We start from the raw sequence: 115,343 nt of genomic DNA, 5'->3' as shown, positions 1-115,343 counted from the left end.
GATGCATCGCGTGGAAGATTTCGGTGGCAGCTACACATTGTTTAAGATCTTTACTTACGACCATCAATAGACCGTCGCGAGTGCCATTTTTCTTGGTTGCTAATTTCATCCTTGTCCCTTACTTCTTATCGTCAGCCATGGTTTGAGAACCTGTCTCTTGCAAACCAGTGTCTTGCCAACTGTAGACATATTCTTTGTTCTCAACGCTATCGAGTTCATCAGAGAACTGCAGCGCGTGGCGAGTATCGATCATCACCGCGACTTCATCAGTGAACTTTTTCTTATACGCTTGCCCTGCCTTAAAGGCTTTTGGGTGAGGCCCATGCGTGAAGCCTGCAGGGTGGAAGGTCACCATGCCCGCTTCAATGTTATCGCGGCTGAAGAAGTCACCAGCGTGATAGAACAGCACTTCATCGTAGTCGTCATTGTTGTGATAGAACGGCACTTTCAATGCACCTGGATCGCTCTCAATCGGGCGTGGTACAAAGGTGCACACCACAAAGCCTGCGCCAACAAACGTCGTATGCGCAGAAGGTGGCAAGTGGTAGCGATGCGACATCAGCGGTCTGATATCGCGCCAATTCACTTTCACCACCGCTAAGTCGCCATGCCAGCCAATTGCATCCAATGGGTTGAACGGATAGGTGATCACGCTGACTTTGTCGTGACGCTTCACCTGAACCTGAGTCTGGTTTTCTGAATACTGAGCGCGGAATTGATCATTGATAGAAGGGATGTCGAGCACAGCAGGATCAAACACCGCGTGATTGCCGACCATGCCTTTCTCTGGCAAGGAGTAAGCCGCGTCTGTGTTCTCTATCATCAAGATGAACATCGGCTCGCTTGGCTCTAAGCGCCAATTGGTCGAGCGCGGGATCATCACATAATCCCCTTCACTCACCGCTAGATGACCATAGTCACAATAGAGATCGGCGCTACCTTGGTGAATGAACAGCAGCTCATCCCCGTCGGAATTACGTACCAAGAAGTCCATCTTCTCGTCCATGCGCCACACGCGGATTTTGCAGTCCGCATTGTGCAAAAGATGAGGCACCGCCCAAGGGGTTATCTGGCTGGCTTTTTCCACCAGCGTAAAATCAAAAGCGCGAGGGCGTAAATCACCTTCCCACTCCGACCAACCTGTTGGGGCATGTTGGTGATGAAAATGAGCGGCAGGGCCGAAGAATCCACTTCGGCCCGCCTCTCGCTCATAAATTGCCTCTTCGGGGAAGTCGGCATGCGCTTGTTTAGAGCACACCCCCTCCCGATGAGGAAACGAGATCCATTTATGCATCGTCTAATACTCCTCGACGAATCTGGTCCTCTTCAATCGATTCAAACAGCGCCTTGAAGTTGCCTTCGCCAAAGCCTTCGTTGCCTTTACGCTGAATGATTTCAAAGAACACAGGCCCGATTACTGTCTGCGTGAAAATTTGCAGCAAGATGCCGTCTTTGGTCGGCGCGCCATCAATCAGAACGCGTAGGTCGCGCAGCAGATCGGTATCTTCACCGTGGCCTTTCACACGATCATCAACTTTCTCGTAGTAGGTGTCTGGTGTTGGCATAAAGTCCATGCCGCGATCACGCAGAGTCTTCACGGTTTTGTAGATATCATCGGTGGCGAGTGCGATGTGTTGGATACCTTCGCCGTTGTATTCACGAATGAACTCTTCAATTTGTGATTTGTCGTCTGAAGACTCATTGATAGGGATACGGATTTTGCCACATGGCGAGGTCATGGCTCTGCTCACAAGGCCTGTCAGCTTGCCTTCAATGTCGAAGTAGCGAATCTCGCGGAAGTTACCGATGCGCTCATAAAACCCAGACCATACATCCATATTGCCTTGTTTCACGTTGTGCGTGAGATGGTCGATTTCATACAAGCCAACATTGGCTTCGGCCATGCGCTGTTCCGCATCGTCATAGAATCGGAAATCGACGTCATAGATGCTCTGCTTGCCATAACGATCCACAAAATAGAGCAGGCTTTCACCGATGCCGTAAATGGCAGGAATACTCAGCTCCATCGGCCCTATTTCTGTTTTGTACTCTTCACCGCCGCCCTTAAACGCTTGTTCCATTGCAGCTGTCGCTTCGTTGACACGAAAAGCCATGCCACAGACCGATGGCCCATGCACTTTAGCGAACGCTTCCGCTTGGCTGTGCGGTTGTTCATTAACGATGAAGTTGATGTCACCTTGTCGATACAGCCAAGCCTCTTTTGAGCGATGCTTGGCGACCTCAGCAAAACCAAGTGACACAAACAGTGCTTTAAGTTGCTCAATTCCCTTGTGGTCAACGGCCGTGTATTCAACAAACTCGAATCCATCCGTGCCAAGCGGGTTGTATGACTCCACCATGAACTTTCTCCTTGTACCTATTGGTTTTGTATTACGTGATTTTTGTCCTTAATTAAATTTCGCCCACAAGCGGAAATAATGGAATGGATGGAGGAAAATGGGCAATTTCGATGAAACCCCATCAATTTGTAAAATAATTGTTACACACAAACCATCACAACAGGAAAGTGAGTGCTATCAAGGGATTGAAAGATAGTGGTTTGATTTACAGCAAAGCAAGAGATGTTACTTAACTGTTACAAGTGATTTTTTTGGCTAAAGCAGAAAGAGATAAGTGTATGTTGAACGTAAAAAGAGCATCACAAAACAGGTGATGCTCTTTTAAAAAGCTTCATATCCCAGCGGTATTCTTATGGGACGAAGTATCAAACCTAACCCATTACTTTAATGGTTGACGGTCAAATAGAGGTTGTTTCTCTCGTGAGCACGTCATCAATTTAGGCAATCACAGAACGAGACTTTTTCAAGCGAACTGAAAGCACGGACATTAAACTGATAAGCACCAATAGCCCGGTACCGGCACCACTACGTTCAACATCTTCAGCGCTATCATCACTTCTTTCAGCAATGTCTTCACTTGTTGCTCCAGATATCGGGATAAGTTTTACAGCCACTACCCTCTCGTCACCTACTCCATCATTACAATAAGCAAAGTGTGCGGTTGAATCATAAGCCATAGAAGAGGAGCTACTTTCACTCGCAAAACATTGTATTGCCGTCCCTGAGATAACACCCGCGTCATTAATGTCGGTTGCGTCCAATATTCTAAAGTGGTTGTTGGCATCACTGTCGTCACCACCGTTAGTTAGGTCGTCTAACCACCAAGCTTGATCATTATATCTTGCACGTCTATCAGCATCGGTACCAGTGTCGTTATAAGGGAAAATGAAGCCGCGATGCCTTCTTTCATGTCCGTCTACTTCAGCGTGAGTTTCGGCGTCAACATAGCCAACGATTTCATTGTAGCTGTTGATCTCACTTGCTTTTCCCTCTGCACTGTCAAAGAAAATGTCTTCACCTAAACTTGCGAAGAATGTGGCTGTTGGCGTTGTGTCATTCGCATCAGCGACGAACATACGATTATCAGACACACGATCCGACGGATAATCACCATCTCTTTTTGCATAACCAATAACCATCATGTTTTCATTAATATCTGTTGCGACAGAATTACTGTGGATGTATGAATCACTCACTTCTACCGTCGCATTAGCGATAAATGTCGTCGTCCAAGCATTTTCCGAAACGCTGAAATTTGACGTACTGCTTGGCCTAAACACAGCAGCCTGCATAAGAAAGTTATCAGAATCATCTAGCTCTGTATTGTAACCAACTAAAACAGGATAAGAGCTATATGTCCCTCTAGATGAAATCGTTGCAGCCCTCACACTCGCCTGTGCTGAAGCTTCATCATCGTTGTAAGAGTAATAGGTCGAACTGGTTTCCCAATCAGATACTGAGAAACGGTTTCCATCATCATTGGGGCCATTCGCATCGGTTATATTCCAGACAAAAGCTCGATTAGCAAAAGCAAAGTTCTGACACTCTGGATATAAAGCAGGCTCAATATCTTCATCGATACAATTATCTAGATCCTCTGCATCACTGTCGGATGTGTACGGAGAATCATAATCTTTATACTCATCACTGTAATAAAAAGTCGCAACGGACGCACTTCCGACCACATAGCTTTCTCCTCCATAACTGAAAGAATCAAAAGCCATCGTTCTTCCCATTTGGGAGATTATATTCGCTTCGCCGTCAGCATCGCTGATCGTAATGCTGGTATCGGCTTCAGGTTGGAGAACCGTAAATTCAGTGCCTGTATCGTAGTAACCACGCTGCCTATACAACTGAATATATTGGTTGTTATAGCTGTAATAACCACTGCTGGTGTTACCAAGAACAAAACCATTCTCGTCAACTTTAGTGATCACCTTCTCCTCTGTTCCATCAACAAAGGAATAACTATAACTGCTCACATCAGGTGGATTACTGCCAACATCAGGGATATCACTTAACGAATAAGAGTCATAGAAAGCCGTGGAATTCGTCTGATAGCTCAGCTCGTAATATGCATCACGCTCATTTCTCAAGCCTCCAATGCCTGCATCCTCATCGCCATACCACAACAAAGAACTCCAAGCTTCACAAGTCGCGTAGCCAAGTTCACTTGTGCAGTAGCTATAGATATCGTCATAATCCAAATAGTAGAACGTGTTATCGATACCAAAGGGGACCTCCTCTTTAAAGGAAAAACCTGGTTCTGCATTTTGAGCTTCCCCTGCGAATGCGTAGTCGGTGTCACCACAACTGGTACTAAAGCAATCCGTTGTACCAAGCTCTGGTTCAACTGCGACCCCGTACACCGATTCCGTTTCTACTGGTGATTCCTCCAAAACCACCCTATAAAGCGCAGCGTTACTATAAGAAGCAACCAACAACGTAGAAGAGACAACGACTGATTTTTTTACCATTGCCTTCATTCTACGGCTCCTAAAAAATAATCCATTTCAATACCAACGATAGCTTTCTGCCTTTATTGCTAAAGGCATTAAATTCATGAGTTCAATAGTGGACTAGGATAAAAATAGAAAATGTGGAAACTATGTAGAAACAATGGAGGTTTAAACAACCTGACTTGATGGGCTAATGATCTGATGCTCTTATAAAGTTAAGCGCTAACTTTCATCTCCTAGATTTATCCATTTTCTCTGCTAATTTGATCGCTAACCTATTTGCGTCAAAGAAATACACTTATATTTGGTTACGAATAGGAATTAAATTATGAACAAAATCACGACAGCATTACTTTTACTGACATCGACATTCGCGCTTCAAGCGTGTGCTGAAAGCCGTGAAGGTCCAAGAGAAATGCCAAGTTTTGAAGAAATGGATGCAAACGGTGATGGCGAGTTACAATTAGAAGAGCTCAGAGGTCCACTCGCCGATGACTTTGATAAACTAGACGCAGATGGAAGCGGTGGTCTATCGGAAGAGGAAGTTCCGCCACCACCACCAAGACGTCAATAATGGTTAGAGGGTTATCCTAAAATAGTGATAATTCAATGCGAGCTGATGGGGTATAGCACCCTGTCAGCTCGCTATTCATTTCTAACAAAAGAGTGCTTATACATGGCCTAAGATGAATAAAGAAATCAATGTCCATATTTCCCACACGATCGAGGGCTAATATTGGTTTATCTCATTTTATTGTCTTAACTCACTCTATCGTCTTAATTCACTTTAATTTCTGGAGAGAACGTGCGCATATCAATTTTCACCAAACTGTTTGTTTCAATACTAATGGTGTGCGTGACCATGCTCTTTGTACTGACCTATTTTATTAACTCCAGTTTTCAAAGAGGGCTCCAAGATTTCACAAATAATAATGAGATTGCCCTAGCTCAAGAACTCGCCAATAACTTAAAGCAATATTACTCACCTTCCGAAAAGTGGAGGCGGCTAGAGCGTGAACCACATTTAATCGCCAGTAGCATTGGCGGCCCCTCACGACCACATCCTCGTGACAGACACCCATCGCCACCACCATTAAGAGAGCCGGAAGCGCCAGGCCTTCAACCTATTTGGCAACGACTCAACATTTTAGATCAAGACGGGCGAGCCATAATTGGACCGCCTGAAAACCTACATCACCTTGAAGATGGTCAGCATCAAGCGCTAGTCGAAATAACACTGGATGATCAAGTTATTGGGTATATCTCCATCGTCCAGATGGATGAAATATCAGGGCCTTTAGCAGAAAGCTTTTTCAAACAACAAACGACGCATGTAAGCACTATCGCATCGATTACCGTGTTACTTTCATTCCTTATCTCTTTGTTTCTTGTTAGGCGATTTTTGAAACCATTGCGTGCTTTGTCGAAAGGTGCCAAATCTATCGAAAATGGCGATCTCGATTTCTACATTAAAAAAAGCGGCAATGATGAATTGTCTGATCTCATCGGAATATTCAACGGTGTTGTCGAGACACTAAGAAAACAGAAAACACTTAGAGAACAGTGGTTATCAGATATTTCACATGAACTTAGAACGCCTATCACCGTGCTTAGAAGTGAACTAGAGGCGCTACAAGACGGTATTCGATCACCTGAACCAAAATACATCGACTCGTTACATCAACAAATCATCACGTTGGGTCAACTCGTTGAGGATCTTCACCAACTCTCCCTGTATGACATCGGATTTAACCTCAATGTTAAAAACAACGTTGATATACATAAACTGATTGATTCTGTGATCGTTCAAAACTCGATCCGTTTAGAACAAAAAAACATCACATTAACAAAGCACTATGACCATTCGGCCCCACTGTTTACCTCGTGTGATGAGAGATTACTGACACAACTGTTTGTGAATCTGTTGGAAAATAGCGCACGATACACTAGCGATAATGGGCATGTATCGATAGATGTTACCGACATTAGTGATAGTATTATTATCAACGTTGAAGACAGTGATCCAGGTGTACCTGATGCATCACTTCCGCGTTTGTTTGAGAGGCTTTACCGCGTTGATAAATCGCGCAGTCGCTCAAGTGGCGGTTCTGGGCTTGGCTTATCTATCTGTAAAAATATCGTTGAAGCGCACCAAGGACACATTACTGCCGACCACTCAGAATTGGGTGGACTACGAATCATCATAGCGTTACCAAAGGAAATAAAATCGTGATCTTAGTCGTCGAAGATGAGCCTGCATTAGCAAGTGTACTGTGTGAGTACTTAGAGCACTCTGGCCTTGAAAGTCATCATATTATCGATGGTAATCTTGTCATTGACTGGGTAAAACAAGCATCGCCTAAACTCATTATTCTCGACCTAATGCTACCCAATCGAGACGGGTTGGATATTTATCGAGAGCTGAGAACGTTCAGTGACATCCCAGTGGTTATGGCGACAGCCAAGGTCGAAGAGATTGATCGACTCGTTGGGCTTGAACTGGGTGCAGATGATTATATATGTAAGCCGTACAGCCCGAGAGAAGTGGTTGTGAGGGTGAAAAATATTTTGCGCCGTTCCAACAAGCCCCAAGCCACGTCAACAACGAACGCCATTGATATTGATGAATTGAGTATGACCGCCGTCCTATGTGGTATTAAGCTAAGTTTAACGCCAGCTGAGTTTCGGCTTTTGCACCTTCTCTATCAAAATGTTGGCCGCATTTATAGTCGCGATCAATTGATTGATAAAATCTACGACGATAGAAGAGTGGTCAGTGATCGCACTATCGATAGCCATATTAAAAACTTACGCAAAAAAATGGTCTCGATAAATGAAAAATGTGACTACATTAAATCCATTTACGGGATAGGTTACAAACTAGAAATAGAATAATACGAATCAAAAAGCCGCTGTAGTCAGCGGCTTGATGAGTTCTAGAACGAACCTAATTCGAATATCAGAATCGCGTTAATCCCAGTTGAGAATCGACCAATTCGGTTGATCGGCCAGTGCTTTCAAACGCGGACATGGGTTCACCAGATAGGCAAAGTCAGCGTGTTCACACAAAGGTAAGTCGTTGATTGAATCCGTATAAAAGTGAATGTCTGAGTAGTTGGTTTCTTGATTGTCTAACCACTCTTTTAAACGCGCTACTTTGCCTTCACGGTAGCTTGGTACACCTGAGATTTGAGAAGTAAAACGACCTTGGTTTTCAATCAAATCAATACCGAGTGCGTTCTCAATACCAATCTTACGGCCGACCGCTTCCACTAAGAAAGTGACGCTGGCAGAGATGATCAACATATCGATATCATCATTCTCTAGCTGCTCAATCAAAGGTTTCGACTGTTTGAACTGCCTAGGTAAAATATGCTGCTCGACACACTCTTCGACCAAGGCGGTGACTTGCTCTGTTGGCATATCCGCCAGTGGCTGCATAGCGAACGTGAGGTAATCTTCCATGTTCAGCTTACCTTCCGAATACTGGCCCATTAAGCGCTTATCTTCTTCAATAAAGTTGGGGGCAGTGGCAATGCCCTTTTCAACCAAGAACTCATTCCAGAGCATCGCTGCATCGGCATTGATCAGCGTTTCGTCCATATCAAATACATACAAAGGTTTGAACATCTTAGGCTCTCACAGGTTGAATTTCGTTTAGGTTAAATAGGAGTTCAAGTTGGCTGCCGTTTGCCAACAGTCGCTCAGAGGAGCGGTTAAGTAAATCGACGGTTAATTCACATTCATCAACGTCCACTTGGTAGCGAATCACGTTACCCAGCAGCTGGTGGTTGCGAATGGTGCCCGTTTTCGGCGCGGAGATATGCTCGCCATACTGTCGGCCTTGCTCTTTAACGTAGATAGATTCAGGGCGAATCGCCACTTTCCATTCGGTTTCAATATTAAACAGTTGTTTAGCCTTGTTCGCTTGCACCAGATTGTAGTGCCCCATGAAGCCAGCAACAAACTCATTGGCAGGTTGAGTGTAGATCTCTTCGGGTGTGCCTGCTTGTACGATCTCACCTTTATTCATCAAGAAGATGCGGTCAGACATGATCATCGCCTCTTCTTGATCGTGGGTCACGAAGATCGTGGTCAGGTTCATCTCTTTTTGAATATCTCGGATCTGTTGGCGTAGGTGCTTTCGGATCTTCGCATCCAACGCTGAAAGTGGCTCATCGAGCAATAGAATACGCGGCTTGACCACCAAGGCTCTAGCTAAGGCGACTCGCTGACGCTGTCCGCCCGATAGCTGATGCGGGTAGAATTTCTCTTTGCCCGTTAAATCCACCAGCCCAATCACTTTCGCGACTTCGCGTTTAATCTCGTCAGCAGCAAGCTTTTTCATCTTGAGGCCAAACGCAATGTTGCCCTCAACCGTCATGTTCGGGAACAGTGCATAAGATTGAAACACCATGCCGATGCCACGCTGTTGTGGCACTTGGTGAGTAATCTCTTCACCGTTGACCCAGATCTCGCCACCATCAACAGGATTCAGGCCAGCCAAGCTGCGCAGTAGAGTCGATTTACCACAGCCACTTGGGCCAAGCAGAGTAATGAATTCGCCCTTCTCGATGGAAAATTCAATATCTTCAAACACCGTGTTGTCACCAAAGCTTTTGGTAAGGTTTTTCGCATTTACATAGCTCATTATTTTGTTCCCTGGCTGAAACGACTTGCCAACCAAGTCAGTAAGAAAATAAACAGGAAGTACGTCATCACTAGGGCTGACGTGAAGTGGCCGCTGGTTTGACGCATGTTGTATAGGTAGATTTGCAGTGTCTCGTAACGTGTACCCACCAAGATGTTGGCGAACACGAACTCGCCCAATAGGAACGAGAACGACAAGAACAATGACGCCATTAAGCCTTTCTTAAGGTTTGGCAGAATAATCAACAAGAACGCCTTGGTGGTACTTGCACCGAGCAGATGTGCTGCATCCATCAAGTCATGCAAGTTAATCGCTTCAAAGCTGTTGGCAATCGCGCGGTACATGAATGGCAGCGCGATGGTGAAGTAAGTACCAATCAAGATCCACGGTGTGCCTATCAGTGAGATTTCGCTGTCTGCATACAGCTGAAGCAAGCCGACTGACGACACTACTGGCGGCACCGCGAACGGCAATAAGATCAGGATGTTCATCACCTTGTCGAGCTTCGGGAAATAGTAAAACACCACGAAAATCGCAGGCAGAACCAACACCACACTCAATGACAGCGCCGCCACACAGATAAACAGGGAACGACCAAAGGCTTGTAAGAAGCGAGGATCGGTCAGCAGGTTGATATACCAATCTAACGTGAAACCATCTGGCAGGATCGTTGCGCCCCATCGAGAAGAGATCGAGTAAATAAAGGTCGCTAAGATCGGGATCATCATGATGCCGACAATCGAATAGACAACCGTTTTATGAAAGCGAGTATTTACGGTGTTCATTACTTTCTCTTCCCTGCGTAGCTTTTGCTGATAAGCCATTGGTTAATCACGGTGATGAAGGCCAGCATCGCCATCAGAATCACTGAAATTGCCGCAGCTAGGTTTGGTTCTAAGAACAAGTCGCCCGATACCAAGCTCGCGATTCGAATCGTAATCACGTTGTAGTTGCCCGAGGTCAACGCATACACGCTCGCGTAGGCGCCAATCGCATTTGCAATCAAGATGATGAAGGTGCCGAACAAGGCAGGAGACAGCACAGGCAGCGCTATTTTGGTCCAGTACTGCCAAGTTTTCGCACCAAGCAATGCCGAAGCGGCTTGCCAATTGTCACTCAAGGCATCAAACGCTGGATACAGCAATAAAACCGCTAACGGGATCTGGAAGTAGATGTAAATCGCTAGCAAACCCCACTTACCGTACAAGTCAAAATCACCCAGTAATCCATACTGCTTGAGCAATAAGGTGATCGCACCGTTGGTGCCCAAGATGATGATGAAGGCGAACGACAAAGGCACACCAGAGAAGTTGCTGCTCATATTGGTAAACGCGATCACCGCATCGCGGATTTTAGAATCAACACGGCGCAATGAAGAGACCAACAGAGTCGCAATCGCCAAGCCAACAATGCTCGACCAAATCGACAACCATAAACTGTTGCCAAAAGCCTGCATCATGAAAGCAGAATCGAATATTTCAGAATAGTTTTCGAGAGAGAGCTCATCGTCATAGAAGAAGCTGTTGATCAGCACCCAAACCATAGGTGCCAGTTGGAACAGGTAGAAGAACAGCGCGAAAGGCGCAAGCCACAAAGCGGGCTTGAAGCGTTGAAACAAAGATTTGGTTTTGGGTTTAAGCGCAGAGCCATCGCTCTGCGTGATTACAGAACTGCTCATAGGGCCAACAATTCCTGAGTGTAAGATTTATCGTGTTCAAGGTTGAGTAACTGACAGACGCTGCCGCAGATATCAGTCTGTTTCACTGAACATTCTTGGTGTGTAAACTTATCGCCAATCACAAAGAAAGGCACTTCACGCTCTTCAGGCAGAATGCCACCATGAGACAAGTCATTGTTCATGCCGTGGTCACTGGTGATGATCACCTGATAACCATCGTCTACCCATTTCTCAAGATAGTTTGATAGGTAGATATCCGCGCCACCTGCACTATTGCGGTACTGGCGAGAATCCAACCCATGCTTATGTCCCATATCGTCAATGTTCATTGGGTGAATCAGTAAAAAATCAGGCTGATGAGTCACGCGCAGGTGCTCGGCATCCAAGAACAAGGCTTCATCTGGGTAGTGATCCCAGTGGTAGAAACAGCCATGTTGAATGTTCATGGTCTCATCGTTGGTAAAGCGGTCACGCACAGCATCAAATGGCGCTCGGTTATATAACTCGCTCACCCAATGGTAAGCCGCAGCTGCCGTCACTTTGTTCTGCGACTTCGCCAAGCTAAATACCGACTCGTGATTCGATAAACGCACGATTTGATTGTTGACGATGCCACTCTCGACAGGGCGAGCACCGGTCAGAATGCACTCATACAGTGGACGTGACATAGACGGCAGCTCGCACTGCACAGGGTAAAGCGTGGCGCGCAGCTTATTTTTTTGCGTGCTCTGCGAAGTACTCTGTTTATTGTACGAATCGCTCTGTTTATTGTACGAATCGCCTTGGTTGCTGTGCATATCGCCCTGTTTTGTCTGCAAATCGCTTAGTTCTAGAAGACCGTTCAGGTAGCCCATGCAATCACGGGCTACCTGATAGTTCAGTCCATCTAGAACAACAAGGATAACCTTATTGCTCATGGTCTATTCTCTATTGCTTGTTTCTAAAAGCCACCTATTGAAGGTGGCGTGTTAAGCGGGATTACTGCTGGTGAATCAATACGCTTTCTTGCCATTGACGTGGCAGGCGACGTGCTGATTTTTCCCATGCTGAGAAGTCAGATACTGGGTGCACGTTGCTGTATTCATCGTTCGAGATCAGCTTGTCTTGTACTGATTTAGGCAACGTAACGTTGCTACGGATTGGACGTGCGTAACCTTCTGCCAGGTTGATTTGGCCTTGGTCGCTGAAGATGTATTCACGAGCCAACTTCGCCGCATTCGGGTTTTTCGCGTATTTGTTGATGATGGTGGTGTAACCAGAGATCACTGAGCCATCTTGCGGGATGCTTACGGTAAAGCGCTCACGGTCAATCTTGTCGCGGTAGTTCAGTGCGTTGAAGTCCCACATGATTGCTACTTCCACTTCGCCTTTTTCAAGGTTCGCAATGCTTGGATCTGTGTAAGATAGACGGCCTTGCTTCGCTAGTTCACCAAAGAATTTAATCGCTGGTTTCAGGTTCGACTCGTCACCGCCATTAGCAAATGCTGCCGCTAAAATCGCGTTGTTTGCTTGCGCGGCTACGCCGACATCGCCCACTGTGACTTTGTAGTCGCCTTCTAGTAGGTCACTCCAAGTTTTCGGCGCATCTTCAACAAGGTTGTTGTTTGAAATGAACGAGATAGTACCTGTGTAAGCCAGAGCCCAGTGACCATCTTTGTCTTTTGCCCAGTCTGGAATGTCATTCCAAGTGGTTGGTTTGTATGGCTGAGTGACGTTTTTCTTTACGGCCACACGTGCGAATGCGAAACCCACATCACCAATATCAGCGGTTGCGTTTTTCTTCTCTGCTTCAAATTTCGAGATCTCTTGCGCCGAGCTCATATCGGTATCCTGATGCTTCAAACCGTAGTTTGCTTTCAGGTCAGTCCATGTGCCTTTCCAGTTTGCCCAACTGTCTGGCATACCCACACTGTAAACTGCACCCTCTTTTTGAGCGGCTTCAATCAGTGACTCAAGATCAGCATCCTTCGCCATCGCTGGCATTGAAAGTGTTGCCGTAAGTCCTGTTACACCAATCAATTTAGCGGTTGTGCCTATCAATTTTGCAGGTGAACCGATTAATTTAGCTGGCGATACAGTTGAACGGCTAAGCAAAGTTTTCATTGTCTCTATCCTTCTGGACTAGGTCAGTAAGTTCGTTTTGTATGCTATAGCCGGAATGTGACGGTTTGCCGTAAGTTATTTGACAGTTCGAGTGCATTTACGTGGCAGTTATATTTCACTCATATGACAATAAGCCATTGTTTACTGTCACATTCCTGTTAACTCCATGGTTTACCTTATTAAGCACACGAACTTATGGACTAGATCAGTAATGAGAACATTGGGCACCGGGCAATCAGGGACACAGTTAGGAAGAATTAAGGCGAGTATTCGAGAGCAGCTTCAATCAGGTATCTTCATTGAAGGGCAAAAACTGCCATCAGAAAGAAACCTTAGCGAACTGTTTTCCACCACACGAATCACGCTCAAAGATGCGTTGGTGTCTCTGGAAACCGAAGGTTTGATATACAGAGAAGAGCGCCGTGGCTGGTATGTGTCACCCGAACGTGTTCGCTATAACCCATTGTCACGTTCTCACTTTCATCAAATGATTCGCGAACAACATCGTATTGCAGCAACCAAGTTGCTCAGCACCCGCACAGAAATGGCCGCAGGCGATTACGCCAAAGCATTAGAAATAGAACAGATAACCCCGATACACGTGATTGAGCGATTACGCTTTATTGATGGCAGAGCGGTGCTGTTTGTTGAAAACGTCTTAAAAGCGCCGTTGTTTGAGAAGGTGTTGTCAGAAAACCTCACCATGTCGCTGACAGGCATCTACCGAGAAAAATACGGCTACGAGACCAAACGATCGCGCTTTGATGTGATACCCACCTCTGCCCCTGCGCATGTCGCCAAGGCATTAAATTTGGCTGAGGGTCAACCGGTGCTGAAGATCTGCCGTGTGAACTACAAGCAAGATGGCGAGTTGATGGACTGCGAACTGGAATACTGGCGACCAGACTCAGTAGTGATCCACATTGATAGCATTGGCTAGTACCACATCCTCTTAATGCGGTAGCAACACAAATACAAAAACTCCGACTGATTCAGTCGGAGTTTTTTAACAATCAAACATTAAGGTGCGCGAATCATCTAGCTCATGAATCAAGCTTGAGGAACTTCCTTACCCTTGTTGAATCTGGGTTAGTGAAGAACTTCTCAGGGTTGGATTTTTCAATCAATATGCCTTTTTCAAGAAATACCACCTGATCCGATACCTGACGCGCAAACTCCATCTCATGTGTCACAACCACCATGGTGTAGCCCTCTTGCGACAGTTTCTTCATCACCAACAACACCTCTTCGACCAATTCAGGATCGAGTGCTGACGTTGGTTCATCAAACAGCAACACATCCGGCTCCATCGCGAGAGCTCTGGCAATAGCGACACGTTGCTTTTGCCCACCCGATAACATGCTTGGGTAGTTCTCTAGTTTGTGCGACATACCAACCTTATCGAGTTGCTTACGTGCCATCTCTTCGGCGTCTGATTTCGCTATCTTCTTAACATGAACCAGCGCTTCCATGACGTTTTGCAACACGGTGAGATGCGGCCATAAGTTGAAGCTTTGGAAAACCATTCCAAGACGCTCTCGAAGTTTCGCCAACTCTTTGTATTTGAGTGGCTTACCCGTTTCAGAGTTGATACCAATACGCTCATCACCCATAAAAATCGTGCCGCGCTCTGGCTGCTCTAACCAGTTCATGCAACGCAGTAGCGTCGATTTCCCCGAACCTGACGAGCCGAGAATACTCACCACATCGCCTTTGTTGATGTTGAGGTTGATGTCTCGCAGTACTTCGATGCCATCAAACTGTTTCGACAGGTTTTCAACCTTGATGATCGTCTCTCGTTCTTCCAATAGTGGCTCGCACTCAATCACTTCCAAATTCACGCCCAAAGAAGGGTTAATCGGTGCTTCCGTTTCAATAATCTCTGATTGTTTAAGCATGGCTAAGTCCTCTAAGTTCAACTTTGGTTTGGATTCGTTTGGTGATGCTTTCAAGTGCAATACTCACAACCCAGTAGAGCGCGATAGCAATGATGAACGCATTCAATGGGATGAAGTAGGTCGATTGAATGCTGTTGGCGGCCGCGGTAATTTCTGCGACGGTGATGATGCTAAGAAACGCAGTGTCTTTTAAGCAGATGATGAGTTGGTTAGTGATCAGAGGAACCGACTTACACAACACGTTGGGTGTGATGACTCGTGTGAAGGTTTTGAGTTTAGAAAAGCCATAAGCGTGCGCCGCTTCGATGTAACCAGGCTCTAACCCCTTACGAACACCTCGGAAAATCTCACAGAAATACGTACCATGATAGAGGCTGAGTGCGATGATTCCCGCAGTCACTGCATCTAGTCGAATGCCAACCTGAGGCAAACCGTAATAGAGCAGATAGGCTAAAATCAGAAACGGTAAGGTGCGCATCATGCCTATCAAACTGTTGATGGTGTACTTAACACCGAGTCTCGAGTTTTCGAGACAGTACAACAAACCAATGCCTATGACGAAACTCAAGATTGAAGACGAAACAAAAAGATAAAACGTGGTCACAAAACCAGAAGCAAACAGCTCTTTTTGTTGCCAGATAATATTCCATTCTTCCATATTTACTCCTTAAATTTACCCACTCAATGACGCTTCACAAGCAGGTAAATGGTGTAGCTGACCAAGTAGTGATGACGGCCAAACTGTTGCTGCTACTGTAAACAGATGTATGCACTTATTGCTGCAGATAAGTGGCTCGGTTTTCAGCCACAGCTTGCAACTTCACCAACACGCCAATAATCAACATGTAAATGGCACCGGCACATAGAATCGGCCCAAGTGGTTCATAGGTAACCGCAGAGATTCGATTGGTGACACGAGTTAGGTCGACGATGCCGATCACCGCAATCGCTGGGCTGCCTTTGATTAAGAACGACATCTCATTGACTAGCGCTGGTAGGCTCATGATCACCATTTGCGGGAACATGATGCGGCGAAAATAAGTGATACGTCTCATACCAATGGCTTCTGCCGCTTCCATTTGTCCTTTTGAAAAGTTAAGAAAGGCATTGCGCCAAATCTCTGCATTGAATGCCGATGTATTGAGTGTGAGAGCTAAAATAGCAGAAACGTGTTTATCTAAATTGATGCCAAATGACGGAAAAGAAAGGAAAATAAACAGAGCCAGTGTCACCAAAGGCGTTGCTCGTGCCCAGCTGACATAGATACCCAACATTTGATCCACAAACGGGATTTTCATCATTCTAACTAAGGCAATCATTAGGCCGATGACGACACCTAATACAATCGATACTGCCGATATCCATGCCGTTGCCCACGCGCCCTGCAGTAACTGTTCCCAAGCGTAATAATCCATAAACGACCTCTTTGATCAGCGACTTCTTTCGATAGATTGTGCGCCAAAGACTCATGGGTTAAACCGCTTTGAACCCATTGGCATGGACACAAACAGCCGCTAACTGTTTGTGTCGGCGCATGCTTATTCATCTATTGAACGGCTGTTAGCTTGTGATACTGCTCAACGGAAGTGATGGCCTCTGAAGGCAGTTGGTCGAACGACTCACCGAACCACTTCTTCTGCAACTCCGCCATTTTTCCTGTTTGCTCTAGGTGCAGGAAAAACTCCGTTAGGTATGCCAAAAGCTCAGGGTTCTCTTTAGGAACAGGCCAGCTCACGAAACCAGGACCAGACACCGCCTCGCCTTTTTTGAATACCTTTGACTTGGATTTCACTACCTCGTTAACTGAAACCACACTGTTGATCACATAGTCTATTCGGCCGATTGCCAAGTCGGAATACGCTTCTGGGTAGGATTGATACTGCACCACTTTACCCAAAGACTTGCCTTGTGCTTCGAGCATCACTTCGAGCTCTGGAAGCCTTTCTAGCAAAGCACTGCCCGCTTGTAAGCCCACTGTTTTTCCATCTAAATCGGCTACCGTATTAATATCTTCCGCGTCAGTTCTGGTTAAGAAGTAATGCTGCGCTGAAGCGATAGGTGGAGTGAAATCAAAGGCCTTCAAGCGAGCATCGGTAATGATCGCGCCAGTTAACGCCACATCATATTGACCCGCAGATACCGAAGCGAGTAGTCCTGTCCAAGGTAAGATCTCTTGTTCGATATCGAACTTCGAATATTCACGTAACTCATCAAGCAAATCTTTGTTAATCCCCGCAGGCTTACCGCGGTCGATATAGTTGAATGGAGAGTAGTTGTCTTCTGTCGCCACTTTCATGAAGCCTTGCTTTTCGATGGCTGCAAGCTCCGATGCTTGTGCGACTCCAAAACAACCCAGTACAACTGTCGCTGCCGCTGTTGAAACCCATGCCTTCATCGTCATTCCCTGTTTCATACGCTTTCCTTATCGAGATTATTTGCCTGCCTTTACTTTATGAACGGAATGCATCGGAGACGTAGAGCCAATTTAATTTTCAGGTTGGGACAGAACGATTTTCTAGTTTGGGACAACGTAATTTTCGGGGTTGAGAGAGAGCAAAACACACTCTTAAAACATCAATATGAACTCTGGCGCATTTCTTGCTCTTTTATACAAATTGGACTGAGGTTCACTGAGAATAAGGACTGTATCTCATGGCGATAAATCACAATTGTTTCATCGAGTTTGATTCCAAAAGAAGCCTGCAAGAACAAGTACGTAGCTATTTGGTGACGGCGATATTGAATGGTATTTTTCCGGCTGAACAAGCGCTTCCGTCTTGTCGTAAGCTGTCTAGCCAATTGGGTGTTTCACGCAATACTGTCTCGTTGGTGTACGACAGTTTGCTCGACGATGGCTACCTCATCAGTAAGCCTCGCAGTGGTTATTACCTTTCAGAAAAGTATGAAAACCCGAGTGATACTATCGACGCGAGTTTGGATCATTTTGAATCAGCCGACAGCGACAATGCACCGGATTGGAGCAAACGCGTTAAGCTGCAATTGGGCCAATACCCACGCATCGTCAAACCCTCGCATTGGAGTTGTTACCAATACCCATTTATTTTTGGCCAACCCTCTATCAATGACTTCCCATTAGCTCAATGGCGAGAAGCGACAAGAAAGGTCACCTCAGACCCACATGATCACCGCTGGCTTTGCGACAAGGTCGATAAAGACGTCGACATGCTGGTCGAACAGATACGCACAAGGGTGCTCCCACAGCGCGGTATTCATGCCCAAAGTGATGAGATCCTCATAACCTTAGGTTCGCAGAATGCGCTGTATTTGATTTCGACTTTGCTCATGAACCATCAGAGTCGAGTCGGAGTCGAGAACCCCGGCTACAAAGAAGCGAATCACATCTTCAATCTCTCTGGCGCGCAGTTACACCCGCATCAAGTGGATGAACAAGGATTGAGATTCAATGAGCACTCTTCACTGTGTGATCACTTCTATGTCACGCCTAGCCATCAAGCTCCAACCGGCGTCACCATGAGTGACGAGCGTCGAACTCAGTTACTGGAAATGGCCAAAGCCAATGACGCGGTAATTATCGAAGATGACTATGACGCCGAGTGTAACGTGGAGTGGAACCCTAAACCCGCGCTAAAAGCCAGTGACAAAGAAGGACGTGTCATCTACGTCAGCAGCTTCTCTAAGCTATTAGCACCCGGCTTGAGATTAGGCTACATCGTGGCACCTGAAGAGTTGATCTACGATCTTAGAATACTGCGTCGCTTGATGTATCGACACGCACCAAGCCGCGTTCAGATGGAAGTGGCGCACTTTATTGAACAAGGCTACTACGACAGCTTTGTGAGGCGCTTTAGGGAAAACACACGCCAGCGCTGGAAGCTGATCAACGATGCGGTCTTGAAGTACCTACCTGACTGCAAGCGACTGGCTCAAAGCGAGCAGGCCAACTCTCTGTGGCTACAAACGCCCAGTCACATCAATAGCCAACGCTTAGCGTCACGAGCCGCACAAAAAGGGATTTTGATTGAGACAGGGTATTCTCACTTCATGACCGATCCTGAAACGAAGTTGAGCAATGAAACTTCATCCGAATTTGATCCTAATTCTTATTTCAGGTTGGGCTTTCACGCCATCGACAAAGACTTGATCGCCCCCGGCATCAAAGAGCTGTCAGAGGTAATGAAGAGCTAGCATCACAAAGGGTTATGTAGACGTTGTTATTCAAGACAATGACGTAAAAAAGAGCATCAATCGATGCTCTTTTTCGACTATACCTAACCAATTGGAAGCTAGACACTCAAAAGCCAAGCACTCAGGAAAAATAAGCACTTTGAAAAGAACGGGGAATCCTTTGCCAAAGTGCCTTGGTTGCTGTGCTAGCTATCTTATTGAAGAATTAAGAAGCAAGTTCAAACAACACTTCATCAATGATCTTAACGCCTTTCTTTATCTCGCTTGGCTGAATAACCAAAGGTGGCGCAACGTGAATGCGGTTATTCACAATGAAGGTCAACAGGCCTCGCTTGGTCAATTGCGCTTTCAATTGCCCCATTTTTTCATTGCTTAAAGGTGTTTTACTTTCACGATCTTCCACCAGCTCAACCGCCCAGAACATCCCTTTACCGCGCACATCACCAATCATAGGGTGCAACTCTTGAAGGCTCAGTAGGAGCGGCCCTAGAACGCTGTTACCGACGTTATCAGCGTGTGTGACAATGCCCTCTTGCTCCATCACATCGAGCGTTGCAACGATAGAAGCCATCGCCAAAGGGTGACCAGAGTACGTTAAGCCGCCCATAAAGAAGTTTGACTTAAAGTGCTCAACGATCGGTTCGCTGACCACCACGCCACCAGCCGGCACATAACCCGAGTTCACCCCTTTCGCGAAAGTAATCAGATCTGGCACGACATTAAAGTGCTCAAACGCAAACCACTTACCCGTGCGACCAAAGCCGACCATGACTTCATCGAATATCAACTGAATGCCATGTTTGGTTGCCAGCTCACGCACGCCGATAAGGTAATCTTTGGGCGGAATGAGAAAACCAGCCGTTCCCGGAATCGTCTCTAGGATAATCGCCGCAATCGCCGTTGGTCCTTCGCATTCAATCACTCGCTCTAAATGCTGCAGGGCACGCTCACTCTCTTCTGCCTCAGTCGCCGCGTTGAATTCGCTTCGATAGAGAAATGGATTGAAGAAGTGAACGTGCCCACGGCTATACTCGTTTGGAATTCGACGAAAATCCCCCGTCGCAGCAATAGCAGTACCTGTATTGCCATGGTAAGAACGGTAAGCAGATAGCACCTTGTCGCGCCCTGTGAATTGTCGCGCCATGCGAATCGCATTTTCGTTGGCATCTGCCCCTGCATTGGTAAAGAACACCTTCTTAAACGAGCTTGGCGCTTTCGACAAGATACGCTTAGCCGCCAAACCACGAGTGAGGTTGGCGGTCGCAGGGGCAACGGTCACTAATGAATCAGCCTGATCTTTAATCGCTTTGATCACTTGTGGATGCTGATGACCAATGTTGGTGTTAACCAGTTGGCTACTAAAATCAAGGTATTCTTTACCTTCGTAGTCCCACATTTTGCATCCTTGCCCACCCGCAATGGCGATAGGCTCCGCTGCTTCTTGAATCGACCAAGAATGAAATACGCTCTTGTCGAGGTCGATAATATCTTGGTTCACAAGCTGTTCTGTTGATACTTCCATTTCATCGTCTCCATTAACAACACTAGATTCACAGCCGCTCGTGCTTGGCTCGCCTTCGAGAATGAAAGACACAAAACACGACATTGAAAAGGCTGCGCTATCGGATGGAATAATCTTCATCCCAAACAGGGCGGAGGTCATAGTGTCAGTTTCAACAAAACATTGGGCCAGTACATCAGCCCAAGTCTCATCCCCGATCCAACAAACTGCCTGACCCAATCCAATCGTCGATCTGGCTCTATTCAAAACTCTTAGGTGTGAATAGATTGAAAGGTAGACGAGACAGATCTCATCGAACGCTAATTAACGCAGCAGCAATATCAAAAGCAAAGAGGTGAGCAAGAGTGGAATTAGGATTAGCGATGACATTGATTCTGTTTGCAGGAGTAGTTCGAGGCTATTCAGGATTTGGGTTTGCGATTATCGTAGCGCTTTCCCTCAGCTTTATTGTTCCACCATTGCAAGCGGTAACCATCGCTATCTTGTTGGACTTTTTAAGTGCCTTTCCTCTGCTCAAGCGAAGTAAAACCACCATCAATATCCGGCTTATTGCGCCGCTGTGTATTGGCATGTTGGTTGCGGTGCCTTTCTCGCTGTATTTCATTAGCACGATATCGGAATCAGGCTTGAAGGCCTTTATCGCGATGATGTCTTTGGTCGCTAGCACGCTGATTATTTTGGACTTACGCCTCACTTGGTTGCACCAACGACACGCGTTTTGGGCGGGAGCCATTTCGGGGTTTAGCATGACCACCGCTTCTTCAGGAGGTCCGCCATTAGTGACGTATTTGATGAACCTGACCATTAAAACCAGTGAACAGAGAGCCACCGCGATTGTGTTTTTTCTGCTGAGTTCAGCGATTTCACTGATCGGCTTCATATGGATTGGCGCATTTAACCAAGAATCGTTCATCACAGGTTTATGGCTATTACCGGCAGCTTTGATTGGCAATGTACTGGGGCAAAAACTGTATCTATCAGTACCGAACTTGTCTGCAAAAACAACGACCGCGCCGATTTTGATCGGCATGGCACTACTTATGTTAATTTCAAATTAGAAGGATGTATTTATGGATAAGATAGCGTTCATTACAGGGGCAACCTCTGGTTTCGGCAAAGCGGCAGCAAAACGTTTCGCAGAAGATAACTGGTCGTTAGTGCTGTCTGGTCGTCGAATCGAAAGGCTACTCGACCTAAAGGAAGAATTAACGGTGCCTGTGCATGTAATTCAACTCGACGTTCGAGACGCAGACGCCGTAAAACAAGCCATTGATTCACTACCTGCTGAATTCTCATCGATCACCGCATTGGTCAATAATGCAGGATTAGCCTTGGCACCAGAAGGCTCGCCTGATGTGGACTTGAAAGACTGGCACACAATGATCGACACCAATGTCACTGGCTTGGTTAATGTTACTCACGCGCTGCTGCCGACGTTAATTAAAAAAGGCGCAGGAAGCTCGATCATCAATGTTGGATCAATCGCCGGGCAATGGCCTTACCCAGGAAGCCATGTGTATGGTGCCAGCAAAGCATTCGTAAAACAGTTCAGTTACAACCTACGTTGTGACTTACAAGGCACAGGGGTACGAGTGACTGACCTTTCCCCTGGTATTGCAGAAACGGAATTTACTCTAGTAAGAACCAAAGGTAATCAGACGGCTTCAGACAATCTTTACCAAGGCACCACACCGTTGTCAGCAGAGGATATTGCCGAGCAGATGTTTTATATCGCAACCTTGCCAGATCACATCAACATTAACCGAGTCGAAGTGATGCCGACCCGTCAAGCATGGTCTGCATTCGCAATAGATAGGGACTAAGTTCAAACCGACACAAACAAAAAAGGTGGTCTTTTCAGGCCACCTTTGTCATTTCTTTCACACGATACTTCAAATATAACCAACGGCATAAAAGACGGTGTCTAACTCGCCTCATTACTCTTTTAATGAAAGTAAGATTAGAGATACTCAACTAAACAATTTGCTGCTCATGTTCTTTGTTTGATTCCGTCTCTTTCGACAAGAAACTCGCTACGATCTCTCTCAGTTTGCCTTGGTTAACCGGTTTAGGTAAAAACTCATCCATGCCTACATCGAAGCACAAATGCTTGTCTCGCTGCACGACGTTGGCCGTCAGCGCAATGATTGGAATATGCTTTGCAGCCCCTTCTTCGAGCGCTCGGATCTGCTTGGTCGCTTCGAAGCCATCGAGAACCGGCATCTGACAATCCATAAAAATCATCTCGTATTCGTTGACTTTGAATTTCTCGACACCAATTTCACCGTTGTCGGCAATATCAACCTCAAAGCCAAGCTTCTTGAGCATCATCTTGGCGACTTGTTGGTTTACTCGCGAGTCTTCAACAACTAAAACTGTACCACTAAATTCTCCGGCAACTGCGACAGGTTTTGACTCTGCTTGAATTGGAGCTTGTTTATCGGCTGGTGTGGCGTTTACAGAGACAATGGGAGCATCTTTAACAACCGCTGCAGGTTTACTTAACGGCACAGGTTCATTGTCTTTAAACGCAACCTCTCCTCTGTTCGGATAGGTAAAGACTGAAGTATCAGCCGCTCTCGCGAGTACCTCACTGATGGTCCATTTAAGCTGATTATCTTGGTAAGGACGCGCAATGTAGGCAACAAAACCGACTTGTTTAGCACGAGCTTCATCTTGCTTTCTAGGGTCAGCAGAGATCATCACTAACTTGGGACACTCGCTACCAAAGCGTTCAACTAAGCTTCTCGCCAGTTGAAAGCCATCAACGGACGGCATTACTTTGTCTATCAGAACGAGATCATAAGGTGATGACTTAGCCACAGACTCTGAAACCAACTCTAACGCTTGGTTTGCCGTTTCACAGCACTCAGACTTAACGCCAAAGGATTGAAGCTGTGTAGACGTTATACGCATGTTCAGCTGGCTATCATCCACAAGCAGAACCGAAACCTTATTGAAATCGATATTGCTTTCATCGGCTTCTAAACACGGGTCAAAGTCAGCCGTAAAATAGAAGGTACTGCCTTTACCTTCAACACTGGTGAGTTCAAGCTTGCTGCCCATCAATGTCACTATCTTCTCGCATATTGTTAGACCAAGCCCTGTGCCTCCATAAATACGTGTGGTACTGCCGTCGGCTTGTTGAAACTTATCGAACACCGATTTCTGTTTGTCTTCTGCAATACCGATACCGCTGTCGACAACCTCGAACCTCACTCTGAGTTTTTGCTCAGGCTCAACCACCTCTTCCAAACGAAGCGAGAGCGTGACGTGGCCATGCTCGGTAAATTTAATCGCGTTACCTACTAAGTTATTTAGGACTTGTCTTAGTTGTGTACCGTCACCAATCACCATGGTTGGGATCTTAGGGTCGATCGCTAATTGGAATCGAAGCCCTTTCTGTTCGGCTTTCACTCGAAAGGTTGATTCAACGTCGGCCGCAATGCCCATCATTTTCATCGGCTCTTGCTGAAGCTCTAGTCGCCCCGCTTCGATCTTCGAGTAATCGAGAATGTCGTTGATTAAGTCGAGCAACGTAAGCGAAGAGGTGTTGAGCATGTTGATGTACTCTTTTTGCTCTTTCGGCATATCCATTTCAGAAAGCAAAGACGACAGCCCGATAATCCCATTCATTGGGGTACGGATTTCGTGACTCATATTGGCAAGGAATTCACTTTTATTGCGGTTGGCCACCTCAGCAATGTCTTTGGCTTTTTCCAGCTCTTGATATTGTTGACGAATACGTTCTACCGATCGGTTATAGCTACTCTCTAGAGTCGATATCTCATCTTTGTAAGTAGAGTGAGTTGGCGTTATAAAGCGCGGTTTGTTGTCTTCGACCTGTTGTTGGTTGATTTGGGAAGACATAGTCATCAAACGTTTTACGACAAGACGATAGACGATGGTTAAACATACGAGAGACAACAAGAAGATTTTAACGGCTTCGAAGGCGAGCAACAATAACACTCGTTCTTCAAAGTCATCTAGGATCATGCTCAAGTCTGATTGCACCGTGAGCGTCGCCAACGGGAAGTCTGTGCCGCCCATCTGGTGCACCATTTCCCAAGACTGAGAATAAGATTGGCCTTCGGTCTTTTGACCTAACTCTAGAATTTTTTCATCGGGACTTTCGATAAGAAGGTAACTGACCGAAGGGAGGCGAGAGATGCCTTCGGCTTGCACAAACAATTGCTCTCGATCTTCAACCCACAAACTTGCCGTTAAACCAGAAAGGTAGCCAGCCTTGACCTGCTCGATCTGAGAGCTGATAAAAGAAACTCGACTTTGGTACTCTACATACAACCCGAGACCTGTCACTATAACTGTGAATAAGGTACTGATCGCTATTATCATCCCGATCAACTGTCGGGAGAGTCCAACGTAGCGTTTTCCTTTTGTCACCATACACAAATTACCATTATTGTTATCCTAGCAAACTACAATTACTCAACTAGTATAATAGTAGTCATTCATCAAATAACTAGGGAAGGTTATGAAAAAACATCTTATCGTTGCATCCATAGTCAGTTTGTTTTCAAGCAGTTATGCTTCTGCAAGCGAACCTCTTCACTACTACATTATTGCGAGCCAAGCGCAACCTTTTCAAATCGAAACTGACGGGTCATCTCACAGAGGAATTGTTTCAGATATTGTGGAAGCCGTGTTTGATGACAGCCAATATGAGATCAACTACCACACCTACCCTTTTAATCGAATGATCGACAAGCTCGATGCGAGAGAGAATCCAAACTGGGTTACCTATGGCAGCCCTAGTTGGGGGAATATTCAATCTGCGAACCTATCTGAAGACCCGATTTACAATGTAAAACACGTATTACTCAGCAGCGGTAAAAAACCATTTGAGTTCAATACAATCGATGATCTCGATGGGAAAGCCGTGGTATTGCTGAAAGGATTTGAGTATCCGAACTTGGAACCTTATATCCAACAGGGCAAGCTCAACGAGATTCGAGTAAAAGATTACACTGCTGCGTTTCGTGTCCTGAACCGAGCACCTGGCGACACCGTGTTTGTGGAAATGGAATCACGAATCAAATACAACCTAAACGAGCAAAAACTGAGTATTGATGATTACCAGATGCAAGAGTTTGGTTCTGTCATCAATAACTACCCTATCCATTTGGCGTTTGACCCTGAGATGGATCCTAAACTGCAAAGCTTCATCAACCAACGCCTAGACCAAATGAAAGACGATGGACAGCTTGACGACATCGTACAGAGTTACTTATAGCACCAGCGTAACTTAGAACTTAGCAACGGATAGCTTAGTCACGTACGTTAACTCTCGTTGATGCCTGACTCTCTAAAACCGAAAAGGCCGCCCTGCTTCATACTAGATAGCAGGGCGGCCTTTTAAATGCGTCTAAGGGGTAATCATAAGCATGCCGCTATCTGAATCGACGAATCAGTGCGAAGCAATTAAATGCAGTTGCTGAGTGCGAAGCTGGTGACGCACTGCCATCAGAATCTTACCCAAATGGTTCTCGCCGGTTCCATCGCCGCCATCGCCCCAGAAGTGGTCTTTGTGCGAATGTTCTTTGATCACCGAATCTCCGGTCTTGGTAAGAAACAGCGCAAACTGTGGATTCTGTCTGAACTTCTCCGTCACAATAAACTGCATCACTTCAACACGAATGTCATACCAATCTTCGCGAACTTGGTCTTCGTAGTCACGACTTAAAGAGAACGCTTCAGCAGGTGTACTGGCTTCCAAAATGGTATTACGTAGCGCTTCGGAGGCAAACTTCATCGCTTGATAATAATGTTCGCTGGTTGCCCAAACTTGATCACCTACCTTGATAGGACAAGCGGCAAAATTTGACAGGTATCCGTTCGGATCTTCGGGTTCGTAAAACAGCACTTCTTTAGCTTGAGCCACAGAATTAGACATAGCCTTCTCCTTACCAACGACATCGCATATTTTTGCTTTAACTTTAAAATTAGTGGCGTTGAATATGACTGTCAAACAACTTAGTTCAAGAGTATGCCATGTGCGTGTTTTTCATCTGAAAAGCGTAATATCACAAGGGATAGGCTAAACGGAACAGTGAGCCAAAGAATCAAGGAGTTGATTAAATCTGGATAGGAAACATGAAAAAACACTTATAAATCAAAGGGTGGCGTTGTGCCACCCTTCTAAATGCAATGGGGATTATTAGTGAATAAGACCTAGCTCCCTCGCTTCTTCCAGACTCAAACCGCTTTCTCTAATTTCTCTTAGAGTCTCGATACGACGACGAGCTTCAGCAGACTTCATTTTCTTTTCTGGTTTGAAAGATACTTCTTCTTCAGCATCCCACTTGTTTGCAATATTTGTCATTTCATCATGGTTGATAGAATTAATGGACATGTTTTCCTCCGAAAAGCACCATGTAATGGACAGGTAATCTGTAGCAAATGCTTTTTCGCTTGTTAAGAAATTCTGTACTGAAGTGTGATGATTCCGACGCTTCACAAAGCTAATTAATAAATGCCTCATTTAAACTTTGCCAAAGCCATTTTCTGCAATTATATTTAAAAGATTCCCCATAAGAAATGTGGTTTGATCCAACTCTCATTTTCCCCTCTTTCAATGCAATCAAATCCGTTAGCTTTCACATAGGCTAAGGCGAGATTTTCGGCTTAGCCGGAGAATAAGGCTGCGGGAAAAGCACCTGCGCACGATTGATGACCAAGGTTTACCCTGCGACAGAGGGAGAGATACTGTTCAAAGGCAGAGACATCTCTACTCTGAAAAGCCGTAAAGATATCTTGGATTATTGCAGCCGTGTGCAAATGGTTTTTCAAGACCCCTTTGGTTCACTCAATCCCACTCACACTATTGATCACCATTTAACGCGCCCACTTAAGATCCATAAACAGGTAGCCACTAAACAGGCTCTCACAGAGCGCCTCAAAGAGTTATTAACGCTGGTGGAGTTACCCATCGAAACGCTAGCCAAATACCCGCACGAGCTCAGTGGGGGCCAAAGACAGAGGGTTAACCTAGCCAGAGCACTGGCCGTTGGCGCTGAGGTTATTCTTGCTGACGAACCCACCTCGATGTTGGACGTTTCGATTCGACTTGGCGTGTTGAACTTGATGCAAAAAATGAAGAAAGAGTTAGGCATAGGCTTTTTGTACATAACCCACGACCTTGCCACGGCACATTACATCGCAGAAGAGACGGCGGTGATGTACAAAGGGCAGATCGTCGAGTGGGGATCAACCCAGTCGATCTTGACCAATCCACAACGCCCGTACACTAAGTTGTTGATCTCTGCCGTACCAGATCCCGATCTGCCATTTGGCGAACTCGTCAAAAATGAGCCAAACTATTCAATAGACGCTGATCGTATTCGAGAGCAGAGCAGTGAAATACAGCATGAAATCAAACAAGTTTCTGATAATCACTTTGTAAAACAGTGGGATAACGTTGCATGAATGAACTAGACACTTGGTTAGAGCGGATCGGAGATTGGTACAAAGACCGAAAGCATGATCAAGTGGACCGGTTAGAACCTTTGATCTTAACGCCTCCAGATGCGCTCTGGGGGCCATTGATCACGGATGAGCAGAGCAAAGGCATCGCATGTTGGCTAGACGGATGCCTGAGAATCTTTACTTTCTATCGCCACCTCGCGGATTCATCGAATCCGGACTTGGCTTCGCAGGAGGCCAACAGCTCAAGCCATCAAGATAAAGCCTACCAATACCTAATGTTTGCCTACAGTAAGCTGCAAGCGGTGTCATGTGACCCAAAATCAGAAGCAGGATTGCAAGAGTGGTGTACACAGCGGCTACAACACTTGTGTGTATTGGCTTTGGAGTTTACGAACCAACAGCAAGAACCACGTTGGAAAGCAGAGTCTGAAAAATTGATCGAGTCGCATGTACGCTTTATGGCAACCCATCCCCGAAACGATGATCAAGGCATTATTCAACGCCATCTCCACTGATCAAGCCCTTCTCGATCAAGCATCAAATCAGAATCTCACCAGAGCTAGATCCGTAGAAAGCATGATCGAGCCTTGATCATGCTTCGGCGTTTAACTCTGTAAGCTATTGAATTTTAATGATTGACTGAATTTTAGGCAAAAAAAAGCGAGTCCCTTGGGAACTCGCAAAAATCTATTCAGTATGATGTAACAAAATATGAGCCAATCTATTAATCACAAGAAAGGACAAAGGTTGTCTATTCGGGATAAATAATAATCAACTAGATGCGCTACTTTGTCATCACTTTGTCAGCGTTAGGTGCGATTTTAATCAGCACCTAATGTCTTCAAAACTATCCATTCAGCGTCGGTAAAACAGGCTTATCGCGATAGGATAATGACTAGTGGCCAATCGCCATTTCATCGAGCGCAAGGAACACGTTTTCGTCTAAATGACCTTCATGAACTTGTTTACACACTTTACGACGCACCGCTAAACCAGAGATCAAACGTTCAATGGACAGATGTCGATTGCTGGTGCTATCTCGGTCGTTATATAGCTCAATCAAGCGACTCAGTGTTTCGTATGGGATAACGTCCTCCCCTACTCTCAACCAATCAAGCTTCTCAATGAGCTCTGAGCACTCTTCTTTGATTGAGGCATGTGAGTGCCCTGTCATAGCAGATAAAGCCGTTATGCTGCGTTCTAGAGCCTCTGCAGAGGTATATTTAGAGAGAGTAATCATGATCTCGTCAGCGTTGATCTCAACAGAGTGTTTACGCTGCTTAACTCGACGTCCCAATTTACCTCTTGGCGACGGTGCTTTACGCTGAATGGGCTCAAACTCACCGTCGATAATCTCAGACAGCTCTTCCAGTTTCTGCTTAGACACCATTTCGTTACGAAGTGGGTTCGGCAGCGTTGGTGCCATATTACGCTTACCCGCGTTAGTGGTACGCGCTCTTGAGTAACGTAAGACCTCTTCCACATTACATTTGATATCTACCTGATAATCGGTCGTTTTCCCTTTTTCGATCAACGCGGTGATCGTCAAGTGATAACCCCAAAGATTAACCAGGAAGGTATCTTCTTGATCCCCGACTTCACCCAGCTTTCTGAGCTCGCGGATCAGATCCATCGAGAAACGACGCCAATCGATGTTACGCGCCAATTTCTGGTTGAGCTCACTGAGCAACATGCTATCTGAATGACGACGTGCCATGCGGCTTCTAAAGTACGAATACATTTGGAAGACCAAGGTATGTTGCTTCAGGATTTCTGGCGGAAATAGGAAGAAATAGTCACGCGTCAGCAGCTCTTCGTAGAACGAAGGCTCCCAAACCAGGATGTATAGGTTCGGTTTAATGCGAATTTCGCCGTCAGAGCCTTCTGTAGGCGCTTCTTCCGATGCGGTAATGGTTCTAGCTAAGAATCGGAAACGATCACTCTTGAAGCCTTCTGGCATGTTCTCACTAAGCCAACGGCCTGTAAGCTCGTGCAGTTGGAAATCCGTGAATTCGATACGATCAATACTGTCGCGGATAGAATCACGTGCAGGGCCGCTGTCTTTCTTGCCACGTAAAGACAAAATATCAGTGATGTAGAGTGGTGTTTTGTTTGGCGTGTGTTTCGCGTCTAGATGGTAATCATCTTGGTGATGATCATGATATTGAACGGTGAGAGTGAATAACGCGAATAGCGTCATCAGATCGTCAACGGTCATGATATTTTTAGAAGATCGTGTCTCGATCACAGCGCGAGTGCCAGAGATCGAAACCATGGATTTCTGGTAGCTCTTACGAGTTCTAGGTGGCGCTAACGCTTGATCAATAATCCCCGCCCAATTGGTTGGCGAAACAATGAATTGATCCGCTTCATCTTTCATCGTTGGTGGGGTATTCAACCCATGTTCATTCAGTAAGCGCTTGTTTACTTTGGTTTGAGCTAGGGCTTTAGAGCGCTTTTGCTTTTCATTTTGCTTCACGCTTTCTGTCACTAAGCTGGTGGCACCCAGCACCGATATCAATTGGTTTGGGTTCACAAAGCGATGCAACATAGTTTTACCAGCAAGGCCTTCTTCAAAGCGAACGGGGATTTGTTTGAACAATCCGATATTAACTGCAGCTCTCAGCCTTTGCTGTAAGGCTGCGCGAGTGACTTGACCATCGGTTGATTCAATAATCTCAGTGGTGGAAACGTACCCGTCTTTACTGCTAAACCCACGAAGTGAAATTAGGTTAAGAAGCTCAACTATGCTTTTGGTGACACCTTTGAAGTGTTGATATTGTTCTATCCATTCAACGGCTGTTTCAGATACCTCAAATAAATGACCATCTTTGTGGCTTCGTGCCTTAATTAACAATTTCTCTTCTGGTTTCATTTTTGATCCGTATCACACTAACCGTAATTTCACTATAGTTCCTGAATGATAAAGAAAGAATGATCATAAATAAAGAGAATTTATTGGCTTTTAAATAACTGATCTTTTTGATTAATATGATCTTAAATGATTAAGTGATCTAATGATCTGGACGTAATTTTGCTTATAAGTGGCTGAATTTAAAGCATTAAAATAAATCGCCTTGGAAAGCATGATCATAAAGGTTCCGAAACTATGATCATTAAACTTAAGAAAGCATGATCACAGAACATCAGAACGATGATCATTAAGTCATTGTAAGCATGATCATTATTGGTTCGAAAGCATGATCATTATACTTATACAGCTTATCCACAGATCGGAATTCAACATCGGTTTCTAAGTCGCTTTTGACTTGTCTAAGTGGACACTTGTGGTGGCCAATCTATCGGAACAATGATCAAGAGAGCATACTTTTTTATCGTTCCTACCCTATTGAGTGCAAAATTTAGTCTGTATCCGCTGGAAATGGATTGCTTTGATGTATTTAGAGCGGGTGGGTCTTAACTAGGAAGCATGATCATGAAATTGTCATGTTTGTGTATTCTTGGTCTGTGTCGATTGAATTTTCAATCATTGAGCCCTTATAGGCGTTGAATCCCCATTCCAAAAGCATTTGTCCGTAACTTAGTTCATAAATTACATGCTTCCGGAACTATGTTTACTTGATCATTTTTCCGGAGGTTGATCATTTCCAATCTGCAGTTGCTCGGATCAATATTCCTCAGTTTACGCCTTGATCATGCTTCATAATTTGGCGTTATCAATTATCTTACACTGGATGTGCTCCATGATCATTCTTCCGGTTAAGTTCCAATCCTCTGTTGTTTTTTGACACCCCATCTTCTCTTCTGTTTTGAATTTTTTGGTCATTGAGTGTTTTTTAATTTTTATTGGATTGAAAATCTATAAATTCGAATGCAAATCACACCAACCGTAATCTACGGTTGTATTTCAATCGTTCCGAAGGTTTTTCGTTGAAATTCCATTTACATTGTAAATAAGTGATGCTGTAACATTTAAAATGTAGACTAGAAATAGCATGGTTATACATGATAGAAACAGTCATTTTTGTGTTTGTCTAAGGCGATGTTTCATCAAATTGTAAAAACGCGGTCTATTTTATGTGATTTTACTCATAAATGTATGTTCATGTTTTTGTTGTGTTTGTTGTTAATCGCTGTACAATTTGTACTTAGTTAATCATTACGGAAACTGGCAATGAAAAGAGAACAAACGATTGATAAGCTCTATCAGCTAGCCGAACAAACTCAACAAGTTCAGGCTGACCGAATTGAGATTATTTTGGAAGAGCGAAGTGATGAACATTTCCCTCCAATGTCTAAAGCTATGATGGAGACTCGTTCTGGTTTAACGCGTCGTAAGCTCGATGAAGCGATCACTAAACTTGAAGCTGATGGCCATCAGTTCACAAAGAACAACGCTAATCATTACTCGATTTCATTGACAGAAGCTCACATGTTGATGGACGCGGCAGAAGTGCCGAAGTTCCATGAACGTAAGCAGCACGCTGACAATAAGCCATGGATTATCAACGTACAAAACCAGAAGGGTGGTACGGGTAAATCAATGACAGCAGTTCACTTAGCCGCTTGTTTGTCTCTGAATTTGGATAAGCGCTACCGTATCTGTCTGATTGACTTGGACCCACAGGGCTCTTTGCGTCTGTTCCTAAATCCACAAATTAGTGGGGCAGAGCACGACAGCATCTATTCTGCCGTCGATATCATGTTGGACAATGTGCCTGAAGGCCAAGATGTCGATCTAGAGTTTCTTCGTAAGAACGTACTATTGCCAACTCAGTATCCAAACCTGAAGACAATTTCTGCTTTCCCAGAAGATGCGATGTTTAACGCTGAAGCGTGGCAAAGCCTTTCACAAGATCAGTCACTTGATATTGTTCGTCTGTTAAAAGAGAAGCTTATCGACAAAATCGCCGATGATTTCGATGTGATTATGATTGATACCGGCCCGCACGTTGACCCTCTAGTATGGAATGCAATGTACGCGTCGAACGCACTTCTGATTCCATGTGCAGCTAAGCGTTTGGATTGGGCTTCAACGGTTAACTTCTTCCAGCACTTACCAACGGTTTACGAAATGTTCCCGGATGACTGGAAAGGGCTCGAATTTGTTCGTCTAATGCCAACCATGTTTGAAGACGACAACAAGAAACAGGTGTCAGTTCTGACTGAAATGAACTACCTGTTGAATGACCAAGTAATGATGGCAACCATTCCAAGAAGCCGTGCTTTTGAAACCTGTGCCGACACTTACAGCACGGTTTTCGATCTAACGGTGAGCGACTTTGAGGGCGGTAAGAAAACTCTAGCTGTTGCTCAAGACGCAGTACAAAAAAGTGCTCTAGAATTAGAGCGCGTATTACATAGCAACTGGCCTTCACTTAATCAGGGATAACAACAATGGCAATTAAAACATCTGACTTAAATGCAAAGCTATTTGGTAAAGCAAACAAACGTCGCGTAGCAACACCACAAGAAGCGCAAACAGCGGCAAAAGAGCAGGCTCAAGTGATTGAGCTTTCTGTTGCTGGCGAAGATTTGGTTTCATTTGAATTGGTTCGAATTCCTGCGGCTGAAGTGGCTACTCGAACGGTTGTTTTTGAAGAGAACGCTCGTGAGCAATCTTTCTTAAACGAGCACGCGCTTTCTGATGTTCTTACAACATTGAAAGAACGTGGTCAGCAATACCCAGCGGTTGGTCGTAAGAACAAAGACGGTAAGATTGAAGTTCTTGATGGTAGCCGTCGTCGTATGTCATGTATTTTGGCTGACAAAGAGTTCCTAATCTATGTTGCTGAAAACATTAACGGCGAACACGCTAAGTTCCTATCAGACGTAGCTAACGCTCATAAACCGCTTTCTCTTTACGAGAAGGGCAAAGAGATGCAAGCGAAGCTGGATAAAGGCGAAGCTGAAGATCAGAAAGCACTGGCTAAAATGTTCCAGTGCAGTGAAGCTTTGGTGAGTGGTGCATTGAAAGCAGCCGCTTTGCCACTTGAATTGCTACAAGCTTACCCAAATGTGAGCGACCTTGGTCGTCCAACTATTGTTAAACTGCACAAGCAGTTTGGTGGATTGACGAGTGAACAGCAGCAAACACTGCTTACTAAGTGTGATGCTTCTGAAGGTTTTGTATGGCAGCGTAGCGAAGCTCAAGGCGTAACTCGTCTAACCAAAGACGTGACCGAAACATTGGAAGGTTGGATTCTTGAATTGGCGCCAGCGCCAGCGAAGAAAGCTTCTCCAAAAGTTGAGCTTATTAAGGGCCGCGTATCATACAGCCGCAAGGGTTCAAACTTGGCGTTGAACCTTAAGAAAGTTGATGACGCAACAATGGAAGAAATCCTCGCCTTCGTACAATCGAAGCTCGACTAAGTCGACGACTTTTCATTACTCCTCTAAAGCCGCTTTATGCGGCTTTTTATTTGGCTGTGATAAACTGTGTTTAGATGAATCTGGACGCTAACTATGACAAACCCAACCAACACTTTTCTGCATACACTTTCTAATATTGCTCAACATAACGATCACCGTTACGGCGTGGTCTTTGATGGCGAATTTGATTGGCAAAACTCAGCTGTTTTTACCTTCCTTCAAGATTCAAACACTCCGAGCATCTTCCAGGTTGGCGGTACGCCATTTGAAGGTGTGATTCATGCTCCAGTAAAAAAAGGCCAACAACTGCTTGGTCGTGAGTGCCAAGTTCTTGTTTGTGATTTTAGAGAGCAGTTCGATGCGAATGGTTTTAGTGCCGCGTTGGGTTCGTTAGTTGGTGGTGGGTTGTTGTTGGTGTTGCCGCCAAAAGTTAATGCCTCTGAAGATAGTGAAAGCTTTGGCCAACGTTGGTTAAAACGTCATTTCGATAAACTGATTTCTGTTTCACAACACAATGAAGCCGGCGATGTAGTTCAAGCAACTCACGCTCTTCCTCAGATGCAAAGCGCCCAAAACGGATTGGATAAATTTGAACAGCAAAGCACGGCTGTTGAATTAGTAAAAAAAGTAGTGTCTGGACATCGTAAACGTCCTTTGATTCTCACTGCGGATAGAGGGCGTGGTAAAAGTTCGACATTGGGTATTGCCGCTGCGCAGCTGTTAGTTGAGCGTCACGGGTTTAATATTATTGTTACCGCGCCTTCAGTGAAAGCGGTAGAGCCGGTATTTTCTCATGCTAGCCAAGGGTTAGAATCTTGCGAAGTGGTAAACGCTACTCACATTCGTCATCAAGGTGGCAGTTTAAGATTCGTCGCAGCAGATGAATTACTTAAATCCAAGCCTGATTGCGATCTGTTATTGGTTGATGAAGCAGCTGCAATTCCAATTCCGATGCTTAAATCCATGGTCGACATCTATCACCGTATGGTCTTTTCAACCACGGTACACGGTTACGAAGGCAGTGGACGAGGGTTCGGTATTAAGTTTGAGTCTTGGCTTTCTGAGCATCGTCCAGGGTGGAAAGGCTTTAAGCTCGAACAACCGATTCGTTGGAATAACAACGATCCGCTAGAAGCTTGGTTGTTTGATTGCTTCCTACTTGGTAATGACGCATCACTCAGTGAATCGGCGGTTGCTGAACTCGATGGCTTTTCTGCCGAGGCAATCAACCAATTAAACTTGGTCGAGTTATCAAAAGCAGAATGCTTGGCTAATCCTGAGCAGCTACAGCAATGTTTTTCTCTTCTTGTGGATGCGCACTATCAGACGTCGCCAAATGACTTAATGCAATTTCTCAACAATCCAGCAATCCGTTTATACGCCGCTTGGCAGCAAGATAAATGTTTAGGTTGTATGTTAGTGACGGAAGAGGGTGGTTTGGACAGCGAGTTGATTGCTCAAGTTCAACTTGGAAAACGCAGGCCTCAAGGTCACCTTGCCTCTGTATTACTGGCAAACCAATTCGGCTGTACTCAGGCGGCGACCAGTCGGTGCCTTCGAGTTATGCGCATTGCTGTTTCAGCACGTCATCAAGGTTTGGGTATTGGCCGTTGGATGTTGGCTCAGTTATCACAGCAAACCAGCCAAGCAGATTATCTGGCGACAAGCTTTGGCGCGACCAGCGAATTGATTTCTTTTTGGCGTGGTAGTGAATTTGAAGCTGTGCGCATCGGCCACCAGCGAGATCAGGCCAGTGGCTGTCACTCGGTTCTGATGGTTAAGGCGCTTCACTCAAACTCTCAAGGCTGGATAAACCAAGTTCAAAATCACTTCGAGCGTAGCTACTGTTTTCTTGTTTCAGGTTCTTTGGTTTCACTTGAAACCGATATGGTGCGAGCTCTGCTGCCAAAGAGTGTTCACACCGTTAGTGAGTTTGAAACTCAGTTAGTTAGAAATTACGTGAACGGTGGCAACAGTTATGATGCGATCAGCTTCAGCGTACTGAACTTGATTCTACTCAGTAACGATCGAAACATAGGTATTTCTGACTTACTCATCGCAAAGGTTGTTCAGCAGAAAGAGTGGGGGACTTGTGTTGAACAGTTTAATCTTGTTGGTCGTAAACAAGCAGAGATTCAGTTTCGTAAAGATGTCGATGTTTTGCTAGCAAATTTACAGTGTAAATAGGCTAGCCATCATTTAAATAGACTGACCGCTACAAATTAGATTTACAGTGTAAATTAGAATCTTGGATTTACACTGTAAACTGAAGCTCCATATTCAAATCCGTTTTTACCCTGATTGTCTGTTACATCACTTCTGTTTCATCTCTCCACTACAGCCTTTAATCTTCTAAAGCTATTCGCCTTTACTATCTAGCCCTACATCGAATCAACATTCAATCGCACGAAATATTCTGAAAAAATTTTCCTATGTATTTGTAAAGGCGAAGCAGATCATAAAATGTGTAAGTCTTATTTATGAGTCATGTTTGCAGAATCGAAAGTAAGTGATGTGACGCTGATTATTCTAATAATGTGATACTCAGCGCAGAATGAATTATATAGACTGAATAACAACTGAGTCATTAGGGATACTCAATTCGAATGTGGGATAACATCGTTACATTGTCGGAAGACAAGCAACAAGTAATGGCATGTCTGCCAACCGGGATTGTGGTTGACGCAAGCTTTGATAACAAGACGCTGCCACCAACCTTGGAAGCTTTGAATGCATCAAACTATTTTCTTTTCGAAGAAGAGGTGTTGCGTTTCGTTACTCTTGCTAAAGAAGGTAAGGGTGAAGCTTATGAAGGAATCTTGATTGCTGAAGTTCGAAATGCCACTGTTGCGGTCGAACTGTCTGATGATGAGATGTTGGCGAGTCTCGTGGTCACTGGTCCCTACAATGGACACCCACTGCGTGGTAGCGACATCATTCAGTGCTTATCTCTAGCTCAAATAACAAAAGGAATAAATAAGTTAGCGCTCAGAAAAGTTCTGATGATGAGTAGCAAACTTAAGCCCGGGGAAAAGTTTACTCAGCCCGTAGCTAAAGGGACACAACCAGTAAAAGGTAAGGATGCTAAGTTTGCCGCTTTGGTTGAAGATATTACTCGCCAAGTCTTGAAGCCTCGCAGCAAAGACGAAGGCAAGATTGATATGCGAGACTTGGGACAAACCATTACCGTTGGTCAAAATGATCACTTAATGAAACGTACCCCCGCTACCAAAGGTATCGCTGGCTTTACCGTTCAAGGCCGAATTATCCCACCGCTTCCTGGGCAAGACAGTTTAATCAAGCCAGGAAAGGGCACCTACATCTCCCCTGAAGATCCCAATTTACTACTCGCCTCACACCCTGGATTGCCCATCATTAAAGATCGAACCATCGAAGTGGATGACGCCTTATGTGTCAGCAACGTCGATGTCTCAACTGGGCATGTTAAATTTAAAGGTAATGTCTTCGTCTCTGGCAACATCGAGCCGGGGATGATCGTCAAGGCGACCGGAAGTGTTACGGTTGGTGGCTTTATCGAATCGGCCGAAGTTCAAGCCCAGGGGGATATCAAAGTCGCCAAAGGCATTATCGGCCATACGACTAAAGAGGGGGAGCCAAAAAGTTGTAAGGTATTCAGTAAAGGCTCTATCACAGCAAGCTACGCACAGAATGCTGAGCTACAAACGGCCACCGACCTTAGACTTGGTGTGCACAGTATGAGTAATGACATTCGCTGTGGTAACAACCTTATCGTGATGGACAGTTTGAAAAAACACGGCACGCTCAGCGGTGGTGAAGCCAAAGTCGGCGGAAAAGTAGAATGTGTCTTCTTAGGTGTTGAGGGAGACACCGCAACTAAAGTACATGGCTTTGCGCGCTACGATGGTTACCGACAAAAGCTAGCCGAGCTGAAGGAAGCTTATAAACACACTCAAGAGCAAACCATGGGTGTGATTCGCCAAGAGTTAGAATTTAAGAAGCGCCCTAAAACCGAGAGAAGCGAAGAGCAAGCCCTAGAAATTGAGCAGCAACGTGAGAAGAATAATCTCGCAATTGAAAACACAAAGTCGCAGTTAGATACACTCGAAGCAGAGTTTGAAACCAACCTTGCTGAATGTACTGTAGAGGTACACGAAAAAGTGTATACCCGAGTGACGATTCAATTTGGTGATGAGACAGTCACAACCAAGCGAACTCACGGCGGAAGTGTTTTCTCATTCAACCAATACGAGATCCAATGTTCATTTAAGATGGAGCAAGAGGATATTGCTTTGTAGGCTTTGTGTTGAACATAAGTGATGCTTGGCTTAGGTGATGATACTGACAAATAGAAAAAGGGGAGCTGATGCTCCCCTTATGGTTTCTACTGATAATGATTTATTTAGATGGCTTGAGCGCTCTAACTTACGGCTCTAACTCGACCTTGTTTAAGGTCTGAAAGAACCTGTGCTTTAGGACCATCTGCAATGATGCAGCCTTTCTCCATTACGATCACTCGATCGACAATGTCCAACATCGACGTTTTGTGTGTAATCAGAATTAACGTCTCGCTTGGTAGCAATTGGTTAAGTTGGTGTTTGATGTGCATCTCTGAACGGTTATCCATAGCACTGGTCGGCTCATCCATCAACAACACTGGCGGACGGCCAAGGAAGGCTCTAGCAATGGCAATTGACTGACGTTGTCCACCAGACAGCAAGGCACCACCTTCACCCACTTGGCGTTCCAAACCTGCAGGATCTTGTTGAGTAAACGCGGTTACCCCTGCACGGTTTGCTGCATCCATCACGTCACGGTCATCCACCAAAGGACGACCTAAAGTAATATTGTCTCTTACTGAACCGTAGAACAGGTTACTGTCTTGCGGAACACAACCTATATTGCGTCGTACGTCGACATGATGCAGTTGCTCCATATCCGTTTCATCAATACGTACATGGCCTTCTGTGGGCTTGTACAGGCCCATAATCAGACGTTCTAGTGTGGTTTTACCTGAACCAATACGACCAATGATTGCTACTTTCTCACCAGGACTAATATTGAGGGTTAAGTCTCTAATTGAAGCCACTGGTGAATCTGGGTAGTGGAACGTCACTTTATCTAGCGCGATATGGCCCTGAATAATCGGACGGTGAATGTAGCGTTTACCTTCTTCTTGTTCATCAGGCATCGACATCACTTGCTCAATCAGAGTCATTGATGACTTTGCTTGGTTGTAACGAGTCGAAAGCAAAGACAGCTGAACAAGCGGGCCAATCGCTCGGCCGCTCAACATGGTTGCTGCGATCAAGCCACCCATCGTAAGTTCACCTTCTGCAATTAGATACACGCCAAAGATGATCATACCAACGTTAGTACTTTGCTGAACAAAGCCGGCGGTGTTTTGGATGCTGTCAGTGATGCGTCGGCTTTTGATATTCCAATTCGCCATGTGAGCAACAGCTTCTTCCCAACGGAATTGGAATTGACTTTGCGCGCTGAACAGCTTAACCGTCTCTAACCCTGCCAAACTCTCAATCAAGTTTGCGTACTTCTGCGAAGCAAGACGAGAGCCTTCTTCAATGGTGCGGCGCAGTGGGCCTTGGATTAGCAATGCATAGACGATCAAAATGACCACGCCAGCAACGGGTACGAATACAAGGTTTCCAGCCATTAGCCAAATTAGCGCTAAGAACATCAGTGCGAACGGTAAGTCGATTAACGAGCCAATGGTTGCAGAGGTAAAGAATTCACGAATGGATTCGAACTCTTGCAAGTTTTTAGCGAAAGCACCGACGGAAGCAGGCTTCGCTTCCATACGAATCCCCAGTACTTTACTGAACAGCTTGGAGGAAATGAGAATATCGGATTTCTTACCGGCAACATCAATGAAGTAGCTTCGCATCAATTTGAGCAGCAAATCGAATAGGAACACGACAAAGATACCACTCGCTAGCACCCACAAAGTTTCAAAGGCGAGGTTAGGGACTACTTTGTCGTACACCAAGCGAGTGAACATCGGCGCGGCAATTGCGAAGATGTTGATCAGAATGGAGGCGATCAACACATCTCGGTAGATGTTTTTAGATTCCCAAATCGTGCTCCAAAACCAATGCCCTTTACGTGTTTTTAGAACCTCTGGTGAACGTTCATCATAGCGAAACTGCTTCTTTACCAAGAAGTAGCGGCCGATGAATTGTTCTTTCAGCTCTTCGACAGGAATGATGATTGGCACCATTCCGCTTTCCGCTGTAATGATTTCCGCTTCTTGCTTCTCTAAATCGATACTGTTGAGAACGCACGCCTCACCTTGTTTAAGCAGTAAAACGGCAGGCAGAATCAGGTGAGGAATCTTTTCTAAGTCGGAACGGTTTTCTTTCGCCACCAATCCTGCTCGCTCAGCAGAACGTGGGAATAGGAAAGGGGTTAGCTTTCCGTCTGATAGTGGTAGCCCATTGATCAACGCTTCGGGCGAGTTAGCTAACCCGTAATACCGGCTAACGTAGATCAGTGAGTTCAATAGTGGATCTTGCATGTGATATAACCCTTACAACTATTTATCAACAATGAAGCCTTGGAACACTTCTACGTAGTTATCAGACAGAATATCTAGCTGAGTCTGAGTTTCTATTCGAGACGCGATGGTGGTGACGCCTAGGTTGTGAGCGGTTCTAGAGATCGACGTTAAGGTGAACTTCTGTTTTTCGTCATCAAGGTTATGTGTGAACAGATAATCTAGTTTCACATAACTTGGACGGTATTCGTTGATGTAATCCAGTGATTGGAAGTTACGCCCATAGTTATCGACACCAAACACCGCTTCAGCGTTGCGAATGGTGTTACACAAGAGTGCCGTGTAGTGCGGAACGTTGATGAAGCAGTTTTCTGGAATCTCAAAGTGCAATAGGTGAGCGATTGAAGCATTCTGTTCAAGCGTCTTACCGATCCAACGGATGAAGCTTGGTTGAGATATACTGCTTGGCGAGAGATTAATAGCGACTGGGCTGGTTACTTCTTTTGCATTGAGCTTTTCAACCATCTTCTCAATAACGTATTGGTCGAGAATGTGGCTCATTTCAAGCTGTTCTAGCGCGTATAGATACTGGTTAGCACCGTAACGCACGCCATCTTTTTCAATCGCAGAGAACACCTCTTGGTGATACGTTTTACCAAAGGCATTGTTTGCAGCCTGCAAACGGAAGGTAATGAGGTCGTTGATGATCGCTTCTTCAACCAACATACGCCATTGTTGTTTGCCCATCACTGCGCCGTGATCGTCTGCGGTTACGTAGCCGTAAGCAAGTTCTCGATTCGCCTTGGCACTTGAGAGTGCGTTATCCACCAGCGACATGATTTCAGTACTGGTTTTACGCCTGTTGCTGTAGGTCACACCAAGAGCAATATGTGGATTCGCAGTGCCTGTTGGGTCTGAACCTAGGCTCTGGATACAGTTTACGATGCTGCTCGCGACAAGTTTCAGTTCGCTCTCATCAATGTTTGGCATGATGAAACCGAACTCGTCACTAGAAATACGAGCGATGGTGATATCTGGAGATGAAATTGAAGCTTGCAGCTGTTCAGCCAGTTGATGAACCAAGGCATCACCTTCTTGATAGCCCTTTTCATCGTACTCTTCACTGATAAACTCCGCTTTAAGTACCGCTAAACCACCTAAGCTCGACTCCTCTAACCATTGAGTTAACTGAGACATGTAGTAAGCACGGTTACCTAGCTGAGATACAGGGTCGATATATGCTCTTTCACGTAACTTCTGAGCTTCTTTCGCTTGGTTTTTAAATGCCAGTTCAACTTGAGTCGACATGTGGTTGATACCATCGACAACCAAGGTGAGATCTTTTGTCTTTGGACGAGCCAGAGGTTCGCCAAACTGATTCTTGGCGATCTGATCCATCTTCGTAATGATCAACGAGAGCGGGCGTAAAGCGCGCTTAAGGATCCAAGAGATAGACACCAAACCGAGCAAGAAGATCGTGCCAAATATGCTCAGTAAGCGGATGAATGCTTGCCAAAGTTGATCGTAGGCAGGGCCTGGGTGACTTACGATCTCGACCTCGGCCAATTGCATCCAGCCACTGGTGATCACGCGGCGGTCATGAACAGGCTCGAACAGGTTTAGGTTGGTAAACCACTCTGGTACGCCAGTTGGCTTTACAGGGTATGAGCGGAGAATGTCTTCACCGCTATCGAGAAAGATCAATCGAACGACTGAGTAAGAACTGCCATCAAACAGGGCGTTGATAACAGACTCCACTGCCACCTTGTCCTTTTCTTCTAGGTAAGGGGCGAGAGCCAGTCCAACAGTATTAATGGTATTACTTACCTCAGAGCGTTGCTGCTCCTCTAAGTATCCACGGGTGGTATTGAATTCGATCATAAAAACTGACGTCATCAGCAGTATGAACACTGCAACCATCCCGACCACAAGCTGTTTATATAAAGTCATTGTACCTACTCATCGTAATTGATAATGGGTTTGTTTAATTTTAGAGAGCGCTCACGTGAACGTAAGTCGTTCCATAAGCTCAATCTTGAAGATTTCCCTGCCAACTTGCCGCTGCCTGCTGCCGACTTGATCAACCAAAGGTTTTTACCGTTAAAACTGTAAATTGGTCTTAGATCTGGGCGTTTGGAACCGCGTTTAATTTCAGGGTTTAAGTTGTCCAAAATTAATGGCTCTGCACTCGGTGTTGAGTAGTAAGCTAACACCATGTGGAACTGGTTTAGTTCCAGTGCTTTTACGTACACTAATCGTAATTTCTTATCTGGGACGCCCAGTTCAAGCAAAGAGAAGTATTTTGCGATTGTGAAGTCTTCACAATCACCGGCGTTGCTGCCTAAAAATTCCAGTGGTGTTGCCCAGTAATCATTCTTTCCCCACAGTATGTTGTCATCGACAAAGTACATCTGGTTGAAGAACTGGTTCACCGACCTGAGCTTCTCTTTTTCACTTAATCCGTCGTATGACGTCATATTTGAGCGCCATGTTGCCACTCGCTTTCCGGCTCTATCGCCGTAGGTTTTGGTCACTGCATCTATCCACCGTTGGTCGCTCTTGTTGAGCGCAACAGAGGTGAAAGAGGTGAGGACCAGCAGCAATAGCGAAATCCGAGACTTCATAGCCTCTGCTCTTGTCTATTTGCTGTGTATTGAAAGGCGTTATCAAACATCAAACGTCATTACTCTTTTAATGCATTGTTTTGAGCGCTTAATAGTGGCTTCAACATGTACTCAAGCACGGTTCTTTTACCCGTGATGATATCGACAGAGGCGGTCATACCTGGAATGATTGGCAACTCTTCGTTCTGTCCAAAATTGTGTTTTTCGGTGCGCACGCGCACGATATAGAAGCTATTGCCTTCTTCATCTTGAGTGGTATCGGCACTGATGTGCTCTAACACGCCTTCTAGACCACCGTACTTAGTGAAGTCATAAGCACTGAATTTAACGATGGCAGTCAATTCTGGGCGTAGGAACGCGATATCTTGCGGGGCGATTTTCGCTTCAACCAATAGAGAGTCTTCTGTTGGTACAATCTCAACGATGTCCATACCCGGTTGGATAACCCCGCCGACAGTATTAATACCCAATGTTTTAACGGTGCCTGTTACAGGAGAAACCACCACGGTACGGTTTACTCTGTCTTCTAGGCCAACGGCAGATTCGGTCATTGCAGAGAGCTTATCTTGCGCTTGATTGAGCTTTTCTTGTTGTTCGGAGCGGAAGTTCAGTGCGGCATCAATACGGCTGAGCATGGATTCTTTGATTGCTGAGCGTAGCAGAGGGATTTTTAGCTCGCTTGAGGTCATTTCTCGGCGAGTGTCGTTCACTTGTCTTTGCAGTTTAAGTAATTCAATTCGTGGTACCACACCTTCATCGGCGAGGGGTTTGGTGATATCCAGTTCTTGGCGAGCAAACTGGTAACTCTGTTTTAGGTTGCGAACCCGCGCCTTAATCTCAACTAGGTCTTGCTGTTTCTGTTCAACTTGTTGATCAAAAACAGAAAGTTGGTTTTTTAGGTTATTGAGATCTTGACGATATTCGGCTTTTTGGCGATTAACCAGTTTAGGCTGAAGCTCGTAGAATTTTGGTGGAAAGGCGAGTTTACCGTAATCAAGCAACACGCTTTTTTTCCACTCTTCAACAGAGAACTCTTCGTTAATGACGACACTGGTTAATGAAGCGGATAGCATCAACACGTTGGCGGTTAAGTTCGCCACTTGTTGTTCACGTTCGCGGAAGTCCGAACGGAATCGAGTGTCATCGATCAACAGTAGCTGCTGACCTTTCTGAACACGTTGACCTTCTTTAACTAAGATCTCTTTAACTAAGCCACCTTCAAGGTTTTGCACCACTTGGATTTGAGAGGAAGGGATCACTTTGCCTTGGCCAACGGTAACTTTGTCGATCTCTGCCCATGCAGACCACCCAATAGCAGCAATAAAAAACAGAACGATCACCCACAACATAATTCGCGCACTGGTGGGCGTATTGAGGAGTAGTGCCGCTGTTTTATCATCGACATACTCAAGCTCGGTCTCGTTCAATTTGCTGAAATTTTTCTGACTCATAACAGTCCTTGTTCGCTAAATAAAAGTGCAAGCCTATTGAGTGTATTCTTACTTTTGATAAATGTTAAGATTTTGCTCATTTAAATATTTGAATTTATATATTTTTTAAGACTTATCGGTTCTTGAAATCTGTTTTATCGAGTTGGTGCTTTCTTAGTTTGTCATACAGTGTTTTTCGCGATACCTGCAGCTCTTGTTGTACTTCTTTTAAACGACCTTGATGGCGATGTAGTGCCTCAATCAAGATAATTTGTTCAAAGCTATCGGTGCGTTGGTTTAACGACTGTTGTTGCTCTTCAATGCTCATATCGAGTTCATTTTGCTCATTAGTATCGTTGTCGAGCGACGGCTGCTTAATTTGAGTCAGCACTCTGAGTTCAGCATGTTGGCGAAGCTGACGAATGTTCTCCGTCCAATGCGTTGCAATGAGTCTCTGGATCTCTTTTTCTGTAATCACGGGTGGCGGCAGTTGATAGCGACTGGCTGCACCACGAGCAAAGTGTTTGAACAAAGAGCCAATATCTTCCGTTCTTTGCGCCAAGGGTAGTAAATTAAATCGGCGCAGTTCACCTGTAATTGTAGTCGGAACTACTGTAGTTGCGATAATGATACAAGTTGCATTGGTCTTGCATGAGTTTTCACGAAGTAGAGTGGGTTTTAGAGCGGCTAACCATAGCCATTGCTGCGAAGTTAACGCTTCTGTTTCATGGATATAGAGTGTTCCACCTTGATGCTTCAAGAACAGTTGCAAAATAAACTGATGGAATGTCGCTTCGTCACTGCGTGGCAAATTAAACGCCGCGACAGGGCAAAGCTCTGCGGTTTGATGACTGTGTAAATCATGGGTGTATTGTGCAGTGACCCTTTTCCCCGTCCCTAAATCACCAACAAATAATAGAAGTGGGTTGGTTTTGGTATCTAGGGTGATCAATTCTCGGCGTAATGCCTGCATCGATGGCGATTGACCAATCAGTTTTGGGCCAACCTGATTTTGCATTGCCAACTCTTTGCGCAATAGGTTGTTCTCTTCAACCAGTGCGAGTTTATCTGCGGCTTTTTTAACGGCAGTGAGTAGGGCATCGACCACAAATGGCTTTTCCAGAAAATCGTAAGCGCCGGCTTTCATTGCGGATACCGCGGTTTGCACGTCACCATGTCCGGTAAGTACGATGACCTGAAAATGAGGGTTTTGGCTCAGCAACTTTTGCGTTAATTGAATGCCATCCATTACCGGCATGTGAATATCGGTGATGACAATTCCGGCTTGCGTGGTATCTATTTTCTTTAATACCTCAATAGCATTGGGAAAGCCGACGATATCGATACCTTCAATGAGCATGGCTTGTTCTACCGAGTCTCGAATGGCGGGTTCATCGTCGACAAAATAGAGTTTAGGCATAGAGTGCAAAAGCCGATTCCTTAGCTGTAGGTGAGATTAGCAGTATGTGAGATTCGTTTTCTAATCAGCGATAACAACGGCGTGTTAGCCCTTATCGTTATATAACGGGATGCTTAGCGAGAATACCATGCCTGAAGGCTCTAATCGGTTCGCGCTGATCGTGCCGTGATACGCTTCAATAATCCGTTTCGATATTGAAAGCCCTAGCCCTAAGCCTTCCGGTTTGGTGGTAAAAAACGGGTCGAACAGCTGTTCTAGCTTATCGTTCGGCATGCCAATTCCGTTATCCCAAATGATCAGCTGACAAGCGTCATGATGCAGTTGCCATTCGATGCCTATCTGTGGGCTAGCCTGTTGGTCAACGCTTTCCAGGTTTTGTTGCTCCTGCAAGATTTTGTGTTCAAGAACTTGTTGTTGCAGCGCTTGAGTCGCGTTGTGAATCAGGTTCACTAGTACTTGCTCGAGTTCGGTTGGATGAATCGCAATATTGATGTCATCTGGCACCGTGCTTAGCCTTAGCGTAATGCCTTGCTTGATCATCAGCGCACTGAGAATGCTAGTGGCGTTATTGACCGCTTGATGCAGGTTCGCCACATGATGTTCTTGTTTGGTGACCTTGCGAGTAAAGACTTTGAGTCGCGCGATGATGTCGGTAATGGTGTTGTTGAGGCCAATCATTTTCTCAAGATTGCTTTTCACTAAATCGGTTCGTTCCATTTCCAGTAGCTTTAAGCTGTTTTCACTGTAGGTTCGCAGTGCTGCAAGCGGTTGGTTGATTTCGTGGTTAATGCTGGCTGACAGCTCACCGAGTACCGCTAATTTCGCGGTTTGTGTCAGCTCTTGTTCTGTCTGTTTCAACTTCGACTGCGACTCTTGGTATTGAAAAAGGGTTTGTTGCAGCTGCTGATTGGATTGCTTCAAGTAGTGGGTACGTTTATCAACGGTTTGCTCTAGGTTTTGGTTGAGTCGGGTCAACGCCACTTTCGCGAGATAAGTCTGGCGCCACGACCAAGCGATGAGCATCACCAAGCTGTAAATCACCACGAAGATGACATCGATCTGAAAGATTTTAATAAGTTCAGCTCTGGTCTCTTTTAGTGCGACAACTTGGTACTGGTTGTTGCTGACCGTTGCAGTGTAAAGATTAAAAGCACCAAGCTTGAATAACTGGTTGGCGGTGAGCTCTTTTCGGATTTCATTGGATTGAAGGTTGCTAGATTGATTGGTATTGCTCGCTTCTGACTGAGAGCTTGAAGAACGAAAGGCTTCGATGATCGAAATTTCGCTTTGACCGTATTGGCGTTGAAGTGCGATATCCGTTTGTTGTTGCTGAGTTAGTGGCAACAATGAATGGTAAAGCCATGGAGCTTGGCTTGATAGAAAGACGACTTGGTTAGAGTCGAGTACTACGATCTCAAAATCGTCGCTGGTTAGGATGTTTTCGAGATTTTCTAAGCTCACTTTTACGGTGATAACGCCAACAATTTCCTTGTCGATATACAGAGGTGAAGACAGAAAATAACCGCGTACGTTCGAACGAGCGCCTAGCGCGACATATTGTGTGTTGTTACCTTGAATGGCAGAAGCAAAGTAGGGACGAAACGAGAAGTTCTCACCCACAAAAGTGCGAGGCTTTTGGTAATTACTGGAAGCGACCACAGTACCGTTCGGATCGTGAATATAGATGGTGTCGGCTTGGCTTTGATTCGACCATTCAAATAGCAATTGATTGAGCTGCGCAGCGGAAATCTTGTCTGCTTGTGGTGATGAGTCAAAATAAGAGAGCAAGCGCGGGTCATGGCTGAGCAAATCCGGGATCTGTTTGAATTTATCCAATTCAGAGTCGATTTGTAGATTGGCTTTACTTGCTGCTTCATCGAGTTGCTGAGTGACGATTTTTTCTTGGAATTGCACTGCCATAAAGTGGGTTGCGGTCAGCCCTGCAGCTCCCAATAACAATGAGAATAAAACAAAGGGTGTCATTAGGTTAGGCAGTATTTTGGTCACTCGGATCTCAGCTTGTCATCGGTTTGTATAAAGATTATCAATATGATGGAGAGAGTACCGAGATCTTGTTAACACAGAGCACCTTCTGTGAGACAAAACCATGGCTTAGACTTGTGTTTCAAAGGATTACGGCGCAAAATCACAAAAAAATTTAAAGGAGCAAGCAAATGGAACTGACAGATATTCGTCGCGAATACGCTAAGGGTGGATTGAGACGTAAAGACTTGGCCTCAGACCCGATTGAGCAATTCAATTTATGGCTAGAGCAAGCCATTGAAGCGAAGTTGACGGACCCTACTGCCATGACAGTTGCTACGGTTGATGAAAATGGTCAGCCATTCCAACGCATTGTTCTGCTGAAGAATGTGGATAAAGACGGTTTCGTTTTTTACACCAACCTAGGTAGCCGTAAAGCGCACCAGCTTGAGCACAACAGCAAAATCAGTTTGCACTTTCCTTGGCATCCACTTGAGCGACAAGTTCATATTACGGGCACGGCTGAAAAGCTAACGGCTATGGAAAATATGAAGTACTTCTCGTCACGTCCAAAAGAGAGCCAATTAGCCGCGATTGCAAGTAAGCAGAGTAGCCGCATCTCAGCGCGTGGGATTTTAGAAGGTAAGTATCTAGAGCTTAAACAGAAGTTTGCCAAAGGCGAGATTCCCGTGCCTTCTTTCTGGGGTGGTTTCCGTGTACGTGTAGATAGCATTGAGTTTTGGCAGGGTGGTGAACACCGCTTGCACGACCGTTTCTTGTTCTCACGTCAAGACAACAGTTGGGATATTGATCGCCTAGCGCCTTAGGCTGCTTGATCGCTTAGCTGCTTAACAGATCCAAAAATGCCGTTGATTAGACTGATCAAATCAACGGCATTTTTTTGTCTGCATTTTCAGCTGAACAGTCAATCAGTCACTGTGAAGAACAACAGAGATCTGTTTTTTGAGCAGAGTTTCTGGGATCACTGAGCCCAATCCTGAATCCAACGCATACTCAATCAATTGGCTTTTACTGCGTGCATCAAACTTCTGTTTCAATCTAGCGACATGACCTTCGACCGTTTTGATTGAAATGTTTAACGTCGACGCGATGTACTGTGGTTTCTTGCCGAAAAGCAGTAAGAACAGCACCTCTGATTCTCTCGAAGTCAGCCGCTTTTGCAGCTTAGACACGCGCGGCTCTGACCCCGCAAGCGATGCCTGATCGCCTTTTGTTCCTGTGGCCTGACAAACCCAATGACCGACCTCTAAGATCGCGGTATCGGTAAGCTCTTGGCCATAGAAGATGGTGCCTTGGACGTTGTCGTCGTCATCAAGCCATGGTGTTTTAGTAAAGATATGGGCGTGCCAGCGTCCGTCTGGATAGGGGTGAATATCGAGAATCTTAAGGGTACTGCGTGTATCCATCACATGTTTGTCTTGAGCTCTGAAATCTTGTGCGCACTCGGTGGTTTGACTGGGCATGTCGAAGTCGGTCAAGCCAGTACAAGTCTCATTGGGTTTTAAGCCAATCAATTGGTTGTAAGCAAGGTTGGCGTACACGAAGACCGAGTCAGTATCTTTGCAGCCCCAGCAGCCTGGAAGTTGTTCGAATAAAGAACGATGTATGGAGTTGAGTGGATCTGGCAAGGTTTTATCTCGTGTGTTGCGATGTTGCAATAATATCAGTTTCTTATAGCGCTGCAATGGCAATTAGAGTACGAAAAATAAGGGGGACTGACAGTTAAACGGACTGTTGATTAACTGTGTCAATCACGGAGAATCGATGGGCATAAAGGGTGATAATCAGGCAAAAAAAAGCCAGCCTGAAGAGGGGCTGGCTAAAGACAAGATATGCCTTGTCGACATGTAGAAGATTTTCAGTCTAATTTACGAGGGTCAGGTAAATTAAACTGAGGCATCAATTTGATACCCAGAGTGACTTACTACTCTATCGACGAATCTACTCCTAGGAGTGCTTATGCATAAGGGGGGAATTCCCCTATAAATGTTGCTCAATGTGATAATTTAGAACCTAGAGTAAATATTTGGGGTTCTGAGCCTATGACTGGGAGCCTACAGCTCTCGTACTACTCGGAATCCTAGATAGTTCGCTGCCGTTGAAGGCGGTACGTACAGTTCGTTAAACACTTTTGCTTCTTCAGGAGAGAAGCTCCACGCGCCACCTTTCGCTAGGCCTTTCTGAACGGTTGTCCATTCCCATACATTACCCACCATGTCGTAGAAGCCTGTAAAATGTTTTTCGTGTTCGTGTTCGTGTTCGTGTGATTGCTTGTGAAGCCCCTAAATTCGCCGGAACGATTGGTTTTACAATGCCCGTAGTTTGTACACTCTTGATCATCCTTCCGGAGGCATGATCAAGATGATCGCGATAATGATCTTTTCATTCTCGCGAGCAAATAACTCTCATGAGCATTTACAAATTCATCTTATGCGCATTTAAGAGTATTATTCTTACTATGTTGACCCGAGTATTTTTCTGTCATGTCTAAACCTTTACCCTTTCCTAACCTAGACCTTTCTCCGCTAGGCCTTACTGGCCCTCGTCCTGCTGAGATCATCACTTTGCCATCGCATATGGATTGCCACGATCACCATTATTCTCAGGTGGTGATTGGTTTAAAAGGTCAGGCGGAATTTGAAGTGAGTGGTAAGGGGAATCTTGTTGGCCCAGGACAAGGTTGTGTGGTGACAGCGAGCTCTGATCATGCTTTCGGCGGAGTGGTTGGTCAGTCGGATATTCTCGTGCTCAACATGCCTATGCCAACCGATGACGACCCGCTGATGCTAGAGAAGATTAATCAGCTCGAGTCTTCGAACGTCTATTTCCAATTAGATGCGCAAATTCAAAAGCTTATTCATATGCTGGTACAAGAGATGCAGGCGAGCCCGGATGATCTGTTATTAAGCCGTGCGTGCAATGATACGGTGATTGCATTGATGCAAAGGCACATCTCGGCATTTGAAACCTCAATCAAAGATTCACGCTTTGATCTTGAAGCGTTGGATCGCTACATAGAACAGCATTTAGCAAACAAGATCTCCGTCGCGCAGCTTGCGGGTAGTGTGTTCTTGGGTGAAAGCCAGTTCCATATGTTATTCAAAGAGCAAATGGGCATTACCCCTCACCAGTACGTTCTTGGCAAGCGCATCGACCGTTCTCGTCGTTTAATTGAACAAGGTAATCTAAGCCTTGGTCAGGTCGCTGAACTGGCTGGTTTCTCCGGTCAATCTTCCTTTACTCACACCTTTTCACGCCTTCAAGGCATGTCACCATCCCAATACAAAAAGAAAATTTCTGTTAAATAGTGAAACAAAACGGCATATTATTTTAAAGTTTCATATGTGACCTTGTGTTTGTTTTGTTAATAAAGCGAGTTTTTAGCAAAAAACTCGGAGTTTTTGACAAGTAATCCTTATATACTCTAAATACACTGCAGCCATTGTAGAGATCCCGGGCTAATTCCGGGTGTGAGATTAAGGAAAACGCATGTTTACAGCTACTGATGTGTTAAAGCCAGAATTCAACGAGCAGTCGCTTGATGATCTATGGTCGCTTATCTCACCATTATATATGGTGGATGAAACCCAATGGCTAGAGCAACTTCTGCCACTAGCTACCCCTTCTGAGTCTGAAAAGCAGCAAATTACAGACAAAACGACGTCGTTGATTGAGTCTATCCGTGCGGATAAAACATCTATTCAGATGATCGACGCCTTGTTGCTTGAATACAGCTTAGATACTCAAGAGGGCATCTTGCTAATGTGTCTGGCGGAAGCCTTGATGCGTATTCCTGATTCGGCAACCGCTGATGCGTTGATTCGCGACAAACTTAGCGTTGCGGATTGGAAATCTCACCTGAAGAATTCTGACTCGGTTTTTGTTAACGCATCAACTTGGGGCCTAATGCTAACAGGCAAGGTGGTTGGACTTTCATCTAAAGAGCAGAGTGCAGGTCAAGCGGTTAACCGTTTAGTGAACAAGCTTTCTGAGCCGGTGATTCGTAAAGCGATGCACCAAGCGATGAAGGTGATGGGTCACCAATTCGTTCTTGGTCGCAGCATTGCTGAAGCGCAGAAGAACGGTAAGTCTATGCGTGACAAAGGTTTTACCTACTCATACGACATGCTAGGTGAAGCGGCACTGACCACTGCTGACGCAAACAAATACTTCAAAGATTACCTAATGGCGATTGAAGCCGTAGGTCGAGACACATACGTCTCTTCAAAATCTAGCCCAGCACCGTCTGTTTCTATCAAGCTTTCTGCGCTTCACCCACGTTATGAAGTGGCGAATGAAGACCGCGTACTGACTGAGCTATGCGACACGCTAGAGCAGTTACTGCGCCGTGCGATTGAGCTTGATGTTGCGATCACGATTGATGCAGAAGAAGCGGATCGCCTAGAGCTTTCGCTTAAGTTATTCGAAAAACTGTATCGCAGCGAGCTAGTGAAAGGCTGGGGCAAGTTTGGTCTGGTTATTCAAGCGTATTCAAAGCGTGCGTTACCGGTTCTAGTTTGGCTAAACCGCCTAGCAAAAGAGCAGGGTGACTTAATCCCACTTCGCCTAGTTAAAGGTGCTTACTGGGATAGTGAGATCAAATGGTCACAACAAGCTGGTTTCGATAACTACCCTGTTTACACTCGCAAAGAAGCGACTGATGTAGCCTACCTAGCGTGTGCGCGTTATCTATTGAGCCCAAGTGTTCGTGGCAATATCTTCCCGCAGTTTGCTAGCCACAATGCTCATACGGTTTCCGCTATTGCAGTGATGACAGACCATAAAGACTTTGAATTCCAACGCTTACACGGCATGGGTGACTCGCTTTACAACCATGCGATGGAAGCTTACCAACAGTCGGTACGTATCTACGCACCGGTTGGCAGCCACAAAGATCTACTGCCATACCTAGTACGTCGCTTGCTAGAAAACGGCGCAAACAGCTCGTTTGTACACCGTTTGGTTGATGCTCGTTGCCCTGTAGCAGAGCTAACACAGCATCCAGTCGACATGCTTTTGGCATTCGATACGTTGAACAACACTAAGATTCCTCTGCCGCCAGCGGTATTCCCTGAGCGTAAGAACTCATACGGTGTGAACATTGATATCGAGAGCGAAGCGCATCAGTTTGAAGAGCAAGTAAAAGGCTTTTTGAACAATCAATGGACTGCTGGACCTGTGATCAACGGCGAATCTCTTGCCGAAAGCATGATCAAGGCTGATCAGAATGTTGAACAAGTAACAGCACCTTACGATCGTCGTATTAGCGTGGGTCAGGTGGCTTTTGCAAACCTTGATCATGTTTCCGCAGCGATCACTGGTGCAGACGCCGCATTTGCTGATTGGAATGCGACATCGGTTGAAACCAAAGCCGCTGCGCTTGAGAAGTTGGCGGATCTGATGGAAGAAAACCTGGCTGAGCTGGTGGCAATTTGTCATCAAGAAGCGGGTAAGACAATTCACGACAGCATTGATGAAGTGCGTGAAGCGGTCGACTTCTGTCGTTACTACGCAAAACAAGCGAACAACCTACAAGGTTTTGAGCTAAAAGGCTTTGATGGTCTAACTCGAATCGCTTCGCGACAAGGTCGTGGTGTATTCGTTTGTATCAGCCCTTGGAACTTCCCATTGGCGATCTTCCTTGGCCAAATTACAGCTGCACTAGTGGCGGGTAACACGGTTGTGGCGAAACCTGCAGAGCAAACAAGCTTAATTGCAGCTCGCGCAGTGGAATTGATGAATGAAGCGGGTTTCCCTGCTGGCACGATTCAGTTACTACCGGGTCGTGGCGCTGAGATCGGCAGTGCGCTAACCAGTCATGATGCGATTGCGGGCGTTGCCTTTACGGGGTCAACACCGACTGCACAACGCATTAACGTGTCACTAGCAAGCCGCAACGCTAAACCAGTACCGTTTATCGCGGAAACCGGTGGTCAGAACGCGATGATCGTCGACAGTACTGCACTGCCTGAACAAGTGGTTCGTGATGTGATTCGTTCTGCCTTTGCTTCAGCAGGTCAACGTTGTTCTGCGCTACGTGTGCTTTACATTCAAGAAGACATTGCAGATCGCGTGATTGGACTAATTCACGGTGCGATGGATGAGCTAAGCGTTGGTATTCCACATCTTCATAAAACGGATGTGGGCCCAGTTATCGACCAAAACGCGAAGCAGAAGTTGATGACGCACCTAGAAAATATGACTAAGACCCAGAAGAAAGTGGCTCAACTTTCTCTAGGAGCGGATTGTGAACATGGTGACTTTGTTCCACCAAGTGCATTTGAAATCGATGACATCAGCTGTTTGAAAGAAGAGCAGTTTGGTCCTGTACTGCATATCGTTCGCTTCAAAGCGAGTGAGTTGACACAAGTAGTAGACCAAATTAACCAAACCGGTTTTGGTCTAACTATGGGTATCCACAGCCGTAACGAAACAACTTACCGTTGGATCGAGAAACACATTCGTGTGGGTAACTGCTACATCAACCGTGACCAAGTGGGCGCTGTTGTTGGTGTTCAACCATTCGGCGGTCAAGGTTTGTCGGGTACTGGCCCTAAAGCGGGTGGTCCTCACTACCTATACCGCTTTACTGATGTTCATTTTTCTCAATCACAAGACAAGGCATAAGGAGCAGTATCATGGTTCATCAAGTGACAGGTTTTTCTGATGCTTTGTTAGCGTGGGAACAATGGAATCTTACCGACTTTGATCATAAGAGTGCTCAGGTACTTGCATTCAAATCAGAGATCGAAAGCCAATCTACGTCTTTGGCGGCAGTGGCAACTTATCACCTAGAGCAAGCGTCTGCGCTGCTTTCTGAGCATCACCTAATGGCGGGTCCAACGGGCGAAACCAATGAGCTGTATGCCGCAGGCCGCGGTGTGGCTTTGGTGATTGTTGATGATTGCGAAGAGAAGCTGCCGGCACTGCAAACTGCAACAGCGATGATTACTGCAGCACTATTGGCAGGTAACAGCGTTCAATTGTGCAGTGATGACGTGCAGTTCAACACCTTGATCGCTGATGCAGCGAAACAAGCGAATTTACCGACGAACTTGGTGCAGGTTGCTTCGTACGACGCGGCTCAACAGCTGCTGTCTTGCGATGTACGTAGCGCAGGTTACGTAGGTAACTCACAAACGGCTCAAGCTATCAATTTACAACTTGCTAAGCGTGACGGTGCCATCGTCAGTTTAGTAGCTGAAACGGATCTGACAGCAATGCATGTTGCTCACGATCCACACTTATCGCTGCGTTTCATTACCGAGCGTACGCGAACTATAAATATAACAGCCGTGGGCGGTAACGCGACCTTGCTCGAACTTGGAAGCGAAGCTCACTAACCTTCAGTAACATTGGCTCTAAGCACTTTTGTTTTCTCCATTGTTGGTTTCACCATCTTTGGATTTAACTCATAGTGCCTTGGAGCCTCAATACCTAACTCAATGCACTCGCTTGCCTTTACGGTGAGTGTCTTGCATTGAATTAGGTATGGAAGGCTTTTTACAAATGAGGACTATCAAATGATAGAAAACAGTTTTGCAATAACGACGACGTTCATTGCGTATCTAATTATGATGCTGGCAATCGGTGTTATTGCTTACAAACGTACTTCTAGCTCGACAGACTACTTCCTAGGTGGTCGTTCGCTAGGCCCATGGCCTGCTGCACTTTCTGCTGGTGCATCAGACATGAGTGGTTGGCTACTACTTGGTCTACCGGGTTACGCTTATGCTGCTGGTTTTGAAGCATTCTGGCTTGCTGGTGGCCTGCTAGTTGGTACTTGGGCGAACTGGTTAATCAGTGCTAAGCGTCTGCGTACTTACAGCATTACAACAGAGTCACTGACGCTACCTGAGTTCCTATCTCGTCGTTTCAATGATAATTCTAAGCTGATCCAAACAATTTCTGCTTTCTTTATCCTTTTATTCTTCCTTTTCTACACAAGTTCTGGCTTGGTAGCAGGTGGTAAATTGTTTGAAACAGTATTCGGCCTAGATTACACAACAGCGGTAATCATCGGTACAGTATGTGTGGTTTCTTACACGCTATTTGGTGGTTTCCTTGCGGTATCTTGGACGGATTTGGTTCAAGGTCTGCTGATGTCTGCTGCGCTATTGATTGTACCAATCGCAGCGATGAACGGTGGTCTTGGTCAGCTATCGACTGATCTTCACAACATCAACCCAGAGCTTCTCACGCTATGGAATGATGTGAAAGGTGAGCCACTTTCTGCTATCGCGATCATCTCGCTAGCGGCATGGGGTCTAGGTTACTTCGGTCAGCCACACATCCTTGCTCGTTTCAAAGCAACACGTAGCAACAAAGACCTAACAACAGCGCGTCGTATCGCGGTGGTATGGTCTGCTCTGTCTATGGTTGGTGCAATGCTAGTAGGTCTTGTTGGTCTAATCTACGTGACTAACTCTGGCGCGCCTAAGCTAGACGATGGCGAGAAGATCTTCATGCTTCTTGTGAACGCGATGTTCCACCCAGTAATCGCAGGTATCTTACTTGCTGCAATCCTAGCGGCAATCATGAGTACTGCGGATTCACAACTTCTTGTTTCTTCATCTGCAATGGCAGAAGATTTGTATAAGCAAGTTCTGAAGAAAGACGCTACGTCAGAAGAGATTGTTCGTGTAGGCCGTTTCGCGGTTATCCTAATCTCTCTTATTGCACTTGTACTAGCGATGACGCCAGACAGTTCAGTACTTGGCCTTGTGTCTTACGCATGGGCTGGTTTTGGTGCTGCATTCGGCCCAGCTATCGTATTGAGCCTATACTGGTCTCGTATGAACCGTAACGGCGCTCTAGCGGGTATCGTTGTTGGTGGTGTTACGATTGTACTTTGGAAACAGTTCACGGGCGGTTGGTTCGATGTTTACGAAATCGTACCGGGAATCATCCTATCAACTATCTCTATCGTTATCGTGAGCCTAATCACTGGCGAGCCAGAAGACGAAGTTAAGAAGCAACACGCTGAGTTCGAGAAGAACCTTGTTGAGCTAGACTAATTTACATTGTAAAAATACCAATGAATTAGCAAAAGACATGAACAATAGAGTCACTTCGGTGACTCTATTTTTTTATGTGAGTACGACCTTTGTCTTATTTCAAATTAAGTTTATTCGAGGTTTTCTGATATTGAAATGGGGGTTTACAATGTAAATCGAAAGCGAAGGATCTTGAGCGAGAAATGAAAGGTCTGTCTTGTTGGTGGCGTGTGATGTCAAAAAATAAAACAGAAAAATGGCTATTTTTTGAACTTGGCGCTCACTTTTGTCATTAGCTCGGTGAATTGTGGAACCGAATTGGACATGATGTGTCAATTGTCAGTAACCACTAAAGACCTATAGGACAAAGGTATGCCTGATCTCTATTGCAAAGGATGTAAAAAAACAACACTACATAAGTCTATAATGAAACGTTGTGAATCAGAGCCCGAGACAGCTTCTGGCCGTATGATGCAATGGACGTCAAAACTATTTAGTGGAAACCTGTACTACGATATGGAAACTCAGCACTTCTGCCGCACGTGCAATTGTCGTTGCGAAACAGGAAGTACTGTACCCCAAATTGGTTTAGCTTAACTTACAGTAAGCGCTCACTAACTTAGATCAAAAAACCTCCGTTTTAGGAGGTTTTTGCGTTTCTATGCGGCTTTGAGTGCTAGCTCGGCAACAATGGCGTCGCCATCAATCTTCACATCCCAACCATAGTTTGAGTATTCATTTGCTAGTGCCTGAGCAACATCTTTTGATACCGTTACGTGTGTCCATGAACCAATACCGTAAGGTTTATATGCGAGTTCTTGCGTTTTCATAATAGAGTCATCCTTTCTCTTTGATAATTATATTATTCACTTTGGCCTATATCCTTTCTTTCGTTTCCGGCTCAACTTATTTGTTAATCGGGTCATTTCTATAATAATTTGTTAATAACCAGAGTTTGATTTATAAGGGTTCTTATCTATTTGTATGTGTTTATATCTGGCGTGAATATCATCCGTGCATTTAGTTTTTAAATGTGTGAGCGAGGTTTTCTTCGATTGCACTTGGTATGGAATATACTGAGCGGAATTTAGAATGTTTAAGGAATGTTATGTCTCAGCATCAGCTCGATCGTATCGATAAAGAGATACTAAGAATTCTGCATATGAAAGGGCGTTTACCTGTTGTTGAACTGGCAAAACAGGTCAACCTTACGACGTCACCTTGCTCTGATAGACTCAAGCGATTGGAGAAAGAGGGCTACATCACGGGCTATCATGCTGAGCTTTGTTCAGAAAAGCTGGGACTCGATGTTCAAGTCTTTATCCATATCCGTCTCGATCAGACTAGCTTTTCGATCTTCGACAAATTTGCCCAAGCCGTGGAAATGATGCCTGAGGTGGAAGAGTGCTACTCACTGTCGGGTGACTTTGACACCATGATCAAGGTTCGAGTGAAAGACATGAAGGCGTACCAAGCGTTTATGGCCACCAAGCTGGGCACCTTGCCTGGTGTGATTCAGACACGTAGTGAAGTGGTGATTGAAGAGCATAAAAAGGGCTTCGGCGTGAACCCTGAGTTGTTGGCAACTCTAAAATAGTGGCCTAATTTCGCTTACCAACGTGATTTAGATATAAAAAATGGAAGCAATAAGCTTCCATTTTTTGTTGAGCGTCAGATAAAGAGCAATCCGATAAACTTGTTCGCCTTAAAGCGTAATGGCCGCAGAGATTAAGCCAATCACACCACCGAATACACCGCCCCAAACCACAAGCCAGCCAAGGTGTTTCTTGATCATGGTCTGAACCATCTCTTTAACCAGCTTAGGTGTTAGTTCATTCAAGCGCTGATCGATGATCGCCTCAATGTTTTCTTTGATTTCATCCATCATCGCAGGCGATTCTAGCTCGTCTTTGATGGCATTTTTTACAGAATCACTCTTGCTGATTTCAATCACAGATTCTTGCATCTTCTCAACAAACGGCGCTTTCATTGGCTCTAGTGCTTCTGTGCCACCAAACATTGCCAACATACCGCCAAACTGAGAGTTCTCGATAACATGCACCAGTGAGTCGAATGCAGGGTTAAAGTCGATCTTCTGAATCACAGGCTCTAGATTGAGCGACTTTCCTGTCATCTCGCTGCTTAGGAAGCGGTCGATGTTACTTTCTGTAAAGAATTGCTCCATCATCAGTTGCTTGATGGCTGCCTTGAACTCTTCAAAGCGCGCTGGAATCACTCCAGAACCGTATAGGCCGGGTACTTTCTCGAACAACATGTGAATCGCAAGCCAGTTGGTGATGGCACCAGAAAAGGCGAATAGGCCTGCATAAAGCAAGTATTGGTTTGCTGTCGCATAGCCGCCAGCAAGCAGCGCTAACGCGATAACGTTAGTTAAGACACTTTTGTTCATGGTTGATCTCTAGAAAGAATATTGCGCGCATTTTAAGAAAAAAACGCCAAGAAAAAAACAAAAGGATCGATGAAGTTTATCGGACAGCTAGCAAAGAGCACCAAATAGCAGGCATAAAAAAGGCTAGCCTCCCCCCGAAGTCTAGCCTTATTCCAGAACGCGCAAGCGAGGCGTCTTTGGTGTTAATGTCATTATATAATTACGACATAACATTCTGCCACGTGTAATTTACCGCTAATAAACAAATTGATGTGAATCACGCCGCACTTTTAAAATAGCACAAAAATTAAGCGCTCGTGGCTTGCTCAAGGTCATCGGCAATGAAGCCACCGGTTTGGTGATTCCATAGCTGCGCATAAATACCATTCTGGTTAATCAGCTCTTGGTGCGTGCCTTCTTCTACGATATTGCCGGCATCAAGCACGATCAGGCGATCCATCGCTGCGATGGTCGACAGGCGGTGTGCAATCGCAATAACCGTTTTGCCTTCCATTAGCTCAATCAAGCTCTCTTGAATCGCTGCCTCTACCTCAGAATCGAGTGCAGAAGTTGCTTCATCGAGAACAAGTAATGGAGCATTCTTTAGAAGAACACGTGAGATAGCCACACGTTGACGCTGACCACCAGAAAGCTTTACGCCACGTTCACCCACTTGAGCATCGTAACCAACGTTGCCAAACGGGTCGGTTAGCGTTTCGATAAACTCATGCGCGTGTGCCTGTTTAGTCGCCGCGTATACTTCTTCGTCTGATGCCTCTGGTCGACCGTAAAGAATGTTGTCTTTGATCGAACGGTGCAGCAGTGAAGTATCTTGGGTCACCATACCAATGTTGCTACGCAGAGAATCTTGAGTAACGCTCGAGATCTCTTGGTCATCAATCAGGATGCGGCCACTTTCTACATCGTGGAAACGCAAAAGTAAGTTAACTAGGGTCGATTTACCTGCACCTGAACGGCCAACCAAGCCCACTTTTTCACCCGGTTTGATGTTGAGGTTTAGGTTGTTGATCACCCCCTTATTCTCACCGTAGTTAAAGCTTACATTGTCGAAGTTGATACCGCCTTGTGGAACCTCCAGAGGCTTCGCGTCTTTCTTGTCTTCAATAGCAATAGGCTTAGACAGAGTTTTAATGCCGTCAATCACGGTACCAAGGTTCTCAAACAGACCACCAATTTCCCACATGATCCATTTCGACATGCCGTTAATACGCAGAGCCAAGCTGACCGCAATCGCGATTGCACCCACGGTGATTGCGCTATCTAGCCATAGGTAGATAGAGATACCCGCAATGCTGAACACCAATAGATAGTTAGCGAATTCCACGCAGATGTTGAAGCCGGTTACCAAGCGCATTTGGCGGTGCACAGTATCTAGGAAGCCTTCCATGCCTTCTTCGGCGTATTCGGTTTCTCTTTTACTGTGTGAGAACAATTTCACCGTCGCGATGTTGGTGTAGCTATCAACAATACGACCTGTCATCAGTGAACGAGCATCCGCTTGCTCTGAAGACACGTCTTTTAGCTTTGGCACGAAGTGCAGTTGAATACCGATGTAAACGAATAGCCAAATCAGCATCGGAGCCATCAAGCGCCAATCTGATTCAGCAAGCATGAACAGCATCGCCGTGAAGTAAACCGTCACGTAGACAAACACATCGACCATCTTGGTCACAGTTTCGCGCACTGCAAGCGAGGTTTGCATCACTTTGGTCGCGACACGTCCGGCGAAGTCATCTTGATAGAAGGACAGGCTTTGCTTCAAAAGGTAGCGGTGTGCTAACCAACGAATCGACATTGGGTAGTTGCCCAGCAAAGTTTGGTGAAGCAATAGCGAGTAAACACTGATCAAGATTGGCATCACAACCAACAGCAGAATACCGAGCCCCATCAATGTCGATTCGTTGTCTGCTAAGAAAGTGTCTGGGTTGCTTGTTGATAGCCAGTCGACCAATTGCCCCATGTAACCGAACAGCGCGACTTCGATGATCGCGATGGTCATGCTCATCAACCCGAGCAAAATCAATGGTTTTTCGAAACCTCGAGTGTAATGGCGGCAGAATGCCAGTATGCCAGTAGGAGGTTGTATCGGCTCTCCCTTTGGAAAGGCTTCAGTAAAGCCTTCAAATTTCTTGTACATAGATTTCCCTTTATAAACTAGTGCATCTATAAGCGACTGCATCGTTGGTGCAGCTTTGTTTTTATAGTCTTGATTTGAAATTTAACTGTCTTAGTTTGAAATTATATAAGCGCCCATGGGTTCTTATCAGTATTAAATCATTCGATGGATTTTGTTCTAGCGCCTATTTAGGCACTTGGCTTTAAAACACTAAAACTTTGTCTAAGCGATGCAGGAAAGGTCCAAAGAGTGTCTTTCATGACGCTTATTTTAGATTGAATTAGACAGGAAAAGTTAAGCTGATTTCAAACGTAATTGATTGTTATGCAACGGTGATAATCCTAACGTTAAATGGATTGAATTGTAATCAAAACTCGTGATGGGCGAGAAAATGGAATCAGAATATTTATCCATAAAGTGACTTAACGAATATGCATACAGTTGGTTCTTTCTGATGTGCTGTTATCTTGCAGTAAAAATTACCGATTATTCTAAGATCTGCAGTAATTGTTTGGGATAAATATTCAAATCAATATTCTTTTCAGTGAATCTTGTCGTAACAAGTTGTTTACAATTCTGAAGTAAATAAAAGATAGGGACGGTTGAAATGTTAAACCTACACAAAAAATCACTTCATATCACTAATGTTCAAAACGCCAATTGCGTTGTTATGGTGCCACCAAAAGAGTTTAAATTTAACGAAGAAACAGCACGTGATAACGAATTTCAGCACAGAGTTAATCTGACCGAAGCTGAGGTGAAAGTAGAAACGATGGCCGAATTTAAAGCTATGGTCGCTTCGTTGCGTAAAGAAGGTGTGCAAGTTGTAGAGTTTGATTACCCAGAATTGGGCGTTGAAACTCCGGATGCTGTTTTCCCAAACAACTGGTTCAGTACCTGTAGTGATGGAAGCTTATTCACGTTCCCTATGGCGTGTGAAAACCGTCAGAATGAAGTTAAGCCAAATGCTCTTATTGAAGCGTTAGAAGCGTCGGGTCGTATTGTTAACCACAGCGAGTCTCTAGAGTCTTACATCGCGCAGGGTTCTTATCTAGAGAGCACGGGCGTGATGGTTATCGACCATATCAACAAGACCATCTATGCTGCGCTTTCTCAGCGTTGTGACCGTGAAGTGTTAGAAGACTATGCGAAGCGCATTGGCTATTCTCGCGTGGTTTCATTCCAAACTGCATTACCGTCTGGTCAGCCGATTTACCACACCAATGTGATGATGGCGATTGGTGATAATTTCTGCGTGATCTGTGATGAAGTGATCCCAGAGTTTGAGCGCCGTTTTGTGGTGAAATCTCTTGCTAAAGACAAGCAGGTTATCTCTATCTCAATTGATCAGATGAACCGATTCTGCGGTAATATTCTGCAACTGGAGACAGTGAATGGCGACAAGGTGATCGCGATGTCTCAATCGGCTTACGATGCGTTTTCTCCAGCTCAGTTAGCTCAGTTATCGACACATGGCAAGCTGCTACCATTTAACGTGAAAACGATTGAAGACATTGGTGGTGGTTCGGTGCGATGCATGTTGGGTGAGGTGTTCTTACCAACGCGAGTGAATCGCTTGTAACAAGTATAGAAAGTATAACAAGCACTCACTTCAGTAATGAATATTTGAATACCACTCTTATCGCAGAGTGGTATTTTTGTTTTTATCCATCACAAATAAGACAACAAGAGCTCGATACAGGAGTAAACGCGTAAAAGCTAACGGAAATAAGCTATGAAGCGTTCTTAAAAGCTCTGTGTTCAATGAACTGAGCCGACAGTGTTACGACCTCCTTGGAATAGACAAGCGCCGTGTGGTTGAGTTTGAGGGCGTAAGTATCCGTTGCCCCTCTCAGGTTGGCGTCTTCGAGTGTGACTGTGCCATCGCCCGGATTTCTTCCCAGAACAATACGTCCGACTCCGGCGTCGTAGGTACCTGTAATCACGCCAATCGGCACATCAATATCATAATCACCCAAGCCATCACTTAAGATCATCTTGCTCGAGCCAAAGATAAAGCCAAGACCATGATTCGACAACGTTTTGGCTATGGTTGCCCCATTGTGCGGCGTCCCTGCGGTAATAATGCAGGTGTCGGCAAAATTGGGCTGATAAAACTTAAAGTAGTGACGAATGAGTAAGCCACCGAGTGAGTGACCAAAGAAATAGACCTCATCGTATTCATTAAAGCGAGCATTCACGAAGCGATTGAGGCGTTTGGCTGCAGAAGGGAAACGCAGCGAGTTGTAGGCAAACTTGTGCGTTGTAAAGCCGCGTTTTTTGAAGTTTCTATCCAGATACTGCATGATCAACGCAGGCATATATAGACCATGAATTAAAATTATATGTTTGTTTTTATTATTCATTTTTGTCCTCCGTCTGATGATGTCCCCAGTATATTTAGTCGCAAATCTAAACTCAATAAAACTTGCTACGAATGGGGCACAAAAGACAGAGGTGTACGTTATAAACAGTGCGTTCGTCATAGAGAAAAGGTGGGTTAGTCAGATCTCACTCCACCATACACATCTATGGTTAATCCACCTTGTTTGGCGTAAGTATTGGGTGTTAGACTTTTTACCTTATTGAAGCTTCTCTCTAATGTCCTTTATCGCCAAGTTTTGCAATCCATGTCGAACTAAGCTCTTTTAATATCTTACGAATCAGTTCGCTGTGTCTATCTGTTTGACTTGCCGATATCTAAGGCACCAGTAGATCTTATGATTCTGAATTTTCAGTTTTGGTTAGCTCAGTATCACCTGCTTCACTTTTTGCTTCCGGTTCAACCAAAACTTTGATTACGCCTTTTTGTAGGATCAGGTTATTAGGGTAGGTGATAATGTTGCCCGAACTGTGTCGAAGAATAACATGGAACATGGTGATATCGATGATCACACCGCTGATGTCTTCGTCTTTCTCCGCGACTCTTACTCTGTCGCCAATGCGATAAGGGAAGACGAAAAATATTAGTACGCTGGCTGTGAGGTTACTTAGAATCGACCATTGCGCGAATAAAGCGACACCCAGCACCGCAAATATCGAAGACAAGAACAGAGAAATATCACCAAAACCCAAGTTAAGAACAATCGTAAACACAGCGATGAAGAGTAGAAACAGAACAATATTGAAACACTTAATCACGAACTGCTTTCGCTTCAATTCGACACGTTTATTTTCCGCTAATGTTTCTATCCAGTTCTTACCTAAGCGTTTGATCACCCAATACACAGTGATAAGAAGTAAACCTAAAACTACTTGTCTAAGCCACATATTGGATTGCAAAAACTCAACCATTAAATAAACCTCAATTTTTTCAAAATAACGACCTCTGCCGCTATGACCACGAGCAGCCCAACGCAAAATAGTGGAAATGCTATCGGGTTATCTGTTCCGGGTATCCCAGCGATATTGACACCCAGTAAACCGGTGAAAAACCCAGCAGGGAGGAAAATACCTGCAATGATAGAAAATAGGTACGTATTTCTATTCATTTTTTCAGCTTGTTGCTGACTTAGGCTCGCTAAAAATACATTAATTTGTTCGATGTAAAACTCAACAGACTCGTTAATTCTCAGGATGGTATCAAGGCTGTTCTTTATATGACTGTTGTGCTTACTCAATGGCGCAGGTAGGTCACTCATTAAATCTTCAAAAACGTATTTCTGTGGCTTCAAATAACGCCTTAGTCTGAGTAGCCTTGAATGTAGAGCGTTAATGGATCTTATGTCGATATTGGATGTAGATTCTAACTCGTCAATTAATAGTTCGACGGGTGCTAGGAAGGTTGAAATGCTGTGGTTGATTCCACGGATCATGCCCAACAACACATCAGGTAATGATGTAGGGCCTTGGTTTTGTTTGAGATCAGATATCAGATTACTGACCGCTTTTGAAGGAACTTTACGTGTCGATATTAAAGTGCCTTTGTACCATAAGATGCGTAGGCTAAGCATGTCGTCAGGGTTAGCACCTTCGTTTAGATTAATGCCTCGCAGAATCATCAAAAAACAGTCGTGGCCAAATTGTTCGAACCGAGGGCGGGTGTCATCGGTGAGTAATGAATCGATGATGGCATTTGGAACCGTATTACTGTGGAGCCATTCTCTCAAACCGTCAGCATCTCTTTGGCAGTGATACCAAGTTGATTGCTCGAATGAGGCTGGGCTGGTGGTGTGTTCATGTGCCACCCCCTCAGAAAATTGCCAGCTTGAAATTATGAAAGCGTCCATTCATTTGTCCTTAATGATATGACGTAAACATTGATATTATGCGCCATTCAGGCGCGGTATTGAACTGAGCTTAATCGTGGTAAGTTCAATGAGCGATGTGAGTGAGATGAAGTCTAATAAGACATGTTGGTCTTTGGAGTACGACGGACTCTTCCATTATTGTCTCTATTAAATGTAGCTCATTGTTTCGTCGTTATAAATTAGCACTCTGGCTCCATGTTAGCGACGAAAAAAAGAAAAGACCGAGGTCTTTTCTTTTTAGGGGAGGTTGCGGAGAGCTTGCTCAGGCAACTCGAGTTTTCCGATGGTTTACATAAGCAAAAGCACTAGCGACAAGAAGCAAAAATGTCTTGGTTCTCTCGGTATTCTTTGGTTTGCACGTCCATTAGGCCAAGCAAGGAGTCGAACAGGTTATCGTGAGAAAAGCTCTGCTCTTTCCCCGCCTTTCTTAAGCAGGTTTGGTTTATCCCTTTCTGCTCGGCGAAGCCATCAGACATCCACATGATCATAGGCACATGGGTTTGCTCTTTCGGTGCCAATGAATAAGGCATACCGTGCAAGTAGACGCCGTTTTCCCCTAAAGATTCACCATGATCGGAAATGTACATCAGCGCCACGTTGTACTTATCGGTGAGCTTCTCTAGCTTTTGAATAGCCTGTGAGAGAAAGAAATCCGTGTACAAGATGGTGTTGTCGTAGGTGTTGACTACTTGCTCTTTGGTGCAGTTTTCGATATCTGCACGAGCGCAGTCAGGCGTAAATTTCTTATGTTCTTCTGGATAACGCTCAAAGTACGTTGGGCCGTGAGATCCGGCAATGTGATAGAAAATGATGCTATCTTGCTTGAGATCTTGCGTATCTTGTTCGAAGTTCTCTAGCATCGCTGTGTCGTAGCATACGTCGTTATTACACAATGGGTCGCTGTCTTTGGCGATGAGCGTCATCTCTTTGATTCGATGTGCGACCGCCTTATCCCCACCATCATGTTCTCTCCAAATAGAGTGAATGCCCGCGCGGTTCATAATGTCAACCACGTTATCTTGGTTGTAGGCTTTGTCGCGATCATAGTTGCTGCGATTCATGTTCGAGAACATGCAGGGTACTGAAACTGCGGTGGCTGTACCGCACGACTGAACATCAGAGAAAAATATCGGGTTATAAGGCTTGGTATGAGCGTTGGTTTCTCTCTCATAGCCATAATATTGGTAGTTATACACGCGAGCGGTTTCGCCAAGCACAAACACCAATAAGGTCGGTTTGGTTGCCGCTTTTGCTTGTGGCTTGAGTTGAGCATCTAATCCCAATTCTTGATAGGGGATGGGCTGTTTGATGTAGGTGTTATTGATGTATTTGACTGTTGATGCTACATACTCGGTCGGAATGATCATCTTTTTGATGTGCGAGTTATTGCGACCAATCGATACGTAATCTTTGTAGAAAAGCCCGGCAATAATCGCAATGACGATCAAGGAAGAGAGCAAGCCAATCGATTTCCAGACAAAGAAATCCTTCCAAGACTCTTTTTCAAGTTTGGTAAACAACAGGATGAGAGATGGAATACCACCCATAGCCAGTAGCCATAAGATCGAGTGACCACTGATATAGCTGGCTGCTTCACCGCTATTGGTCTCAAACACATTCTCTATCATGCCGTAGTCGACGAATATGCCGTAATTGAACATGCTGTAGCTGACTAAGGTTGAGGTGATCAGCAATAAGATGAAAAACGGCTTAGAGAAAATAGGCCAGTTGAAGACTTGGAAGATGAAATTAAAGGCAGCAAGGAAGAAGATAGGAATGGAGATAAGAAACGCAACGCTTTCAGACTTCGATGCCTGAACAATACTAAACAGTTCTTGGGAGAGAGGTAGATTGACGACAAGCAGATAATACACGGCCAACACAAAAGGCAGTTTGTTTATCGACATGTTAAAGCTTGGTAGATTCATAGGTCTTGTTTTCCTGCGTCTCTTATCCCTTTATTTTAGTCTCGCTACCAAGAAAGCTCTAATATCAACGCATAAAGCTCAGTAAGTAATGGTGAGCGATAAACCGGCTAAAGTGAAATGACGCGATAGTGCGTGTAGAAACAAAAAATTCACTTTACTGAGTGACCTTCATGACAAGGTGGAACAGCAAAGTGAATTAGTATGTTCAGCTTATTCTATGTGGTTCAATCACATTAGAAGTTGTAAGAACCACCGAAGCTAATGCTGTTGAAGGCAAGTGTTTTGTCTTCTTTCTTAAAGCCGTAGTCGTTCTCAACACTCACTGCGTCTGCTTGTGAGATTAGGCGTAGTGTTAGATGTTCGATTGGCGTGTATTCAACACCAACACCAAAGTGGAAACCGGTACCGCTGTCATCATCGTAACCAGCGCTCTTATTTGCGTGTAGGTCAACAGAGCTTAAACCAGCCAATACGAACGGACGAATCGTGTTGTCGAACGTGTAACCTAGGTTTGCTGATACAGAAACAGACGTTGGAGACATTTTTTCTGTACCTTTTTTGTAGTCTGCGTAGTCGTTGTAGCCAAGCTCAACACCAACGATACGGTTGAACTGGTAGCCACCATATAGGTTGTAACCCATGCCGTCTGAGTCTAGGTTGCCTTGACCGTCTGTGTCAGAATCTTGGTACACACCAAGGCCGCCACCGATGTACGCACCGCCGTCAGTACCTGCAGCTAAAGCTGGAAGAGAAACTGCGCTGATTAAACCCAGTGCTAATGCTGATTTTGTTATCTTGTTCATTTTTGTTACTCACTCTTAAATGTCATGCCAGTATCAATTATTTTTGTTTTGCGACCTTTCGACCGTTGGTGAGTATTATTCCGTAGTCTTGTACCTATTACTGTATGGCTTTGTAAGTTGAATCGTTACATAGTAGAAAAAATGCTCGTCAGGTTGCGTAGTGAGTTAGGCTGCCAAAAACAAGGAATACACATGCTAATGAAACAAAATACATGTTTGGTGGTTGTGGACGTGCAAGGTAAGCTTGCACGCCTTGTTGATGAGAGTGAGACACTTATTTTTAACTGTGGAAAGTTGATTAAGGGCGCACAGGTTTTGGGTCTGCCAATTATTCGTTTGGAGCAGAATCCAGAGAAGCTAAGTGCGACGGTTGATGAACTCAATGACCTTTTGAGTGATGCTAAACCAATACCTAAATTCACGTTCAACGCGTGTGATGATCCCAAGTTTGTTGAGGCGGTTCAAGCCAAGGATGTAGAGACTTGGTTAGTGTGTGGTATTGAGGCTCATATTTGTGTTTATCAAACCGCAATGGGGTTGTTAGATCTTGGGTACAAGGTTCAGGTAGTTGGTGACTGTGTTAGCTCACGAACAGCACTTAACAAGGATCTGGCAATCCGTCGACTAACAGATGCTGGTGTCCAAATTACGGGATTAGAAATGATCTTATACGAATTGGTGAAAGATTGCCGCGCACCAGAATTTAAGCTCATTCTATCCTTGATTCGTTAATCACCGAGAGGCTGTCTATCGCCGCCGCCTCGGTAGGAATCGAGTGCAACCTTCAAACGACGCAGTTTGTCACGCGAGCGATTCTTATGATTGACCGCTATCCCCATAGAAAGCACATCCACTAAGGCTAACATTGCGTAGCGAGATGCCGATGGTTTGTAGATGAAGTCGGTTTCCATGTGTTTGATAGGTAGCAAGATATCTGCAATCTTTGCCAGTGGTGTGTCTTGTGGGGTAATCGCGATGATCTTAAGCCCATACTGCTTAGCCAGCTCTGCGGTTTCAGTAATCACAGGCGTGAAACCGGTCGCGGAGATCATCACCATGACATCATTGACATCTGCTGTCGCAGCAACCATGCGTGACATTAAGCCATCATTGTACGACACCACGGGATAGCCCAATCGGAACAGTCGGTGTTGCAGTTCTTGAGAGGCGATAGTCGAACCACCACCCATGCCGATAGCAATGATTTGTCTGGCGTTATGCAGCCAGCTGACTGCGGTTTCAACGTCTTGCTCTTTGAACAAGGTGCGGTTGATGTCTAGGCTTTGCTTGATCGATTCGTAGATACCTTGATAACCCGTTTGGTCAACCGGTTCGAGGATAAAGCGCTGGCCAACGGTTAGCGTCTGAGCCAACTTAATCTTCATATCACGTACGTTGCTGCAACCGATCGCTTTAGCAAAACGTGTAATGGTGGCTTCACTCACTTGAGCGCTTTCAGCAAGCTCTGTGATGCTGGCATTGGCAGCAAAATCAATGTCGTCCATGATCAGCTTAGCGACTTTTTTCTCTGCATCACGAAGAGCGGGAAAACGCTCCGTTATCTGTGAAATGATATCTACTTCTAAACTCAAGAATCCTGATCCTTTGTTGATGGGGCTAATCGTTATCACCTAGTTATTAAGAACCTAGCTCGTAAGAAGTAAGCTCTTTAGCTTTTTAGCCATTTAGCCATTTGGCCATTTAGCCGTTTAAAACTAAGCGTTAGCCCCGTTAGTATATCTTATTGTTTCGCTGATTCTAGCTTATTGAAAAATCGAACTAGAAGCAGGTTTCCACCCAGTTTGTTACCTGATGGTCGTCATCGCTGATGGCAATGTAGCGCCACTTATCGAAGGTTAAACACGGGTGTGAGGTTGAGAATGCAATCATGTCGCCCACTTCAATTTCAGAAGAGCCGTCCGTTTCAACAAAGGTATGCTGATCCATCACGGCGGTCGCAGTCAGCCCTTTCACAGAGATAGCTTCGCCATTGCGATAGCCGCGTTCGGCAATAGGTAACCCCGCATCAAAGGCCACATCACGCTTGCCTAGCCCAACCACTAGTTTAGTCGGTTCTGGGCGAGAGATTACATACGCCCATACCTCAAGTGCCGATTCCAGATCTCCACCCAATTCACACGCGTAACCTTGGTTTACTTGGGCACGCTGCAACACTTTGCTTTGAGCGTCTAGGTAGATGCCTGTGTCGTGAATCGCGTAACAGCCCGGGCGGATGATCGCCAAGTAATCGGTTAGGTTCGCTAAACATTCTGCAACCACGTCATACCAAGCCGAGCCGGCACCAGTGATGATAGGTTGACCGGTAATTAAACCGTCTGATGCGAGGCTTTCGACCGAGGTCAGCGCTTGGTTTAAGAAGGTACGAATGTCTTGCTCGGCATTGTCGCCATGAATCACGCCCTCATACACCTCAATACCCGCGAGCGAAAGGGCAGGTGTGTCTTGGATGGTTTGAGCCAGTTCTAGAACTTCTTGTGGTGAACGACAACCACAACGACCGCCCGGCACACCAAATTCGATCAGTACTTTTAGCGTCTGCTTTGTATTAGCGAAATATTGGCTAAGTTGCTGCACGTTGACCGATGAATCCACACAACAGTAAAAGTCGACATCAAATTCACTGATCAGCTGTTCAACGATCGCCATGTTGGTTTTACCCACCAATTGGTTGGCCATGATGATTCGTTTTGCACCCGCCATAGCGGCAACTTCTGCCTGTGCAGGCGTTGCTACTGTAATACCCCAAGCGCCATTTTCTAGCTGCTGGCGGAAAAAAGCAGGGGTCATTGAGGTTTTGCCATGTGGCGACAATTTAACCTGATGATGATCGGCGAATGATTGCATCCAATTCAGATTATTGGTCAACGCTGATTGCTTGATAATTGCTACCGGAAGCGAAATGTCTTCATCGACCAGTCGATAAACGCCGTTCTCAGTTTGTGATACTGCTCTCCCTTTTTGGCCTCTTTCAGTCAAGACGAAACAATCTTTTTGATACTTTATAACATCTTTTTGTGCAGGGTTATGTTTCATTGCTGATTCCTAACATGATTTAAGTGTTTGTTATTTAATGTTTAATTCTATCTCATGTTTGTTTTGTGATAGAAACTATCACACAAATTAAAATATTATGTGTGTTTTGTCACTGAAAATAATCGGCTGGATTTCTAATATAGCTCCATCAACAGAGTGGATTGAGAGAGTGAGAAATGTTGTTCGATACGATAATCAAAAATGTAGAGGTGTTCGATGGCACCGGCGAACAATCGTTTTGTGCCGATGTAGCAATCCGAGATGGAAAAATCGCCGAAATTGGCAAAATCGATCATGAAGATTGCAGCCAGTTGGTTGAGGGAGCAGGCTTAGCATTGGCTCCTGGATTCATCGATGTACACACACACGACGATACCAATGTTATTCGTTACCCAGACTGCCTACCAAAGATCAGCCAAGGTGTGACAACCGTGATTGTTGGTAACTGCGGTATCAGTGCATCACCTACAGTTTTGGCCGGCGACCCACCAGACCCAATGAACCTTTTAGGCGCGCAGGTTGATTTCAAATACCCAACCTTTGCCGCGTATGCACAAGCAGTGGAGCAGGCGCAACCAGCGGTGAACGTAGCAGCGTTAGTTGGCCACACCACACTGCGTAACCAAGTGATGGACGACCTACAACGCACCGCAAGCGAAGAAGAAATTGCAGCAATGCAAAGCAACCTTGATTTAGCAATGGAGCAGGGCGCATTAGGCTTGAGTTCAGGTTTGGCTTACGCAAGCGCGAAACAAGCCAACGCTAATGAAGTGATGCAGTTAGCGAAAGTGCTGTCTAGTCATGGCGGTATCTATACCACGCATATGCGTACTGAATTCGAAGAGATCTTAAGCGCGATGGAAGAAGCGTTTGAGACCGGGCAATACGCGAAAGTACCCGTTGTTATCTCTCACCTTAAATGTGCAGGTGCAGGCAACTGGGGCAGAACTGTTGAAGTGCTTGATTTGATGGACAAGGTTTCAGAGCACCAAGATGTGTCTTGCGACTGCTACCCATACTCAGCCAGCTCTTCGACATTAGATCTGAAACAGGTTACAGACGATTTCGACATCTTCATCACTTGGTCTAAAGCAAAGCCTGAACATGCAGGCAAAACGCTTAAGCAGATTGCTGATGAGATGAACCTACCACTGATGGACGCAGCAAAAGCGCTTCAACCAGCCGGTGCGGTTTACCACTGCATGGATGAGAACGACGTAAAGCGCGTATTGAAATACAAGCTGACCATGGTTGGTTCTGATGGTTTACCAAATGACCCGCATCCACACCCAAGGTTGTGGGGCACCTTCCCGAAAGTGTTGGGTCACTACTGCCGAGATGAAAAACTGTTCGCGCTGCCAGAAGCGATTCACAAAATGACCGGAATGTCTGCGAAGCGCTACAACCTCGCGGGAAGAGGTGAGATTCGCCAAGACGCATTTGCTGATTTAGTTTTATTTGATCCAAAGAGTATTAAAGACACAGCAACATTTGAAAATCCTATTTCAGTTGCTGAGGGAATAGAAAGTGTATTTGTAAATGGTGAGTTAACTTACCAAAAAGGAAAAGTAAAAAATAATCGTTCAGGCGTTTTTATTTACCGTAATTAGAATTTAATTATTTCATTAAATATACAGTAGTAATAAAACGACGAATTAATTTAAATATATTGGAAAAGAACCAATATTATCTATAAAGAAGTGGAGTTAAAAAATGACTATTAAACGTTACGGTGTTGAAGGCGGTACAGGTACAGGCGGACAACATTTACCATTTGCACGCGCAACTGAAGCGGGTGGTTTCCTATACGTTTCTGGCCAGACACCGATGACAGATGGTGAAGTGGTAGAGGGTGGCATTGTAGACCAGTCTCGCCTAGCGATCCAAAACTGTGTCGATATCATGACTGAAGCGGGCTACGCCCTAGAAGACGTAATGCACGTAAAGGTTGTGCTAACGGATTCTCGTTACTTCCAATCTTTTAATAAGGTATTCAAAGAGTTCTTTGGTGCTAACCCACCGGCTCGTATCTGCATGGTTTGCGACCTAGTTGTAGACGTGAAGGTTGAAGTAGATGTGACTTGCTACCGCGCTGATCGCGTTTAGTAATAACCTAATCACAATTACCTACTTAGAGAGTATTAGGGGTTAGTCTTCCCTGTTATTATCCTTTAATACTCTCACCCTACATTTATAAAAATTACTTTAATTAAAATAGATAGAATCAATAAAGTAATTATATGAAATATAAAAATGAATGAATCATAAATAAAGTTCAAGAATGAACTCAATATTTCACTGAGAGGTGTCAAATGAACAGCACACTTTTTCTTACAGGCTTCGGCGTGTACGTATGTTTTTTAATTTGGTTAGGCTGGTTTGTCTCGCGTAATCAAAAATCTGGCGAAGATTTCTTATTAGGCGGCCGTGGCCTGCCACTGTTTTTAGTACTTGGTACAACTGTTGCGACTATGGTCGGCACGGGTTCAAGTATGGGCGCGGTTGGCTTCGGCTACGCAAATGGTTGGGCGGGTGCTCTGTACGGAATAGGCGGTGCTGTAGGCATCCTATTGCTTGCACTTTGGTTTGCTCCGGTTCGTAAACTGAACTTCATGACCATGAGTGAAGAGCTGGCTTATTACGTTGGCGCTAACCGAATCGTAAAAAACGTGGTTGGCCTACTTATCTTTATCGCGTCAATCGGTTGGTTAGGTGCGCACATTCTAGGTGGCGGCATGTACCTAGCGTGGATTGCAGACATCGACCTTAACCTTGCGAAAATTATTATTGCTGCAGCTTTCACTATCTACGTTGTTATCGGTGGTTAAACAGCAGTTGTATGGACCGATACGATTCAAGCAATCATCCTTTTTGCTGGCTTCATCCTAATGGCGGTAATGTCTGTTGATCACATTGGTGGCATGGATAACCTTTACGCTGCGATGGACCCTGCTGCTACAAGCTTTTTAGCAATCGATAAACTGGGCATTCTGCCTGCTGTTTCTCTGGCTGTGGTTATCGGTGTGGGCGTACTTGCAACACCTTCATTCCGTCAGCGTATCTACTCTGGTAAAGATGTTTCAACTATCCGTCGCTCATTTGTCGCTTCTGGTGTGTTGTACCTTTTCTTCTCTATTATTCCAGCAATCATTGGTATGGCTGCGCACGCAATCGACCCATCATTGGATAACCCGAACTACTCGTTCCCATACGTAGCTGCAACGGTTCTTCCAGTTGGCGTAGGCATGATTGTTCTTATCGCAGGTCTATCAGCAACCATGTCGAGTGCAAGCTCAGATGCGATTGCCGGTGTATCTATCCTACTGCGTGACGTGTACGTGATGTTCACAGGCCGCGTACCAAACAAAGAATCAATGTTGAACTACTCTCGTCTAGCTTTGGTTGTGGTGATTGGCTTCGCACTACTGTTCGCACTGACGTCAAACGACATCATTGGCTACATCACTAAGATGATTTCAACGGTTATGTCGGGCATGTTTGTGTGCGGTATGTTGGGTAAATTCTGGAAACGCTACAACTGGCAAGGTGCGCTTGCAACACTAGCGGGTGCTTCTGTAGCTTCATTCGTAGTAATGTTAAACGCTGACTACACAGCCTTCTGGGGCAACCCAGTTATCCCGTCATGTCTGTTTGCTCTAACGGCAGGTGTGGTTGTGAGCCTAGTGACTCCGGCTAACCAAGTAACACCTGAAATGGCAAAAGCGATTCTTGATGACGAGCGTGCTCTGATGGAGATGGAAATGTCTGAGACTGGCGTACTTGAAGAAGAAGCGGCACCTCAACGTCCTGCAAATCAAACAAGCTAAACCTAGTCTCCACAACTGGTTTGCTTAATTCAGGTCCTGCTTAGTGGCAGGGCCTTCTCCCACATATATCTCTCTATTTTAGGATCGGCTATGCCTGCATCTTCTCATTTCAATATTGCTTTCTTCGGCGAATGTATGGTCGAAATAAGCGGCTCTCCATTAACCAAAAAATTTGGCGGTGACACGCTCAATACCGCGCTTTACCTTTCTCGCTTAACCCAACATCAAAACCTGTCTGTTCATTACGCGACTGGTTTGGGTAGCGATGAACTGTCTCAAAACATGATTGATAGTTGGCAGCTAGAAGGCATTCAAACCAATTTCGTTGAACGTATTCCAAACAAGTTGCCCGGTTTGTACATGGTAGAAACGGACGAGCGACATTTCCACTATTGGCGCAATGACGCGGCAGTAAAATCTTACTTTCAAACTGACGACCTGAATAAGCTTTAAATCGCGCTGACAGAGAAACAAGTCGACGCGGTTTACATCAGCGGTATCAGTATCGCGATTTTAGATGACACCTCACGTGAACGTCTGTTGAAAGCCATTGGTGTGTTCTCAAATCAAGGCGGAAAGCTGATTTTTGATAACAACTATCGCCCGCAACTTTGGACGACTGAACAAGCTCAGCATTGGTACGCCAAGTTACTACCATTGGTCGACATTGCACTGATTACCGAAGACGACGACCTGCTGGTTTGGGGCAATGGCGAGAGCGTCCAACAACGCTGCCTTCGCTTAGGCTGCCAAGAGATCGTCATCAAACGTGGCTGTGAGCCATGCAAGATTGTTCAAGTTGAACAAGGCGATGTTGTTGAGAGTTATGTATCCGCGACTCGTGTTTCTAACGTGGTCGACACCTGCGCAGCAGGTGACTCCTTCGCTGCGGGTTATCTGGCGGCGCGTCTTACTGGCGAGAGCGCCACCGACGCAGCCGAATTTGGCCACCAACTGGCTTCCATCGTTATTCAATACTCTGGCGCAATAATCCCTATGAGCGCTATGAGCCAACTGATTAAAAAATAAAAAGCGGAACTATTATGTCTCAAGAAATGATCAACACACTTAAGCAGTTCAAAGTTATCCCTGTTATCCAAATCAACAAGGTGGAACATGCGATTCCACTAGCAAAAGTGTTGGTAGAAAACGGCCTGCCAGTAGCAGAAGTGACGTTCCGTACCGAAGCGGCAGCGGATTCGATTCGTGCGATGCGTGATGCCTACCCAGAGATGTGTATCGGTGCTGGTACAGTATTAACGCCAGCGCAGATCGACCTTGCGAAAGAGGCGGGCAGCGAATTCATCGTAGCACCGGGCCTGAATCCAAACACCGTAAAACGCTGCCAAGAGATCGGCATGCCAATCGTTCCGGGCGTAAACAACCCAAGCCAAGTAGAGCAAGCGCTAGAGCTTGGTCTTAACTTCTTGAAGTTCTTCCCTGCAGAAGCGTCTGGCGGCATCAACATGGTGAAATCTTTACTCGCACCTTACGTTGATGTGTCGCTAATGCCTACTGGTGGTATCGGCAAACACAACGTTAATGACTATCTAGCTGTGGATCGCGTGGTGTGCTGTGGCGGTACTTGGATGGTATCTCCGAAGATGATCGAGAACGAACAGTGGGACGAGATCGCGGAGTTAGTCCGAGAAGCGGTCGCTCTTGTGAACTAACGAGAAGCGTTTGGAATAAAGATAAGTGTTTTAAATAAAGATAAACAACAGCAGTGGTTGATGGTTCTGTTTTGTGAATTGCCTCCGATAAACAAAACAGAACGCCCGTTATATAGGAAAACTAATAATGAAAAAAACTATATTGTCTCTATTGATTTCAAGTTCAGTAGTGTCCCCAATGGCGTTAGCAATGGCTCCGAATACCGATCTAAATTTAATGCCGTATCCACAAACAGTCGAGCTGCAAGCTGGGCAAGTTAAGGTCGACGGTAACTTCAAGGTTTACATCAAAGGCTTTAACTCTGATCGCGTTGAATACACCGCGAAACGCTTTATCGATCGCCTAGAGCGCCAAACTGGCGTGCCGATTCTAAACTGGCAGGTTGATAGCGCAGACGAAGCGAACCTGATCATTGATATCGACGCGGCGCCAAAGTCTGAAGTACAGAACATCGACTCTGTAGAGTCTTACAAAATTACGACTCAGGGTGAGCAAATCACGCTGAGCGCACCAAGCCCATATGGCGCTATTCACGGCATCGAAACCCTTTTACAGCTCGTTGAAACCACAGCAACTGGCTACCATATTCCTGCCGTAACCATTGTTGATGAGCCCCGCTTTCGTTGGCGTGGAGTCTCTTACGATACCTCGCGTCACTTCATTGAATTTGATGTGTTGATTCGTCAGCTAGATGCGATGGCTTCTGCGAAAATGAACGTGTTCCATTGGCACTTCTGGGACGATCAAGGTATCCGCATTCAAACGGAATCTTGGCCGCGTCTATGGTCAGAAACCACTGATGGTGATTACTACACCAAAGACCAAGTTCGTTACTTAGTTGAGTACGCTCGTAATCTTGGTATTCGTGTTATTCCAGAAGTTTCACTGCCGGGACACTCTTCTGCTGTGGCGCACGCTTACCCACGCTTGATGTCGGGTGGTGAAGGTCAAAGCTACGAACAAGAACGTGGCTGGGGTGTATTTGAGCCATTGATGGACCCACTTAACCCAGAGCTCTATGAAATGCTGGGCGACGTGTTTGATGAAGTGACAGAACTGTTCCCAGACGAGTACTTCCACATTGGTGGCGATGAGCCGAACTATGCGCAATGGAAAAACAGCGAAAAGCACCAACAGTTCATTGAAGAGAACAATATCGATGGCGAGCGTGGTCTGCAGTCTTACCTCAATGTAAAAGTTGAGAAGATGCTGGAAGAGCGTGGTAAGAAGATGACTGGTTGGGATGAGATTTGGCATAAAGATCTGCCGACTTCGATCGTGATTCAAAGCTGGCAAGGGCACGACAGTATTGGTCGTGCGGCGAAAGAGGGCTACCCAGGTATTCTTTCTACGGGTTATTACCTAGACCAGCCTCAGCCGACTAGCTACCACTATCGCAATGACCCAATGCCAAGTGGCATCACGGTTGACGATAAGCTGCACAGTGGCGAAAAGTTCGTGACGTATCAATGGCAGAAGCCACGTTCAAAAGGCGGCCCACGTAAGGGAACACTGACCATCATTGAAGCGAAAGACGGCACTTTCCGCGCATTCAGTGATTACAACGGCAAGTCTCGTGAAGAGATTTACATCCTTGATTATGTCCCAGGTAAAACCTTTGTTGGTCACTTCGATAACTTCATGTCGTACACCGAGTTCAACCTAAACTTGAATCAAAAGGGTTTTGCCGAAGGCAGTTACCAATTGGTCGGTAATGTGCGTTGGCCAACCACAGGTGAAGTGATTGCGAGCAGTGATGTTGAAGGCAGCGTGATTCCTGAACCAAATGGTGGTTACCCAGCGGAATTAACGGATAAAGAAAAAGAGCTTATCTTGGGCGGTGAGATCACCATGTGGCTAGAGAACAAAGACAGCCTCACGGTAGAAAACTACCTATGGCCGCGCAGCTATGCGATTGCAGAGCGTTTCTGGTCTGATGCAGAACTGACAGATGAGCGCAGCATGTACAAGCGCATGAAGGTGATGGATACATGGTCTGAAGTATCGGTAGGCCTACGCCATCATGCGGATGCCGACATGTTGCTAAAACGCATCGCCAAAGGCCAAGATATTCACGACCTGCGCGTGCTAGCAAAATACACTGAGCCAGCACAGTACTATGCACGTAACTGGGAGAAGTGGAACTCTACGGAACCTAAGGGCACTTTATACAGCCAATACGAGCGCTTAAACCGCTTCGTTGATGCGCTGCCTGTGGAAAGCTACGCCGTGTATGAGATGCAAGACTTGGTCAATGAAGTGGCGACTGGCAATCAACAAGCGCTTGAGCAACTTGCAGGGCATTATCAGCAAGCTAAATCGGCTGCATTAGCGGCTGAGACTGTCTTTGCTGGTAACGTATCTTCGGTCGATACCGTGGTGGTTGCAGAGAAAACCGTTGAAGTCGCAGACTTGGCGTTAACCTTGATTGCTAAAGCACAAGCAGGCGAGAAAGTAAGAGCAGCAGACGTGAATGCCTATCAAGCGATACTGTCTGATTCGGCGAAAATCTACGACGAATCGATTATCGCGATTGTTCGCCCGACAGAGCTTTTGTTGAAGCAGTTGGCTGAGTAAGTCGTTAACGGATTAGTGAATAAGTCACACGCCAATAAGTGAATCAAAATCGCCCTCTGTGGGCGGTTTTTTAGTTCTAGCGCTTCAATAGAATGTGGAGTTCAAGGTCTGTGTAAGTAACTACTCACTATCGCTATTGTTTAGTGTTAACGTAAATGTCATGCCTTGGTCTGAATTGTTCTTCGCTATTAATGTGCCTTGCATATCGCGCACGTTGTTCGCTGTGATAGCCAACCCGAGCCCCAAGCCTTCGCCCATCTTTTTGTTGGTATGAAATGGTTCGAAAATGGTTTCGAGTTGATCTTCAGACACACCACAACCGTTATCTTGAACCTTGATGATCACGCGTTGTTGCTCGGTATGAGCGCTGATCACAATGGTTGCTGGTTTCTGATTCTGCGTGGCATCGACAGCGTTTCTAAGCAGGTTACCAAGCACTTGACGAAGTCGCGCCTCTTCTCCCATTACCATCGAAATATTGGAAGCGACACGCACACGAATATCGACGCTGTCTAGCTCGGTTTGATGAATACGCAGGGTTTCTTGCAGTGCGTCTGTTAGGGAAACAGGATAAGGTTTCTCAAGCCTTTGAAAGGCGAACGACTTCAGCTGGCTAGTCATGTTAGCCATTCGGTCGATTAGGCTCATCACCAGATCCATGTTCGCTTTCAGCATCTTAGTCTCGCCTCTTTCCATCAGCAACTGGTTACTCGAAAGTAGGGTTTTTAGGCCAGTAAGCGGCTGATTGAGTTCATGAGTAATCGCACTCGACATCCGCCCTAGTGCAGCCAGTTTGCTAGATTCGACAAGTTCTTGCTGCGCATCTTTTAGATCTTGAGTTCGCTCTTCGACCCGCAGTTGTAGCGTTTTATTGGCGTTTTGCACCGCAATTTCGGCTTTCTTACGTTTGCTGATATCGATTACGGTACACAGGTAGTAAGTCGTCGCATGCCAAGGAAAGGCGCTAATAGAGAATAAAACAGGGAAGTAGCTGCCATCGCTGCGTCTTGCCATGGTTTCGACGCTAGTTATCTCGGCCAGCTCTTGATGCTGCTCTAAGTTTTTGAGCAGTTGCAAGGTGGTTGAATTCGGGTTACCTGCCTCAAATAACTGCCACGCCTTGATGTTATTGATCATTGAATCAGATAGTGAAAAGTAGTTCTTCGCCATCAGGTTGATATCGTGAATGTGTCCGTGTTTATCGATCAGTATTAACCCAACATGGGTTTTATTGATCATCCCAGACAGTCGTTTCTCAGACTCTTCGATAAGCTTTTGGATTCTCAGATTGCTGAGCTTTTTCTGGCGTCTTTGGTAAAGAATAACCAACAGTAACAGAATGAAAAGACAGCCAACCGCCACACTCCAGCTGATCCAGTTCGTGGTCTGGTTGAGGCTGGTTAATGGCGTTAGGTAGGTTAAACGCCAATTCAGATCGTCTAACTTGATGGACTGAATTAGGTAATCTTTATCTTGCAATCGCCACACGCGAATATGGGTTTGGTCATACAGCTCACGTTTTGTCGCTGTGGGCTGAGAATTGAAGGTGTCATTGAACCAATCGGCACTCAACCTGTTGTCACTGGAGAGAAAGAACTGATCGCGAGGGTTCTGAAACAGTATCGCCTCACCATCGGCAAACCATTGATCGGTTAACAATGACAAATCGATTTGCACCGCGACAATGCCAACCACATCAGAGGCTCGATATACGGGTGCCGCTATGAAGTAATCGGGTGTCACGCCTTTGTTTTTTGTCACCACTGAAATCGCACCACCTTGTTGGTGGATCTTCGAAACAATTGTACTGGCGTTCTTATTGCTCAGTTTGCTTCTTTCAACACTCGATACCAACAAGTCCCCTTCGCCAGAAAGCAGATACCAGCCCTTGGTGTTGGCGGCTTTATCCAATTGAATCAGCTGCTTCTTAATGCGTTTTTCTAGGCGGGCTTCACCATCAATGAAGCGCACACTGGTTTCATCATTGGTTACTAGGTAGGGCAGATAATAGAAACGCTTAAGGGTTCGCCTTGCTTCGGCAATGTAGCCAAGGAAGCGCTGTTCGGCATAGCGTTGGGCTTGTTCAAGCTTCCACTGGCTGATGCCATTCTTGGTGGTGACCTGCACCAAACCAATCAATAAACAGGTACACAGGAATAACCAATATCGATTGTTATTCATCATTTCTGATCAAATCCCTTTAAAATTAGTGGCTTGCCTCTTTGAGCTAGTGGTTTGACAAGGTTTTATGTTTGCTTTTTAAGCGAATGGAGAGTGAGACAAATCGAAGCTAACAAACATTATTAAACTGTTAAAGGAGTGTTATTCAAAGTGGGAGCTAGCTCCTTTTCGTCTGAGGTTTTTTTACATACCGTGGACGATATTAATCAGATGTAGAGTGGCGGAACCAAACTATGCAGCGTATTGCTTTAATTGAAGATGACGCGATTGTGCGTCAAGCAACCAGCCAATGGTTGCAGCTGGCGGGCTTCGATGTCACCGCATTTGAAGTAGGACAAGATGCGTTAAACGCCGTAGAGCAGGGTGATTTTCAAACCATTATCACCGATGTTCGTTTACCTGATATTGATGGTGTTGATCTGCTAGGGCGTTTCAAAGGTCTTGTGCCAGATGTGCCTGTTATTTTGATTACTGGGCATGGTGATGTCGATATGGCGGTGAAAGCCTTACAGCAAGGTGCCTATGACTTCATTGAGAAGCCATTCGACCCAGAGCGTCTGTCTCAAACGGTATCGGAAGCGGTAGATAAACATCAAAGTGGCCAAGACAGAAACAGTCGTCAGAACTATCTGGATAACCTTAAGGGCATTGAACAGGTGCTGATCGGTCGCAGTAAAGTGATGTGTGAACTGCGCGAGCAAATCCAGAAAGTCGCTTCCATAGACACCAACGTGATCATCTATGGTGAAACGGGTTGTGGTAAAGAGCTGGTCGCCTCTTGCTTACATGAATTCAGCCAACGTAAAACCCATCCGTTTGTTCCGCTCAACTGTGGCGCAATCCCAGAAAATCTCTTTGAAAGCGAGCTGTTTGGACACGAAGCCGGAGCGTTTACTGGTGCGGCCAAACGACGCATTGGTAAGCTGGAATTTGCCGACAAAGGCACAGTGTTCCTTGATGAAATAGAGAGTATGCCGCTGTCGATGCAGGTAAAAGTGCTGCGCACCTTGCAAGATAATGTCGTCGAACGCGTGGGGGGGAATCAGCAACAACATGTTGATCTACGAGTGGTCTCTGCCTCGAAAAGCGATCTACTGAATCACCCCGACTTTCGCCAAGATCTATTCTATCGTTTGAATGTTGCCCAGCTGCATTTGCCTCCACTCAGTGAGCGTGAAGAAGATGCCTTACTTTTGTTTGAACACTTCACCCAAGAAGCCAATTCCGAAACACGTATAGCCAGTGAGGCTGATCGCTATGCACTGCTCTCGTATGCGTGGCCGGGCAATGTGCGTGAACTGCGTAATGTTGCGATTCGTTTTGCATTGGATGAAAGCTTGACCGTTGGGGATATTTTGGCGTGTCGTCCCAATTCTGTCACAGAGTCCACAACGGCGGGCATCCCTTTGGCGGTTCAAGTACAGAGCTTTGAAAGGAAAGTGATTCATGATGCCTTAGTTCGTTATAAAGGGCGTATCAATGACGTGATGCAAGATTTGGATTTACCTCGTCGAACATTGAACCAAAAGATGGTGCGTTATGGGTTAAATCGAAGTGACTATGTTGACCCTTAGAGAGCGGCTTCATCGCAGTGCTTGTTGATTTTTAATGAGCAATAAATGGCTCATTGCATATTTATCAATTTACATACATTGATCACACAACTGCAACATGGTGTGACTTGCTTCCCGATCTACAGGTGTTAATTCCGGTAGCCGATAAGCCAAAAATGGCTTACTTAATAACAGGGGAATAAGCAAAAAACGGCTTATTTTGAATAGGTTTTAAAATAAAAGTAAATTAAAACAAATAGTTAAAAACTGGCATTACGCTTGCTATCTATTGTTGTTAACAAAAATATAACGTGAATAACCCTACATGGAGAGTAACAATGAAATACAACAAGCTGGTTAAAACTTTAGCGCTAGCAATGGCTTCTCTTGGCCTTATCAGTAATGCGTCAGCTGAAGAAGATCGCAGCTATATTTTAGCGACGGCTTCAACGGGTGGTACCTATTATCCAGTGGGTGTGGCCTTAGCGACATTGAGTAAAGTTAAGCTTGCGCCTAAGCAGCATTTTTCTTTAGCGGCTATCAGCTCTGCGGGCTCGGGTGAGAACGTAAAGTTGTTGAACGAGAACGAAGCTCAGTTCGCAATTCTACAAGGTTTGTATGGTGCTTGGGCTTGGCAGGGTTTGGGGCCATATGAGAAATCTGGCAGACAAACTCAACTGCGTTCAGTTTCCATGTTATGGCAAAATGTAGAACACTTTATTGTGCGTTCAGATCTAGCAAAAACAGGTACGGTAAGCGATCTAGAGAACCTAAACGGTAAGAAATTCTCTATCGGTAAGAAGAACTCAGGCACTGAGAATTCAGGACGCCAGATCATGCAGGGCCTATCGGTTAACCCAGAACAATTTAAACTCGCCTTTATGGGTTACGGTGGCAGTGCTAGTGCACTACAAAACGGCACGATTGATGGCATGAATACGCCTGCTGGTGTGCCTGTTGGTGCGGTAACACAAGCCTTTGCTGCCTTGGGTGAAGATATTCAAATCCTGTCGTTTACCGATGCGCAGATCAAACAAGCGAATGGCGATTACAATATCTGGACCAAGTACGAGATCCCAGCAAACACTTATCCAGGTGTCGACAAACCAATTACTACGATTGCCCAACCTAACTTCCTAGCAGTTCGCGAAGACATTTCTGAAGACGATGTGTATCAACTGACCAAAGCTATCTATGAAAACCTACCTTTCCTACAAGGTATCCATAAAGCAACCAAAGCAATGGCACTTGAGAAAGGGATCGCAGGTCTGCCTGTTCCTCTTCACCCAGGCGCTGCACGTTATTATCGAGAGATGGGCATCGAGATCCCTTCTGAGTTGATCGTTAACTAGCTTATCTTTTGTCAGGTAACTATTGGTTCGTGAGCTAATGATTTGTCGCGAACTAGCTGTTTGTCATCAACTAACCCCTTCGTGACTTAATTGCTTGGTGCACGTTCGCTCAAGAATGTGTTCGTGCACCTCCTCACTTTATGGATTTTCTCTTCGTGTTTGCTGCGGAGAGCAGGAGTTTTCTATGAGCGATTCGCTGCAGCAGGAACTGAAAAAATTTGAACTGCCGACCCGAACGGATTTTCCGTGGGTGGGCAAAGCAATAACGACAATGGGAGTGCTCCTCTCGTTGTTACACATTTGGTTTAACACCTTATCTACCTTGCCTGAGCTTTGGATCTCGGCGACCCACTTCGCTGGCTTTGCGGTCATTTGTGCACTCTGGTATCCCGCTCATATCTCGCTGAAAAATAGCAAGATAGCGCTGGCTGTCGACATCGGAATTGCCTTGGCGGCTCTGGCTTGTCTTATCTATATCCCCTTCGCAGAAGACGCCCTTTATGACCGAGGCGTAAAATTTATCGCCAGTGATTGGTTTTTCTCTATCTTGGCGATTGCCATCGTCATCGAGCTGATTAGACGCACTATGGGCTGGTTCATTCCAGTGCTTATCTTAGTGTGTTTAAGCTATGTAGTGCTTTGGGGACAATGGACCAGCGGTATTTTTCATTTTCCGGGTTTAAGCCTTGAGACGTTACTTTATCGAAGCTTTTATTCATCAGAAGGGATGTTTGGTTCGATCTCAAGAATCAGTTGGACCTTCGTGTTCATGTTCATCCTGTTTGGCGCATTTTTAGTTCGATCTGGTGTCGGCGACTACATTATTGATGTATCCCGTGCCGCGGCGGGCAAAGTGATTGGTGGCCCTGGTTTCATTGCCGTTATTGGCTCCGGCTTGATGGGCTCAGTCTCCGGGTCGAGCGTAGCAAACACAGTATCGACGGGCGTGATCAGTATTCCCTTGATGCAAAAGGCAGGTTTCCCTTCGCGCTTCGCGGCAGGTGTTGAAGCGGCTGCATCTACTGGCGGGCAGCTGATGCCACCTGTGATGGGTGCGGGCGCGTTCATCATGGCCTCTTACACGCAAATTCCTTATGTCGATATTATTGCGGTTTCCTTCGTTCCTGCGCTTATCTACTTTTTGTCTGTGGCATTCTTCGTGCGCATCGAAGCAAAACGCAGTGGTGTGCAAAAGGTGACTTCTGGCTGTGAACCTCTATTGAAAGTATTGCTGTCGGGTTGGCACAACCTGATCCCATTAGCGGTGTTAGTGACTCTGTTGGTGAAGGGCTTTACGCCGACTTACGCTGCGGGCATCTCGATTCTGTCTGTCGTGGTGGCTTCATGGTTCTCTAAAAATCACAAAATGGGTCCAAAGGCGATCATCGAAGCGCTTTCTCAAGGCGCAAAAAACATGGCGACCACGGCTGTGTTGCTAGTGGGCATTGGTCTGGTGATCAACGTGATCAGCACGACTGGTATTGGTAACACCTTCTCGTTGATGATCAACAGCTGGGCGAACGGCGATTTGTTGGTGATGATCGCCTTAATTGCACTGGCGTCTTTGATTCTGGGCATGGGGTTACCAGTAACCGCGGCTTATATCGTGTTGGGTACTCTGTCTGCACCAGCTTTGTATAAACTGATTGCTGAAAGTCAGTTGCTCGACCTGTTGGTTTCGGGACAGTTACCGGAACAGGCGAAAGCTATCTTCATGTTGGCTGCGCCAGATAAGCTTGATTTGCTGAACGCGCCAATGGCACTTGAAACAGCCAAAGAGATGATTGCGTTAGTCCCTGCTGATTTTGTGGAAACTCTGCTTGAACAGAGCCTTGGCTTAGAAGCGATCAGCCTTGCACTGCTTTCTGCCCACTTGATCATTTTCTGGCTATCGCAAGACAGCAACGTGACTCCGCCTGTTTGTTTAACTGCATTTGCGGCTGCAACCATTGCTAAAACACCCCCGATGAGAACGGGATTAATGGCATGGAAGATAGCCAAAGGCTTGTATTTAGTACCATTGTTGATTGCCTACACTAACTTGGTAAGTTGGGATGTGATCTCCGTGTTAGTCACGGGTGGCTTTGCTGTTATTGGTACTTACGCGTTTATCGCGGCGATTGAAGGTTATCTAGAGAGCGAAGTTAATATTATTACTAGAGTAGTGTTGGTTGCGGTAGGTATAGCTCTAGTATGGCCTGATGTTTCAGTCGTGATCCGTTTGGTATGTGTTGCCATTTTTGTTGGCATCTTTATCTACAGCGGTCGTAAATACGATGCTAATCAAGTGAAAATGGAATCAGAAAGTGAGGAAAAAAAGTTACCTCAAACCGGGTCTAACACTGTCGCGTCTTCCCTATAATTAAAAGGATTGAATGTAGGAATATTATGAACTCAATATACGACTATATTATCGTTGGTGGCGGCATTGTTGGCGTGTCTACGGCTTGGCAATTACAGCAAGCTCACCCTGATAAAAGTATCCTTTTAGTCGAGAAGGAACGTGGTTTCGCGCAGCACCAAACTGGCCATAATAGCGGGGTGATTCATGCTGGTGTTTACTACGCTCCGGGCAGTTTAAAGGCGGATTTTTGTAAACGCGGCGTAGAGCGCACCATCGCCTTTTGTAGCCAACACGATATCCCCGTCGAAAACTGCGGTAAGTTGTTGGTCGCGACCAATGAGCAAGAAGTGGAGCGAATGAATGCGCTCTATCAGCGTTGCCACGATAACGATATTGATGTTGATTTGTTGGATCAAGCTCAGCTCAAACTTGCCGAGCCAAATATCACGGGTTTGGGTGCGATTTATGTCAAAACCACCAGTATCGTCGACTACAAAAAAGTCACCGAAGTGATGGCTCAAGAGTTTGTTGAGGCGGGTGGTAAGCTTAGCCTTGGTACGGAAGTGATCATGGCCGATGAGCAAGAAGATGAAGTGCAGTTAACGTGCAAAGTAGATGGTCAGACTCTTCAACTGAACAGTCGATTCTTGATCACGTGTTCTGGCTTGATGGCCGATAGAATGACCAAGATGTTAGACATCGAAACCGACTTCCAAATCGTGCCTTATCGCGGTGAGTATTATCAGTTAGACGCTAAGCACAACCAAGTGGTGAATCATCTTATCTATCCGATCCCTGACCCAGAACTGCCTTTCTTGGGCGTGCATTTAACACGCATGATTGATGGCTCCGTAACAGTAGGGCCAAATGCAGTTCAAGGCTGGAAGCGAGAAGGTTATGGCAAGCTTAACTTTAGCTTCAAGGACACTTGGCAGATGCTGAGCTTTGTGGGTTTTTGGAAAGTGACTGCGAATCACTTGAAAACGGGTTTGGTCGAGTTTAAGAACTCGTGGTGGAAACCGGGATATCTAAAGCTAGTGAACAAATACTGCCCGAGTATTACGGTTGATGATTTTAAGCCTTATCCTGCTGGGATTCGTGCTCAAGCGGTACTGAAGGATGGCACCTTGGTCCATGATTTCCTGTTTGCCGAAAGCCCAAGAAGCTTACATGTATGTAACGCGCCATCACCGGCTGCGACCTCTGCAATGCCGATTGGTGAGTACATCTGTGGCAAGGTAATGAAAAAGACGGCTTGATGATAACTAAAGGTTATTAAGTTGAGATGCTCTCCGAAGACAATAAAAAATCCGCAAGCTCCAATCTATTTATGATCGTGGGCTTGCGGATTTTTAGTTTTAGCCGTGTTTGCTAGGTTTAATTGTTAGTCAATAACCAACCTTACAGCCAATCCGGCACGAAGTTAGCGACGATGGTGACATCGTTAAAGTTACGGTAACCGCGCACCATGATGCTGAATTCACCCGCTGGCTTGTTCAATACACACTGTTCGTTGCTGATGTTCTGGTATGGGCGGCAGTCGTAGTTCGCTTTCGATACGGTGCCGTTGTGTTTCACATATAAGTCGGCATCGCCACTTCGAGGGCCGGTTAATGTTACCGTTAACTGACCTGCACTTTGAGTCGTAAATGTGAAGAACTGCTCTTCACCATATCCTGCAGTAAGTCCTTTAACAGGCACGCCATTTTGCAGCTCTTTAGGGCCTGCAACGGGTGAATCAAGGCTGGTTTCGACAAGGTAAGCAATGGCTAGTTTGGCGAACTTGGTCGCGTGTGTCGCCGTAGGATCGGAGTTCTCAAGCGTGTCGTGCTCAGTGTGAATACTTGGGTTGTAATCATTGAACATGCTTTCGAATGGCATGGCGGCTGGGTAGCCAACATTGTGCCAAGAGGCGTGATCAGAACAGGCATAACCACAATCATCAAAGCCGTAACTGATGTCGCTAGCGTAAGTGTCGATCAGCTCGCTTAAGTAGGCGGTTAAGTTACTGTCGGTATAGTCTGTGATGAAGGTGATATCGTGCGCCGAACCGTTGTAGTTGGTCATGTCTAATTGCAGTACCGATACAACGTTTGCTTGCTCATCTCTTAAAGCGTTGGCGACATCTTGTGAGCCGCGTAGCCCGACTTCTTCTGCAGCATAACCATAGAACTTAATGGTCTTGTCTGGCTGAATGCCACTGGCGATCATCAGGCGAAGCGACTCAGTTACGGTCGCAATACCAGACGCATCATCATCGGCTCCGGGTGAGATGGTGCCTTCGCTTGTCCAAGATCCAACGGTCGAATCAAGGTGCCCACCAACAACGACGATCTCTTCAGGATATTTAGCGCCAAGCAGTGTCACTTCAACGGATTTTTGCGGATATTCGGCATGCGTGATCTGGCGTGCAGACGCATAAGGCACATCTTTAATTTCCGTCTCCCAACGTTCTAAAAGCCAATCTGAAGCAGCGACACCAGTAGAAGTAGTATAAAAACGGTTGGTGAAGTTGGTTAGATTTTCGATGGTCGTGACCATGTTGTTCGGCTCGACCTGAGCGAGTAGGTCGTTCACCGTATCTTGATGGCTGATAACTGGCTTTTCGAAGTTGCTCATGGTCAGTGGCATCGCTGCGGCCTTGAGTGCGCTTGCTTTGTCTTCGTGCACCATGTAGCCACCACAACGGTGGGTTTCTTCGTGCATGTGGCTAGATAGTTTCGCCAGCTCTTTCTGGTTGATTTTCGCGACGATGGAATGCTTGTTTCCTGTCACGCCTGGGTAAACCGTTGCGCCATGTTGAGTCATAATATGTTGTGCGTCCGCATCGGTGGTGATCCAAACCTCTTCGTTCGCTGGTGGTGTGATACCTAGGGATGCGTAAGCCGCAGTACTGTTGATTAGGGTTAACGATCCCCCGAGCACAGCTAAAGCTAGCATGCTTTTTTGAATAGCCATTTGTCGTCCTTTTTATCGTGAGTATTGTTATGTTGATGGGTTCGATTTTTGTGTAATGCGTAGGTTTTTCATGTAGACGTTTCATTCGCTAAATAGCTCATTGCCAAATAGCGAAAAGGGCTCCTATAAGGAGCCCTGAATCTACTTTCGATTATTGAGTTTTAATGAAACGGTAATGCTTGGTTTCTGAACAGATATCGCTTGAGGTACACACTTGGTACTCCACATCCACTGTGCCGTTGTGACGGAACTTGTCGACGTATGAGTTGAAGTCTGTAGCACCAACATTCTTGCCATTACGCTTAATAACGAAGTAGTCATTGGTGTCGTAATCCCATGCCAGCTTAACGCGAGCTTTGCCATTCGGGTTTTTGTTACCAAACTTCAGTTTTAGTGGGAAGCCTTCTGCCGAATCACCTTCAATCGTGATCGATTTGCTTGTTGATGTTGCAACACCTGCATCGTCAGTCACGGTTAGAGTCACCAAGTAGTCGCCAGCTTCAGCGTAGGTATAATGAGTCACTTCACCGGTTTGCGTGCTGCCATCGCCTAGGTTCCATTGGTAAGAGACGATCTGGCCATCGCTGTCCGAACTTGTGCTACGCAGCTCTACTTCTTTGCCTACGACCGTGTGTTCGAAAGAAGAAACTGGCGGTACGTTAGCATTGCCTGATTCGTACGATGCTTTCAGATTTGCACCTGCGTAATCTGAGTAACCCAGAATGTTCACCGTGTAGCGACCAGCTGTTGGGTTTTCAATTACACATACTTCATCGGTTACGCTTTCACTCTTACAGATATTCTCTTGAGAGCTTGGCGCATAATCTAGACCAACATACATATCCGGATCACCAGTAGACACAGCAAGATCAATCGTTAGCTTGTCTTGGCCTTCTGGTACTTCGATATCGAAGTAAGTTTTTGAGCCTGTTTCACCAGCAACTGCGGCTTCAACACCGTTTTCAAGGCGTTGATATTCCGGTTCTGGTGGAAGTGGTGGTTCGCCACACGGTGATACACCCACTAAGTTAAACGCAGAAACAACATCATCGGCACTGTAGCCAAGGTCGGTTGCTGAGTTTTTCACGCCACAGGCGCCCTGCCAAAAGTCACTGTTTTCAGACCAGTAGATCTGGTTGGCTAGCACGAACAGTTCGAACGCTTTTTTGGTGTCCCAACCTTGTGTGGTTGCAAGATGGTAGAACGCCTTGTTGAACACGCCAGAGCTGTAGTGCACGTTTAAGCCATCGTAGTACTCGGATGCGTTGTTGATTGAAGAGCCATCGCGTGATGGATCGTCCATGTAACGCAGCGCACCTTCGCCTTTAAAGATATTGCGTCCGACCATCCAGTCGTTGGTGCCTTTCATATAGTATTCTGCGGCTTCACCGGCCATGTCAGAGAAGGCTTCGTTCATACCGCCCGATTGGTTTGCGTAGATCAAACCTGAGTTTTGCTCAGTGAAACCGTGGCTCACTTCATGGGCTGATACATCTAGGCTAACAAGCGGGTAAAAGAAGCTCTCCCCATCACCAAAGGTCATGGCTCTGCCGTCCCAAAATGCATTCTCGTAGTTTTCACCGTAGTGAACACGCATCATGAGCTTGAAGGAGAGTGGCGCTGTGTCGAACCAGTTTTTATACATATCGAACACGATGTTGCCAAAGTAATGGGCATCGTTGAGTGGTGAGAATGCGCCGTTCACGGCTTTATATTCGTTACGAGGACATTCATAGCTGTAAGTGGTGTCGCCGTCGGTCGCGCCATTAAGGTCAACGGTAACGACATTTTCAGACTCCATTACACACTCTGTGCCCACTTCTTGAACATCAAGGTAGTGGTAGTCGGTGCCGTATTCGTACATGCCGGTTTTTTCGTTGCCGCCAGGGCCAGTACCGATCTGAGCATGGGCAATACCTTCCCAGCGGTCGATGACTTTGCCTGTGTGCGCGTCTAGCATGGTGAACGGTCGAGTCGGCTGTTCACTGCCTTCTACTAGGTAAGAGACAACGTACACTAGTCGTGTTTTATCTACGCTTTGCTGTCCGATGCCTTGCTTCACAGAGCCTTGATAGATAAATAGCTGATGTTGAACGTTGTCTAGAGATTTGCTGGTTAAGCCTTGAGTCTTTAGATCTTTACTTGCGAGTTCAACCGCTTGAGCGCTGTTGATTGATGGCTTAACAAAAGATCGCTCTAAGGTCGTTGTTTTAAGGTAGCGACCTTGAACGGACTTAAGTGCGCCACCTTGGACACTTTGGGTGGCATTTAGGTAATGTCCCCATACCGGTGTTCCCCAGATGTTCTGCTGGATCTTAACTTTATAGATACCACGCTTTTTCAGGTTTACTTCTTTCACCATCTTGAAGCTAGAGGCGTTACTGACTCCTAACTGAGCGTTTAACCCAGAGAAGCTAGTAAAGTTGATCGGTTGATCGATTTGAAAGGATTCACTTGCATGCACTGACAAAGACATAGCACTGGCTATAGCAACGGCAACTAAACGTTTTCTTATTTTCATTGTTGTTTTCTCTTTCCATGTAAAATCCAAGAAAACGTAACAAATTAATCACAGCGAATTTACATCATTCGATCTGATTAATTAGTAGCATGGCAATGATCTCTTTTATTCATGAAACTTATATTTCTCGTATTTACAGATAGTTATCATTTCTGTTTATTTTTGAACGCACCTATATGTTTATTTATAAAATCGTGACACTTTTATTAAGTGTTTATTTCTCTTGGAAATTAAGATTTTCGAGTAAATTGATCTGTGCCTCAATTAACGGATTCTGGGTTGATAGAAGGATCAACGATTTGAAAGTGTCACTTTAAACAGAAGGCCATTTAGCGAATTTAGGGGCAATTTTGATAAGAAATCGAAGACTTTTCGGCTTATTTTTCGAATTGTTAGTTAAAAGAGGGAAGGGGAATCGGGCACTTGTTTGGCACAGAGCACAAAATCTGCTGGATGAAAAAAGCCAGCGACGGGTCACTGGCTTAGATTAACTTAGTTTGTGCAGGCTACTGAATATAGGTAGGCAACTGCGACACTTAATTATGGTACGTGGCTAACGTCACTATAGCGAATTACTGCTTTTTACCGCCAACTTGTACGTAGTCGATACCGATAATACGGTTGATGATACCCAGAACAGAGCTCGTATCAGAGTTTGTTGAGCGAATCGTATCAACCGTTGCACCTTCAGGTACTAATTCCATTGCGCGGTCTTGAGTGTTACCTGGCACTTGGAAACCGACAATGTTGAAGCTCTCTGCGTGCGCTGTGTACACTTCTTCGTTGTGGCTAATACCAGAACAACCCGCTAGAGAAACAATGCCTAAAACAACTAATAACTTTTTCATACAAACACCTTAAGAAAGATTGGAATTTAGATTCAATAAGTTCATTGGGAGACAGCATCTCCCGACCGATGTTGAACATTATTCCAGAGGTGTTTTGTAGTTACTGTATGGGTTTGTCAGCGGAATCATTACATAGCTGAATGGATATGGTGAATACCGCCCCCTTTAAGGTTTGGCTCTGACCAACCTCTACGGTCGCGCTATGTTGAGCACAGATCTTTTCGACGATAGAAAGCCCTAAACCATGGCCGCTCTTGGCCTTGTTACGCGCTTTGTCGCCAACGTAAAAGGGTTCGAACAGGCGAGCTTGATGTTCTTGTGCCACGCCATCACCATCATCATGTACGGCAATCTGTAGTTGTTCTTGATGCACGCTGGCTTCAATTAACACTTGAGAGCGTGCGAATTTCATGGCGTTGCGTACGAGGTTATCTAGGGCGCGGTTCAGCAGTATCTCATCCGCAAGAATCTCGTATGGTTGCTCTGGCAGTGATAGGTTGATGTTGAGCTCTGTATCTTTGTTCCAACGCGTCATTGCGTGGCCAAGAAAGTCATTTATCTCGACAGGCTGCTGCAAATTTTCGAGGTCGCAGCTATCCAGCTTGGCGTAACACAATAGCTCGTCGACCATCTTCTCCATCTCTTCCGTATCTTCCACAATGCTTTCTACAGTCTCTTGCTGAGATTCGTTGAGCGGTGTGTCTTTAAGCATTTCAGCTTGCCATTGGATCCGGAATATCGGCGTGCGCAGTTCATGAGCGACCGCATTGGTGAGTGAACGATTGCTCTCAATTAACCGGTGAATGCGATCGGCCATTAGGTTAAAGGATTTGTTGAGTGAGCCAATTGCGATGCCACTTGAGGTCTCGGCTCGTGAAGAGAGATCCCCTTCTGCAAAGGCTAGCGTCGCCGATTCAAGCTTCTTAACTCGGCGGAAGATGATAAATAGGTGGCATAAGCCGTATAAGATAAAGCTTGCTAGGAAAAATAACCAAATGAGGTCATCTTCCAATTCTATTTTTTGCCTAACGAACGCTTCACTGTTGGGTAGGTAATGATAGGTATTGTCACTGCTTGCTAAGCGAAACCATAGATCACGTTCATCATCGTGGAAGATAAAGGTATTTGGGTTGGTACTGAAGAACTCTGAAACTGGGCTTGGTATTTCATCTTTTGGGTTGAACGTCACCAGTTTATTGCGAGTGGTTTCGACAAACTGGTTCATTGCTTGTTGAGCCGCTTCAAGCCCCTGATTTTTAGCGATGTTTTCTATGAGTTGCTGGTGGGCTGTCGCTTCATAATCTTGCAGAACATATTCGTAGTCGGTATTGAGCTGATAGACACAGATTTCGTAGGCGACAATGCCGCCCATAAAGCAAACTAACAGCCCTAATAGGGACTCCAAAAAGATACGTCGCATAATCGCTCTCTTTCATTACGCTCGTAGTGAGCGAAGTTAATGCCAGGCGGTGGAAACAAACAAGTAGCCTTTACCGCGAATGGTCTGAATTTTCTCTGCTGGTGTGTGGTCGTCGCCCAGTATCTTTCTTAGACGCACGACTTTGTTATCTATTGTGCGGTCTATTCCGTCGTACTCAATCCCGCGCAATGTTTGCGTCAAGTAGTCACGAGACAACGGAGTGTCTGGGTTGCTTGCCAATAACCAAAGTAGGTCAAATTCACTGTCAGTGAGTGATAAAACGGCACCTGAAAGTTCACACTTCTTATAGGTGTTTTTCAGAACGAGTTGATCAAACTGAAGGTTATCTGAGTCATCGACTGAAGCCGTATTGACGTCTTGGCGGCGTAATAGCGAACGAACTCTGGCCAGCAGAACTCGTGGTTTGATTGGCTTGGTGACATAATCATCAGCCCCTGTCTCTAAACCAGCGACGTGATCAAAGTCGTCATCGCTAGCGGTGAGCATCAAGATTTTACCTTTATAGTGCGTACGCGTCTGTCGGCAGATTGTAAGTCCATCAGTTACAGGAAGCATCAAATCCAGCAGTACGATGTCAGGTTGCTCCGTGAGGATGGTGTGTGCGGCATCACTGCCATCGTCCAACACCGTGACATCAAAATCTTGCGCGACGAAGTAGTCCTGCAACATTTTCTGAAGTTTCAAATCGTCTTCCACGATGATCATTTTAGGTTTTGTCATTCCATTATCAGCCTTGTCGTGCGTTTCACTTATTGAGATTAGGTGAGCGAGTCTTCGTCGTGATGAACCATTACGATTATACGCTATTGCATATAAGTTCAGATGCTTCGCCAAATACCTAAAGCGAATGATTAAACACTTTATAAGTTAGTTCAATGATGAATTGGCATTTATAGGAAAATAAAAAACATCGTTCAAATAGGCTCGACATTCTCATACATTTTCACGACAGATAAATTCATCGCTAAACAATAGAATTTTCTCATCAAACATTTTGGGAATAACTGTATGAACGACTATAGAAATGCATTACTGGCGTTACCTTTGATTCTGCTAGCGGGTTGTAACTCAAGCTCTAACTCAGGTAAAGCTGCCAACAAAGCGCAAGTAAAACCTCAAGCTGATTACGTATTTTCATCAGCGAAACTGGGTGAGTTGTATAAAGAGCGACAAGAGGTCCAAGAATCCATAAAACTTGATTACAACGGTGTGCAGTATGAAATCGTTCTGTTTGCGGAAGATATTAGTGATAAGCAAAAAGTGGTTAGGCTTGCGGATAGTTTAGGTCAGAGTGTGGATCTGTACCTCCCTGATGCAGGGGCTGACGATTGTGCGATTTACAGTGAGGGTAAGTTTTTTGATTCATTTGATTGTGGTGTTGCTCAACGTTCAATCGGCAATGACACCACGTTAATTAACACGACGACGAATATTCATAAACCCGTCGAGCTTGAGTATCACAATGAACTGGTTCAATACGTGACTAGCCTTGGGTCTACCATTCTGAGTAACACTAAAAGTGGGAACAAGGTAACGATAACCACCTCGTTTGCTTTCAACGCTTTTTACCGTGATGTGCTCAACGAGACTGGCGCTGTTGATCGCATTACTTCCACTCTAGGCGCATCAACCTATTCTCAGCTTTTTGATATCGTGAAATTGTATCAAGGCAGTGAGATGACGTTGAAGTTTACCAACCATATTGGTGGAAGTGCCGACGATGATATCAATATGTACACCGGTCGCATGATCCACAGTAACAACATGACGACGATCGTAACGCCTACGGGGTCGGTGTTCTCTGGCGGCACGGATCTTTTCGCTGCGGGTAACCCACGAGTTTTGCAACGAGCAGATACCACTAAAGCCATTGAGCTTAATAAGCAGGTTGGTGTGCACAGTTGGGCTGAGGATGATAAAACAGCCAAAGACTTCCCATACACGAACGAAAGCCATCGCAAGCAAGCGACCTACTTTAAAAAGGTAATGGGAGACAAAGGAATCGACTTCTATATCTTCACGTTGGATTCTGCTCCGGCTTCTGGCGAACACTGGGTGACTAAGGCTGAGTCAGATAAATACGACTTCATCACTCGCATTGAGTAGTTTAGGCTTGCAATAACATTAGAAACGACTGAGAAGGTTGGTGATGACGCTGTTGTCGCCAACCTTTTTTGTTCATTTTTTGATTCGTTACCTGTGTTGATTGTGGATTTCCTTGTCTTAAATTTCAGTATGAAAATTCCTTGATACTTCCTTTCCACTCCCTCCCCAAAAAGTTTCTACAAGGACTCTCACTGATTGATTCTTGAACTTTCTAAGCAAAAACATTTGACCAATAACTATCACACCTCAAATCTTTAATTGTTTTCGTTAGTGCTCTAAATGATATTTAAGCTGTTGTTCCATAGTGATTTTTGTTGTTTTGAATGCTGTATTGTTACGAGTTTGTTTTAAATAATCATTTGAACCCTAACTAAATTTCTGTCATTTTATATTTAACTGAACGTTCAATATAAAATAAAAGGACTGAGAAATGCCGAAGGTTGGGATGCCTGATATACGTAAACCACAGCTTGTTCAAGCCACCATGACGGTGATTGATCGAGTGGGTTTGCATGCCGCGAGTATTGCGTTGATCAGCAAAGAAGCGGGAGTCTCCACTGGCATTATTAATCACTATTTTGGTGGAAAGCATGGGCTGCTCGAAGAGACCATGCGTGAAATCCTTCGTCAACTTTCCAATACCATCACCACGTCACTAAAAGCACTTCCTGTTGATGCTCACCAACAGAGAATTAACGCGATCATCGATGGTAACTTCGAAGGTTACCAAGCTGAAAATAAGGTCGCGAAGGCGTGGTTGGCATTTTGGTCATATTCAATGCATGACGAGCAGCTGAAAAGACTGCAACGTGTGAATGAAAAACGTTTGATTTCACACTTACGTCTTGAGTTGAAAGGTATTTTGAATCATGAACAAGCGGATCTCGTTGCTCACGGGATTGCGTCTCTGATTGATGGTTTGTGGCTGAGAGGCACACTAAACCCAGATGGTATCGATGCTCAAAAGGCGCGAGCCATCATCAATGATTATCTAGATAAACAACTTACGTTCTACTCGTGTCACAGCAAATAGATCGCAGTGGTAGCGTTAGACCTTGAGCTAGACCTAGAGCAAGAGCTAGAACGACCACTATTCGCACCCAATACTCACATATAGACCAGTAGAGTCTAATAACAATAATTAAGTCAGAATCTCAAATGGAAATGAACTCGTTATACATCGATGGCGCAGCGGTTAAAGCAACCTCTGGTGAAACCTTTGATAGCATTAACCCTGCAAACGGTGAACCTATCGCGACGTTAGGCCAAGCATCTTCAGCGGATGTCGACAGTGCTATTGAATCTGCGAAGCGCGGATTTGCGGTATGGTCAGCAATGACCGCTGTGGAACGCAGCCGTATTCTTTTGAAGGCAGTGGAAATACTTAGAGCTCGAAATAATGACCTTGCAAACCTTGAGGTTGTTGATACGGGCAAGCCGCTGCAAGAAGCGATTGAAGTAGATGTGGCGTCTGGCGCTGATGTTATTGAATACTTTGCTGGCTTGGCTCCAACGCTACAAGGCGACCAACAACCGCTGAGTGAATCTCAGTTCTTCTACACTCGCCGCGAGCCGCTAGGCATTTGTGCGGGCATTGGCGCGTGGAACTACCCAATTCAAATCGCGATGTGGAAATCGGCTCCGGCATTGGCCGCGGGTAACGCGATGATTTTCAAACCTTCAGAAGAAACGCCGCTCACAGCTCTAAAGCTTGCAGAAATCTTTACTGAAGCTGGTCTTCCTGATGGCGTGTTCAACGTGGTTCAGGGCGATTACCGTGTTGGTCAAATGCTAACGGCGCACCCAGAGATCGCAAAAGTGTCGTTCACGGGCGAAACCGGTACCGGTAAAGCGGTAATGGCAGACAGCGCTAAGACGCTGAAATCAGTCACCATGGAACTTGGCGGCAAGTCACCGATGATCGTGTTTGATGATGCGAAATTGGATGATGCAGTTTCCGCTTCGATGGTTGCTAACTTCTACACCCAAGGCGAAGTGTGTACTAACGGTACCCGTGTTTATGTACACGAAAACATCTACAACGCATTCATCGACCAACTTAAAACACGCACTGAGAAGCTGATCATTGGTGATCCAATGGACATGGAGACTCAGATCGGCGCGTTGATTTCTAAAGAACACCTTTCAAAAGTCCTTGAAGCCATTGAGCTAGCTAAGCAGTCGGGCGCAACTCTGCTGACGGGCGGCTATCAAGTGACAGACAACGGCCTCGAAAACGGCAACTTTGTTATCCCAACCGTGTTTGTGGATTGCGAAGACAACATGCCTCACGTTCAACAAGAGATCTTCGGCCCTGTGATGTCAGTGTTGAAGTTTACGGACGAAGACGACGTGATTCGCCGCGCTAACGACACCAAATATGGCCTTGCGGCAGGTGTGTTCACGCAAAACCTTTCTCGTGCGCACCGTGTTATTCATCAAATGCAGGCAGGTATTTGTTGGGTGAACACATGGGGCGACTCACCGGCAGAAATGCCTGTTGGTGGTTACAAACTTTCAGGGGTTGGCCGCGAAAACGGGCCAGAGACTCTACTTCACTATACGCAGACTAAGAGCATTCTTATTGAACTTGGCGACTACGCCAGCCCTTATGCCTAACGCGTAACACTCAATTTTATGGGTTAGCTTAACAGAGCTAGCCCTACTGACTCATCTCAGGGAAATCAAAACATGGAACAACGCTACGATTATATTATCGTCGGCGCGGGTTCGGCCGGCTGTGTGTTAGCGGATAGGCTAACGGAAAGCGGTGAACATAGCGTTTTATTATTGGAAGCGGGCGGTACGGATAAGAGTATTTTTATCCAAATGCCGACTGCGCTTTCTTACCCGATGAATACTGAAAAGTACGCTTGGCAATTTGAGACCCAACAAGAACCGGGCCTTGATGGACGTGAACTGCATTGTCCACGCGGCAAGGTGTTGGGTGGCAGCTCATCGATCAACGGCATGGTTTATGTTCGTGGCCACGCTTGTGACTTTGACCAATGGGAAGAAGAGGGCGCAGCCGGTTGGAATTACCAAGCTTGCTTGCCTTACTTCCGCCGTGCTGAATCATGGAACAAAGGTGGTGACGAATATCGTGGCGACAATGGCCCAGTCGGCACTTGTAACGGCAACGATATGGCGCTTAACCCGCTTTACCAAGCGTTCATCGATGCAGGTAAAGACGCCGGTTACCCAGAAACACAAGATTACAACGGTTACCAGCAAGAAGGCTTCGGTACCATGCACATGACGGTAGACAAGGGTGTTAGAGCCTCAACCTCTAACGCTTATCTACGTCGTGCATTGAAGCGTTCAAACCTTACCTTGAAAAAAGGTATCGTGGCGCGTCGTTTCTTACTTGAAGCACTCGTCGTAAAAGACCAGTCATCAGATGGTCAATCAGGCTTGAAAGCGGTTGGTGTTGAGTTTGAAAAGTCAGGCAATACCCAGGTGGCTGTGGCGAGCAAAGAAGTGATCTCTTCTGCGGGTTCTATTGGCTCGGTTCAACTGCTGCAGCTTTCTGGTATCGGCCCGAAAGCCGTGCTTGAAAAGGCCGGCGTTGAAGTTAAACACGAACTAAGCGGTGTCGGTGAAAACCTTCAAGATCACCTAGAAGTGTACTTCCAATATCACTGCAACGAACCGATCACACTCAACAGCAAGCTTGGCTTGGTGAGCAAAGGCATGATTGGCGCGGAATGGATTCTGACTCGCAAAGGTCTGGGTGCTACTAACCACTTTGAATCGTGTGCGTTCATTCGCTCTCGTAAAGGATTGAAGTGGCCAAACATTCAATATCACTTCCTGCCAGCAGCGATGCGTTACGACGGACAAGCGGCCTTTGATGGTCACGGTTTCCAAGTACACGTTGGGCCTAATAAGCCAGAAAGTCGCGGTACGGTTGCGATCACTTCTGCTGATCCGCATGCCAAGCCAGAGATCATTTTCAACTACATCTCGACTGAGCAAGACCGCCAAGATTGGCGCGATTGTATTCGTCTAACGCGTGAGATTTTGTCTCAACCAGCAATGGATGCTTACCGAGGTGAAGAGATTCAGCCGGGTCTAAACATTACTTCTGATGAAGCGATTGATGAATGGGTTAAGCAGAACGTTGAAAGTGCATATCACCCTTCTTGTGGCTGCAAAATGGGTTCAGATAACGACCCAATGGCGGTGCTTGATGAAGAGTGTCGCGTTCGCGGTATCGACAGCTTACGTGTTGTCGACTCATCGGTTTTCCCAACCATTCCAAACGGCAATTTGAACGCCCCGACCATTATGGTTGCTGAGCGTGCTTCCGATTTGATTTTAGGTAAGCCGATGCTCAAAGAGCAGGGCGTTTCAGTGTGGATTGCACCTGAGTGGCAAGAGAAGCAAAGAATAAACAAACCAGTAAGAGAAGCGTAAGCCTCTGTTATTAGTTTAAAAAATAGAAAGTAGTTCAAAAATAGAAAAAGCAAAAAGTAACAACAAAAATTAGTCAAAAGTCAGAAGAACTGCTCTCTATCGGTGTTGATATCGAGCAGAAAAAGGAAAGATAAAAAGGAACCATTATGACGACTCTAAATATTCAGAACATGACCACGAAAACGTTAACAGCACTAGCCATCAGTTCATTTGCATTTGGTGCTAACGCTTCTATTGAACCACAGCAATGTGAAAACGTTCGCTTCGCTGATGTAGGCTGGACTGACATTACCGCAACAACCGCCGTTACTTCTGAACTATTAAAAGGCCTTGGTTACCAAACCAAAACCGACCTACTTTCAGTACCGGTGACTTACTCTTCAATGGCGAACGGCGATATTGATGTATTCCTAGGTAACTGGATGCCAACCATGGAAGGCGATATTGCTAAGTACCGTGAAGCGGGCACGGTTGAAACCGTTCGTGCCAACCTTGAAGGCGCAAAATACACGCTTGCTGTTCCTAAATACGTGTACGACTCTGGCGTGAAAAGCTTCGCCGACCTAGCAAAACATGCCGACAAATTTAAAGACCGCATCTACGGTATTGAGCCGGGTAACGATGGCAACCGCTTAATCCAATCAATGATTGATTCTGACGCGTTTGGCTTGAAAGATTTCAGCCTAGTGGAATCAAGTGAAGCGGGCATGGTATCGCAAGTATCTCGCGCTGCTCGTCGTAGCCAGTGGATCGTTTACCTTGGTTGGGCACCGCACCCAATGAACAGCAATGTTGAGATGGAATACCTATCAGGTGGTGACGACTTCTTCGGCCCTAACTACGGCGGAGCAAATGTTTACACCAATGTTCGTTCAAACTACGTGTCTGAGTGTGCAAACGTCGGTCAACTACTGCAAAACCTAGAGTTCACTCTAGAGATGGAAAACCAGTTGATGGAAGAGATTCTTAACCAAAAAGTGAAGCCAGAAAAAGCGGCGCAACAGTGGTTAAACGCTAACCCACAACAAGTTGAAGCTTGGTTAGACAACGTAAAAACGCATAAAGGTGAATCAGCGACGCAAGCGGTTACTGAATACCTAAAACAAGTTAAAGCTTAGTTTTACCTAGTTATCGATCTATTTATCAAAGCTCTATAAATAAAAAAGGTGGGCTTACCAATTGTTCGATTGGTTTGAAGTAGCCCACCCATAATAAAAGGCAATACTGTGAATTTTATTACGGAAAACAAAATCCCTGTTGGTCAATGGATGGAAGCGGGTGTTGATTGGTTAACGATCAATGCAGCAGGATTCTTTGACGCTATTTCGATTTTTTTAGAAACTATCATTATGTTTTTAGTCGATGTATTTAAGTGGATGCCGCCTGCACTGCCAATCGTGATGACTGCTGCGATTGCATGGTACTTACACCGTAAACCTTCGCTAGTGATCTTTGTGGTCGCAGCGCTGCTGACTATTCTTAACCTCGGCTATTGGCAAGAAATGCTGGAAACCTTTGTTCTCGTCTTTGCGGCGACAACGATTTCCGTATTAATTGGCGTACCGGTTGGCATCATGGCTGCTCACCGTCCTTGGCTCTATACAGTTTTGCGTCCAATCCTTGATTTGATGCAGACAGTCCCAACTTTCGTTTATCTGATTCCAACTCTGGTTCTATTCGGCTTGGGTATTGTTCCTGGCTTAATCTCGACCATTATTTTCGCGATAGCTGCACCGATTCGTTTAACCTACTTAGGGGTAACGAAAGTGCCTGAAGAGTTGATTGAAGCGGGTAAAGCGTTTGGTGCCAGCCGTCTGAAATTGCTGATGAAGGTCGAATTACCGGCGGCTTTACCAAGCATCATGGCGGGTGTAACCCAATGTATTATGTTGTCGCTTTCGATGGTGGTTATCGCCGCTCTTGTCGGTGCTGACGGACTTGGTAAACCTGTTGTTCGTGCATTGAATACAGTGAACATCTCACAAGGTTTTGAAGCCGGGTTGGCGATTGTATTAGTCGCTATCATTCTTGATCGCTTGTGCAAAACACCAAACCAGAAGGAAGCTTAATCATGTCTAACTCTCAGGAAAAAAAGACAATGGACGCGATTACCATTAAGAATCTCGATGTTGTGTTTGGTAATAAATCGAAACAAGCGCTTGAGCTACTCGACCAAGGTAAAACTCGCCAAGAGATCATTGATGAAACTGGTCAAGTGGTTGGCGTAGATAATGTGTCGCTGACGGTTGAAGAAGGCGAGATCTGTGTGTTGATGGGTTTGTCTGGTTCTGGTAAATCATCTTTGCTTCGCGCAGTTAACGGCCTGAATGAGATCAGCCGTGGCTCATTGGCGATCAAAGATGGAGACAAGCAGGTTGATTTAGGTGAACAGTGCGACGAAGCGACCTTGCGTCATCTTCGTACTCACCGCGTTTCTATGGTGTTCCAAAAATTTGCCCTAATGCCTTGGTTAAACGTGTTAGATAACGTGGCGTTTGGTCTAGAAATGCAAGGCGTAGCCAAAGATGTTCGTCGTGCTAAAGCGCGTGAACAACTTGAAATGGTGGGTTTGGCAGAGTGGGAAACCAAGTATCCGCATGAGCTTTCTGGCGGTATGCAGCAACGTGTTGGTTTGGCGCGTGCGTTTGCAATGGACACCGACATTCTGTTGATGGATGAACCGTTTTCGGCGCTTGATCCACTGATTCGTGCTCAGCTGCAAGATGAACTGATCACGCTGCAAAACAAACTCAACAAAACGATTCTGTTCGTGAGTCACGACCTAGATGAAGCACTGAAGATTGGTAATAACATTGCGATCATGGAGTCAGGAAAACTGATTCAACACGGTAAGCCTGAAGAGATCGTACTGACGCCAAAAACCGAATACGTAAAAGACTTCGTTGCTCACACCAATCCATTGAATGTGCTTAAAGGTCGCTCTTTAATGCAGCCTCTTGATTCACTGACGCAAGAGAATGAAAGCTGGAAGATCTGCGATTCTAAAGATCTTTGGATTGAACAGAGTGAAGGTGCTTTATCAGTGAAAGGTGAATCTACTTTGGCGCTTGTTGAGTGGAGCGAGTCTGACGACCTAACCGCGATTAACGCGTCGAGTGTGGTAGTGACAAGCCCGGAGATTGGTATGCGTGATGCGATTAAGCTTAAGCAGATCAGTAACCACCCAATTCTGTTGGTTGAAAATAATCAATTGGTAGGGATTTTGGATAACAGCGAGTTTTACAACGCGCTAACGGGTAACTTTCAGATGAATACCGCTGCGTAAAATTTCGTTTTTCAGCTTAGCTATTGAGGCTGGTTTTTTATTGGGTGGAGAGGATTAAATCTCTCTACCTCTATGATTATTAAAATATATTATTCTTTGAGTTTGTATTCTCTGGTTCATTATTTTTGTCTTCATTGAAGCTTTCATTCCCTCTTCATTAAGCAAAAGTGCCGTACCACGCAAGTTTAGTGGTATAGAAAAGATTGAGAATAGTATGAACATCAGTACAATGCGGAAAAATCAATGAAGTAATTTATCAATTTACAGTGTAATTCGAGCGCGCGTGACGTAATCACTCGAGACATTTCATCGCTTCGACGCTGTAAAACCATTCACAGTATATTAGTACAAAGGTCTGCATCTTGGACAAACATGACGAAATCCTGGTCGCTATTCGCCAAATTATTCGCGCTATCGATTTACACTCGAAGAAGCTGAGTAAAGAGTATGGTTTGACTGGCCCTCAATTAATCTTAATGAGAGCAATCCAAGAAATGGGTAATGTGACAATCAAAGAATTGTCTAATCAGACCAATGTAAGCCAAGCAACGACGACGACGATCATCGACCGTCTTGAGTTAAATGGCTATGTACAACGAATACGCAGTTCATCGGACCGCCGTAAAGTACACGCGAACCTGACTGAAAAAGGTCAAGAGTTGCTAAACAATGCGCCACCGCCGCTGCAAGATAACTTCGTTAAAAAATTCCAAAATCTAGAGACGTGGGAGCAAAGCTTACTGCTTTCTTCGATGCAGCGTGTATCATCAATGATGAACGCAGAAGACATCGACGCCGCTCCAGTACTTCAACTTGAAGGCATTGCAAACGTAGCCAAGAGCTAACCTTATTTATAAATTGTTTATTTAGAACAACAACTTAAATAATTGTCAAATGGTCGCACTAAGCGGCCATTTTTGATCCTGCCATTTAAAATTCTCTATTTGCCTTGCGTGTTAGCTACGCCTTCTTATTTTAAATTCCCCTGACTTTTTGCCCCGTTTGTAGCCGCCTCATTGGATTGTAATCAAAACTCCATTGACGATTCTTTGACAATAAAATGCTAGACCGACCGGTCTGTTGTGTATTATTGTGTGTTCATCTTAACCACGAGGTGATGTATGAAACACGAATTGACGCCAACACAAATGACCATGACGTTGAACAGCATGCAGGGAGCTTTTGCACAGAAACCGATGCCAGCGATATCGGAGAGAATTGAGCAGCTGCTCGCACTTAAATCTGCGCTAATCGATTACACAGATCGTTTGTGTGTAGCCGTGAGTGAGGACTATGGTCACCGCAGCCGACAAGACACTTTGATGGCTGACATATTGCCTTGTATCGGAAATATTGATCACAGCATTGAGTGTTTACCTCATTGGTCGACATCTTCGATTCGTCATTCCGGCCCATTGCTTTCAACCTCTCGTGTTGAAGTGGTTTATCAACCCAAAGGCGTCGTCGGGATTATTGCTCCGTGGAATTTCCCGATCATGTTATCCGTCGGCCCACTTATTTCGGCGCTGGCTGCGGGAAATCGCGCCATGATCAAGATGAGCGAATTTACCCCAGCGACGAACCAAGTATTAACAGCGCTATTGGCGGAAGTTTTCCATGCCGATGAGGTGTGCTTGGTTGAAGGTGAGGTAGAAATCGCAGCCGCATTTTCGGCGTTGCCGTTTGATCATCTTCTATTTACAGGGTCAACCCAAGTGGGTCGCCAAGTGATGAAGTCAGCGGCTGATACGCTAACCCCAGTCACGCTAGAGCTGGGTGGAAAGTCGCCGGTTATCGTGGCAGAAGACATGCCGATTGATATTGCGGTAGAGCGAATTATTTATGGTAAAAGCCTAAACAACGGCCAAGTATGTGTCGCTCCAGATTACGTGCTACTCCCTGAAGATAAGCTCGAAGCCTTCATTTTGGAGTACAAAAAACAATATCAACAGCTATTTGATGAAGGGATCTACTCTGAGAGTTTAACCTCGCTCATTAACCCTCGCCAATGTGATCGTATTGCTGGTCTGTTGAATGAAGAGCAGGAAGCTGGGACACGAATCGTTGCTTGCCATGACGAATCGATGGACCTAAATACTCATCGGTTGGTGACACATTTGATCGTTGAACCAAGCCTGTCATCCAAGGTGATGAACGAAGAAATTTTCGGCCCATTATTACCTTTGATTACGTATCGCAATGTCGAAGAGGCGTTCCAAGTCATCAATAGCAAACCAAGGCCGTTAGCACTCTACCTGATGAGCTTTGATTTGAGTTTACAGGCTCAGGTTAAGCACCAAGTTCACTCCGGTGGCATGTGTATTAATGACTGTGTTTTCCATTTAGCGGTTGATGACGCGCCGTTTGGTGGCATTGGCGAATCAGGCCAGGGCAATTATCACGGTAAAGAAGGGTTTATCACTTTCTCTCACGCTAAAACTGTGTTGGAAACAGGTTTAGATCACCGCGTTAAGCATCTGTTTTCAAAAGAAGACAACGAATTAAAAACCGCAGTGATGGGCATGCTTGGCCAGTAAATCACTGTTGGTATGACACTGTTTATTTTTCAAAAAGTTATTTTCACGAAATTATTTTAAGAGGTTACTTTTATGTTGGAACGTTTTTTTGAACGTACGATCAAATCGTATTTGATGATTACAGGTTTCTTAACAGCGACGGCATTTTCCACTTTCCTAGCGCCAGATTGGAGTATGCAGACGCTGTTCTCGTACAACGATACCATGATGGAAAACAAGGAGTACTTGCTCGGTACTTATCAACACTGGGGTGTGATGGTTGGCTGTATTGGTGTGTTGTTGATGTTCTCGGCGAAGTACAAATCGCTGCGTACCTCAACCATGATTTACAGCGCATTTGAGAAGTCGATGTTTGTTGGCATCTTCTTATACAACGTGTGTATCAACGATTATGAGTGGTTCTATGGCTGGAGCGGCGTGTTTGCGCTCGATGGATTTGTGACCGTTTATTCTTTGGTTTATCTGTACTACTACCTCACTAGAGATAAGAGTAAGGTCCCAGCTCACCTTCGTTAATCGTTAACCGTTTGTGAGTTGCTCAGGGTGAGTCAATGACACTTCTTTAATGATCAATAGCTTACTTATGATTACAGCCCGCATTTGCGGGCTTTTTTCGTTTTTGGGCAATGATCCATAAAGATCTTAATTGACATATCTTTGACATTTACGTTCTAGACCGACCGGTTTGTTTTGGTTATTGTTTAGTCATCAACTAGAAATGAGGTAAACACCATGACAACCAATAATTTTAACTTTCAACTTAAAACCATTGTTCATGCTCAAGAGAACGGTATTGAAAATATCCCTTCTTTGTTTGGTCGCTTAGGTGCGCAAAGAGTCGTGCTCTTTTCTGATAAAGGTTTGGAGTCTCTTGGCTTTGTTGAGCAGTTCTCGGCGTTGTTTGTAAACCAGAATGGGAATCAGGAAGCGAACCAACAAGCGGTTCAGCTTGTTGGCGTTTACACCGATATCGCGCCAGACGCGACTTGCGACAACATCAACGCTGCCATTGAGTTTGCAAACAGCGTCAATGCTGATGCGATTTTGTCTGTTGGCGGCGGCAGCGTGATTGATGCTTCTAAAGGTGTGAAATACGCATTCCATAAGCAGATAGATGATATCCGTACGGTGATTGCGGGCGGCGGTCATATGGATGTGTGGCCAAACAATGAAGACATTCGAGTGCCACACATTGCGGTTCCGACAACGGCTGGCACGGGCGCAGAAGCCTCTCCGATTGCTGTTTTTTACAACGAACATGAAAACATTAAGGCAAGCCTAGTCGCATCGGGATTGGAAGCTGATATCGCAATCCTTGATCCAACGGTGACCACTAAGCTGCCTGCTCACCTGACTCGTTCTACCGCCATGGATGCGCTAACACACGCTGTTGAAGCGATTGTTTCTCCAATGAGTAATGCGTTCACCGATGCTTATGGCACTCAGGCTGCAAAACTGATTGTTGAAAACTTACCCGTGGCACTTAGAGAACCAGAAAACCTGACGGCACGTGGCAATCTTCTTCAGGCAAGCACGATGGCGATATCTGCATTTTATTCATCGCTAGGTGGCATTCCTATTCATAACTGCGCCCATGCCTTTGGTGCGATTAGCCACATTCCACATGGCGATGCCAACACGGTACTGATGCCGGTTGTGATTGAAGCGCTGCCGGAATTTTATATGCCAAATGCGGCGAAGTTAGCTCAAGCTTTCTCGGTCGACACTACGGGAACCGATGAGATGGTTTACCAGAGAGTGTTGGATTTCTTAAACAACTTCCAAACCAGTGTCGGTGCGATGAAGCGTTTCAGCAGCTGGGAGTTTGATGAGCAAGAGAAGAGCAACATTGCAGAAGCGATTGAAAAAGACATCTGCTTTCAGTTCTACCCAATCTCGAAACAGACGATTGAAACCATCATTGAGAAAGCGATTTAAGTCTCTGTCTTAATCGACTGAATCTTATGACCATTTAGTTCAGTCCTTGATTCACTCACAACAATTACTCGAGAGCCAATTATGAAAATTGAAAACGTATTGCTATCAAGCTTGTGCATCATCGCGCCATTCCTACTTTTCACCTAACTCATTCGACAGGGACGTTGTGACCTTTATTCCCGAGGAGGAAATAAATGATCAATAAACGTTTAACTACCGTGATTCTGACTGGTGTTTTGGCTGCTCTGTTTTTTGCCAAAGCAAGCGTTGGAAGCGAAAGCTCTAAGAACGCAGCCACCATGGACCAATCGCAGCAGCATCAAGATGTCGTGCAATTGTTGGATGAGGCTTACCAAGGGCAATTGGATGCCCAGCTCTCTGTCGCTTACTTATATCTGAGCGGAGAGGGCGTAGAACAGAATGATGAAAAAGCCGCGGAGTGGTTCGTCACCGCAGCCAACAACGGTAGCCCTGAAGCTCAAACACAGCTTGGGTTGATGTATATCTCTGGAAGTGGCGTTCAAGCCAGCCAAGCGGAAGCTGTCACCTGGATAGGCATGGCAGCAGCTCAAGAGTATGACCCCGCGCTCGACTTATTACATTGGATGTCGCAAGCCGCGCATTAATTCAAATCTTAACTCAGGTTACTCACAGAAAAAGTTACTCGCAGAAAAGTTAATTACTGAAACAAGTTAATCACAGAAATTGGAGAACGTCTTATGCAGACATTCAAGAAATCTTTAGTCTTCACTGCAATGGCTGCGGCAAGCAGTGCTGCTCTTGCGGCTGAATCAGAAAAACCGAATATTGTTGTTATTGTTGGCGATGATGTGGGCTTTGCCGATACTCAGCCTTATGGCTCAGAAGCCAATACACCAAACCTAATGGCGCTGGCTGAAGAGGGGGTTAAGTTTACTAACTTTCACGCGTCACCAACCTCATCGGTAACGCGCTCTATGATGTTAACCGGAGCAAACAGCCACGAGGTTGGGCTAGGCACCTTCGACTATGCTGTCTATCCGGGTGCGATTGGCAAGCCGGGTTATGAAGGTTACCTCACCAAGAAAGGGGTTACGGTCGCAACGCTGCTTAAAGAGAGTGGTTATAACACTTACCTCTCTGGGAAATGGCACTTGGGGCACGACGATGGTTTCTTACCTGACGATCGAGGTTTTGAAGAGAGTTACGGTATCTTAGCGGGCGGCTCGAATCACTTTAATCGAGATATGATGTTCCCGGCCAAAAATGCCGCGACAGCGGATGCGCTGCAAAAAGGGGATATTCCCGGCGTCGAAGTTGAGCCAACTTACCGTAACGGTGAAGTGGTTGAGGATAAATACAAAGGCGAGTACTCAGACCAAGTTTACACCAACGAGATCATCAAGATGATCGACAGCAAAAAAGACGACGGCAAGCCTTTCTTCGCCTACGTCCCATTCACCGGTATTCACCTGCCACTGCAAGCGCCTGAGTCTGCCTATCAAGATAAAGTCGATTACTACGTTGAACATGGTTGGGACTCGGTTCGAGAAGATCGTTTCCAACGCATGAAAGATATGGGTGTGATTCCAAAAGACGCCGATATTTCAGATCGTAACGCATTAAGCCGACCTTGGGACTCGCTCTCTGAGAAAGAACAAAAGTGGTACGGCAAGAAAATGGCTGTCGCGATGGGCATGATGGAAATGCAGGACCAACAAGTCGGCCAGATAGTCGATTACCTGAAAGAAATCGGCGAATATGACAACACCTACATCATGTATCTGGCAGACAACGGTCCTGAAGCTGCGGATATAACCGGTGAAAATATCAGTGATTTGATTCGCACATGGACGGCGCATCACTTTGACAACTCGACGGAAAACCTAGGGAAAGCCAACTCCAGCGTTTCATTGGGCCCTGAGTGGGCAAGTGCATCAACCGGTGGTTTGTCTTGGTATAAAGCGTACACAGCAGAGGGCGGTATTCGTGTGCCGTTTATCGTTAAGCCAGCCAAAGCGCTCTTAGAGGGCGATCAAGCGCTGCAACCCGGCACTCAAACCGATGACTTGTCACAAGTAAAAGACATCGCGGCCACCATTCTTGAAATCGCCGATGTTGAGCATCCAGGAACAGAGTACCAAGGTCGAGAAGTCGCACCAATGAGTGGTGTGAGCTTGCTGCCTTACTTCAAAGGTGAAACGGCAGAGGTGCACAGTGCCAACAATGCGATTCCATTTGAATTGTTTGGTAGCGGAATTCTGCTTAAAGGTGATCATAAGATCATCCGAATTTCTACGGGAATGGGCGGTGACAGTGAGTGGCACTTATACAACACCAAGAAAGACCCTGCTGAGCAACATGACTTGAGAAATCAAATGCCAGATCTGTTCCTTGAAATGGTCGCTGAATATCAAGAGTACGAAAAAGCGCAAAACATCGTCCCGGTTGACGAAGCGTGGAATCCGTTTGAAAACGTGAAATAGAGGAAATGAACCACTCGGCCAACCTAATGCCATTAAGCTTGGTTGGTCGATGAACACCGTGTAAAGGAATTACGAATTGTTTTGGCTAATACAATAACTTTTACATCGAGGCACTCTTCATGACGACATTATCGCTATCAAACTTGAGTTCAATTCCACAGTTCAATGGCAAAGCACACAGCAAGCTTCAAGCGCTAGCAAAACCGATTGGGGCGGTGTGTAATATCAGCTGCACCTACTGCTATTACTTAGAAAAACAGCAGCTGCTTGAATACCCAAAAGGCTCTCAATATACGATGGATGAAGTCCTGTTAGAGCGTTATATCAAACAGTACATAGAGGGGCAGAACACGCCTGAAATCATCTTTTCTTGGCATGGTGGAGAGCCTACCTTGTTGGGGATTGAGTACTTTCAAAAGGTCGTCGAGCTGCAGAAAAAATATTGTCCCAACCACAGTAAGATCAGCAATGACCTTCAAACCAACGGAACGTTATTGAATGATGCGTGGTGCGAGTTCTTCAAGAAGAATGACTTTATCATTGGCGTCAGTATTGATGGACCAGAGCACCTACATAATCACTACCGAACTAACCGTGCAGGCAAAGGCACTTTTTCTCAAACAATGCGTGGCATTCGCTACTTGAAACAACATAACGTCGAGTTCGCGACTCTAAGCTGCGTGAATGATGTGACAGGTAAGTATCCGCTCGAGGTTTATCGCTTTCTACGCGATGAAGTGGGTTCGAAGCAATTGCAGTTTATTCCTGTGGTCGATAAGCGTGAGGCTCATACCAACAATAAATGGTTGAGCAACCAACAAGCGATCATTCCTGTATCAGGTGAGGTTGAACCGTGGAGTGTCGGCTCTGCGCAATGGGGAGAGTTCCTCACTACCATTTTTGACGAATGGTTCGAGCATGATTTTGGTCGGGTATTAGTGCCGTACTTTGAAAATTTTGTCGGCGTATGGATGGGCAGAGAAAGCACCATGTGTACCTTGAGTGAGATCTGCGGCAAAGGGTTAGCAGTTGAGCCCAATGGCGATGTGTACTCATGTGATCATTATGTCTTTCCTGAATTTCAGCTGGGTAATATTCAGGAACAAGCACTTTCAACTTTAGCCTTTTCGCCAAAGCAGCAGCGTTTTGGGTTCGCCAAACAAAAGTCTCTGCCGAAACAATGCCAAGCCTGTGAGTTTAAATTTGCATGTCATGGCGAATGCCCCAAAAACCGTATCATCACAAGCCGAGATGGTGAAGCGGGGTTAAATTATCTCTGTGAAGGTTGGCTGAGCTTCTTCAAGCATGTCGACCCGGTTATTAAGGGTTTACTCAAAGCCAATAATATTGCGTCTCGTCTGGGGTAATGGAGTAGGCGTGAATGGATTCAATCAAGATTTAAAGTTAGATAAAAGGCTCACTAAATTGTGCGAGCCTTTTGGTATTTGGTATTTGGTATTTGGTATTTGGTTTCTGGTAACGGGTATATCTAGTCAGCCGATTCTTGGGCTGGGCTCATGGCGAGAAGAGTCTCTTCCATGGCATTGTTTAGAATCGAACGGTTACGCTGCATGGCGGCCATGAGCGTTGAGCCTAGCCATAGGCCATAAAGCATTCGAGACAGCGATTCTGGCTCTGCGATAGTGAAATCACCGGCCTCATTGCCTTCTTCAAATAGCTTCGCCATACGCAGGATGATCTTTTCTGCACCTATTGCCATTGTGGACTGTAACGGGTTAGCCGACCCAGATACTTCTCCCGCCAGTTTTACGACAAGACATTGGATATTGAAGTCTTCAGTCAGTTTCGATGCACACCAAAACTCGAAATAGGCTTTTACGCGATCACGACGAGAAAGCGACTCATCACTTAAAAAGTCGTCCAGCTTAGCGAGATGCTCATCAAAGTAGTTAGTAAGAAGGATCTCACCAAAGTGTTCTTTGGATTTGAAGTAATGGTAAAAAGAACCCTTCGTGCCTTCCGCTTGGTTGATGATTTTCATCAGGCCAACACCAGCAAACCCGTGTTCATTGATAAGGCTAAACCCTGCATCGAGCATAGCTTGTCGCATGTCTTTCATTGTTCTTACTCTTTATGCTGAGAATGAGGAATAGTGTAACGAGCAACATACCAACCGTCCAGTCTAGCGCGTTAGGACGCGGTCAATAATTGACTCGTTTCGTCAAAGTAACTTTTTCTCTTATTGGCACTTCTAAGCGACAAAACTTTTTCAAGATAAGCACATCCTATAAATCGAAAATAACAACCTTAAAGGGCCTGTTTGGTGCCTTAAAATGGCTAAATTTGGGTGTTTTAAGTTGCTGTTTTTGTTCGTTTTTAATTTGGTGTTTTCTTAAGATCGCAATGGTAGTCTTAGCTTAATTTCTTTAGGGGGCTAAATGGACACCAATAACAGCACTTATCATCACCACAATTTTGCTCAGCAAGACTTATCAGAGCTTACATTTACAGCCTGTACGTTTATCCGTTGTGATTTCAGACGTTCGAACTTACGTGATGCAACGTTTATTAACTGTAAGTTTATCGAACAAGGCGATATTGAGGGATGTCACTTCGATGTTGCAGATTTGCGTGATGCAAGTTTTCAGAACTGTCAGTTGGCGATGGCGAATTTTAGTAATACGAATTGCTATGGTATTGAGTTACGTGATTGTGACCTGAAAGGGGCGAACTTTACTCGTGCGAATTTTGCCAATCAGGTAAGCAATAGAATGTATTTTTGCTCTGCATATATTACGGGCTGTAATCTGTCATACGCCAATTTTGAACAAGCTTGTTTAGAGAAGTGTGAGCTGTTTGAGAACCGTTGGATAGGCACTTACCTTGGCGGTGCGTCACTGAAAGAGTCTGATCTCAGCCGAGGTGTGTTCTCGGAAGATGTATGGGGGCAATTCAGTATGCAAGGTGCTAATTTATGCCATGCTGAATTAGAAGGGTTAGATCCTCGCAAGGTAGACACATCGGGGATTAAAATCGTTGCTTGGCAGCAAGAGCAACTGCTTGAAACCATGGGTATTGTGGTCATGCCCGATTGATAGCTGTAATTTCCAACGGCAGGCTATTTGGAATATGTAAGATTTCGCTATAGAAGAAAAGCCCAAAGCTAATAACTTTGGGCTTTTCCGTATTTGGTGTCCCGTCCTGAAATGT

Annotated in this window: 87 protein-coding genes and 5 pseudogenes (1 of these 92 running past the window's edge); 47 read left to right on the top strand and 45 right to left on the bottom strand. The window is 45.4% G+C overall.

The features are described 5' to 3' along the window. The 4 genes from AB4507_RS01575 to AB4507_RS01560 all read right to left on the bottom strand — a co-directional run. A protein-coding gene (locus AB4507_RS01575; protein ID WP_372182111.1) for a fumarylacetoacetate hydrolase family protein crosses the window boundary here: on the bottom strand, positions 1-109 show its beginning. It extends 929 nt beyond the left edge of the window; 109 of the gene's 1,038 nt are visible here — the first part of the coding sequence; it begins with the start codon at positions 107-109; the stop codon falls past the left edge of the window. Between the two features lie 9 nt (positions 110-118). Beyond that, positions 119-1,294, bottom strand: a complete 1,176-nt coding sequence (locus AB4507_RS01570) for a homogentisate 1,2-dioxygenase (protein WP_372182109.1) — start codon at positions 1,292-1,294, stop codon at positions 119-121. Beyond that, a complete protein-coding gene (gene hppD, locus AB4507_RS01565) occupies positions 1,287-2,360 on the bottom strand; it encodes a 4-hydroxyphenylpyruvate dioxygenase (RefSeq protein ID WP_372099560.1) in 1,074 nt (357 codons plus the stop codon). The genes AB4507_RS01570 and hppD overlap by 8 nt, the downstream gene beginning before the upstream one ends. A gap of 437 nt (positions 2,361-2,797) precedes the next feature. Then, positions 2,798-4,846: a DUF3466 family protein gene (locus AB4507_RS01560; RefSeq protein WP_372182108.1), complete on the bottom strand. Its 2,049-nt coding sequence runs from the start codon at positions 4,844-4,846 to the stop codon at positions 2,798-2,800. 301 nt (positions 4,847-5,147) lie between these two features. Here AB4507_RS01560 and AB4507_RS01555 point away from each other — a divergent pair, with 301 nt between their 5' ends. The 3 genes from AB4507_RS01555 (at position 5,148) to AB4507_RS01545 (ending at position 7,714) form a co-directional block, all read left to right on the top strand. Next, positions 5,148-5,393 (top strand): hypothetical protein, encoded by a 246-nt coding sequence (locus AB4507_RS01555; protein WP_017072318.1) that lies wholly within the window; start codon positions 5,148-5,150, stop codon positions 5,391-5,393. Positions 5,394-5,681: 288 nt separating this feature from the next. Beyond that, a complete protein-coding gene (locus AB4507_RS01550) occupies positions 5,682-7,052 on the top strand; it encodes an ATP-binding protein (protein WP_017061238.1) in 1,371 nt (456 codons plus the stop codon). Continuing rightward, positions 7,049-7,714, top strand: a complete 666-nt coding sequence (locus tag AB4507_RS01545; protein ID WP_017094156.1) for a response regulator — start codon at positions 7,049-7,051, stop codon at positions 7,712-7,714. Before AB4507_RS01550 ends, AB4507_RS01545 begins: the two co-directional genes overlap by 4 nt. Positions 7,715-7,789: 75 nt before the next feature. Here AB4507_RS01545 and AB4507_RS01540 read toward each other — a convergent pair whose 3' ends face one another. The 6 genes from AB4507_RS01540 to AB4507_RS01515 form a co-directional block, all read right to left on the bottom strand. Beyond that, positions 7,790-8,449: an HAD family hydrolase gene (locus AB4507_RS01540; RefSeq protein ID WP_372112024.1), complete on the bottom strand. Its 660-nt coding sequence runs from the start codon at positions 8,447-8,449 to the stop codon at positions 7,790-7,792. Between the two features lies 1 nt (position 8,450). Further along, a complete protein-coding gene (locus AB4507_RS01535) occupies positions 8,451-9,470 on the bottom strand; it encodes an ABC transporter ATP-binding protein (protein WP_017078395.1) in 1,020 nt (339 codons plus the stop codon). Then, positions 9,470-10,255 carry an ABC transporter permease gene (locus AB4507_RS01530; RefSeq protein ID WP_004732591.1) on the bottom strand — a complete coding sequence of 262 codons (786 nt, stop codon included), beginning with the start codon at positions 10,253-10,255 and terminating at the stop codon, positions 9,470-9,472. The genes AB4507_RS01535 and AB4507_RS01530 overlap by 1 nt, the downstream gene beginning before the upstream one ends. Next, complete coding sequence (locus AB4507_RS01525; RefSeq protein ID WP_372182107.1) at positions 10,255-11,148, bottom strand: ABC transporter permease; 894 nt, start codon at positions 11,146-11,148, stop codon at positions 10,255-10,257. Before AB4507_RS01525 ends, AB4507_RS01530 begins: the two co-directional genes overlap by 1 nt. Next, a complete protein-coding gene (locus tag AB4507_RS01520) occupies positions 11,145-12,065 on the bottom strand; it encodes an alkaline phosphatase family protein (protein WP_372182106.1) in 921 nt (306 codons plus the stop codon). Before AB4507_RS01520 ends, AB4507_RS01525 begins: the two co-directional genes overlap by 4 nt. Before the next feature lie 61 nt (positions 12,066-12,126). Then, positions 12,127-13,251: an ABC transporter substrate-binding protein gene (locus AB4507_RS01515; RefSeq protein WP_372182105.1), complete on the bottom strand. Its 1,125-nt coding sequence runs from the start codon at positions 13,249-13,251 to the stop codon at positions 12,127-12,129. A gap of 211 nt (positions 13,252-13,462) precedes the next feature. On the opposite strand from AB4507_RS01515, the gene AB4507_RS01510 reads away from it, so the two are divergent. Further along, positions 13,463-14,191, top strand: a complete 729-nt coding sequence (locus AB4507_RS01510) for a UTRA domain-containing protein (protein WP_017065129.1) — start codon at positions 13,463-13,465, stop codon at positions 14,189-14,191. Positions 14,192-14,294: 103 nt separating this feature from the next. Here AB4507_RS01510 and AB4507_RS01505 read toward each other — a convergent pair whose 3' ends face one another. The 4 genes from AB4507_RS01505 to AB4507_RS01490 form a co-directional block, all read right to left on the bottom strand. Continuing rightward, positions 14,295-15,149 (bottom strand): amino acid ABC transporter ATP-binding protein, encoded by an 855-nt coding sequence (locus AB4507_RS01505; protein WP_372057682.1) that lies wholly within the window; start codon positions 15,147-15,149, stop codon positions 14,295-14,297. Further along, positions 15,142-15,807, bottom strand: a complete 666-nt coding sequence (locus tag AB4507_RS01500) for an amino acid ABC transporter permease (protein WP_017071256.1) — start codon at positions 15,805-15,807, stop codon at positions 15,142-15,144. Before AB4507_RS01500 ends, AB4507_RS01505 begins: the two co-directional genes overlap by 8 nt. Positions 15,808-15,922: 115 nt before the next feature. Next, positions 15,923-16,564 (bottom strand): amino acid ABC transporter permease, encoded by a 642-nt coding sequence (locus tag AB4507_RS01495; protein ID WP_017066356.1) that lies wholly within the window; start codon positions 16,562-16,564, stop codon positions 15,923-15,925. A 131-nt stretch (positions 16,565-16,695) separates the two neighbouring features. Then, on the bottom strand, positions 16,696-17,562 hold the full coding sequence (locus AB4507_RS01490) for a transporter substrate-binding domain-containing protein (protein WP_372182104.1): 867 nt from the start codon (positions 17,560-17,562) through the stop codon (positions 16,696-16,698). Between the two features lie 239 nt (positions 17,563-17,801). Between AB4507_RS01490 and AB4507_RS01485 the strand changes: the two genes are divergently transcribed. Continuing rightward, positions 17,802-19,316, top strand: coding sequence for a PLP-dependent aminotransferase family protein (locus AB4507_RS01485; protein WP_372182102.1), 1,515 nt, complete (start codon positions 17,802-17,804; stop codon positions 19,314-19,316). Positions 19,317-19,521: 205 nt separating this feature from the next. Here the strand turns inward: AB4507_RS01485 and AB4507_RS01480 are convergent, their stop codons facing one another. Continuing rightward, entirely contained in the window at positions 19,522-20,838 is a 1,317-nt protein-coding gene (locus tag AB4507_RS01480) for an aspartate aminotransferase family protein (protein ID WP_069595314.1), read from the bottom strand. Positions 20,839-21,200: 362 nt separating this feature from the next. On the opposite strand from AB4507_RS01480, the gene AB4507_RS01475 reads away from it, so the two are divergent. Next, positions 21,201-21,896 (top strand): sulfite exporter TauE/SafE family protein, encoded by a 696-nt coding sequence (locus AB4507_RS01475; protein WP_017066352.1) that lies wholly within the window; start codon positions 21,201-21,203, stop codon positions 21,894-21,896. Positions 21,897-21,908: 12 nt separating this feature from the next. Then, positions 21,909-22,661, top strand: a complete 753-nt coding sequence (locus tag AB4507_RS01470; protein WP_017071252.1) for an SDR family NAD(P)-dependent oxidoreductase — start codon at positions 21,909-21,911, stop codon at positions 22,659-22,661. A 151-nt stretch (positions 22,662-22,812) separates the two neighbouring features. On the opposite strand, the gene AB4507_RS01465 is transcribed toward AB4507_RS01470, so the two are convergent. After that, positions 22,813-25,245: a response regulator gene (locus AB4507_RS01465; RefSeq protein WP_372182101.1), complete on the bottom strand. Its 2,433-nt coding sequence runs from the start codon at positions 25,243-25,245 to the stop codon at positions 22,813-22,815. A gap of 88 nt (positions 25,246-25,333) precedes the next feature. On the opposite strand from AB4507_RS01465, the gene AB4507_RS01460 reads away from it, so the two are divergent. Further along, positions 25,334-26,092, top strand: coding sequence for an ABC transporter substrate-binding protein (locus AB4507_RS01460; RefSeq protein WP_019823349.1), 759 nt, complete (start codon positions 25,334-25,336; stop codon positions 26,090-26,092). A gap of 174 nt (positions 26,093-26,266) precedes the next feature. Here AB4507_RS01460 and AB4507_RS01455 read toward each other — a convergent pair whose 3' ends face one another. Further along, positions 26,267-26,827, bottom strand: coding sequence for an NADAR family protein (locus AB4507_RS01455; protein ID WP_032546895.1), 561 nt, complete (start codon positions 26,825-26,827; stop codon positions 26,267-26,269). Between the two features lie 189 nt (positions 26,828-27,016). Next, positions 27,017-27,211 carry a hypothetical protein gene (locus AB4507_RS01450; RefSeq protein WP_017061218.1) on the bottom strand — a complete coding sequence of 65 codons (195 nt, stop codon included), beginning with the start codon at positions 27,209-27,211 and terminating at the stop codon, positions 27,017-27,019. A gap of 287 nt (positions 27,212-27,498) precedes the next feature. Here AB4507_RS01450 and AB4507_RS01445 point away from each other — a divergent pair. Beyond that, a pseudogene (locus AB4507_RS01445) lies at positions 27,499-28,284 on the top strand (ABC transporter ATP-binding protein); the annotation flags it as partial. Next, complete coding sequence (locus AB4507_RS01440) at positions 28,281-28,799, top strand: transcriptional regulator (RefSeq protein WP_102320933.1); 519 nt, start codon at positions 28,281-28,283, stop codon at positions 28,797-28,799. The pseudogene AB4507_RS01445 and the gene AB4507_RS01440, both read left to right, overlap by 4 nt. Positions 28,800-29,179: 380 nt before the next feature. Here AB4507_RS01440 and AB4507_RS01435 read toward each other — a convergent pair whose 3' ends face one another. Then, the gene (locus AB4507_RS01435) at positions 29,180-31,159 is read right to left on the bottom strand and encodes a replication initiator protein RctB domain-containing protein (protein ID WP_017071247.1); all 1,980 of its coding nucleotides are present in this window, start codon (positions 31,157-31,159) and stop codon (positions 29,180-29,182) included. A gap of 1,260 nt (positions 31,160-32,419) precedes the next feature. Between AB4507_RS01435 and AB4507_RS01430 the strand changes: the two genes are divergently transcribed. From AB4507_RS01430 to AB4507_RS01415, 4 genes are all read left to right on the top strand, one after another. Then, entirely contained in the window at positions 32,420-33,637 is a 1,218-nt protein-coding gene (locus tag AB4507_RS01430) for a ParA family protein (RefSeq protein ID WP_017061213.1), read from the top strand. A 5-nt stretch (positions 33,638-33,642) separates the two neighbouring features. Next, a complete protein-coding gene (locus AB4507_RS01425) occupies positions 33,643-34,617 on the top strand; it encodes a ParB/RepB/Spo0J family partition protein (protein WP_017061212.1) in 975 nt (324 codons plus the stop codon). Between the two features lie 93 nt (positions 34,618-34,710). After that, a complete protein-coding gene (locus AB4507_RS01420; protein WP_372182099.1) occupies positions 34,711-36,804 on the top strand; it encodes a GNAT family N-acetyltransferase in 2,094 nt (697 codons plus the stop codon). A gap of 419 nt (positions 36,805-37,223) precedes the next feature. Further along, positions 37,224-38,894, top strand: coding sequence for a DUF342 domain-containing protein (locus tag AB4507_RS01415; RefSeq protein WP_372182098.1), 1,671 nt, complete (start codon positions 37,224-37,226; stop codon positions 38,892-38,894). Between the two features lie 122 nt (positions 38,895-39,016). Here the strand turns inward: AB4507_RS01415 and AB4507_RS01410 are convergent, their stop codons facing one another. The 6 genes from AB4507_RS01410 to AB4507_RS01385 all read right to left on the bottom strand — a co-directional run bounded on the left by AB4507_RS01410 (position 39,017) and on the right by AB4507_RS01385 (position 48,591). After that, positions 39,017-41,131 carry a type I secretion system permease/ATPase gene (locus AB4507_RS01410; RefSeq protein WP_017065144.1) on the bottom strand — a complete coding sequence of 705 codons (2,115 nt, stop codon included), beginning with the start codon at positions 41,129-41,131 and terminating at the stop codon, positions 39,017-39,019. Positions 41,132-41,149: 18 nt separating this feature from the next. After that, positions 41,150-43,060 (bottom strand): LapD/MoxY N-terminal periplasmic domain-containing protein, encoded by a 1,911-nt coding sequence (locus AB4507_RS01405; protein WP_372102667.1) that lies wholly within the window; start codon positions 43,058-43,060, stop codon positions 41,150-41,152. Positions 43,061-43,065: 5 nt separating this feature from the next. Continuing rightward, positions 43,066-43,734 carry a transglutaminase-like cysteine peptidase gene (locus AB4507_RS01400; RefSeq protein ID WP_019823329.1) on the bottom strand — a complete coding sequence of 223 codons (669 nt, stop codon included), beginning with the start codon at positions 43,732-43,734 and terminating at the stop codon, positions 43,066-43,068. Between the two features lie 59 nt (positions 43,735-43,793). After that, the gene (locus AB4507_RS01395) at positions 43,794-45,185 is read right to left on the bottom strand and encodes an HlyD family type I secretion periplasmic adaptor subunit (RefSeq protein ID WP_048660519.1); all 1,392 of its coding nucleotides are present in this window, start codon (positions 45,183-45,185) and stop codon (positions 43,794-43,796) included. 112 nt (positions 45,186-45,297) lie between these two features. Next, positions 45,298-46,584 (bottom strand): sigma-54-dependent transcriptional regulator, encoded by a 1,287-nt coding sequence (locus AB4507_RS01390; RefSeq protein ID WP_372182131.1) that lies wholly within the window; start codon positions 46,582-46,584, stop codon positions 45,298-45,300. An 84-nt stretch (positions 46,585-46,668) separates the two neighbouring features. After that, positions 46,669-48,591, bottom strand: a complete 1,923-nt coding sequence (locus AB4507_RS01385; RefSeq protein ID WP_372182097.1) for an ATP-binding protein — start codon at positions 48,589-48,591, stop codon at positions 46,669-46,671. A gap of 167 nt (positions 48,592-48,758) precedes the next feature. Between AB4507_RS01385 and pdxH the strand changes: the two genes are divergently transcribed. Next, the gene (gene pdxH / locus AB4507_RS01380) at positions 48,759-49,394 is read left to right on the top strand and encodes a pyridoxamine 5'-phosphate oxidase (protein ID WP_372182096.1); all 636 of its coding nucleotides are present in this window, start codon (positions 48,759-48,761) and stop codon (positions 49,392-49,394) included. A 102-nt stretch (positions 49,395-49,496) separates the two neighbouring features. Here pdxH and AB4507_RS01375 read toward each other — a convergent pair whose 3' ends face one another. Together AB4507_RS01375 and AB4507_RS01370 are read right to left on the bottom strand one after the other, a co-directional pair. Further along, a complete protein-coding gene (locus AB4507_RS01375; RefSeq protein ID WP_032546410.1) occupies positions 49,497-50,279 on the bottom strand; it encodes a helix-turn-helix transcriptional regulator in 783 nt (260 codons plus the stop codon). Positions 50,280-50,642: 363 nt separating this feature from the next. Then, positions 50,643-50,819: pseudogene (locus AB4507_RS01370) on the bottom strand (SUMF1/EgtB/PvdO family nonheme iron enzyme); the annotation flags it as partial. Between the two features lie 252 nt (positions 50,820-51,071). Here AB4507_RS01370 and AB4507_RS01365 point away from each other — a divergent pair. The 4 genes from AB4507_RS01365 (at position 51,072) to putP (ending at position 57,605) form a co-directional block, all read left to right on the top strand. Beyond that, positions 51,072-51,896 (top strand): AraC family transcriptional regulator, encoded by an 825-nt coding sequence (locus AB4507_RS01365; protein WP_017065150.1) that lies wholly within the window; start codon positions 51,072-51,074, stop codon positions 51,894-51,896. Positions 51,897-52,077: 181 nt separating this feature from the next. After that, positions 52,078-55,215 carry a bifunctional proline dehydrogenase/L-glutamate gamma-semialdehyde dehydrogenase PutA gene (gene putA / locus AB4507_RS01360; protein ID WP_372182095.1) on the top strand — a complete coding sequence of 1,046 codons (3,138 nt, stop codon included), beginning with the start codon at positions 52,078-52,080 and terminating at the stop codon, positions 55,213-55,215. A gap of 11 nt (positions 55,216-55,226) precedes the next feature. Next, on the top strand, positions 55,227-55,931 hold the full coding sequence (locus AB4507_RS01355; RefSeq protein ID WP_102320926.1) for a 1-pyrroline-5-carboxylate dehydrogenase: 705 nt from the start codon (positions 55,227-55,229) through the stop codon (positions 55,929-55,931). Between the two features lie 183 nt (positions 55,932-56,114). Next, complete coding sequence (putP, locus tag AB4507_RS01350; protein WP_102320958.1) at positions 56,115-57,605, top strand: sodium/proline symporter PutP; 1,491 nt, start codon at positions 56,115-56,117, stop codon at positions 57,603-57,605. Between the two features lie 638 nt (positions 57,606-58,243). Here the strand turns inward: putP and AB4507_RS01345 are convergent. Then, entirely contained in the window at positions 58,244-58,414 is a 171-nt protein-coding gene (locus tag AB4507_RS01345; protein ID WP_017061196.1) for a hypothetical protein, read from the bottom strand. A 278-nt stretch (positions 58,415-58,692) separates the two neighbouring features. Between AB4507_RS01345 and AB4507_RS01340 the strand changes: the two genes are divergently transcribed. Then, entirely contained in the window at positions 58,693-59,181 is a 489-nt protein-coding gene (locus AB4507_RS01340; RefSeq protein ID WP_004732526.1) for an Lrp/AsnC family transcriptional regulator, read from the top strand. Between the two features lie 108 nt (positions 59,182-59,289). Here the strand turns inward: AB4507_RS01340 and AB4507_RS01335 are convergent, their stop codons facing one another. Both AB4507_RS01335 and AB4507_RS01330 read right to left on the bottom strand, forming a co-directional pair. Continuing rightward, positions 59,290-59,994: a hypothetical protein gene (locus AB4507_RS01335; RefSeq protein WP_017065155.1), complete on the bottom strand. Its 705-nt coding sequence runs from the start codon at positions 59,992-59,994 to the stop codon at positions 59,290-59,292. A 286-nt stretch (positions 59,995-60,280) separates the two neighbouring features. Continuing rightward, the gene (locus tag AB4507_RS01330) at positions 60,281-62,131 is read right to left on the bottom strand and encodes an ABC transporter ATP-binding protein (protein WP_102320925.1); all 1,851 of its coding nucleotides are present in this window, start codon (positions 62,129-62,131) and stop codon (positions 60,281-60,283) included. Positions 62,132-62,717: 586 nt separating this feature from the next. On the opposite strand from AB4507_RS01330, the gene AB4507_RS01325 reads away from it, so the two are divergent. Then, entirely contained in the window at positions 62,718-63,692 is a 975-nt protein-coding gene (locus AB4507_RS01325; protein ID WP_017061193.1) for an arginine deiminase-related protein, read from the top strand. Between the two features lie 151 nt (positions 63,693-63,843). Here AB4507_RS01325 and AB4507_RS01320 read toward each other — a convergent pair whose 3' ends face one another. The 6 genes and pseudogenes from AB4507_RS01320 to AB4507_RS01295 all read right to left on the bottom strand — a co-directional run bounded on the left by AB4507_RS01320 (position 63,844) and on the right by AB4507_RS01295 (position 69,091). After that, the gene (locus tag AB4507_RS01320) at positions 63,844-64,476 is read right to left on the bottom strand and encodes an esterase/lipase family protein (RefSeq protein WP_372182093.1); all 633 of its coding nucleotides are present in this window, start codon (positions 64,474-64,476) and stop codon (positions 63,844-63,846) included. Between the two features lie 134 nt (positions 64,477-64,610). Further along, positions 64,611-64,810, bottom strand: a pseudogene (locus AB4507_RS01315) (AraC family transcriptional regulator); the annotation flags it as partial. Between the two features lie 18 nt (positions 64,811-64,828). Further along, positions 64,829-65,404 carry a mechanosensitive ion channel family protein gene (locus tag AB4507_RS01310; RefSeq protein WP_017070158.1) on the bottom strand — a complete coding sequence of 192 codons (576 nt, stop codon included), beginning with the start codon at positions 65,402-65,404 and terminating at the stop codon, positions 64,829-64,831. Continuing rightward, the gene (locus AB4507_RS01305; protein WP_017062015.1) at positions 65,404-66,339 is read right to left on the bottom strand and encodes a CorA family divalent cation transporter; all 936 of its coding nucleotides are present in this window, start codon (positions 66,337-66,339) and stop codon (positions 65,404-65,406) included. The genes AB4507_RS01310 and AB4507_RS01305 overlap by 1 nt, the downstream gene beginning before the upstream one ends. 326 nt (positions 66,340-66,665) lie before the next feature. Next, positions 66,666-68,288 carry a phosphoethanolamine transferase gene (locus AB4507_RS01300; protein ID WP_372182092.1) on the bottom strand — a complete coding sequence of 541 codons (1,623 nt, stop codon included), beginning with the start codon at positions 68,286-68,288 and terminating at the stop codon, positions 66,666-66,668. 233 nt (positions 68,289-68,521) lie between these two features. Then, on the bottom strand, positions 68,522-69,091 hold the full coding sequence (locus AB4507_RS01295) for a porin family protein (protein WP_136974546.1): 570 nt from the start codon (positions 69,089-69,091) through the stop codon (positions 68,522-68,524). A gap of 192 nt (positions 69,092-69,283) precedes the next feature. Between AB4507_RS01295 and AB4507_RS01290 the strand changes: the two genes are divergently transcribed. Beyond that, on the top strand, positions 69,284-69,823 hold the full coding sequence (locus AB4507_RS01290; protein WP_372182091.1) for a hydrolase: 540 nt from the start codon (positions 69,284-69,286) through the stop codon (positions 69,821-69,823). Here the strand turns inward: AB4507_RS01290 and AB4507_RS01285 are convergent. Together AB4507_RS01285 and AB4507_RS01280 are read right to left on the bottom strand one after the other, a co-directional pair. Further along, positions 69,820-70,683: a MurR/RpiR family transcriptional regulator gene (locus AB4507_RS01285; protein WP_017070153.1), complete on the bottom strand. Its 864-nt coding sequence runs from the start codon at positions 70,681-70,683 to the stop codon at positions 69,820-69,822. The genes AB4507_RS01290 and AB4507_RS01285 overlap by 4 nt on opposite strands. 187 nt (positions 70,684-70,870) lie before the next feature. Then, positions 70,871-72,145 (bottom strand): amino acid deaminase, encoded by a 1,275-nt coding sequence (locus tag AB4507_RS01280; protein ID WP_372182090.1) that lies wholly within the window; start codon positions 72,143-72,145, stop codon positions 70,871-70,873. A 176-nt stretch (positions 72,146-72,321) separates the two neighbouring features. Here AB4507_RS01280 and AB4507_RS01275 point away from each other — a divergent pair, with 176 nt between their 5' ends. The 6 genes and pseudogenes from AB4507_RS01275 to AB4507_RS01250 all read left to right on the top strand — a co-directional run bounded on the left by AB4507_RS01275 (position 72,322) and on the right by AB4507_RS01250 (position 80,223). Further along, complete coding sequence (locus tag AB4507_RS01275) at positions 72,322-73,755, top strand: amidohydrolase family protein (RefSeq protein WP_372182088.1); 1,434 nt, start codon at positions 72,322-72,324, stop codon at positions 73,753-73,755. 103 nt (positions 73,756-73,858) lie between these two features. Further along, a complete protein-coding gene (locus AB4507_RS01270) occupies positions 73,859-74,251 on the top strand; it encodes a RidA family protein (protein ID WP_102431864.1) in 393 nt (130 codons plus the stop codon). Between the two features lie 206 nt (positions 74,252-74,457). Next, positions 74,458-75,972, top strand: a pseudogene (locus AB4507_RS01265) (sodium:solute symporter family protein). 90 nt (positions 75,973-76,062) lie between these two features. Continuing rightward, positions 76,063-77,001, top strand: a pseudogene (locus AB4507_RS01260) (sugar kinase). Between the two features lie 14 nt (positions 77,002-77,015). Next, a complete protein-coding gene (locus AB4507_RS01255) occupies positions 77,016-77,645 on the top strand; it encodes a bifunctional 4-hydroxy-2-oxoglutarate aldolase/2-dehydro-3-deoxy-phosphogluconate aldolase (RefSeq protein ID WP_017070148.1) in 630 nt (209 codons plus the stop codon). Between the two features lie 127 nt (positions 77,646-77,772). Beyond that, positions 77,773-80,223, top strand: a complete 2,451-nt coding sequence (locus tag AB4507_RS01250; protein ID WP_372182087.1) for a family 20 glycosylhydrolase — start codon at positions 77,773-77,775, stop codon at positions 80,221-80,223. Between the two features lie 120 nt (positions 80,224-80,343). On the opposite strand, the gene AB4507_RS01245 is transcribed toward AB4507_RS01250, so the two are convergent. Then, positions 80,344-82,407 (bottom strand): ATP-binding protein, encoded by a 2,064-nt coding sequence (locus AB4507_RS01245; RefSeq protein ID WP_372182086.1) that lies wholly within the window; start codon positions 82,405-82,407, stop codon positions 80,344-80,346. Positions 82,408-82,637: 230 nt separating this feature from the next. Here AB4507_RS01245 and AB4507_RS01240 point away from each other — a divergent pair, with 230 nt between their 5' ends. The 4 genes from AB4507_RS01240 to lhgO all read left to right on the top strand — a co-directional run bounded on the left by AB4507_RS01240 (position 82,638) and on the right by lhgO (position 88,912). Further along, positions 82,638-83,978 carry a sigma-54 dependent transcriptional regulator gene (locus AB4507_RS01240; RefSeq protein ID WP_102321268.1) on the top strand — a complete coding sequence of 447 codons (1,341 nt, stop codon included), beginning with the start codon at positions 82,638-82,640 and terminating at the stop codon, positions 83,976-83,978. Positions 83,979-84,295: 317 nt separating this feature from the next. Continuing rightward, positions 84,296-85,309 carry a TAXI family TRAP transporter solute-binding subunit gene (locus tag AB4507_RS01235; RefSeq protein ID WP_017061064.1) on the top strand — a complete coding sequence of 338 codons (1,014 nt, stop codon included), beginning with the start codon at positions 84,296-84,298 and terminating at the stop codon, positions 85,307-85,309. Positions 85,310-85,493: 184 nt separating this feature from the next. Next, positions 85,494-87,671, top strand: coding sequence for a TRAP transporter permease (locus AB4507_RS01230; protein WP_372182085.1), 2,178 nt, complete (start codon positions 85,494-85,496; stop codon positions 87,669-87,671). A 26-nt stretch (positions 87,672-87,697) separates the two neighbouring features. Continuing rightward, positions 87,698-88,912, top strand: a complete 1,215-nt coding sequence (gene lhgO / locus AB4507_RS01225) for an L-2-hydroxyglutarate oxidase (protein ID WP_065584461.1) — start codon at positions 87,698-87,700, stop codon at positions 88,910-88,912. A 142-nt stretch (positions 88,913-89,054) separates the two neighbouring features. Here the strand turns inward: lhgO and AB4507_RS01220 are convergent, their stop codons facing one another. The 5 genes from AB4507_RS01220 to AB4507_RS01200 form a co-directional block, all read right to left on the bottom strand. Then, positions 89,055-90,611: a M28 family metallopeptidase gene (locus AB4507_RS01220; RefSeq protein WP_372136775.1), complete on the bottom strand. Its 1,557-nt coding sequence runs from the start codon at positions 90,609-90,611 to the stop codon at positions 89,055-89,057. A gap of 151 nt (positions 90,612-90,762) precedes the next feature. Next, on the bottom strand, positions 90,763-93,132 hold the full coding sequence (locus AB4507_RS01215) for a M4 family metallopeptidase (RefSeq protein WP_372136776.1): 2,370 nt from the start codon (positions 93,130-93,132) through the stop codon (positions 90,763-90,765). A gap of 572 nt (positions 93,133-93,704) precedes the next feature. Beyond that, positions 93,705-93,980, bottom strand: coding sequence for a hypothetical protein (locus AB4507_RS01210; RefSeq protein WP_017065177.1), 276 nt, complete (start codon positions 93,978-93,980; stop codon positions 93,705-93,707). Between the two features lie 100 nt (positions 93,981-94,080). Next, a complete protein-coding gene (locus AB4507_RS01205; protein WP_372136777.1) occupies positions 94,081-95,400 on the bottom strand; it encodes a sensor histidine kinase in 1,320 nt (439 codons plus the stop codon). Between the two features lie 36 nt (positions 95,401-95,436). Further along, positions 95,437-96,141 carry a response regulator gene (locus AB4507_RS01200; RefSeq protein WP_372182083.1) on the bottom strand — a complete coding sequence of 235 codons (705 nt, stop codon included), beginning with the start codon at positions 96,139-96,141 and terminating at the stop codon, positions 95,437-95,439. A gap of 288 nt (positions 96,142-96,429) precedes the next feature. On the opposite strand from AB4507_RS01200, the gene AB4507_RS01195 reads away from it, so the two are divergent. From AB4507_RS01195 to AB4507_RS01130, 14 genes are all read left to right on the top strand, one after another. Next, positions 96,430-97,527 carry an alpha/beta hydrolase gene (locus AB4507_RS01195; protein ID WP_372182081.1) on the top strand — a complete coding sequence of 366 codons (1,098 nt, stop codon included), beginning with the start codon at positions 96,430-96,432 and terminating at the stop codon, positions 97,525-97,527. 430 nt (positions 97,528-97,957) lie between these two features. After that, entirely contained in the window at positions 97,958-98,560 is a 603-nt protein-coding gene (gene betI / locus AB4507_RS01190) for a transcriptional regulator BetI (RefSeq protein WP_004732441.1), read from the top strand. Between the two features lie 125 nt (positions 98,561-98,685). Further along, positions 98,686-100,146, top strand: coding sequence for a betaine-aldehyde dehydrogenase (gene betB / locus AB4507_RS01185; protein WP_372182079.1), 1,461 nt, complete (start codon positions 98,686-98,688; stop codon positions 100,144-100,146). Between the two features lie 72 nt (positions 100,147-100,218). After that, on the top strand, positions 100,219-101,946 hold the full coding sequence (betA, locus tag AB4507_RS01180) for a choline dehydrogenase (protein WP_372182078.1): 1,728 nt from the start codon (positions 100,219-100,221) through the stop codon (positions 101,944-101,946). A 146-nt stretch (positions 101,947-102,092) separates the two neighbouring features. Further along, on the top strand, positions 102,093-103,064 hold the full coding sequence (locus AB4507_RS01175; protein WP_372182076.1) for a choline ABC transporter substrate-binding protein: 972 nt from the start codon (positions 102,093-102,095) through the stop codon (positions 103,062-103,064). A gap of 108 nt (positions 103,065-103,172) precedes the next feature. Next, positions 103,173-104,015 (top strand): choline ABC transporter permease subunit, encoded by an 843-nt coding sequence (gene choW / locus AB4507_RS01170; RefSeq protein WP_372182075.1) that lies wholly within the window; start codon positions 103,173-103,175, stop codon positions 104,013-104,015. A gap of 2 nt (positions 104,016-104,017) precedes the next feature. Then, positions 104,018-105,232 carry a choline ABC transporter ATP-binding protein gene (choV, locus tag AB4507_RS01165; RefSeq protein WP_249633514.1) on the top strand — a complete coding sequence of 405 codons (1,215 nt, stop codon included), beginning with the start codon at positions 104,018-104,020 and terminating at the stop codon, positions 105,230-105,232. A 362-nt stretch (positions 105,233-105,594) separates the two neighbouring features. Next, on the top strand, positions 105,595-106,077 hold the full coding sequence (locus AB4507_RS01160; RefSeq protein ID WP_372182073.1) for a MarR family winged helix-turn-helix transcriptional regulator: 483 nt from the start codon (positions 105,595-105,597) through the stop codon (positions 106,075-106,077). A 276-nt stretch (positions 106,078-106,353) separates the two neighbouring features. After that, entirely contained in the window at positions 106,354-107,769 is a 1,416-nt protein-coding gene (locus AB4507_RS01155) for a coniferyl aldehyde dehydrogenase (RefSeq protein WP_372139098.1), read from the top strand. 72 nt (positions 107,770-107,841) lie between these two features. Further along, positions 107,842-108,285, top strand: a complete 444-nt coding sequence (locus AB4507_RS01150) for a hypothetical protein (protein ID WP_017070129.1) — start codon at positions 107,842-107,844, stop codon at positions 108,283-108,285. Between the two features lie 216 nt (positions 108,286-108,501). Then, a complete protein-coding gene (locus tag AB4507_RS01145) occupies positions 108,502-109,707 on the top strand; it encodes an iron-containing alcohol dehydrogenase (RefSeq protein ID WP_372182072.1) in 1,206 nt (401 codons plus the stop codon). 194 nt (positions 109,708-109,901) lie between these two features. Next, complete coding sequence (locus AB4507_RS01140) at positions 109,902-110,333, top strand: tetratricopeptide repeat protein (protein WP_048610280.1); 432 nt, start codon at positions 109,902-109,904, stop codon at positions 110,331-110,333. 93 nt (positions 110,334-110,426) lie between these two features. Further along, a complete protein-coding gene (locus AB4507_RS01135) occupies positions 110,427-112,172 on the top strand; it encodes an arylsulfatase (RefSeq protein WP_372182071.1) in 1,746 nt (581 codons plus the stop codon). A 119-nt stretch (positions 112,173-112,291) separates the two neighbouring features. Then, positions 112,292-113,539: an anaerobic sulfatase maturase gene (locus tag AB4507_RS01130; protein WP_372182070.1), complete on the top strand. Its 1,248-nt coding sequence runs from the start codon at positions 112,292-112,294 to the stop codon at positions 113,537-113,539. 122 nt (positions 113,540-113,661) lie between these two features. Here the strand turns inward: AB4507_RS01130 and AB4507_RS01125 are convergent, their stop codons facing one another. After that, positions 113,662-114,252, bottom strand: a complete 591-nt coding sequence (locus AB4507_RS01125; RefSeq protein WP_102445515.1) for a TetR/AcrR family transcriptional regulator — start codon at positions 114,250-114,252, stop codon at positions 113,662-113,664. A 319-nt stretch (positions 114,253-114,571) separates the two neighbouring features. Here AB4507_RS01125 and AB4507_RS01120 point away from each other — a divergent pair, with 319 nt between their 5' ends. Further along, complete coding sequence (locus AB4507_RS01120; RefSeq protein WP_102393809.1) at positions 114,572-115,228, top strand: QnrS family quinolone resistance pentapeptide repeat protein; 657 nt, start codon at positions 114,572-114,574, stop codon at positions 115,226-115,228. Positions 115,229-115,343 lie beyond the last annotated feature (115 nt).

Source organism: Vibrio sp. 10N.222.54.A3 (assembly GCF_041474095.1).
Lineage (GTDB): Bacteria > Pseudomonadota > Gammaproteobacteria > Enterobacterales > Vibrionaceae > Vibrio > Vibrio crassostreae_C.
This window is presented reverse-complemented; position numbering and strand designations above follow the sequence as displayed.

Coding starts and splice junctions, on each gene's coding strand:
- AB4507_RS01320 (WP_372182093.1), bottom strand. CDS start 64,476: ATGAATAATAAAAACAAACATATAATTTTAATTCATGGTCTATATATG.
- AB4507_RS01540 (WP_372112024.1), bottom strand. CDS start 8,449: ATGTTCAAACCTTTGTATGTATTTGATATGGACGAAACGCTGATCAAT.
- AB4507_RS01340 (WP_004732526.1), top strand. CDS start 58,693: ATGTCTCAGCATCAGCTCGATCGTATCGATAAAGAGATACTAAGAATT.
- AB4507_RS01485 (WP_372182102.1), top strand. CDS start 17,802: ATGGCGATAAATCACAATTGTTTCATCGAGTTTGATTCCAAAAGAAGC.
- AB4507_RS01205 (WP_372136777.1), bottom strand. CDS start 95,400: ATGCGACGTATCTTTTTGGAGTCCCTATTAGGGCTGTTAGTTTGCTTT.
- AB4507_RS01535 (WP_017078395.1), bottom strand. CDS start 9,470: ATGAGCTATGTAAATGCGAAAAACCTTACCAAAAGCTTTGGTGACAAC.
- AB4507_RS01235 (WP_017061064.1), top strand. CDS start 84,296: ATGAAATACAACAAGCTGGTTAAAACTTTAGCGCTAGCAATGGCTTCT.
- AB4507_RS01195 (WP_372182081.1), top strand. CDS start 96,430: ATGAACGACTATAGAAATGCATTACTGGCGTTACCTTTGATTCTGCTA.
- AB4507_RS01430 (WP_017061213.1), top strand. CDS start 32,420: ATGAAAAGAGAACAAACGATTGATAAGCTCTATCAGCTAGCCGAACAA.
- AB4507_RS01475 (WP_017066352.1), top strand. CDS start 21,201: ATGACATTGATTCTGTTTGCAGGAGTAGTTCGAGGCTATTCAGGATTT.
- AB4507_RS01415 (WP_372182098.1), top strand. CDS start 37,224: ATGTGGGATAACATCGTTACATTGTCGGAAGACAAGCAACAAGTAATG.
- AB4507_RS01355 (WP_102320926.1), top strand. CDS start 55,227: ATGGTTCATCAAGTGACAGGTTTTTCTGATGCTTTGTTAGCGTGGGAA.
- AB4507_RS01210 (WP_017065177.1), bottom strand. CDS start 93,980: ATGAAAAAGTTATTAGTTGTTTTAGGCATTGTTTCTCTAGCGGGTTGT.
- AB4507_RS01560 (WP_372182108.1), bottom strand. CDS start 4,846: ATGAAGGCAATGGTAAAAAAATCAGTCGTTGTCTCTTCTACGTTGTTG.
- AB4507_RS01460 (WP_019823349.1), top strand. CDS start 25,334: ATGAAAAAACATCTTATCGTTGCATCCATAGTCAGTTTGTTTTCAAGC.
- lhgO (WP_065584461.1), top strand. CDS start 87,698: ATGAACTCAATATACGACTATATTATCGTTGGTGGCGGCATTGTTGGC.
- AB4507_RS01330 (WP_102320925.1), bottom strand. CDS start 62,131: ATGTACAAGAAATTTGAAGGCTTTACTGAAGCCTTTCCAAAGGGAGAG.
- AB4507_RS01240 (WP_102321268.1), top strand. CDS start 82,638: ATGCAGCGTATTGCTTTAATTGAAGATGACGCGATTGTGCGTCAAGCA.
- AB4507_RS01510 (WP_017065129.1), top strand. CDS start 13,463: ATGAGAACATTGGGCACCGGGCAATCAGGGACACAGTTAGGAAGAATT.
- AB4507_RS01420 (WP_372182099.1), top strand. CDS start 34,711: ATGACAAACCCAACCAACACTTTTCTGCATACACTTTCTAATATTGCT.
- AB4507_RS01250 (WP_372182087.1), top strand. CDS start 77,773: ATGAAAAAAACTATATTGTCTCTATTGATTTCAAGTTCAGTAGTGTCC.
- AB4507_RS01500 (WP_017071256.1), bottom strand. CDS start 15,807: ATGGAAGAATGGAATATTATCTGGCAACAAAAAGAGCTGTTTGCTTCT.
- AB4507_RS01435 (WP_017071247.1), bottom strand. CDS start 31,159: ATGAAACCAGAAGAGAAATTGTTAATTAAGGCACGAAGCCACAAAGAT.
- betI (WP_004732441.1), top strand. CDS start 97,958: ATGCCGAAGGTTGGGATGCCTGATATACGTAAACCACAGCTTGTTCAA.
- AB4507_RS01480 (WP_069595314.1), bottom strand. CDS start 20,838: ATGGAAGTATCAACAGAACAGCTTGTGAACCAAGATATTATCGACCTC.
- AB4507_RS01325 (WP_017061193.1), top strand. CDS start 62,718: ATGTTAAACCTACACAAAAAATCACTTCATATCACTAATGTTCAAAAC.
- AB4507_RS01395 (WP_048660519.1), bottom strand. CDS start 45,185: ATGAGTCAGAAAAATTTCAGCAAATTGAACGAGACCGAGCTTGAGTAT.
- AB4507_RS01150 (WP_017070129.1), top strand. CDS start 107,842: ATGTTGGAACGTTTTTTTGAACGTACGATCAAATCGTATTTGATGATT.
- AB4507_RS01215 (WP_372136776.1), bottom strand. CDS start 93,132: ATGAAAATAAGAAAACGTTTAGTTGCCGTTGCTATAGCCAGTGCTATG.
- AB4507_RS01305 (WP_017062015.1), bottom strand. CDS start 66,339: ATGGACGCTTTCATAATTTCAAGCTGGCAATTTTCTGAGGGGGTGGCA.
- AB4507_RS01495 (WP_017066356.1), bottom strand. CDS start 16,564: ATGGATTATTACGCTTGGGAACAGTTACTGCAGGGCGCGTGGGCAACG.
- AB4507_RS01155 (WP_372139098.1), top strand. CDS start 106,354: ATGAAACACGAATTGACGCCAACACAAATGACCATGACGTTGAACAGC.
- AB4507_RS01525 (WP_372182107.1), bottom strand. CDS start 11,148: ATGAGCAGTTCTGTAATCACGCAGAGCGATGGCTCTGCGCTTAAACCC.
- AB4507_RS01200 (WP_372182083.1), bottom strand. CDS start 96,141: ATGACAAAACCTAAAATGATCATCGTGGAAGACGATTTGAAACTTCAG.
- AB4507_RS01295 (WP_136974546.1), bottom strand. CDS start 69,091: ATGAACAAGATAACAAAATCAGCATTAGCACTGGGTTTAATCAGCGCA.
- AB4507_RS01515 (WP_372182105.1), bottom strand. CDS start 13,251: ATGAAAACTTTGCTTAGCCGTTCAACTGTATCGCCAGCTAAATTAATC.
- AB4507_RS01520 (WP_372182106.1), bottom strand. CDS start 12,065: ATGAGCAATAAGGTTATCCTTGTTGTTCTAGATGGACTGAACTATCAG.
- AB4507_RS01570 (WP_372182109.1), bottom strand. CDS start 1,294: ATGCATAAATGGATCTCGTTTCCTCATCGGGAGGGGGTGTGCTCTAAA.
- AB4507_RS01290 (WP_372182091.1), top strand. CDS start 69,284: ATGCTAATGAAACAAAATACATGTTTGGTGGTTGTGGACGTGCAAGGT.
- AB4507_RS01405 (WP_372102667.1), bottom strand. CDS start 43,060: ATGACTTTATATAAACAGCTTGTGGTCGGGATGGTTGCAGTGTTCATA.
- AB4507_RS01255 (WP_017070148.1), top strand. CDS start 77,016: ATGTCTCAAGAAATGATCAACACACTTAAGCAGTTCAAAGTTATCCCT.
- AB4507_RS01440 (WP_102320933.1), top strand. CDS start 28,281: ATGAATGAACTAGACACTTGGTTAGAGCGGATCGGAGATTGGTACAAA.
- hppD (WP_372099560.1), bottom strand. CDS start 2,360: ATGGTGGAGTCATACAACCCGCTTGGCACGGATGGATTCGAGTTTGTT.
- AB4507_RS01465 (WP_372182101.1), bottom strand. CDS start 25,245: ATGGTGACAAAAGGAAAACGCTACGTTGGACTCTCCCGACAGTTGATC.
- choV (WP_249633514.1), top strand. CDS start 104,018: ATGTCTAACTCTCAGGAAAAAAAGACAATGGACGCGATTACCATTAAG.
- AB4507_RS01300 (WP_372182092.1), bottom strand. CDS start 68,288: ATGAATCTACCAAGCTTTAACATGTCGATAAACAAACTGCCTTTTGTG.
- AB4507_RS01230 (WP_372182085.1), top strand. CDS start 85,494: ATGAGCGATTCGCTGCAGCAGGAACTGAAAAAATTTGAACTGCCGACC.
- AB4507_RS01140 (WP_048610280.1), top strand. CDS start 109,902: ATGATCAATAAACGTTTAACTACCGTGATTCTGACTGGTGTTTTGGCT.
- AB4507_RS01365 (WP_017065150.1), top strand. CDS start 51,072: ATGTCTAAACCTTTACCCTTTCCTAACCTAGACCTTTCTCCGCTAGGC.
- AB4507_RS01425 (WP_017061212.1), top strand. CDS start 33,643: ATGGCAATTAAAACATCTGACTTAAATGCAAAGCTATTTGGTAAAGCA.
- AB4507_RS01130 (WP_372182070.1), top strand. CDS start 112,292: ATGACGACATTATCGCTATCAAACTTGAGTTCAATTCCACAGTTCAAT.
- AB4507_RS01120 (WP_102393809.1), top strand. CDS start 114,572: ATGGACACCAATAACAGCACTTATCATCACCACAATTTTGCTCAGCAA.
- AB4507_RS01345 (WP_017061196.1), bottom strand. CDS start 58,414: ATGAAAACGCAAGAACTCGCATATAAACCTTACGGTATTGGTTCATGG.
- AB4507_RS01135 (WP_372182071.1), top strand. CDS start 110,427: ATGCAGACATTCAAGAAATCTTTAGTCTTCACTGCAATGGCTGCGGCA.
- AB4507_RS01270 (WP_102431864.1), top strand. CDS start 73,859: ATGACTATTAAACGTTACGGTGTTGAAGGCGGTACAGGTACAGGCGGA.
- AB4507_RS01410 (WP_017065144.1), bottom strand. CDS start 41,131: ATGCAAGATCCACTATTGAACTCACTGATCTACGTTAGCCGGTATTAC.
- betB (WP_372182079.1), top strand. CDS start 98,686: ATGGAAATGAACTCGTTATACATCGATGGCGCAGCGGTTAAAGCAACC.
- AB4507_RS01125 (WP_102445515.1), bottom strand. CDS start 114,252: ATGAAAGACATGCGACAAGCTATGCTCGATGCAGGGTTTAGCCTTATC.
- AB4507_RS01175 (WP_372182076.1), top strand. CDS start 102,093: ATGACGACTCTAAATATTCAGAACATGACCACGAAAACGTTAACAGCA.
- AB4507_RS01550 (WP_017061238.1), top strand. CDS start 5,682: ATGCTCTTTGTACTGACCTATTTTATTAACTCCAGTTTTCAAAGAGGG.
- AB4507_RS01390 (WP_372182131.1), bottom strand. CDS start 46,584: ATGCCTAAACTCTATTTTGTCGACGATGAACCCGCCATTCGAGACTCG.
- AB4507_RS01280 (WP_372182090.1), bottom strand. CDS start 72,145: ATGAAACATAACCCTGCACAAAAAGATGTTATAAAGTATCAAAAAGAT.
- AB4507_RS01335 (WP_017065155.1), bottom strand. CDS start 59,994: ATGAACAAAAGTGTCTTAACTAACGTTATCGCGTTAGCGCTGCTTGCT.
- AB4507_RS01530 (WP_004732591.1), bottom strand. CDS start 10,255: ATGAACACCGTAAATACTCGCTTTCATAAAACGGTTGTCTATTCGATT.
- AB4507_RS01145 (WP_372182072.1), top strand. CDS start 108,502: ATGACAACCAATAATTTTAACTTTCAACTTAAAACCATTGTTCATGCT.
- AB4507_RS01310 (WP_017070158.1), bottom strand. CDS start 65,404: ATGGTTGAGTTTTTGCAATCCAATATGTGGCTTAGACAAGTAGTTTTA.
- AB4507_RS01505 (WP_372057682.1), bottom strand. CDS start 15,149: ATGCTTAAACAATCAGAGATTATTGAAACGGAAGCACCGATTAACCCT.
- AB4507_RS01275 (WP_372182088.1), top strand. CDS start 72,322: ATGTTGTTCGATACGATAATCAAAAATGTAGAGGTGTTCGATGGCACC.
- putA (WP_372182095.1), top strand. CDS start 52,078: ATGTTTACAGCTACTGATGTGTTAAAGCCAGAATTCAACGAGCAGTCG.
- AB4507_RS01470 (WP_017071252.1), top strand. CDS start 21,909: ATGGATAAGATAGCGTTCATTACAGGGGCAACCTCTGGTTTCGGCAAA.
- betA (WP_372182078.1), top strand. CDS start 100,219: ATGGAACAACGCTACGATTATATTATCGTCGGCGCGGGTTCGGCCGGC.
- AB4507_RS01220 (WP_372136775.1), bottom strand. CDS start 90,611: ATGGCTATTCAAAAAAGCATGCTAGCTTTAGCTGTGCTCGGGGGATCG.
- AB4507_RS01245 (WP_372182086.1), bottom strand. CDS start 82,407: ATGATGAATAACAATCGATATTGGTTATTCCTGTGTACCTGTTTATTG.
- pdxH (WP_372182096.1), top strand. CDS start 48,759: ATGGAACTGACAGATATTCGTCGCGAATACGCTAAGGGTGGATTGAGA.
- AB4507_RS01555 (WP_017072318.1), top strand. CDS start 5,148: ATGAACAAAATCACGACAGCATTACTTTTACTGACATCGACATTCGCG.
- AB4507_RS01450 (WP_017061218.1), bottom strand. CDS start 27,211: ATGTCCATTAATTCTATCAACCATGATGAAATGACAAATATTGCAAAC.
- AB4507_RS01490 (WP_372182104.1), bottom strand. CDS start 17,562: ATGAAACAGGGAATGACGATGAAGGCATGGGTTTCAACAGCGGCAGCG.
- AB4507_RS01400 (WP_019823329.1), bottom strand. CDS start 43,734: ATGAAGTCTCGGATTTCGCTATTGCTGCTGGTCCTCACCTCTTTCACC.